The organism is Arthrobacter sp. ISL-48, from assembly GCF_018613805.1.
Classification (GTDB): domain Bacteria; phylum Actinomycetota; class Actinomycetes; order Actinomycetales; family Micrococcaceae; genus Arthrobacter.
Genome location: NZ_JAGGPL010000002.1, coordinates 165,448 through 279,606, shown reverse-complemented (window position 1 = coordinate 279,606; position 114,159 = coordinate 165,448). Strand labels below are relative to the sequence as shown.

General features: G+C 64.1%; 103 protein-coding genes, 1 tRNA gene, 1 other RNA gene and 2 pseudogenes (1 of these 107 only partly in view). 48 read left to right on the top strand and 59 right to left on the bottom strand.

The features are described 5' to 3' along the window. Both J7E83_RS03620 and J7E83_RS03615 read left to right on the top strand, forming a co-directional pair. Positions 1-925, top strand: partial view of a HAMP domain-containing sensor histidine kinase gene (locus J7E83_RS03620; protein WP_214959121.1) — the 3' portion only. 515 nt of this gene lie to the left of the window's left edge; only the last 925 of its 1,440 coding nucleotides appear in the window; its start codon lies off the left edge, out of view; the stop codon is at positions 923-925. After that, positions 918-1,928, top strand: a complete 1,011-nt coding sequence (locus J7E83_RS03615; protein ID WP_214959120.1) for a TAXI family TRAP transporter solute-binding subunit — start codon at positions 918-920, stop codon at positions 1,926-1,928. The genes J7E83_RS03620 and J7E83_RS03615 overlap by 8 nt, the downstream gene beginning before the upstream one ends. A gap of 101 nt (positions 1,929-2,029) precedes the next feature. Here the strand turns inward: J7E83_RS03615 and J7E83_RS03610 are convergent, their stop codons facing one another. Continuing rightward, the gene (locus tag J7E83_RS03610; protein ID WP_214959118.1) at positions 2,030-3,514 is read right to left on the bottom strand and encodes a helix-turn-helix transcriptional regulator; all 1,485 of its coding nucleotides are present in this window, start codon (positions 3,512-3,514) and stop codon (positions 2,030-2,032) included. Between the two features lie 182 nt (positions 3,515-3,696). On the opposite strand from J7E83_RS03610, the gene aceA reads away from it, so the two are divergent. Continuing rightward, positions 3,697-5,028: an isocitrate lyase gene (aceA, locus tag J7E83_RS03605; protein WP_214959116.1), complete on the top strand. Its 1,332-nt coding sequence runs from the start codon at positions 3,697-3,699 to the stop codon at positions 5,026-5,028. Positions 5,029-5,248: 220 nt separating this feature from the next. Continuing rightward, on the top strand, positions 5,249-6,901 hold the full coding sequence (gene aceB, locus J7E83_RS03600; protein ID WP_214959114.1) for a malate synthase A: 1,653 nt from the start codon (positions 5,249-5,251) through the stop codon (positions 6,899-6,901). 237 nt (positions 6,902-7,138) lie between these two features. Here the strand turns inward: aceB and J7E83_RS03595 are convergent, their stop codons facing one another. After that, positions 7,139-8,335 carry a CynX/NimT family MFS transporter gene (locus J7E83_RS03595; protein WP_214959211.1) on the bottom strand — a complete coding sequence of 399 codons (1,197 nt, stop codon included), beginning with the start codon at positions 8,333-8,335 and terminating at the stop codon, positions 7,139-7,141. Positions 8,336-8,488: 153 nt separating this feature from the next. Here J7E83_RS03595 and J7E83_RS03590 point away from each other — a divergent pair, with 153 nt between their 5' ends. Further along, entirely contained in the window at positions 8,489-9,448 is a 960-nt protein-coding gene (locus J7E83_RS03590) for a D-2-hydroxyacid dehydrogenase family protein (protein WP_214959112.1), read from the top strand. A gap of 17 nt (positions 9,449-9,465) precedes the next feature. Here the strand turns inward: J7E83_RS03590 and J7E83_RS03585 are convergent, their stop codons facing one another. Next, positions 9,466-10,677: an ROK family transcriptional regulator gene (locus J7E83_RS03585; RefSeq protein ID WP_214959110.1), complete on the bottom strand. Its 1,212-nt coding sequence runs from the start codon at positions 10,675-10,677 to the stop codon at positions 9,466-9,468. A gap of 180 nt (positions 10,678-10,857) precedes the next feature. Between J7E83_RS03585 and J7E83_RS03580 the strand changes: the two genes are divergently transcribed. The 7 genes from J7E83_RS03580 to J7E83_RS03550 all read left to right on the top strand — a co-directional run bounded on the left by J7E83_RS03580 (position 10,858) and on the right by J7E83_RS03550 (position 18,410). Further along, positions 10,858-11,598, top strand: coding sequence for a sugar phosphate isomerase/epimerase (locus J7E83_RS03580; RefSeq protein ID WP_214959108.1), 741 nt, complete (start codon positions 10,858-10,860; stop codon positions 11,596-11,598). Continuing rightward, entirely contained in the window at positions 11,595-12,719 is a 1,125-nt protein-coding gene (locus J7E83_RS03575) for a Gfo/Idh/MocA family protein (RefSeq protein ID WP_214959106.1), read from the top strand. Before J7E83_RS03580 ends, J7E83_RS03575 begins: the two co-directional genes overlap by 4 nt. A gap of 172 nt (positions 12,720-12,891) precedes the next feature. After that, a complete protein-coding gene (locus tag J7E83_RS03570; protein ID WP_214959104.1) occupies positions 12,892-14,214 on the top strand; it encodes a sugar ABC transporter substrate-binding protein in 1,323 nt (440 codons plus the stop codon). 63 nt (positions 14,215-14,277) lie between these two features. Next, positions 14,278-15,291, top strand: a complete 1,014-nt coding sequence (locus J7E83_RS03565) for a carbohydrate ABC transporter permease (RefSeq protein ID WP_214959102.1) — start codon at positions 14,278-14,280, stop codon at positions 15,289-15,291. Continuing rightward, positions 15,284-16,123: a carbohydrate ABC transporter permease gene (locus J7E83_RS03560; protein WP_214959101.1), complete on the top strand. Its 840-nt coding sequence runs from the start codon at positions 15,284-15,286 to the stop codon at positions 16,121-16,123. The genes J7E83_RS03565 and J7E83_RS03560 overlap by 8 nt, the downstream gene beginning before the upstream one ends. Positions 16,124-16,201: 78 nt before the next feature. After that, on the top strand, positions 16,202-17,413 hold the full coding sequence (locus J7E83_RS03555) for a Gfo/Idh/MocA family protein (protein ID WP_251043399.1): 1,212 nt from the start codon (positions 16,202-16,204) through the stop codon (positions 17,411-17,413). Position 17,414: 1 nt separating this feature from the next. Beyond that, positions 17,415-18,410: a sugar phosphate isomerase/epimerase gene (locus tag J7E83_RS03550; protein ID WP_214959100.1), complete on the top strand. Its 996-nt coding sequence runs from the start codon at positions 17,415-17,417 to the stop codon at positions 18,408-18,410. A gap of 140 nt (positions 18,411-18,550) precedes the next feature. Here J7E83_RS03550 and J7E83_RS03545 read toward each other — a convergent pair whose 3' ends face one another. Next, positions 18,551-19,651 carry a glycosyltransferase family 4 protein gene (locus tag J7E83_RS03545; RefSeq protein WP_214959099.1) on the bottom strand — a complete coding sequence of 367 codons (1,101 nt, stop codon included), beginning with the start codon at positions 19,649-19,651 and terminating at the stop codon, positions 18,551-18,553. A gap of 174 nt (positions 19,652-19,825) precedes the next feature. Here J7E83_RS03545 and J7E83_RS03540 point away from each other — a divergent pair, with 174 nt between their 5' ends. Both J7E83_RS03540 and J7E83_RS03535 read left to right on the top strand, forming a co-directional pair. Next, positions 19,826-20,524, top strand: coding sequence for a DsbA family oxidoreductase (locus tag J7E83_RS03540; protein ID WP_214959098.1), 699 nt, complete (start codon positions 19,826-19,828; stop codon positions 20,522-20,524). A 78-nt stretch (positions 20,525-20,602) separates the two neighbouring features. Beyond that, complete coding sequence (locus J7E83_RS03535) at positions 20,603-21,253, top strand: TetR/AcrR family transcriptional regulator (RefSeq protein WP_214959096.1); 651 nt, start codon at positions 20,603-20,605, stop codon at positions 21,251-21,253. A gap of 21 nt (positions 21,254-21,274) precedes the next feature. On the opposite strand, the gene J7E83_RS03530 is transcribed toward J7E83_RS03535, so the two are convergent. Both J7E83_RS03530 and J7E83_RS03525 read right to left on the bottom strand, forming a co-directional pair. Continuing rightward, the gene (locus J7E83_RS03530) at positions 21,275-21,946 is read right to left on the bottom strand and encodes a LytR C-terminal domain-containing protein (RefSeq protein ID WP_214959095.1); all 672 of its coding nucleotides are present in this window, start codon (positions 21,944-21,946) and stop codon (positions 21,275-21,277) included. Then, positions 21,939-22,238, bottom strand: a complete 300-nt coding sequence (locus J7E83_RS03525) for a type II toxin-antitoxin system VapB family antitoxin (RefSeq protein WP_214959094.1) — start codon at positions 22,236-22,238, stop codon at positions 21,939-21,941. The genes J7E83_RS03530 and J7E83_RS03525 overlap by 8 nt, the downstream gene beginning before the upstream one ends. Positions 22,239-22,387: 149 nt before the next feature. On the opposite strand from J7E83_RS03525, the gene J7E83_RS03520 reads away from it, so the two are divergent. Then, entirely contained in the window at positions 22,388-23,317 is a 930-nt protein-coding gene (locus J7E83_RS03520; RefSeq protein ID WP_214959092.1) for a hypothetical protein, read from the top strand. A 74-nt stretch (positions 23,318-23,391) separates the two neighbouring features. Next, positions 23,392-25,014 carry a stealth family protein gene (locus tag J7E83_RS03515; RefSeq protein ID WP_214959090.1) on the top strand — a complete coding sequence of 541 codons (1,623 nt, stop codon included), beginning with the start codon at positions 23,392-23,394 and terminating at the stop codon, positions 25,012-25,014. Between the two features lie 52 nt (positions 25,015-25,066). Here the strand turns inward: J7E83_RS03515 and J7E83_RS03510 are convergent, their stop codons facing one another. The 4 genes from J7E83_RS03510 to J7E83_RS03495 all read right to left on the bottom strand — a co-directional run bounded on the left by J7E83_RS03510 (position 25,067) and on the right by J7E83_RS03495 (position 28,593). Then, entirely contained in the window at positions 25,067-25,996 is a 930-nt protein-coding gene (locus J7E83_RS03510) for a phosphodiesterase (RefSeq protein WP_214959088.1), read from the bottom strand. A gap of 161 nt (positions 25,997-26,157) precedes the next feature. Further along, positions 26,158-26,646 (bottom strand): glutathione peroxidase, encoded by a 489-nt coding sequence (locus tag J7E83_RS03505; RefSeq protein ID WP_311379571.1) that lies wholly within the window; start codon positions 26,644-26,646, stop codon positions 26,158-26,160. A 79-nt stretch (positions 26,647-26,725) separates the two neighbouring features. Further along, positions 26,726-28,051, bottom strand: a complete 1,326-nt coding sequence (locus J7E83_RS03500) for a M23 family metallopeptidase (protein ID WP_214959084.1) — start codon at positions 28,049-28,051, stop codon at positions 26,726-26,728. A 164-nt stretch (positions 28,052-28,215) separates the two neighbouring features. Then, positions 28,216-28,593 carry a MarR family winged helix-turn-helix transcriptional regulator gene (locus J7E83_RS03495; RefSeq protein WP_214959082.1) on the bottom strand — a complete coding sequence of 126 codons (378 nt, stop codon included), beginning with the start codon at positions 28,591-28,593 and terminating at the stop codon, positions 28,216-28,218. An 85-nt stretch (positions 28,594-28,678) separates the two neighbouring features. On the opposite strand from J7E83_RS03495, the gene J7E83_RS03490 reads away from it, so the two are divergent. Both J7E83_RS03490 and J7E83_RS03485 read left to right on the top strand, forming a co-directional pair. After that, positions 28,679-30,139: an MFS transporter gene (locus J7E83_RS03490; protein ID WP_214959080.1), complete on the top strand. Its 1,461-nt coding sequence runs from the start codon at positions 28,679-28,681 to the stop codon at positions 30,137-30,139. Between the two features lie 95 nt (positions 30,140-30,234). Continuing rightward, positions 30,235-31,152, top strand: a complete 918-nt coding sequence (locus J7E83_RS03485; protein WP_214959078.1) for an oxygenase MpaB family protein — start codon at positions 30,235-30,237, stop codon at positions 31,150-31,152. Between the two features lie 100 nt (positions 31,153-31,252). Here the strand turns inward: J7E83_RS03485 and J7E83_RS03480 are convergent. Further along, positions 31,253-31,340: transfer RNA gene (locus J7E83_RS03480), tRNA-Ser, on the bottom strand. A gap of 334 nt (positions 31,341-31,674) precedes the next feature. Between J7E83_RS03480 and J7E83_RS03475 the strand changes: the two genes are divergently transcribed. The 4 genes from J7E83_RS03475 to recR all read left to right on the top strand — a co-directional run bounded on the left by J7E83_RS03475 (position 31,675) and on the right by recR (position 36,066). Continuing rightward, positions 31,675-31,998, top strand: a complete 324-nt coding sequence (locus J7E83_RS03475) for a hypothetical protein (RefSeq protein ID WP_214959076.1) — start codon at positions 31,675-31,677, stop codon at positions 31,996-31,998. Positions 31,999-32,086: 88 nt separating this feature from the next. Then, an RNA gene (ffs, locus tag J7E83_RS03470) (signal recognition particle sRNA small type) lies at positions 32,087-32,183 on the top strand. Positions 32,184-32,248: 65 nt separating this feature from the next. Beyond that, positions 32,249-35,386, top strand: a complete 3,138-nt coding sequence (locus tag J7E83_RS03465) for a DNA polymerase III subunit gamma and tau (RefSeq protein WP_214959074.1) — start codon at positions 32,249-32,251, stop codon at positions 35,384-35,386. An 80-nt stretch (positions 35,387-35,466) separates the two neighbouring features. After that, entirely contained in the window at positions 35,467-36,066 is a 600-nt protein-coding gene (gene recR / locus J7E83_RS03460) for a recombination mediator RecR (RefSeq protein WP_214959072.1), read from the top strand. A 451-nt stretch (positions 36,067-36,517) separates the two neighbouring features. Here recR and J7E83_RS03455 read toward each other — a convergent pair whose 3' ends face one another. The 4 genes from J7E83_RS03455 to J7E83_RS03440 all read right to left on the bottom strand — a co-directional run bounded on the left by J7E83_RS03455 (position 36,518) and on the right by J7E83_RS03440 (position 40,509). After that, positions 36,518-37,447 (bottom strand): isoprenylcysteine carboxylmethyltransferase family protein, encoded by a 930-nt coding sequence (locus J7E83_RS03455; protein ID WP_311379570.1) that lies wholly within the window; start codon positions 37,445-37,447, stop codon positions 36,518-36,520. Beyond that, positions 37,444-38,337, bottom strand: a complete 894-nt coding sequence (locus tag J7E83_RS03450) for a choline/ethanolamine kinase family protein (RefSeq protein WP_214959068.1) — start codon at positions 38,335-38,337, stop codon at positions 37,444-37,446. Before J7E83_RS03450 ends, J7E83_RS03455 begins: the two co-directional genes overlap by 4 nt. A gap of 70 nt (positions 38,338-38,407) precedes the next feature. Beyond that, on the bottom strand, positions 38,408-39,541 hold the full coding sequence (locus J7E83_RS03445) for an ABC transporter permease (RefSeq protein ID WP_214959066.1): 1,134 nt from the start codon (positions 39,539-39,541) through the stop codon (positions 38,408-38,410). Then, complete coding sequence (locus J7E83_RS03440; RefSeq protein WP_214959064.1) at positions 39,538-40,509, bottom strand: ABC transporter ATP-binding protein; 972 nt, start codon at positions 40,507-40,509, stop codon at positions 39,538-39,540. The genes J7E83_RS03445 and J7E83_RS03440 overlap by 4 nt, the downstream gene beginning before the upstream one ends. Positions 40,510-40,723: 214 nt before the next feature. On the opposite strand from J7E83_RS03440, the gene J7E83_RS03435 reads away from it, so the two are divergent. Beyond that, complete coding sequence (locus J7E83_RS03435; protein ID WP_214959062.1) at positions 40,724-42,082, top strand: aspartate kinase; 1,359 nt, start codon at positions 40,724-40,726, stop codon at positions 42,080-42,082. Positions 42,083-42,215: 133 nt separating this feature from the next. Here the strand turns inward: J7E83_RS03435 and J7E83_RS03430 are convergent, their stop codons facing one another. Next, positions 42,216-42,422 carry a hypothetical protein gene (locus tag J7E83_RS03430; RefSeq protein WP_214959060.1) on the bottom strand — a complete coding sequence of 69 codons (207 nt, stop codon included), beginning with the start codon at positions 42,420-42,422 and terminating at the stop codon, positions 42,216-42,218. Between the two features lie 180 nt (positions 42,423-42,602). Continuing rightward, a complete protein-coding gene (locus J7E83_RS03425) occupies positions 42,603-42,797 on the bottom strand; it encodes a hypothetical protein (RefSeq protein ID WP_214959207.1) in 195 nt (64 codons plus the stop codon). A 143-nt stretch (positions 42,798-42,940) separates the two neighbouring features. Here J7E83_RS03425 and J7E83_RS03420 point away from each other — a divergent pair, with 143 nt between their 5' ends. Genes J7E83_RS03420 through J7E83_RS03405 form a run of 4 tightly spaced genes read left to right on the top strand, consistent with a single transcriptional unit; the run spans position 42,941 to position 45,353 of the window. Next, entirely contained in the window at positions 42,941-43,438 is a 498-nt protein-coding gene (locus tag J7E83_RS03420) for a MarR family winged helix-turn-helix transcriptional regulator (protein ID WP_251043397.1), read from the top strand. 1 nt (position 43,439) lies between these two features. Beyond that, positions 43,440-44,036 (top strand): serine protease inhibitor, encoded by a 597-nt coding sequence (locus tag J7E83_RS03415; protein WP_214959057.1) that lies wholly within the window; start codon positions 43,440-43,442, stop codon positions 44,034-44,036. Continuing rightward, the gene (locus tag J7E83_RS03410; RefSeq protein WP_214959055.1) at positions 44,014-44,982 is read left to right on the top strand and encodes a 3-methyladenine DNA glycosylase; all 969 of its coding nucleotides are present in this window, start codon (positions 44,014-44,016) and stop codon (positions 44,980-44,982) included. Before J7E83_RS03415 ends, J7E83_RS03410 begins: the two co-directional genes overlap by 23 nt. Next, positions 44,979-45,353: a serine protease inhibitor gene (locus J7E83_RS03405; protein WP_251043396.1), complete on the top strand. Its 375-nt coding sequence runs from the start codon at positions 44,979-44,981 to the stop codon at positions 45,351-45,353. The genes J7E83_RS03410 and J7E83_RS03405 overlap by 4 nt, the downstream gene beginning before the upstream one ends. Before the next feature lie 78 nt (positions 45,354-45,431). On the opposite strand, the gene J7E83_RS03400 is transcribed toward J7E83_RS03405, so the two are convergent. Further along, positions 45,432-48,539 carry a S8 family serine peptidase gene (locus J7E83_RS03400; RefSeq protein WP_214959201.1) on the bottom strand — a complete coding sequence of 1,036 codons (3,108 nt, stop codon included), beginning with the start codon at positions 48,537-48,539 and terminating at the stop codon, positions 45,432-45,434. 308 nt (positions 48,540-48,847) lie between these two features. Further along, positions 48,848-49,033, bottom strand: a complete 186-nt coding sequence (locus tag J7E83_RS03395; protein WP_214959053.1) for a hypothetical protein — start codon at positions 49,031-49,033, stop codon at positions 48,848-48,850. Positions 49,034-49,250: 217 nt separating this feature from the next. Between J7E83_RS03395 and purS the strand changes: the two genes are divergently transcribed. The 3 genes from purS to purL are packed head-to-tail and all read left to right on the top strand — an operon-like array spanning position 49,251 to position 52,604. Further along, positions 49,251-49,502 (top strand): phosphoribosylformylglycinamidine synthase subunit PurS, encoded by a 252-nt coding sequence (purS, locus tag J7E83_RS03390; protein WP_214959051.1) that lies wholly within the window; start codon positions 49,251-49,253, stop codon positions 49,500-49,502. A gap of 1 nt (position 49,503) precedes the next feature. Then, positions 49,504-50,289 carry a phosphoribosylformylglycinamidine synthase subunit PurQ gene (gene purQ / locus J7E83_RS03385; protein WP_214959049.1) on the top strand — a complete coding sequence of 262 codons (786 nt, stop codon included), beginning with the start codon at positions 49,504-49,506 and terminating at the stop codon, positions 50,287-50,289. Beyond that, positions 50,286-52,604 (top strand): phosphoribosylformylglycinamidine synthase subunit PurL, encoded by a 2,319-nt coding sequence (purL, locus tag J7E83_RS03380; protein WP_214959047.1) that lies wholly within the window; start codon positions 50,286-50,288, stop codon positions 52,602-52,604. Before purQ ends, purL begins: the two co-directional genes overlap by 4 nt. Positions 52,605-52,686: 82 nt before the next feature. Here the strand turns inward: purL and J7E83_RS03375 are convergent, their stop codons facing one another. After that, positions 52,687-52,980: a DUF503 domain-containing protein gene (locus J7E83_RS03375; RefSeq protein ID WP_214959199.1), complete on the bottom strand. Its 294-nt coding sequence runs from the start codon at positions 52,978-52,980 to the stop codon at positions 52,687-52,689. 76 nt (positions 52,981-53,056) lie between these two features. Beyond that, positions 53,057-53,455, bottom strand: coding sequence for an MmcQ/YjbR family DNA-binding protein (locus J7E83_RS03370; protein ID WP_214959045.1), 399 nt, complete (start codon positions 53,453-53,455; stop codon positions 53,057-53,059). 45 nt (positions 53,456-53,500) lie between these two features. Here J7E83_RS03370 and J7E83_RS03365 point away from each other — a divergent pair, with 45 nt between their 5' ends. Beyond that, on the top strand, positions 53,501-54,529 hold the full coding sequence (locus tag J7E83_RS03365) for an isopenicillin N synthase family oxygenase (RefSeq protein WP_214959043.1): 1,029 nt from the start codon (positions 53,501-53,503) through the stop codon (positions 54,527-54,529). Between the two features lie 14 nt (positions 54,530-54,543). Here J7E83_RS03365 and J7E83_RS03360 read toward each other — a convergent pair whose 3' ends face one another. The 8 genes from J7E83_RS03360 to J7E83_RS03325 all read right to left on the bottom strand — a co-directional run bounded on the left by J7E83_RS03360 (position 54,544) and on the right by J7E83_RS03325 (position 62,991). Beyond that, a complete protein-coding gene (locus J7E83_RS03360) occupies positions 54,544-54,969 on the bottom strand; it encodes a CoA-binding protein (protein WP_214959041.1) in 426 nt (141 codons plus the stop codon). Positions 54,970-54,988: 19 nt separating this feature from the next. Continuing rightward, on the bottom strand, positions 54,989-55,867 hold the full coding sequence (locus J7E83_RS03355) for a hypothetical protein (RefSeq protein ID WP_214959038.1): 879 nt from the start codon (positions 55,865-55,867) through the stop codon (positions 54,989-54,991). Further along, positions 55,864-56,415 (bottom strand): RNA polymerase sigma factor, encoded by a 552-nt coding sequence (locus tag J7E83_RS03350; protein WP_214959036.1) that lies wholly within the window; start codon positions 56,413-56,415, stop codon positions 55,864-55,866. The genes J7E83_RS03355 and J7E83_RS03350 overlap by 4 nt, the downstream gene beginning before the upstream one ends. A gap of 525 nt (positions 56,416-56,940) precedes the next feature. Further along, the gene (locus J7E83_RS03345; protein WP_214959034.1) at positions 56,941-57,327 is read right to left on the bottom strand and encodes a hypothetical protein; all 387 of its coding nucleotides are present in this window, start codon (positions 57,325-57,327) and stop codon (positions 56,941-56,943) included. 114 nt (positions 57,328-57,441) lie between these two features. Next, positions 57,442-58,542: an IS110 family transposase gene (locus J7E83_RS03340; RefSeq protein ID WP_396020477.1), complete on the bottom strand. Its 1,101-nt coding sequence runs from the start codon at positions 58,540-58,542 to the stop codon at positions 57,442-57,444. 360 nt (positions 58,543-58,902) lie between these two features. Next, a complete protein-coding gene (locus tag J7E83_RS03335; RefSeq protein ID WP_214959032.1) occupies positions 58,903-60,384 on the bottom strand; it encodes a tetratricopeptide repeat protein in 1,482 nt (493 codons plus the stop codon). Beyond that, entirely contained in the window at positions 60,332-61,612 is a 1,281-nt protein-coding gene (locus J7E83_RS03330) for a tetratricopeptide repeat protein (protein ID WP_214959030.1), read from the bottom strand. The genes J7E83_RS03335 and J7E83_RS03330 overlap by 53 nt, the downstream gene beginning before the upstream one ends. Positions 61,613-61,701: 89 nt before the next feature. Further along, entirely contained in the window at positions 61,702-62,991 is a 1,290-nt protein-coding gene (locus J7E83_RS03325) for an adenylosuccinate synthase (protein ID WP_214959028.1), read from the bottom strand. 444 nt (positions 62,992-63,435) lie between these two features. Between J7E83_RS03325 and J7E83_RS03320 the strand changes: the two genes are divergently transcribed. Continuing rightward, positions 63,436-64,068, top strand: coding sequence for a uracil-DNA glycosylase (locus tag J7E83_RS03320; RefSeq protein ID WP_214959026.1), 633 nt, complete (start codon positions 63,436-63,438; stop codon positions 64,066-64,068). 96 nt (positions 64,069-64,164) lie between these two features. Here the strand turns inward: J7E83_RS03320 and J7E83_RS03315 are convergent, their stop codons facing one another. From J7E83_RS03315 to J7E83_RS03305, 3 genes are all read right to left on the bottom strand, one after another. Beyond that, entirely contained in the window at positions 64,165-64,584 is a 420-nt protein-coding gene (locus J7E83_RS03315; protein WP_214959024.1) for a DUF3151 domain-containing protein, read from the bottom strand. Positions 64,585-64,586: 2 nt separating this feature from the next. Then, complete coding sequence (gene fbaA, locus J7E83_RS03310) at positions 64,587-65,606, bottom strand: class II fructose-bisphosphate aldolase (RefSeq protein ID WP_214959022.1); 1,020 nt, start codon at positions 65,604-65,606, stop codon at positions 64,587-64,589. A 129-nt stretch (positions 65,607-65,735) separates the two neighbouring features. Beyond that, the gene (locus J7E83_RS03305) at positions 65,736-66,410 is read right to left on the bottom strand and encodes a TrmH family RNA methyltransferase (protein WP_214959020.1); all 675 of its coding nucleotides are present in this window, start codon (positions 66,408-66,410) and stop codon (positions 65,736-65,738) included. Positions 66,411-66,463: 53 nt separating this feature from the next. Between J7E83_RS03305 and J7E83_RS03300 the strand changes: the two genes are divergently transcribed. Continuing rightward, positions 66,464-67,294 (top strand): HAD-IIA family hydrolase, encoded by an 831-nt coding sequence (locus tag J7E83_RS03300; protein ID WP_214959018.1) that lies wholly within the window; start codon positions 66,464-66,466, stop codon positions 67,292-67,294. Here J7E83_RS03300 and J7E83_RS03295 read toward each other — a convergent pair. The 14 genes and pseudogenes from J7E83_RS03295 to J7E83_RS03230 all read right to left on the bottom strand — a co-directional run bounded on the left by J7E83_RS03295 (position 67,291) and on the right by J7E83_RS03230 (position 83,454). Next, the gene (locus tag J7E83_RS03295) at positions 67,291-68,331 is read right to left on the bottom strand and encodes a thioesterase domain-containing protein (protein WP_214959016.1); all 1,041 of its coding nucleotides are present in this window, start codon (positions 68,329-68,331) and stop codon (positions 67,291-67,293) included. The genes J7E83_RS03300 and J7E83_RS03295 overlap by 4 nt on opposite strands. A gap of 69 nt (positions 68,332-68,400) precedes the next feature. Continuing rightward, a complete protein-coding gene (locus J7E83_RS03290; protein ID WP_214959014.1) occupies positions 68,401-69,006 on the bottom strand; it encodes a hypothetical protein in 606 nt (201 codons plus the stop codon). Between the two features lie 97 nt (positions 69,007-69,103). Next, positions 69,104-69,862, bottom strand: coding sequence for a GAF and ANTAR domain-containing protein (locus J7E83_RS03285; protein ID WP_214959012.1), 759 nt, complete (start codon positions 69,860-69,862; stop codon positions 69,104-69,106). 139 nt (positions 69,863-70,001) lie between these two features. Beyond that, complete coding sequence (pyrE, locus tag J7E83_RS03280; RefSeq protein ID WP_214959010.1) at positions 70,002-70,586, bottom strand: orotate phosphoribosyltransferase; 585 nt, start codon at positions 70,584-70,586, stop codon at positions 70,002-70,004. A 103-nt stretch (positions 70,587-70,689) separates the two neighbouring features. Then, positions 70,690-72,984: a gluconokinase, GntK/IdnK-type gene (locus J7E83_RS03275; RefSeq protein ID WP_251043415.1), complete on the bottom strand. Its 2,295-nt coding sequence runs from the start codon at positions 72,982-72,984 to the stop codon at positions 70,690-70,692. A gap of 109 nt (positions 72,985-73,093) precedes the next feature. Continuing rightward, a complete protein-coding gene (gene manD / locus J7E83_RS03270; protein WP_214959006.1) occupies positions 73,094-74,323 on the bottom strand; it encodes a D-mannonate dehydratase ManD in 1,230 nt (409 codons plus the stop codon). A gap of 5 nt (positions 74,324-74,328) precedes the next feature. Next, positions 74,329-75,819 carry a mannitol dehydrogenase family protein gene (locus J7E83_RS03265; RefSeq protein WP_214959004.1) on the bottom strand — a complete coding sequence of 497 codons (1,491 nt, stop codon included), beginning with the start codon at positions 75,817-75,819 and terminating at the stop codon, positions 74,329-74,331. Beyond that, the gene (gene uxaC, locus J7E83_RS03260) at positions 75,816-77,219 is read right to left on the bottom strand and encodes a glucuronate isomerase (RefSeq protein ID WP_214959002.1); all 1,404 of its coding nucleotides are present in this window, start codon (positions 77,217-77,219) and stop codon (positions 75,816-75,818) included. The genes J7E83_RS03265 and uxaC overlap by 4 nt, the downstream gene beginning before the upstream one ends. Before the next feature lie 4 nt (positions 77,220-77,223). Further along, positions 77,224-78,129 carry a sugar phosphate isomerase/epimerase gene (locus J7E83_RS03255; protein ID WP_214959000.1) on the bottom strand — a complete coding sequence of 302 codons (906 nt, stop codon included), beginning with the start codon at positions 78,127-78,129 and terminating at the stop codon, positions 77,224-77,226. Between the two features lie 4 nt (positions 78,130-78,133). Continuing rightward, positions 78,134-79,300, bottom strand: a complete 1,167-nt coding sequence (locus tag J7E83_RS03250; protein WP_214958998.1) for a Gfo/Idh/MocA family protein — start codon at positions 79,298-79,300, stop codon at positions 78,134-78,136. After that, positions 79,297-80,145: a sugar phosphate isomerase/epimerase gene (locus J7E83_RS03245; protein ID WP_214958997.1), complete on the bottom strand. Its 849-nt coding sequence runs from the start codon at positions 80,143-80,145 to the stop codon at positions 79,297-79,299. Before J7E83_RS03245 ends, J7E83_RS03250 begins: the two co-directional genes overlap by 4 nt. 2 nt (positions 80,146-80,147) lie before the next feature. Next, on the bottom strand, positions 80,148-81,077 hold the full coding sequence (locus J7E83_RS03240) for a carbohydrate ABC transporter permease (protein ID WP_214958995.1): 930 nt from the start codon (positions 81,075-81,077) through the stop codon (positions 80,148-80,150). Then, positions 81,074-82,086 (bottom strand): annotated as a pseudogene (locus tag J7E83_RS03235) (carbohydrate ABC transporter permease). Before J7E83_RS03235 ends, J7E83_RS03240 begins: the two are co-directional and overlap by 4 nt. A gap of 6 nt (positions 82,087-82,092) precedes the next feature. Then, positions 82,093-83,454: an ABC transporter substrate-binding protein gene (locus J7E83_RS03230; protein WP_214958993.1), complete on the bottom strand. Its 1,362-nt coding sequence runs from the start codon at positions 83,452-83,454 to the stop codon at positions 82,093-82,095. A 272-nt stretch (positions 83,455-83,726) separates the two neighbouring features. On the opposite strand from J7E83_RS03230, the gene J7E83_RS03225 reads away from it, so the two are divergent. Then, positions 83,727-84,728, top strand: a complete 1,002-nt coding sequence (locus J7E83_RS03225; RefSeq protein ID WP_214959197.1) for a LacI family DNA-binding transcriptional regulator — start codon at positions 83,727-83,729, stop codon at positions 84,726-84,728. A 102-nt stretch (positions 84,729-84,830) separates the two neighbouring features. Beyond that, positions 84,831-85,652 (top strand): ammonia-dependent NAD(+) synthetase, encoded by an 822-nt coding sequence (gene nadE, locus J7E83_RS03220; RefSeq protein WP_214958991.1) that lies wholly within the window; start codon positions 84,831-84,833, stop codon positions 85,650-85,652. Between the two features lie 105 nt (positions 85,653-85,757). Here nadE and J7E83_RS03215 read toward each other — a convergent pair whose 3' ends face one another. Next, entirely contained in the window at positions 85,758-86,546 is a 789-nt protein-coding gene (locus tag J7E83_RS03215) for an IclR family transcriptional regulator (protein ID WP_214958989.1), read from the bottom strand. A 177-nt stretch (positions 86,547-86,723) separates the two neighbouring features. Here J7E83_RS03215 and J7E83_RS03210 point away from each other — a divergent pair, with 177 nt between their 5' ends. The 5 genes from J7E83_RS03210 to J7E83_RS03190 all read left to right on the top strand — a co-directional run bounded on the left by J7E83_RS03210 (position 86,724) and on the right by J7E83_RS03190 (position 90,215). Then, positions 86,724-87,455, top strand: a complete 732-nt coding sequence (locus tag J7E83_RS03210; RefSeq protein WP_214958987.1) for a CoA transferase subunit A — start codon at positions 86,724-86,726, stop codon at positions 87,453-87,455. Between the two features lie 34 nt (positions 87,456-87,489). Further along, the gene (locus J7E83_RS03205; RefSeq protein WP_214958985.1) at positions 87,490-88,188 is read left to right on the top strand and encodes a CoA transferase subunit B; all 699 of its coding nucleotides are present in this window, start codon (positions 87,490-87,492) and stop codon (positions 88,186-88,188) included. Continuing rightward, entirely contained in the window at positions 88,185-89,375 is a 1,191-nt protein-coding gene (locus tag J7E83_RS03200) for an acetyl-CoA acetyltransferase (protein WP_214958983.1), read from the top strand. The genes J7E83_RS03205 and J7E83_RS03200 overlap by 4 nt, the downstream gene beginning before the upstream one ends. 190 nt (positions 89,376-89,565) lie before the next feature. Further along, positions 89,566-89,769, top strand: coding sequence for a cold-shock protein (locus tag J7E83_RS03195; protein WP_069950491.1), 204 nt, complete (start codon positions 89,566-89,568; stop codon positions 89,767-89,769). 128 nt (positions 89,770-89,897) lie between these two features. Beyond that, entirely contained in the window at positions 89,898-90,215 is a 318-nt protein-coding gene (locus tag J7E83_RS03190; RefSeq protein ID WP_214958981.1) for a DUF6221 family protein, read from the top strand. Positions 90,216-90,237: 22 nt separating this feature from the next. On the opposite strand, the gene J7E83_RS03185 is transcribed toward J7E83_RS03190, so the two are convergent. After that, positions 90,238-91,371 carry an acyl-CoA dehydrogenase family protein gene (locus J7E83_RS03185; RefSeq protein WP_251043395.1) on the bottom strand — a complete coding sequence of 378 codons (1,134 nt, stop codon included), beginning with the start codon at positions 91,369-91,371 and terminating at the stop codon, positions 90,238-90,240. A 210-nt stretch (positions 91,372-91,581) separates the two neighbouring features. Between J7E83_RS03185 and J7E83_RS03180 the strand changes: the two genes are divergently transcribed. Beyond that, positions 91,582-93,351, top strand: a complete 1,770-nt coding sequence (locus J7E83_RS03180; protein WP_214958979.1) for an AMP-binding protein — start codon at positions 91,582-91,584, stop codon at positions 93,349-93,351. A gap of 3 nt (positions 93,352-93,354) precedes the next feature. Continuing rightward, positions 93,355-93,855 (top strand): MarR family winged helix-turn-helix transcriptional regulator, encoded by a 501-nt coding sequence (locus J7E83_RS03175; protein WP_214958977.1) that lies wholly within the window; start codon positions 93,355-93,357, stop codon positions 93,853-93,855. 82 nt (positions 93,856-93,937) lie between these two features. Here J7E83_RS03175 and J7E83_RS03170 read toward each other — a convergent pair whose 3' ends face one another. Beyond that, positions 93,938-97,858 (bottom strand): family 43 glycosylhydrolase, encoded by a 3,921-nt coding sequence (locus J7E83_RS03170; RefSeq protein ID WP_214958975.1) that lies wholly within the window; start codon positions 97,856-97,858, stop codon positions 93,938-93,940. 233 nt (positions 97,859-98,091) lie between these two features. Between J7E83_RS03170 and J7E83_RS03165 the strand changes: the two genes are divergently transcribed. Further along, positions 98,092-99,339 carry an MFS transporter gene (locus J7E83_RS03165; protein ID WP_214959192.1) on the top strand — a complete coding sequence of 416 codons (1,248 nt, stop codon included), beginning with the start codon at positions 98,092-98,094 and terminating at the stop codon, positions 99,337-99,339. On the opposite strand, the gene J7E83_RS03160 is transcribed toward J7E83_RS03165, so the two are convergent. The 5 genes from J7E83_RS03160 to J7E83_RS03140 form a co-directional block, all read right to left on the bottom strand. After that, entirely contained in the window at positions 99,336-99,986 is a 651-nt protein-coding gene (locus tag J7E83_RS03160) for a DedA family protein (protein WP_214958974.1), read from the bottom strand. The genes J7E83_RS03165 and J7E83_RS03160 overlap by 4 nt on opposite strands. 98 nt (positions 99,987-100,084) lie before the next feature. Continuing rightward, entirely contained in the window at positions 100,085-100,861 is a 777-nt protein-coding gene (locus tag J7E83_RS03155) for an enoyl-CoA hydratase (RefSeq protein WP_214958973.1), read from the bottom strand. Next, on the bottom strand, positions 100,858-101,811 hold the full coding sequence (mmsB, locus tag J7E83_RS03150; RefSeq protein WP_214958972.1) for a 3-hydroxyisobutyrate dehydrogenase: 954 nt from the start codon (positions 101,809-101,811) through the stop codon (positions 100,858-100,860). The genes J7E83_RS03155 and mmsB overlap by 4 nt, the downstream gene beginning before the upstream one ends. Next, positions 101,804-102,892, bottom strand: a complete 1,089-nt coding sequence (locus tag J7E83_RS03145) for an enoyl-CoA hydratase/isomerase family protein (RefSeq protein ID WP_251043394.1) — start codon at positions 102,890-102,892, stop codon at positions 101,804-101,806. Before J7E83_RS03145 ends, mmsB begins: the two co-directional genes overlap by 8 nt. Further along, positions 102,892-104,391 (bottom strand): CoA-acylating methylmalonate-semialdehyde dehydrogenase, encoded by a 1,500-nt coding sequence (locus J7E83_RS03140; RefSeq protein WP_214958971.1) that lies wholly within the window; start codon positions 104,389-104,391, stop codon positions 102,892-102,894. The genes J7E83_RS03145 and J7E83_RS03140 overlap by 1 nt, the downstream gene beginning before the upstream one ends. A 149-nt stretch (positions 104,392-104,540) precedes the next feature. On the opposite strand from J7E83_RS03140, the gene J7E83_RS03135 reads away from it, so the two are divergent. Together J7E83_RS03135 and J7E83_RS03130 are read left to right on the top strand one after the other, a co-directional pair. After that, positions 104,541-105,347 (top strand): exodeoxyribonuclease III, encoded by an 807-nt coding sequence (locus tag J7E83_RS03135; protein ID WP_214958970.1) that lies wholly within the window; start codon positions 104,541-104,543, stop codon positions 105,345-105,347. Positions 105,348-105,381: 34 nt separating this feature from the next. Beyond that, positions 105,382-106,338, top strand: a complete 957-nt coding sequence (locus J7E83_RS03130) for a hypothetical protein (protein ID WP_214958969.1) — start codon at positions 105,382-105,384, stop codon at positions 106,336-106,338. A gap of 54 nt (positions 106,339-106,392) precedes the next feature. On the opposite strand, the gene J7E83_RS03125 is transcribed toward J7E83_RS03130, so the two are convergent. The 5 genes from J7E83_RS03125 to J7E83_RS03105 all read right to left on the bottom strand — a co-directional run bounded on the left by J7E83_RS03125 (position 106,393) and on the right by J7E83_RS03105 (position 111,040). Continuing rightward, positions 106,393-107,445 carry a LacI family DNA-binding transcriptional regulator gene (locus tag J7E83_RS03125; protein WP_214958968.1) on the bottom strand — a complete coding sequence of 351 codons (1,053 nt, stop codon included), beginning with the start codon at positions 107,443-107,445 and terminating at the stop codon, positions 106,393-106,395. Between the two features lie 116 nt (positions 107,446-107,561). Beyond that, complete coding sequence (locus tag J7E83_RS03120; RefSeq protein WP_214959189.1) at positions 107,562-107,756, bottom strand: hypothetical protein; 195 nt, start codon at positions 107,754-107,756, stop codon at positions 107,562-107,564. A gap of 53 nt (positions 107,757-107,809) precedes the next feature. Then, positions 107,810-108,706: a carbohydrate ABC transporter permease gene (locus J7E83_RS03115; protein WP_214958967.1), complete on the bottom strand. Its 897-nt coding sequence runs from the start codon at positions 108,704-108,706 to the stop codon at positions 107,810-107,812. Then, positions 108,703-109,740, bottom strand: a complete 1,038-nt coding sequence (locus J7E83_RS03110) for a carbohydrate ABC transporter permease (protein ID WP_214958966.1) — start codon at positions 109,738-109,740, stop codon at positions 108,703-108,705. The genes J7E83_RS03115 and J7E83_RS03110 overlap by 4 nt, the downstream gene beginning before the upstream one ends. Positions 109,741-109,747: 7 nt before the next feature. Further along, positions 109,748-111,040 (bottom strand): ABC transporter substrate-binding protein, encoded by a 1,293-nt coding sequence (locus J7E83_RS03105; RefSeq protein WP_214958965.1) that lies wholly within the window; start codon positions 111,038-111,040, stop codon positions 109,748-109,750. A gap of 125 nt (positions 111,041-111,165) precedes the next feature. On the opposite strand from J7E83_RS03105, the gene J7E83_RS03100 reads away from it, so the two are divergent. From J7E83_RS03100 to J7E83_RS21020, 3 genes and pseudogenes are all read left to right on the top strand, one after another. Continuing rightward, positions 111,166-113,055 carry a glycoside hydrolase family 13 protein gene (locus J7E83_RS03100; protein ID WP_214958964.1) on the top strand — a complete coding sequence of 630 codons (1,890 nt, stop codon included), beginning with the start codon at positions 111,166-111,168 and terminating at the stop codon, positions 113,053-113,055. Continuing rightward, positions 113,012-113,674: pseudogene (locus J7E83_RS21570) on the top strand (class I SAM-dependent methyltransferase); the annotation flags it as partial. The gene J7E83_RS03100 and the pseudogene J7E83_RS21570, both read left to right, overlap by 44 nt. Before the next feature lie 104 nt (positions 113,675-113,778). Then, positions 113,779-114,030, top strand: coding sequence for a hypothetical protein (locus J7E83_RS21020; RefSeq protein WP_251043393.1), 252 nt, complete (start codon positions 113,779-113,781; stop codon positions 114,028-114,030). Positions 114,031-114,159: the final 129 nt, after the last annotated feature.

Below are 114,159 nucleotides of genomic sequence, written 5' to 3'. Positions count from 1 at the left end.
GCTCCTCCTCGGTGCAGCCCGCGTGACGAGGTGGGTGCTGCGGCCCGTTCACCGCCTGAATTCAGCCGTTACGGAACTCGAAGCCACGGGCCGGACGAGTCAGCTTCCGGAGGACGGCCCGCCGGAGCTCAGGGAACTGAGCCGGTCCTTCACGACGATGGCGCGAACCGTCAGCGACAGTATCGAGTCCCAACGCCAACTGATAGCTGACACGTCACACCAGTTGCGCAATCCCGTAGGTGCACTGCGGTTGAGGATTGATCTGCTGCAACTCGAACTGCAGACCTCCCGGGAACAGTCCGCGGCGGCGGGAGTGCTTGCAGAACTTGAACGGGTGGAGGACATGCTGGACGGCGTGCTGAAGCTGGCAGCAGCCGAGCACCGCGCTTCCGAAGACTCCGCCCGCGGCACACTCGGTCCCGCTTCCGCCAGCGGTAAGGCCGCCATCGACCCCTTCCCTGTCCTGCAGGAAGAAGCGGAACGGGCAGGACCTGCCGCACAGCGAGCCGGAGCATCAATTGTGCTGGAAAGGCCGCCCAACCCGCCCGTGCTTTTAGCCTGTAACCCCGCTGAACTGGCCCAGATGGTCGGGGAACTCCTGAACAACGCCATCAAGTACGCCGCCGGGGCCCGGATCTCGGTCGGCGTCCGCGAGCGCGCAGGAGCCGCGGTCATCGAAGTATCCGACGACGGCCCCGGGCTTGCGGCCGACGAGCGGGCTGCTGCCACCACCAGGTTCTGGCGGTCACCTCAGCACAGGGGAATACGCGGCAACGGCCTGGGCATGGCGATAGTGGACAGTCTGGCGGCGGCCAACGGCGGGCGCCTCGTGCTGGCGGAACGGTCACCTCACGGGCTGAATGCCTGCATCGAGTTTCCCCGCCCTTCGACCCGGCAGCAGGACCAGGGGCCTCCGCATGGCTGACGTCATCGACAGCCGGGCCCTTCCCCCGCGAAGGACCGCCCTCAAAGCCGGGCTGGCCGGCCTCCTGCTGCCCCTCACTGGATGCACCCCGCAGGATCATCCAAGCACCGTCACCGTGGCAGGCGGTGAGGCTGGAGGCTTCTACCTTGAGTTCGCCACACTGCTTGCAGAGGCCCTTCAACGGCATGGTGTGGCAGGCCAGGCAAACGCGCTGACAACCGGGGGCAGCCTCGATAACCTGGACTATCTTCTGACCGGCAGGGCCACTTTCGCCGTCGCGCTGGCAGATGCAGCCGCGCAGCAGGTGACAGCGAAAGGCACGTCAAAAGCTGAAATTGCCGCTGTTGGAAAGGTATATGAAAACTACGTGCATTGCGTCGTCCGTAAGGACAGCGGCATCCGGGATTTCATGGGGCTTGCCGGCAGGACCGTGGCCGTCGGCGAGCCTGGTTCGGGAACTTCTTTGACCACTCCCCGCCTCATCGAGGCTGCCGGGCTGAGCGCCACTGCTGTCGGCTCCGCGGCTTCCGTCGCTCCCGGCGACAGGGCGATCACCGTTGTGAACCTCGGGCTCAACGATGGCCTCGCCGCGCTGCGCGGCAGGTCAGTAGACGCGTTGTTCTGGTCCGGAGGCGTGCCCACGGCCGCCATCACTGCCACGAACGAGGAAGTGGGGCTCGCCTTCCTCGACCTCTCTGCATTGATCCCGGCGACGCGGACACGTTACGGCACCTTTTATGATCGGGTGCTGATTCCTGAGGGCAGCTATGCAGGTATTCCGGCTGTGTGGACGGTCGGTGTGGCCAACCTGCTGCTGTGCCGCAGCGATTTGGATGGCGATATTGTGAAGAAGACCGTCGATCTGCTGGTGGCCAACGCGCAGGAGCTCATTCCGAGGTCCAGCCTGGGAGTCCAGTTCCTCAGCCCGGAAACACTCATCAACACGGCGGGGCTGCCGCTGCACCCCGCCGCCGCGGCCGCGTACAGGGCGCTGCACGGATGACCGGAACGCTCTCTCACCTCCTGCAAGAAAAACCGGAACGCTCTCTCACAGGATGAGAGAGCGTTCGGGGAAATACCACAGGAACTGAGAGAGGGTTTCAGTCAGTTCCCCGAGTGCGCCTGCAGGAAGCTGTACACCTCGGTCTCGTCCACGCCTGGGAACGCGCCGGGCGGCATGGCAGCGAGCAGATGCGAATGGGCCCGCGCTGACGGCCACGCGTTTCCGGCCCATTCCGAGGCCAACGAAGCCGGGGGCCGCTTGCAGCAGCTTTCGTCCGGGCAGGTGGATTTTGACCGCTCCGTGGTATCCCGCCCCCGGAACCATTTCACGTGCGCGTACGGAACCCCCACAGAGAGCGAGAATTCACCATTAGCCGAGCGCTCCGTGCGGGCCGTGCACCAGTAGGTTCCGGCCGGAGTGTCCGTGTACTGGTTGTAGGCGCGGAACTTGTCCGCGACGTCGAACACCACGCGCGATGTCCACTGCTTGCATGACGGCTGGCCTTCGATGGCGCCGGTGTGGTCCTGCGGGAACGTCACGCCGTCGTTCTCGTAGGCCTTATAGATGATGCCGCTCTGGTGCGTCTTCTGGAAGTGCGTGCGGATGTCCAGGTGTTGCGTGGCAAGGTTGGTGAAGCGGTGCGCGGCCGTCTCGTAGGACACCGCAAAGGCGTCGCGGATGTCCTCCACGGCGATTTCCTTGGCCTGCTTGGCTCTCTGCAGGAAGTCCACCGTGGCCTGCTCCGGGAGCATCAGGGCCGCGGCGAAGTAATTCGTGGCCACCCGCTGCATCAGGAAATCGCCGTAGTTTTTGGGCGTCTGGTGGCCCAGGACGTAGTGGCCCAGGGCCTGGAGCAGCACCGACCGGGGGTCATGGTCCGTGCGCTGGTTCTGGGTCAGGTAAATTCGGTGGTTCTTAAGATCCGTCACCGAACGTGTTGAATGCGGCAGATCGCCCACATGGTGGAGGCTGAATCCGAGGTGCGCGGCGATGTCCGCGATGACGTGCTGGGACAGCGGCCCGGTGGTGTGCCCGACACTGGCGAGTACCTTTTGCGCCTCGGCCTCGTACTCCGGAAAGTAGTTGTTCCGCTCACGCATCATGGCCCGCAGTTCACCGTTGGCACGGCGGGCCTCTTCAGGCGTCGCGATCTGCTCGTTCAGCTTTCGCTCCAACTCATGCTGGAGCCCCACCATCGATTCCAGAACGTCCATGGGAAGCCGCGAGCTGATGCGGATTTTCGGCAGGTTGAGCGACTCGTAGATGGCGCTGCGCTGGTAGCGCTCGAGCTCGATCTCCAGGGCCGCCCGGCGGTTTGGCGGCTCCGCCCCGAGCAGCTGGTCGATGCCCACGTTGAGAGCCGCAGCGAGCTGCTGCAGCAACCCGAGTTTGGGCTCCCGCTTGCCGTTTTCAATCAGGCTCAGCTGGCTGGGTGCAGTCCCGACGGCGGCACTCAGGCCGTCGAGTGTCAGGCCCGCCGCCTTGCGCAGGTGGCGGACGCGGCGGCCAAGGCTGATGACGTCCAGCTCGGGGGGAGCGGACGACGGCGGGGCGGCGGCTTTGCGGTTCCAGCTTGAAGGCGACATTTCTTGAGCATACGCGAAGAAGTGCGTTTCTTTCCATGGATTTCCTCTAGTGATCGGCTTGGAAGTGCTGAAAAGTAGTGATCACGGAAAGAAACACCGCACCGGGGCAGTTGGCCGGGGCTGCAAGGAAGCAGACCCGACCGGCTGGCATTCAGTCCGGGAGCACAATCAAGGAGACAAAGATGACTGCAGCATTTGAGCCCACCCAGCAGACACCCGAACAGCAGGCCGCCGCCTTGGAGCTTGAGTGGGCCGCTAACCCGCGCTGGGAAGGTGTGACCCGTGATTACAAGGCAACGGATGTGGTCCGCCTCCGCGGCCGCGTCTCCGAAGAGCACACCCTGGCCCGCCGGGGTTCGGAAAAGCTCTGGAAGCAACTCACGGAAGAGCACAAGGAAGGCAAGTACACCAACGCCTTGGGCGCCCTGACCGGCAACCAGGCCGTGCAGCAGGTCAAGGCCGGGCTGCGGGCCATCTACCTTTCCGGCTGGCAGGTCGCCGCGGACGCCAACAACTCCGGCCACACCTACCCGGACCAGTCCTTGTACCCGGCCAACTCCGTGCCGACGGTGGTCCGGCGGATCAACAACGCGCTGCTGCGGGCAGACCAGATCGAGTTCTCCGAAGGCATCCAGACCGTCGAGGACTGGATGGTACCGATCATCGCCGACGCCGAGGCAGGCTTCGGTGGTCCGCTGAACGCCTACGAGCTCATGAAATCCATGATCCAGGCCGGAGCTTCGGGCGTGCACTGGGAAGACCAGCTCGCGTCGGAGAAGAAGTGCGGCCACCTTGGCGGTAAGGTCCTGATCCCCAGCCAGCAGCACGTGCGGACCCTGAACGCGGCCCGCCTGGCCGCCGACGTCGCCGGGACCCCGTCTGTGGTCATCGCCCGCACCGACGCCGAAGCGGCAACCCTGATCACCTCCGACGTGGACGAGCGGGACCAGGAATTCATTCTCCGCGAAGGGGGACAGCCGGTTCGTACCGCGGAGGGCTTCTACAAGGTCCGCAACGGCATCGAACCCTGCATCGCCCGGGCCAAGGCCTACGCCCCGTACTCCGACCTTATCTGGATGGAAACCGGCACCCCGGACCTGGAACTGGCCCGCACGTTCGCCGAGGCCGTCAAGGCCGAGTTCCCGGACCAGATGCTCTCCTACAACTGCTCCCCGTCATTCAACTGGCGCAAGCACCTGGACGACGCCACCATCGCGAAGTTCCAGCGTGAACTCGGCGCGATGGGCTTCACGTTCCAGTTCATCACCCTGGCCGGCTTCCACGCCCTGAACTACTCGATGTTCGATCTCGCCCACGGCTACGCCCGGGAAGGCATGAGCGCCTACGTCGAACTTCAGGAAAAGGAATTCGCCTCCGAGTCCCGCGGCTACACCGCGACCAAGCACCAGCGCGAAGTCGGCACCGGCTACTTCGACGACATCGCCACCGCGCTCAACCCGAACGCATCCACCCTGGCCCTGGTGGGATCCACCGAAGAAGGCCAGTTCCACTAGATTCCCGACGGCGGCGGAGCTTTCGTCCGACGGCAAACCGGACGATCCTCTGCCTGCTATTCCCCCTGCCCGCCCCATGACCTCGTAGAACTCGGTCGGGGGCGGGCACGGGGCCCCTTTTACGCACGCTGCCGGATGCCCGGACCGCCCTCTTGTGCCTGAGTCACCGCAGTGCCGCCAACCGCCGTCGAGCTCCCTTTTCGTCTTTAAGGAGACAGAAATGAATACCTTCACTGACAGTTTCACGATCAATGGCATTACCTTGGCTGCGCAGCCTATTTGCCGGCAGGACGAGGTTCTCACTCCGGATGCTTTGGAGTTCGTTGCAAGACTGCACCGGGCCACGGCGGCGCGGCGGCAGGAATTGCTGCAGGCCCGCAGGACGCGGCGGGGTGAGATCGCCGCCGGCCAGGACCCCAGGTTCCTGCGCGAAACCGAGGATATCCGCAACGACCCGTCCTGGCGCGTCGCGCCGCCGGCTCCCGGCCTGGAGGACCGCCGGGTGGAAATCACCGGACCCGTGGACAAGAAGATGACCATCAACGCGCTGAACTCGGGCGCCAAAGTCTGGCTCGCGGACATGGAGGACTCCTCCACCCCCACTTGGCGGAATGTCATCAAGGGCCAGCTGAACCTCACAGACGCGCTGGAGCGGCGGATCGACTTCACCAGTCCCGAGGGCAAGGAATACAAGCTTCGCCCGGCCGGGGAGCTGCCCACGATCGTCGTCCGCCCACGCGGCTGGCACCTGCCAGAGAAGCACATGATCATCGACGGCGCGCCCGTGGCCGGCGGCATCGTGGACTTCGGCCTGTTCTTCTTCCACAACGCCCGCCGCCTGCTCGCCCAGGGAAAAGGCCCCTACTTCTACCTGCCCAAGATCGAGAACCACCTCGAGGCACGCCTGTGGAATGACATCTTCGTGCTGGCCCAGGACCTGCTCGGTATCCCGCAGGGCACCATCCGCGCCACCGTGCTGATCGAAACCATCACCGCCGCGTTCGAAATGGAGGAGATCCTCTACGAACTGCGCGACCACGCCTCAGGCCTGAACGCCGGCCGCTGGGATTACATCTTCTCCCTGATCAAGAACTTCCGCACCCGCGGCCCCCGCTTCGTCCTGCCGGACCGGGCCCAGGTGACCATGACCGCCCCGTTCATGCGCGCCTACACCGAACAGCTGGTCCGCGCCTGCCACAAGCGCGGCGCGATGGCGATCGGCGGGATGGCCGCAGCCGTGCCCAACCGCAAGGACGAGGCCGCCAACGCCAACGCCTTCGAAAAGGTACGCGCCGACAAAACCCGCGAAGCCAACGACGGTTTCGACGGCTCCTGGGTCGCCCACCCGGACCTGGTGCCCGTTTGCCGCGAGGTATTCGACGGCATCCTCGGCCAGCGTCCAAACCAACTGGAGCGCCTCCGCGAGGACGTCACCCCGGATGACCGCGCCCTGCTCGACATCGCCGCCACGGAGGGCACCATCACCGAGCAGGGAATCCGGAACAACATCGAAGTGGGCATCCGCTACATCGAGTCCTGGCTGCGCGGCAACGGCGCAGTGGCCATCCACAACCTCATGGAAGACGCCGCCACAGCCGAAATCTCCCGCTCCCAGCTCTGGCAGTGGATGTACGCAAGGGCCATCACGGACCGCGGCGAGATCATCACGCACCAGTGGATCGAGGAGCTCCTCGACGAAGAGTTTGCCCGGCTGGAACGCTTCGACGGCGACCGCTTCGAAGACGCCCGCGACATCTTTGAAGAGGTCACCCTCAGCCAGGACTTCCCCTCCTTCCTGACCCTGCCCGCCTATGCAAGGTACCTGACGGAGGCCCGCGAGAAGGCAACTAAGGAAGAACTCGCCGCGGCATAGTCAGGCACAGACTTCCGTTCGCCGGGCCGGGCACGACCTTCGCAACAGGCACTTCCGAAATCCGGAGGGCCGGCCCGGCAACGGAACCCCTCCCCGTGCGCGAACTGGCAGCTAATGACCCGAAAACCCAGGTTTGAGGGCATTAGCTGCCAGTTCGCGCCGTGCGTGCATGGACATGCGTGCGTGGGGATGCGAGAGGCGGTGCGGGTGAGGAAAGTACGACGGCGGCGGCCCGGGTCAGCGGGCTTTCGGCACCAGCCGTACGGAGAGGGTAGTGCAGATGAAGAACGTCAGCACGGAGGCCAGGATCACCAGCAGGGCAGGGGTCCAGGAGCCAGACGCATCGTGCACGAATCCGACGAGTGGCGGGGCAACCGCACCAAAGCAGTAACCGATCCCCTGGACGGTCGCGGACATCCGGCCCGCCGAGGCCTGGTCCCGCGCCAGCCGGATGATGGCGATGAAGATCAGCGTGATGCCGCCGCCCTGGGCAATCCCGCCGAACGCGGCCCACAGCCACCACAACTCCGGTGCTAATAGCAGCCCCGCCGGCACCGCGATCCATAGCAGGCCCAAGGTGACGGCGGCCGTCGTCGTGCTGAAGTATTTGGCGGCGAAAGGTACGCCCAGGCCGCCAACGATGGCGAGGATCTGGAAAATGGACGATCCCGCACCGGCAGCGGATGCTGACATGCCCAGCTCGTCATTAAGGTAGCTCGGCAGCCAGGCCGTCACGGCGTAGTAGGAGCAGGCCTGACCTGCGAATCCAGCTGTCAGGCCGGCCGTGATCCAGCCGGAACCCTTGACAGCCGGGTGGTCCTGCCCGCCCGTCGCCACCGGATCGGAGGGCACAAAGGCGCTCCGGGGCCCGACGGCGATCGTCCAGAACGCGATGGCCGCTACCGCAAGAACTCCCACCGAGGCGAGTGCAACCCGCCAGCCCGCAAGCTCGGCCAGCGGGGCAGTGACCATGGATGTCACGAAGGACCCGATGTTCAAGGCTGCCGTGTAGATGCCCATGGCAGTCCCCTGCCGCAGGGGACTGAAATCGCGCCGGATGATCAGGGGCGCCGCAATGTTCCCGATGGTGATGGCCAGGCCGATCAGGACGGTTCCCGCCACCACCAGCACCGGACCTCCCGCCGAGCGGACTATCACCCCGGCCAGGACACCGAGGATCGTGAGGGTCACGGCGAACTCAGCCCCGAACTTCCGGGCAGCCAGGGATGCCAGCGGAGCACACAGGGAGAAGCACAGCACCGGGATGCTGGTCAGGACTCCAAGCATGACGGGAGAGAAACCGAGATCCACCTGCATGACGGGCACCACGGGGGCGACGGCCACAAAGGGGCCGCGAAGGTTGAGCGCCAGCAGACCGATGCAGGCCAGCAGGATCCAGCCGCTCGGGACCCTGGCCAGAAGCCGTCCACTCATGTCGACTGCACGGGCTTTAAACATGATTTCATCACTCCCATTGCTATCACGGACTCGCGCGCCGCGACGCCGGCAGGCGGGCAAGCAGGCGGGCAGATGGTGCGCTGCCTTACGATGAACCCACGCCACAGACCAACGGACGAAGGAACTGACATGCAGCAGCGGCTTGCCATCCTGGACGATTACCAGGACGTGGCGCACGGATTCGCCGACTGGGCCGCCCTGGAGCAGGACGGCGTGTCCGTCACCGTCTTCACGGAGCCCTTCGCATCCCCGGATGCGCTGGTGGCCGCGTTGGCCGGGGTTGACATCGTCATCGCGATGCGCGAGCGGACACCGTTTCCCCGCTCCGCACTGGAAAGGCTTCCCGGACTCAAGCTGCTGGTGACCACAGGGATGGCGAACGCTTCCATCGATGTGCTCGCGGCGGCAGAGCACGGCGTGACGGTGTGCGGTACAGCAGGGTCGCCGACGGCGGCTCCCGAACTGACCTGGGCCCTCTTACTGGCCCTCGCGCGGAACCTCCCGGCCGAGGAGAATTCGGTGCGCGCCGGCACGTGGCAGACCACGGTGGGGTTCGAACTCGCAGGCAAGACCCTGGGTATCGTGGGGCTGGGCAAGATCGGCCAGCGAATCGCCGCCTACGGCCAGGCTTTCGGGATGGAGGTGCTGGCCTGGAGCGAGAACCTGACGGACGAGGCCGCTGCCGATGCCGGGGTGCGCAAGGTCAGCAAGGAAGGACTCTTTAGGGACGCCGACGTTGCCACCCTGCACCTGCGGCTGTCCCCGCGCACCGAAGGCATCGTAGGCGAGCAGGAACTCCGGCTGCTGGGGCCTGAAGGCATCCTGGTAAACACCGCCCGCGGTCCACTGGTTGACCAGGACGCCCTGGTCCGCGCCCTGAGTGAGGGCTGGATCGGCGGAGCCGCCCTGGATGTCTTCGACCAGGAACCCCTGCCGCCCGGGCACCCGCTCCTTGCCGCTCCGAACACGGTGCTGTCACCGCACCTGGGCTATGTCACCCGGGAGAGCTACCGGCAGTTCTATGGCGGCGCGTTGGAGGACGTGAAAGCCTGGCTGGCGGGCTCGCCCATCCGCGTCATTACTGAGTGAGCACCCCTTGGGCCCGGCTAGCCGGTCGCCTGGAGCGTTGCCTCAATCACCGCGGGGGACAATACGTATTGGGTGACCATCTGGCTTGCGCCGAAAATCGCCGCCTGGTCCCCGGCCACCGACGGGGCGATCCGCAAGTGGGTCGTGGCCAGCGGCAGCGAGCGCCGATAAACCACCTCACGGACGCCGGCCATGAGGTGCTCGCCGGCCTGGCCCAGGCTTCCGCCGATGACAATGACGGAAGGGTTGAGCAGGTTCACCACAGTTGCCAGTACGTCCCCCACGTCGCGCCCGGCCTGCCGCAGGGCCTGGATGGCCTGCAGGTTGCCCTCAGCCACAAGGCGGAGCACATCGCTGCCCTTGGCAGCCGGAATACCCTGCCGGTTCAGTTCCGCGGCCACCGCCGGACCTGACGCAAGCGCTTCCAGACAGCCGTAGTTGCCACAGCGGCACAACACCTCGTCGCCGCGCGGGACGCGGACGTGCCCAAGATCCCCGGCCGTGCCATTGGCGCCGCGTTGCAGCTCCCCGTTACTGATGATTCCAGCGCCGATGCCGGTGGCCACCTTGATGAGCAGGAAGTTGTCGTGCTCGGACCAGTGTGCCGTTCGCTCCCCCAGGGCCATGATGTTCACGTCGTTGTCCACCAGGACGGGAACGGGCAGCGAGTGCTGGACGTAACGGACGACGTCGAACCCGTCCCATCCCGGCATGATGGGCGGCTTGACCGGCCTGCCGGTGGCGTGCTCCACAGGCCCCGGCACGCCGATCCCCATTCCTGCGAGGTCATTCAAGCTCCGTCCCGCCCGCGCAAGGAGCGAAAGGCCTTCCTCAATCACCCTGTCCAGTACTGTTTCCGGACCCTCGCCGACGTCCTGCACCAGGCGCTGTTCGGTCAGGACACGTCCGCTGAGGTCGGTGACGGCGACAATCACGTGGGTGGCCCCGACGTCGACCGCCAGCACGGAGCGTGCCGCCGGATTGAAGGCAAAGCGCGACGGCGGCCTGCCGCCGCTGGAGTTCGCCTCACCTGCGGGTCCGACCAGTCCCGAGAGAATCAGGGCATCAATCCGGGAGGCCACGGTGGAACGCGCCAGGCCTGTGGTCAGTGCCAACTCGGCGCGGGTCCGCGCCTTGCCGTCCCGCAGGAGCTGGAAAAGGTCCCCGGCCCGCGCGAGACTGCCGCCGTTATCGGGGGCAGCCGTTTCGGTTCCGGGCGTGAGGCTCATGAACAAGTGATAGCACAGGTCGCTTCTGCGTGTTACGCCAGAAAAAGTCTGGCGATGAGTTTCCAACTTCTGCTTGACGCTCGGCAAAAGTCCCTCTAGCTTTGGGTGTGAGGCAGCCCACTGGCGTGAGAACGATCCAGGACCGCAGCAGCCGTCCAACCCCAACGACGAGGAGAGACAGTGTCATACTCGATCCAGCTCTACACGGTCCGTAAGGCCCTTGAAGAGGATCTCCCAGGAACCATCCAGCGCCTGGCAGAAATCGGCTTCACCATGGTTGAGCCCTACCGTTTCGTGGCCAAAGCCGCCGAACTGAAGCAGGCCTTGGCAGATAACAACCTCACCGCCCCCTCAGGCCACGCACCACTGCTCCAGGAAAACCAGGACGACATCTTTGCGGCCGCCCAGCAGCTCGGCATTGGCACTGTCATTGACCCGCACGTGCCCATCGAGCGCTGGAGCTCCCTTTCAGACATCAAGAAAACGGCAGAGCAGCTCAACGCTGCAGCAGCCAAGGGGGCGCAATACGGCGTCCGCGTCGGCTACCACAATCACTGGTGGGAAGTTGAGTCCGTCATCGACGGCAGGACCGCCTTGGAGCACCTGGCGGACAACCTTGATCCCGCCGTCGTGCTGGAACTCGACACGTACTGGGCCGCCGTTGGCGGTCAGGACCCCTCGGAACTGCTGGCACGGCTTGGCGACCGCGTGAAGTTCATCCACATCAAGGACGGGCCGCTGAGCCCGGACCCGTCCAGGCAGACCGCAGTGGGTGACGGCAAGATGGCCATCTGGGATGTCCTGGACGCCGCCGGTTCTCTCGAGGCCGGGGTCATTGAGCTCGACGACTTCCAGGGCGACATGTTCGAGGCCGTCCGTGACAGCTACAACTACCTCAGCGCCGGAAAGGTATCCGCATGAGCCGCGATTCACTGAAAACAGGACCGGTTGGAGTCGGAATCATTGGGGCCGGCGTCATCAGCAAGGAGTACCTCGACAACCTCACCAGCTTCCCGGACGTCAAAGTGGTGGCCATCGGCGACCTCTTCCAGGGGTCGGCGGCCGCGAGGGCTGCTGAATACGGCGTACCGGTCCACGGCGGCGTGGAGGCGGTGCTGGGCAATCCTGACGTTGAGATCGTGATCAATCTCACCATCCCGGCAGCCCACGTCGAAGTCGCAACGCAGGCCGTCAATGCTGGCAAGCACGTGTGGAGCGAGAAGCCGTTCTCCTTGGATCGAGAAAGCGGCCTGGGGCTGCTCAAGACGGCCGACGCCGCCGGAGTGCGCCTTGGCTGCGCGCCTGACACCTTCCTGGGTGCGGGATTGCAGACTGCCCGCAGGATGATCGAGCGCGGCGACATCGGTTCACCGCTCACTGCCCTGACGCTGATGCAGTCGCCGGGACCGGAGTCTTGGCACCCCAACCCGGCTTTCCTGTTCCAGGACGGCGCCGGCCCGCTTTTCGACATCGGCCCCTACTACTTGACCACCCTGGTTCAGACCTTCGGCAGCATCCGCCGGGTGGCCGCCTTCGGTTCGCGGTCCAAGGAAACCCGGGTGATCGGTTCGGGCCCCAAGGCCGGTGAAGAGTTCGCTGTGACCGTTCCTACCCATGTGAGTTCCATCCTGGAGTTCGAGGGCGGCGAATCCGCCCAGAGCATCTTCAGTTTCGATTCGCCCCTCAAGCGCGCCGGATTCGTTGAAATCACGGGCACAGAGGCCACCATCGCTTTTCCTGATCCCAACAGGTTCGACGGCGAAGTCAGGATCTGTGCAACGGGATCGGACGAGTGGACCACCGTCCCTTCCGTCGGCTCCACGGCAAGCCGGGGCGCAGGGGTTCTGGAAATGGCCCGAGCCATCCGCGAAGGCCGCCCGCACCGCGCGCAGGGTGAGCTGGCGTTCCATGTGCTGGACACCATGGCTTCCATCGCAGAGTCCATCGACATGCGTGCCTTCGTGGATGTCGAGAGCTCCGCTGCGCCGGTACCCGCCCTGCCGGAGGACTGGGACCCCACCGCAGCAACGCTGTCCGTCTAGAACTATCCGTCTAGATAAGCGGACTAGTTGCCGGCCGGCGGTTACGGCCCGCAGCTAGTGGCCACGACCCGCCAAGACGTGCCACGAACCGCCCAGAACTGCGCCCGCATCACTTTGCTTGCGCACCCGCAAGACCCCGCACCAGCTCGACGACGAGAAAACCGGAGCAAGCATGAAGAATCCCCTGAAAGTCCTATCAGCACTGACCGCCATAGCATCGTTGGCCCTGGGCCTGAGTGCCTGCGGCGGCAGCAGCCAGCAGGCCACCAGCGACACCATCACCTATTGGGCGTCCGACCAGGGCAACAGCCTGGACGACACCGCGGCCAAGCTCAAACCCTCTCTTGACCGGTTTACCGAGAAAACCGGAGTCAAGGTCAATCTTGAGGTCATCAGTTGGACGGACCTCTACAACCGCATCCTGACAGCCGTCACCAGCGGCGACGGACCCGATGTCCTGAACATTGGCAACACCTGGGCCGTGACGCTGCAGGAAACGGGAGCTTTCGAACCGGTTGAAGGGAAACTGCTGGAGGCAGTGGGGGGCAAAGACCGCTTCCTGAAAACGAGCTGGTCGACCGGTGGCGCCGAAGGCAAGACCCCGACGTCAGTGCCCCTTTACGGGCTGGCGTACAACATGTACTACAACACGAAGCTGTTCAAGGAAGCCGGCATTGAGAAGGCACCGGTGACCTGGGACGAATTCGTAGCCGACGCCAAGAAGCTCACGAAAGACACCAACGGCGACGGGAAGCCCGACCAGTGGGGGTTCACGGCCGCAGGTGCTTCGGTATCGGCAAATTCACACCAGGCTTTCATCAGGGGATTGCAGAACGGCGGAAGTCTCTTCGACAAGGATGGCAAGCCGACCTTTGACAGTGGTCCACAGGTGGAAGGGGTGAAGCAGTTCATCGATCTGATGGCAACTGACAAAGTGATGTCGCCGTCGGACGCTGAAATCAGCCAGGGGAGCCAGAAGGTCGACAATCTCATCAATGGCAAAGCTGCAATGATGTTCGATCAGAGCCCGCTTAAAAACTTTGACGCCCGCGGTTTCAAGGACTGGGGGGTTGCTCCCATGCCGATGGTGTCAATTGGAGCCACCGGCGCCGCCGGTACCCAGAGCCACGTCGCCGGGATCAACCTTAGCGTCTTCAAGAACAGCAAGAACAAGGACAACGCCATCAAGCTGGCCGGCTTCCTGACCAGCGACGCCGAGCAAGTTGCCCTGAACAAGGCATACTCGTCCCTGCCCGTCGTCACCGGCGCATCGTCAGACGCCGCCTTCCAGACCGCGGAAGTCAAGGCCAAGAACGATGCCTTGGCCAACCATGCGATGCCCATGCCGCTCATTGCAAAGGAGGGGCAGATGGAAACACTGACAGGCACCGCCATCAAGAACCTCTTTGCCAAGGCTGCAACGGGAACCGTCTCCGAGGCAGATATAAAGTCAGCCCTCAAGGACGCCAACAACCAGATGGCTGCGGCCCAGTAACCAAGTCTGGAGGGTGCGGGGCGCTGCCGCTCAGGGGCCCCGCACCCCGGCAAAGGAGTTCACATGTCCCACTCAGCCTTGGACAGCGGCACCGCCGCTGAAGGCAGCAAGTCTGCCATTGATCCCGAGCCCGGCCAGCCGCAAGGCGTCACCGGGCAGCCTCCACGGAAGCCGCGCCGCTCGTTCCTCCCTTACGGCCTGATCCTCCCGGCCGCCATCCTCGAAATCCTGATCCACATCGGCCCCATGCTGCTCGGCATCTGGATCGCCTTCATATCGCTAACCCAGCTCAACCTCACCAACTGGCTCAATGCCCCTTTTGTGGGCCTGCAGAACTTCGTCAACGGGCTCAACCCCGAAAGCACCATCGGACAGGCTTTCTTCAGCACGGTGGGGCGAACGCTGGGCTACACCATCCTGGTGGTCGGCTTCTCCTGGATCCTGGGAATGGCGGGAGCCGTGTTCCTGTCCTCCAACTTCAAGGGCCGGGCCATCCTGCGCACGTTCTTTCTGGTCCCCTATGCCCTCCCCGCCTACGTCGGCACTATTGCGTGGGCCTTCATGTTCAACCAGCGTGACGGTGCCGTGAACCAGATCCTGGTCGACACATTCCATCTGTTCGGAGACGAACGGCCATTCTGGCTCCTGGGCCAAAACTCCTTTGGAGCCATGATTGTGGTGAACATCTGGCAATTGTGGCCTTTCGCATTCCTGATGCTGATGGCAGCCCTGCAGAACGTCCCCAATGAAGTCTACGAAGCAGCGGCAATCGACGGCGCCACGCTCTGGCAACAGTTCCGCACCATCACGCTGCCGATGGTGCGTCCGGCCAACGGCGTGCTGTTGATGGTGATGTCCCTCTGGACCTTTAACCAATTCAACATTCCGTTCGTTTTGTTCGGTGCATCGTCTCCGAAGGAGGCAACCCTCGTATCACCGCTCATCTACCAGAACTCGTTCGGCAGCTGGAACTTCGGCCTGGGCGGAGCCATGAGCGTCCTGCTCCTGATCGCCCTGTTCATCGCGTCCGTCTTCTACATCCGCATGGTGCTGCCCAAGGGGGCCGACAATGATTGAGACCCGCAACTTCCGCATTCTGAGGAATGTGGTCCTGACCATCCTGTCCCTCTGGGTGGCCATCCCCCTCTACGTGGTGGTGTCCACGTCGCTGAAGCCGCTCAAGGACGTCGCGGGATTGTTCCAGTGGATCCCCCGCCAAATCACCGCATCGCCGTACCTGGATATTTGGACCACCGTTCCGCTGGCCAAGTATTTCCAGAACAGCCTGATCATCACCGTCTGCGCCACTCTCTGCTCGGTGACGGTAGCAGTCCTCGCCGCATACTCCATTGCACGGCTGCAGTTCAAAGGCAAGCGGGCGTTCAGCCTGACAGTCCTGTCCACCCAAATGTTCCCGGGCATTCTGTTCCTTCTCCCGCTGTACCTGATCTTCACCCAGATCCGGAACCTCACCGGACTCCAGCTGCAGGGCTCCTACCTCGGGCTGATCATTACTTATATGACCTTTACCCTCCCGTTCGCCATCTGGATGCTGAGCGGCTACTTCGCCTCCATCCCCAAGGAGCTCGAGGAAGCCTCCATGATCGACGGCACCGGCCGGATGGGCGCACTCATCCGTGTAATTCTGCCCGTTGCCAAACCCGGCATCATCGCGGTGGCGGTGTACTCCTTCATCTCCGCCTGGGGCGAGGTCCTGTTTGCCTCGGTGCTGACGAACGAAGCCACCAAGACGCTCTCGCTCGGACTCAAAGCCTATGCCAGCGAATCCGATGTGTTCTGGAACCAGCTCATGGCCGCTTCCGTGGTCGTGAGTCTGCCGGTGCTCATCGGGTTCATCCTGGTCCAAAAGCATCTGGTAGCCGGCCTCTCGGCCGGCGCCGTGAAGTAGCTGGCGTCGTGAAGTAGCTGGCGTCGTGAAGTACCTGGAAGCACCACCGACAGAACATCCCATTTGAGGAGCACCACTATGACGACGGCAAATACGCCACCTCCGGCGACCGCCGCCACAGCCCCTGCCGACACACCGCTGGGCGTGGCGATGATCGGCTACGCCTTTATGGGCAAAGCACATTCGAACGCGTGGCGGAACGTCGCGAGCTATTTCGACGTCCCGGCGTTCGAGCAAAAAGTCCTGGTGGGACGGGATCCCTCAGGCGTCGCTGAGGCCGCAGCCAAGTACGGCTGGACGGAGACAGCCACTGACTGGCGTACGGTAATCGAACGCGATGACATCCAGATCGTGGACATCTGCGCCCCCGGCTGGATGCACGCGGAGATCGCCATCGCTGCCCTCGAGGCGGGCAAGCATGTGCTGCTGGAAAAGCCGCTCGCCAACACCCTCGCCGAAGCCGAGGCCATGACCGCCGCCGCCCAGGCAGCCCGGACACGGGGCGTGCAGTCCATGGTGGGATTCAACTACCGGCGGGTCCCGGCCCTTGCCCTTGCGAGGGAACTGATTGCCGAGGGCCGGTTGGGAACCGTCCGGCACGTCCGCGCCGCCTACCTGCAGGACTGGCTCGCCGATGAGACAAGCCCCATGACGTGGCGGCTGAAAAAGGAAACCGCGGGCTCCGGCGCGTTAGGGGACATCGCCTCACACGCCATCGACCAGGTGCTGTTCCTGCTCGGTGACCAGGTCACGGAGGTCTCCGGGCGGACGCACACATTCACCACCCACCGCCCGGGAAGATCAGGGCTGGAGGAAGTGACGGTCGACGACGCCGCCTGGGCAACGCTGTCCCTCGCCTCCGGTGCAATCGCCTCAGTGGAGGCATCGCGGGTGGCTACTGGCCAGAAAAACTCCCTGAAGCTGGAAATCTACGGCGACAAGGGTTCGCTCCTCTTCGACCTGGAAAACCTCAATGAACTGGGATTCCTTGATGCCACCGCCCCGGCCCGCGAGCAGGGCTTCCGCCGGATCCTGGTCAACGAGCCTGAGCACCCGTATCTTGAAGCATGGTGGCCCCAGGGCCACATCATCGGCTGGGAGCACACCTTCACCCACGAGATCCGTGACTTCCTGCTGGCGATTGACGGCGGAACCCGCCCGTCGCCGTCGTTTGAGGACGGGCTGGCCGTCCAGCGCGTGCTGGCCGCCGTCGAAGAATCCGCAGCCGCGAAAAGCACCCTCATCCAACTGACCGGCACCACCTCCGCCACCGTCTCTGAAGGAGCCTGACATGCCCCGCCCGTACACGCTGTTCACCGGCCAGTGGGCCGACCTTCCCTTCGAGGAAGTCGCCAGGCTGGCCTCCGGCTGGGGCTACGACGGCCTGGAAATCGCCGTCTCCGGCGACCACCTGGACGCCTGGCGCTGGGACGAACCCGGCTACGTCGAATCCAAACTCGCCGTCCTGGAAAAGTACAACCTCAAAGTCTGGGCCATCTCCAACCACCTCAAAGGCCAGGCCGTCTGCGATGACCCCATTGACTTCCGCCACGAGGCCATAGTCGGCGCTAAGGTCTGGGGCGACGGGGACCCCGAAGGCGTCCGGCAGCGCGCCGCCGAGGAAATGAAACACACCGCCCGGCTCGCGAAAGCGTTGGGCGTGGACACCGTCGTCGGGTTTACGGGCTCCTCAATCTGGCAGTACGTCGCCATGTTCCCGCCAGTCCCGGAAAAAGTCATCGAAGCCGGCTACCAGGACTTCGCGGACCGCTGGAACCCCATCCTGGACGTCTTCGATGAAAGCGGTGTGCGCTTCGCCCACGAGGTCCACCCCTCCGAGATCGCCTACGACTACTGGACCACGGTCCGGACACTGGAGGCGATCGGCCGCCGCCCCGCTTTCGGCCTGAACTGGGACCCCTCCCACTTCATGTGGCAGGGAATCGATCCTGTCTCCTTTATCTGGGACTTCAAGGACCGGATCTACCACGTGGACTGCAAGGACACCAAGCTCCGCCCCACCGGCCGCAACACCGTCATGGGTTCCCATCTGCCTTGGGGCGACCCGCGGCGGGGGTGGGACTTTGTCTCCGCCGGCCGCGGGGACGTCCCCTGGGAATCCTCATTCCGGGCCCTTACAGCCATTGGCTACGACGGACCCATCTCCGTCGAATGGGAAGACGCGGGTATGGACCGCCTCCACGGCGCCCCCGAAGCCCTCGCTGCCCTCAAGAAGTTCGACTTCCCAGCTTCGAATACCTCCTTCGACGCGGCCTTCAAGCAGTAGCCACAGGAACCAAGACTTTTCGGCTGGGACGCGCCCTGAAGCACGATTTCGTGGTGGAGCGTGCCCCCCTTAACCGGCGGCGGAGGGGAAGCGGTCCGTATGGTCGTCCGCGGGCGGCAACTGCCAATGCCTTCCACTGGTCACTGAGGTGGATTTCGGAGTAGGGCAGCCAGTTCCCCTGGCCGATTCTGCCCCAAGTCAACAGCAGCGGGCACCCCCACATCCGGTTTCTCTTCGAGGAGGCTGGCGAAAAGTCGAAGATGATCGGCAACCATACGATCAGCGCTGAACCGTTTCTCGATGCTCGCCCGGCACGCCGCCCGGCTCAGGCCCGCGGCGGCCGGGACGAGGTCCGCCAGTTCGTCCGTGGCCGCCAGGTAGCCTGTCCGGCCATGCTCCACGATCTCAGGGGCCGACCCTATTGGAGTACCAACCACGGGGGTACCCGTGGCGAGGGATTCGATCATGACAAGGCCGAAGGGTTCCGCCCACTGGATCGGATTGAGGAAGGCCATCGCTTCCCCCATGAGTTCGTATTTTTCGGCGTCACCGATTTCCCCCACGAACTCTTCATTGGATCCCAGCAGCGGCTTGATGACGTCCTGAAAATAACGGATTTCATCGGTCTCGCGCATCTTCGCGGCAATCTTCAGGGGGATGCCTGTTTTCTGCGCGAGCTGGATGGCTTCCAGGACTCCCTTGTCAGGACACATCCGGCCCACGAAGCACAGGTAACCACCACGCCCCGTGCCCACCGGAACAGCAGACAGCTCGATTCCGTGATGGATCACCTCGGTCACGTGGACGTCAGGAGCATGGGATGCCTGGTCACGGGAAATGGCCACGATTGACGTGTTGGCGCCCGCTGCGCGGTAGACGTCAGCAGTTGACGGCGTGAGCAACCCGTGGATCGTGGTGACCACCGGAACGCCTGGCGGCCGCAAGCGACACAACGGACCGGCCAAGGTATGGTCATGGATAATGTCCACGTCCTGCATACCCTCGTAGGCCCTGATGACATGGCTAAGTTCGGAGAGCGTCGAACCAATGTCTGCCGGTTCGGATGTCCGCATCCCCGGCACGCGTGGAGCACGGCACTGGCTGTCCGAGGGAGCGGCCAACACTACGTCGTGGCCCGCCTCCAGGAATCCCCGGGCAAGGCAGTCCACTACCCTTTCAATGCCGCCGTAGGCAACCGGTGGTACAGGAATCCATGGTCCTGCTATGAGTCCTATCCGCATTCCAGGCCTCCCATGACAACGTCGAACAAGGTTGCCCGGTCATTCCGTCCGAAGGCTTCTGCATAACCTCTGGTACCGACTATCGTCCGAAAACGGTCCCGAGACAAGGCCTCCTGTGACCCATGCAACACGCGTGGCAGGAATGGCTGACGGGGGTAACGAGTTGACGCAACCATGAAGATTGAGATCTGGTCAGACGTCGCGTGCCCGTGGTGCTACATCGGCAAACGCCGTTTCGAGGCTGCCCTGGCTGAGTTTCCGCACCGCGATTCGGTGGAGGTTCAGTGGCGCAGCTACCAGCTGGATCCCACCCTTCCGGAACACTACGACGGCACAGAACTTGACTACCTCAGCACCCGCAAGGGCCTGGCCCCGCAGCAGGTCTCCGGGATGTTCGAGCATGTGACGGCCCAAGCCAAGGGCGAAGGGCTGGACTATCACTTCGACTCCATCGTGGTTGCCAACAGCTTCACCGCCCACCGCCTGATCCACCTGGCGGCCACGCATGGAAAGCAGGACGCCGCCAAGGAACGCCTGCTCAGCGACCACTTCGAGCACGGCAGAGACATCGGCAGCCAGGAATACCTCACCGGGCTGGGCCGGGACCTGGGCATCGATGCCGTGGAAGTCGCCGAGCTGTTCACCACGGACAAGTATTCGGACGACGTCCGGTCCGACTTCGAGGAAGCCCGCACCCTGGGCATCAGCGGCGTGCCGTTCTTCGTGATCGACCGCAAGTTCGGGCTGTCCGGCGCCCAGCCCGTCGAAACGTTCACCGCGGCCCTTAACCAGGCGTGGCAGGAAACCCGTCCGCTGGTACTGGTCAACACCGGCGACGGCGAGTCCTGCGGCCCCGAAGGCTGCGCCGTCTAAGGCTGTGCGCTCTACGCCTTCTTTGCGGCCGGCATGGCCATGCGGCCTTTTACTGACACATCACGGTAAAGTGTCTGCATGCCCAGGATTACGGCGGCCAACAACGGCGCCCAACGCGCCGAAACGCAGCGCCGTATCCTCACGGCCTTTGGCGAGCTCCTCTTCACCCACGGCCTTCCCGGACTGACCATGACCGACGTCGCGCGTCATGCGGGCGTGGGGCGGACCGCCGTCTACAACTACTACGCGGACATCGAAGAGCTGCTCATCTCCTACGCCCTGGACGAAACCGAACGGTTCCTCTCGGATTTGCGGGAAGCCCTGGATCGGCTGGACAATCCGGTGGAGCGGCTCGCGCTCTACGTGCGCGCCCAGGTGGAGGATCTGAGCCGCCGCCACCTCCCCCCTGGACCGGCCATGGCAGCGGTGATGTCGCCGTCGTCCTTTGCCAAACTGGCAGACCATGTAGGCGAGCTCAGTGTCCTGCTGCAGGGAATCCTTCGCGACGGCATGGAGCAGGGATACCTGCCCGAAGCTGACATCGCCCAGCAGGCCCAACTGATCCACGGGACCTTGTCCTCCAGCGCAGCACGCGGCAGCGATGAGCCCGTGGAACTTGAAGCCCGGATCCAGCGGACAGTTCGCTTCATCCAGTTGGGTGCCGGAGCAAGGTTCGACGACGACGGCCGTCCCGTGCGGGCCGGCCGGGCCCCCGCGGTGGCAGGCTGAGCCCGTCCCCGCTCGCGTGCGTCAGGGCTTGGCGCCTGCGGTGGGAATGACGGGCCACTTGTCGGGGTCGGCGATCCGCTTGCTTTCGCGCGGGCAGCTGAGCTGGCCGGGGGTCTGGTCCACCCGGTCCCCAGGGGCAAGCTCCTTGTAGTCTCCGGTGAGGATCACGTCCACGCTGGCGTCCGTGCGCTCGTCCTGGAAATAGTCCGAACCCGGCACGTTGCGCTGGACGCTGAAGGCAGCAGACTGCCCTGCGGCCCCGGACACAACCGCCGCTACTCCCCGGTACCCTGCCTGCGTGTTGGCTACCGTGCCCACTACAAACTTGCGGGCCACGAACTCGTCAGCCACGGTGCGGGCCAGGCCTGGCCTGTTGGTGGAGTTGTAGACGTTCAGGTTGATCTTGTCGTTCGGGGTGTAGTCGAAGGTGGCCGTAGGGCAGACGGCAGCAGGCTGCTTGCTGGCCTCCGCCGTCGGGATCTTCAGCTGTCCGGTGATGATAGCCAGCGCGGTGATGATGGCGGCAATGATGATGCCCACCAGGAGGACCAGCACCACGCCGTGCACCACGCGGCGGCGCAGCCGGACGGAATCGTCCGGATCAGGCTCGGCTTCGAAGGTAGCCCGCAGTTCGGGGCCGGTGACAACACGGTGGCCGTGGAGGACGCTGACGTCCTTGGCCTTCCTAGCCATCGATGACCAGCACGCGGGCGTGGATGGCGGTGCGCTGGTGGAGGGCGGTACGCACGGCGCGGTGCAGGCCGTCCTCCAGGTAAAGCGTTCCCTGGTACTGCACCACGTGCGGGAAGAGGTCTCCGAAGAACGTGGAGTCCTCTGCCAGGAGTGCTTCCAGGTCCAGTGTGCGCTTGGTTGTCACGAGCTCGTCCAGCCGGACCGGGCGCGGTGGGAGCGCCGCCCACTCTTTCGGCGTGGTGTAACCATGGTCGGGGTAAGGGCGTCCCTCGCCCACAGCTTTGAATATCACTCTGCTACCCTAGGCAGCTTGCCAGCCCAAAAGAAGTATCCGGCCCTCGGCAGCCTCAGGTTGTAGCCAAACAGTGACCATGTGTCATATCCCGGGGCACTTCCAGCGCCGCTTCGGGGACAGCCGCAGCCTGCTGACACAATGGAGACATGACTGCACCCGAGTTCCCTGCCGGTGCCGCACCGGGCTTCCGCCTGCCGTCGGCCCCGCCCCTCGCACTCCTGCTCGACGTCGACGGTCCCGTCGCAAGTCCGGTGACCCGTGACGTGAAGTCGGAGATCATCGCGGATCTGGTGGCTCTCGCCACCGCCGGCATTCCCGTCCTGTTTAATACCGGCCGCTCCGATGATTTCATCCGGAAACAGGTGATGGAACCCATGATCGCCGCCGGGATGCCCGCCGGGACCGTCATTCACGCCATCTGCGAGAAGGGCGCGGTTTGGTTCAGCTACACGGCCGCCGGGCCCGGGCCCATCCACATAGACCGGGAACTGGCAGTGCCCAAAGCCTACGGGGATGACGTGCGCAGGATGGTGGCCGAGGACTACGCATCACACATGTTCTTCGACGAGACCAAGCGCGCCATGGTGTCGGTGGAACAGCACATCGAGGTGCCCACGGAGGATTACCTGGCGGAGCAGAAACTCTTCGATGCCGACGCGATGGACCTGATGGCACGCCACGGGCTTGGCGTCGTCCGCCTCGACCACCATGCGCCGAACTCCGACGACGAGGTGGACTACAGGGTGGATCCCACCATCATCTCCACCGACATTGAATCAGTGCGGCTTGGCAAGGACCTTGGAGCCAGCCGGGCCGTGGAGTTGCTGGCTGCGCAGGGCATCACCCCGCAGGCGTGGCGGACGGTGGGGGACTCCCGCACGGACTACGCCATGGCAGACTGGCTTCACCACAACGATCACCCGGTAAAGCATGTGGATGTCCGCCCGGCGGACGGCGTTCCCGAGAAACCCTACGCCATCCTGACGGCCACCGATCTGGGGCTGGAAGCGGACGTGATCCACGACGACGCCGGCGGCGCCTTCCTGCGCAGCTGGCGCGAGGCGCTGGCCAGCTGAGTACATCCCGCCCGGATGGGAACAAACCGAGGCTTGCCGTTTTCGGGGCAGGGCTATTATGCAGGGAGGAAAGCATGCCATTTAGCAGCACGGAGACAACCATTACAGAAGCACCGGTTCAGGACGAGATCTACTACGGCGGACAGGCGTCCGTCGAAACGCGCGTACATGCAGAGGTAACATCGCCGGCCGCTGAGGCGCGCCTCAAGCACCGCCCCGACGTCGTCCGGCACAAGGGCAGGTATGCCCTGATCAACCACAACCGGACGCCATACCAGGCGATGGTCGAGGACCTGCTGTTCTTGCGCAACGTCCTGGCGGGCGCAGGCCTCGATTACCTGCTGGTCCGTGGCAACAGCGACCGTCCTGTCATAGCGCTGGACTGGAAAGACCGGAAGGAGCTGCGTGCGGCCCTGGTGGAAGCCTGCCGCAACGAGCCTGTCTACTCGATGACAGTTGATGCCAAGAAGAAGTCTTCGGTCCTGGTTGCGGACGGCGAGCTCTCCCCCAACCGGCAGGCGCGGATCTTCCGCCTGTACCGGCCGCGCGTTGAGCCCGACGGCGGCTTCGAGTTCGGTTCCTCCGCCGGTGTCCAGGTGGAGTTGTGGAGCTTTGAAGGCGACCAGCTGATCCTGCCCATCGAGAATTCACTGACCCGCAGGACCATGCTCAGCCAGGATGCTGTGCGGGGAACCGTGGAGCGGTACGGCCACACCTGGCCCACCATTGAGAACATGTTTGCCGACCACGCCAGCGACATCAGCTTCGACATCGATCTGGTGTTCTCCTGGGTGGACGGCAGCTCACCGGAGTACATCGCTGCCCGCCGGGCGCAGATGGAAGGCGTGGTGCTGGGCGAAGGCGACGACCATGAGGCCAGGTTCCGCCAGATTAACGAGCTCAAGTATGCCCTGCGCTCCGTGTATATGTTTGCGCCGTGGGTCCGCCGGATCTTCATCGCCACGGACTCTCCCGCGCCGTCATGGCTGGCGGAGCATCCCTCCGTAACGATCGTCCGCAGCGAGGAGTTCTTTTCAGACCCGTCAGTGCTGCCCACGCACAATTCACAGGCCGTGGAATGCCAGCTGCACAACATCGAGGGGCTCTCCGAGCACTTCCTGTACTCCAATGACGACATGTTCTTCGGGCGGCCGGTAAGCCCGGACCTGTTCTTCACGCCGGGGGGCATCACCAAGTTCATTGAGGCCGAGACCAGGATCGGGCTGGGTGACAACGCCGCCGAGCGCAGCGGCTTCGAGAACGCTGCGCGGGTCAACCGCAAGCTCCTGTGGAATCGCTTCGGCCGGATCACCACCCGGCACCTTGAACACACCGCCGCCCCGCTGCGGCGCAGCGTTGTGGCCAAGATGGAGCGGGAGTTCCCGGAGGAATTCAGGAGCACGGCAGCGAGCCGGTTCCGCGCCGCGGACAACATCTCGGTCACGAACTCGTTCTATCACTACTATGCGCTGCTCACAGGCCGCGCGGTCACCCAGACCGCCGCAAAGGTGCGCTATGTGGACACGACTGCCCGTGCCGGGCTGAATTACCTGCCCAAGCTGCTTGCCAAGCGGAACATGGACTTCTTCTGCCTGAATGACGGCAGCTTTCCCGAGGTCCCAGCGGACGAACGTGCGCAGGTCGTCACGGATTTCCTGGAGAAGTACTTCCCCATCAAGGCGCCCTGGGAAATCTGAGGAGGGAAATCTCAGGCCGGTAATTGACGCCTTGAGACCTGCTGCCGCTGCTTCAGCGGCCTGAGGGCAGCCCCACCCTGGTGACGCCCGCCGGCTTTGCCTTCTCGGGGATGCGGATTCCTGCTGCCGCCAGGCGGCTGGCGGTCTGTTCCGGAGTGACGTACTCGCCCACTGTCGGGGTACTGCCCAGTGGAACCACCGAGTGCACGATGGTGTGTTCATAGACGTGCACGAGGTTGAAAGCCTGGCCGCCGTCGCGCCCGCGGGTGCCGCCGACAGGAACGTTGAGGTCCTGGGTGTAGCACGAGGCGGAGGCTACGGAGACTGGAATGCCCGCGAAGGTTGCAGTGGTCGAATAGTGCAGGTGGCCGGCCAGGATGGTGCGGACGTCGGAGTCACGGACCACGGCCGCGAGGCTTGCCTGGTCGCGCAGTTCCACCAGCACGGACAGGTCCAGGACCGACGGGACCGGCGGGTGGTGCAGGGCAAGGATGGTTCCGTCCGGTGCGGGGGTTTCCAGTTCCCGGGCCAGCCAGTCCAGCTGCGCCTCACTCAGTTCTCCATGGTGGAACCCTGGGACCGAAGTGTCCATGGTGATAACCCGCAGCCCGTTAATGAAGTAGCTGTGGTCCACCGGCGCGTCGCTCCCGGGCTGGTCAAGGAGCCCGGTGCGGAAGTTTGCGCGGTTGTCGTGGTTGCCCATGGCCCAGATGACCTTGGCCCCGAGGTCCTCGCAGGCGGGATCCACGATGGCGCGAAGCTTCGCGTAAGCCTCGGGATCGCCCTTATCCGCGAGGTCCCCGGTGAAGATGACGGCCTCGGGCTTGGCCCCGGAGGCACGCACTTCATCGAAAAGCTGGATGAGCTTGGCTTCGCTGTCAATCGCGCCGTATAAGGGGTCCGGACCTCCCATCAAGTGGGGATCGCTCAGGTGGAGTAGGAAGTGGCGTGGCCGGGGGTGTTCGGCCTCGATGTGCTCCATTGCTGCCTTTGTGGTCGGTGGGAAACGGCGTTTCCCTTCTACCTCTCAGTACACTTAATCCAATCAGACATTTGGCAAACTTAGGGTAAATTGCAGCGGCCAAGTTGAAAAAAGATCAAAGAATTACGCTGACGGACACTCGGGCAGCCGCTCGCCGTGCTTTAGCCGGCGAGCGCCTTCTCCAGGGCGTCGATGACCTCCGCTGAGTCCGGCTCAACGGTTGGCGCGAACCGTGCCACTACGTCGCCGTCGCGGTTGACCAGGAACTTCTCGAAATTCCACTTCACCAGGCCTGGCAGAATGCCGGTCTTGAACTTGGTCAGCTCCGCGTAGAGCGGGTGCTGGTCTTTGCCCCGCACGTTAGCCTTCTGCGTGAGCGGGAATGTTACGCCGAAGTTCCGCTGGCAGAACTCGGCGATCTCGCTGTCGCTGGCGGGCTCCTGGCCCGCGAACTGGTTGCAGGGGACCCCCAGGATCTCAAAGCCGCGCTCCTGGAACTTTTCGTAGAGCGTCTCGAGCCCCGTGTACTGGGGCGTGAACCCACAGTTGGAGGCAACGTTGACAACCATCACCACGTCCCCTTTAAACCGGCCGAAGTCGGTCTGGGTGCCGTCGTTGAGGGTCAGGGAAATGGAGTAGAGGGATGTCACCGGCGCTGTCCTTGAAAGTTGGTCATGCATGATGTGCTTCCAACGATCAAACCTAGGGACCCAAGCTGGGAGTTTCCTGTCAGGGCTGTGGGGCAGCCGTGCTGATTTCCGTTGCAGTTGTGGTGTCCGTTGTGGACGGCGTTGGCGCTAAGAGTTCCGAGGTGGTCGGCAGCGCAGTGGTGGGCATCGCCGTGGCAAGCGCAGGCGTGGCGGGCCCAGGCGTTGGAGTCGGTGCCGGCGTAGTGGGGACCTGCGTGGTGACGGTTGTCGCAGGAGCAGGAGGTGGCGCCGTCGCAGGAGGTGGCGCCGTCGTCGTCGCGGTCGGAGAGGGGGTTGCAGTTTCGGTAGGCGTCGGGGTGGGAGCCGTTGTCGTCGGGGACGGAGAAGACGTTGCTGTGCCTGTCGGCGTGGAAGTCCCAGAGGATGCGGGTGGAGTGGAAGCCGGTCCTGAGGGGGTTGCAGTCGCACCCGACGACGGCGCAGCAGGAGCCGCGTCCTGGGATGCCGTTGGCGGGGCGGTACTCTCCGGGTCCGGTGCCTGAAGGAGCTCGTCTTGGCCACCCAGGACCGTGTGGCTGTGATCGGGGGCAACCGGGATCGCCCAGTTGGGCGTCTGCGTGGGATCCGGGCTCTTGCCCGCGTAGCTGACCATGGCGATGTCGGACAGCTCATCCACCTGCCTGATGGGGATGAGTATCCAGTTGACCGGGTCGGTGTGCTTTCCGCGAAGAATGGTCTCGAAATGCAGGTGGCAGCCGGTAGACCATCCTGTGGTACCCACGCGGGCAATCACCTGTCCCACCTGCACGGAATCGCCGGTGTGCACAGCGATCGCTTCAAGGTGGTTATAGGTGGTGATGAGTCCGTTGCCGTGGTCAATCTCCACCCTGTTGCCGCCGCCCCAGGGGTGCCACCCCGCGGCCCGCACCACACCGCTGTCCGCCGCGTAGACCCTCGTGGCGCAGCCCGCTGCGAAATCCTGTCCCAAGTGGAAGTCCCCTGCGGACCCGCTGAGTGGGCTCACACGCAGGCCGAACGGCGAACTTGGATGGAGGACTTCAAGGGGCGCCATGAGGGACCCCTCCGGCGGCCGCTTAAGCTCTGCGGAGGCCACATTGAGCTGGTGCCGCCCGTCCCTGGCAACCGTTCTGACCAAGGTCCGGCTGAACGGGACCAGCGCACGTGCGTCCGTCTGGATACTGTCCGGCATACCCGCCACGCCTGCGGCACCGGCGGCACCGACAGCCCCCACCGGAGCCGCCCCGCCTGGCTGCTGGGCCGCCCAGGGGAATCCGGTGGCAAACAGGGACACGGCAACAACCGCCGTGGCCGCCAATATCCGCGCGGCGGCAGCGCAGGCGCCCGCAGACTCCCCGTCGCGGCCGGATCCCCAATGATTGCCCACTCGTTTGACTCCCCGATCGACCCGTCAGACCCCAATCTGGACGGGCATACTCTCCCATAGGAACACACGGGCAGGATCCTGTGAACCCCGGATCCGGACGACTGCCGATAACTTGTGGACAAGAGTGCGTGTCCGCCGGCGGCTGCTCGAGCGGCCGGGCCTGCTCAGCCCAGGCTTTCCTTAAGGAGCGCACGGTGCACTGCCGCGGCGTTGGCATGCAGCGCACGCCCGGCGTCAGTCAGTTCCAGGTACAGGGAGCGGCGGTCCTCTGGACAGGAGCTGCGCGTCAGCAGGCCTGCCTTCTGCAGCCGGTCCACCACCTTGGACATGGCGCTCTGTGTCATCGGGGTGCGCTCCCCCAACTGCTTCATCCGGCAGGCAGACTCAACACTGTCGGCCACGAGGTCCAGGATTTCGAACTCGTTCAACCCAATATCGAACCGCGCCTCGAGCTCCCGGTCGATGGCGCCCGCCGTGCGGAAATAGGCGCTCTGGATATTGCGCCACTCATCAACGAGCTGACGGTCCTTAAGTGTTGCCATAGGGCGATTCTAGTCGAGGAGGGAAATAAAATCCACGTCATAATATGCCTTGTCATTCAATGACACGTCATATAGATTGGTCGCCATGACCTCACTCTCCACCCTCCCAAAGACCTCATCCGGCATACCCGCGCCAGCCGCGTGGACGCGTGCACAATGGATGCTGTTGCTTGTCCTCTGCACGGTGCTTGCCCTCGATGGGCTGGACGTGTCTATGGTGGGCGTCGCTCTTCCGTCGATCGGGCAGGAGCTGAACCTTGGCACCGAATCGCTGCAGTGGATCGTGTCCGCGTATGTCCTGGGCTACGGCAGTCTGCTGCTCCTTGGCGGCCGGATGGCCGACCTGCTGGGCCGCCGTCGGATTTTCCTGATCGCTCTCAGTGTCTTCGCTGCCGCTTCGTTGCTGGGCGGCCTCGTGGATGACCCTACGCTTCTCATCGCGACCCGTTTCGTCAAGGGCCTGGCCGCAGCCTTCACAGCCCCCACGGGGTTCTCCATCATCACCACCAACTTTGCCGAGGGCCGAGAGCGAAACCGTGCCCTGTCCATCTTCTCAACCTTTGGTGCCAGCGGGTTTTCGCTGGGGCTGGTGGTGGGCGGCCTCATGACCAGCATGAGCTGGCGCTGGACCTTCCTCGTTTCCGTTCCGTTCGCCGTCGCCGTGGTCCTTCTCGGTCTGAAGTACATCCCGCGTGACAATCCCGCCAACCAGGAACAGGACAGCGGCCACGACGTTTGGGGTGCCATTACGCTCGCCACAGGAATGCTGGGGCTCGTCTACACGCTCGTTTCCGCACCGGAAAAAGGTTGGGGCTCGGTGGCGACCATCGCAGGCTTCGCAGTTTCGGCCGCAATCCTGGCAGCTTTTGCCGTGATCGAAAACCGGGTGAAGCACCCGCTGATCAGGTTCAGCATCCTGAGAGAGGGGTGGGTAGCCCGGGCAAACCTGAGCGCCGTCGGCCTCTTCGGCTCCTACCTCAGCTTCCAATTCATCATCACCCTGTACCTGCAGTCCGTTCTGGGGTGGAATCCGCTGAGCATGGCTCTCGCCCTACTTCCCGCAGGCCTCCTGGTGGTGGCCACGGCGCCGTTTGCGGACCGTCTTATTGACAGGTTCGGAGCCCCCCGGCTCATCGTGACAGGCCTGGCATCGTTGGCGCTCGGATATGCCCTGTTCCTCCGCGTAGGGACAACCCCCGTCTATGCCGCCGACATCCTGCCCTCCGTCATCCTGCTCGGCATCGGATTCGCCCTGGCGTTCCCTTCCATCAACGTCCAGGCGACGGCAGGCATCCGCAACTCAGAGCAAGGGCTGGCTGCCGGGCTGATCCAGACCAGCACGCAGGTGGGCGCCGCCCTTGTACTTGCCGTCACCACCGCGCTGATCTCGGGCCAGGGGCATACGGCAGCCCAGGCCCACGACTCTGCAGCAATGCTGGCGCAATACCGTCCGGGGCTCATTCTCAGCGGCATCGTTGCAGTCGCCGCACTCCTCATCGCGGTGGCACCGTCCCGCCGTCGGCAGTCGGCTGTCCCGGCGGGCTGACCAGCCGCCCCAACCGGCCGCCCTGATCAACCGGCACTGATCGTTCGCACGGGCCAGCCTGCCTACACGCGTAGGCAGTGCGCAAGAATAGGAACATGCGCAACCTCCTCGGGGAATGGCAAGGTGAACTTAAGCGGGCGTTCACCGGCAGCTCTGATGCCCTGCCCGACTGGGTTCCACGGCTGGCCGAAGGAGACGACGCCGGCTATCACCTCCCCGGCTCGGCCGTCTGGGCAGTGCACGGCTCCATGCCAACCATCGTGGCCGGTATCCGCACCCTGCTGATGCAGGCCCTTCATCCTGGCGCCCTCGCCGGGGTCCATGAGCACTCCAACTTCAGGGAGGATCCACTGGGCAGGCTGGCGCGGACCATCCGCTGGATCTTTACCGTCACCTATGGCTCGAAGGCTGCAGCAGAGGAGGCCTCAGCCAGGTTGCGCCGTCTGCACGACCCTGTCCAGGGAAGCTACAACGACGGGCACGGAACGCCGCGCAGCTACTCCGCCAACGATCCGGAGCTGGCCCGCTGGGTTCACATCGCTTTCCTGGACGCGTTCCTTTCGGCCCACAAAATCTGGGGCGGACCCATTCCTGGCGGGCCGGACGCCTACGTCAGAGAATGGGCGCAGGCGGGGCGGCTGATGGGGGTGGAAGACCCGCCGCTCACGGAGGAGGACATGCGCCAGCAGCTGGACCGTTGGTATGCCAGCGGCGAACTCCTGGCCGACGGCCGGGTCGTTGAGACCGTTGCCTTCATCCGCAACCCGCCGCTACACCCGCTCCTTCGTCCCGGCTACCGGATCATGTTTGCCGGGGCCGTCTACAGCCTGGAGCCCAAGTACCGCCGGATGTTGGGGCTGACGACACCGCGGCTCGGCCCGCTGCCGCTCCCGGTGAAGCTGACCACCAAGGCGGCCCTCGGCGTCGTCCGCCTGGCGCTGGGGAGCAAGGGCCCCAGCGAGCTGGCGGCCCGGAGCCGGCTCCGGAGGCTCGGATATCTGCAGGGGAAATAGCCGGCCCGCGCTGCCCGGAAAAACCCCTGCACTGACCAAAAGCTATTGTTCGGTGAATGCAAAAACCCGGTCCTGACATTGTCAGGACCGGGTTTTCGGCTGGCGGAGAATGGGGGATTTGAACCCCCGAGGGCGTTAACCCAACACGCGTTCCAGGCGTGCGCCATAGGCCGCTAGGCGAATTCTCCAGCTGCTTCCGAATCAAAAGCAGATACTAGAATACCTGAACTTCCCGGCATCACCCAATTGGGCGGCAGGGCCACACGCTCGGGGGTGGAGGCGGACTCTGCAGTCCGCGCATTAACGCCAAATGGACGCCCCCAATGCGTCCATTCCACGGTACACATGTTGAGCTGCCGGGTCCGGCCCTCCAGCCAGGCCCCGCAGCTCACAATCTTGAGATTGCCCCAATCGGTGTACATATCCATGATCGTGCCTGGCAGCCGGATAAGCAATGAAAACTGGACACTCTTGTATCGCCTGGACCATTGGCTCACCGGCCCTTGTTGGCAGGATGGAGGCATGACGCACCTGCATACCCTGGTGGTTTACGTGCCCACGTCCCATACGGACGCTGTCCTGGCGGCCATCGGCGACGCCGGTGCAGGCCGGATCGGGAACTATTCGCATTGCTCGTTTGTGACCGCCGGAACCGGCCGCTTCACGCCGCAGGCCGGCGCAACTCCGTACCTGGGCGAAGTGGAGAGGCCCACGGAAGTGGCTGAGGACCGGATCGAATGTGTGGTTGAAGCGGAAACGCTCGACGCCGTCGTGCTGGCTTTGCGCACCGCCCACCCTTACGAGGAGCCGGCTTTCATGAGCTGGCCGGTAGCCGGCTGGCGTTGAACTCAGCCGTCCGGGTTGCCGCCCGGGTTTGACCTGTGACCGGATCCACCCGGTTTCGGGGCCGGTCAAAAGTTCGGGTAAGCTTGCTGACGGCCCCTCATGTGGCGTCATCCTGTTGAACTCCCCCAGGACCGGAAGGTAGCAAGGGTAAACGGGCTCTGGCGGGTGCATGGGGGGTCTTTACTATTCCCCACTGGGCGACCACCCGCGAGGATCATGATTGTCGGCCCGGATTGGTAGGGTTTTCTCTGTGACTGTTACAACCGCCCTTTACCGCAGATACCGTCCGGACTCGTTCGCAGACGTTATCGGGCAGGAACATGTCACAGAGCCGCTGATGACCGCGCTTCGCAAAAACCGCGTCAACCACGCGTACCTTTTCTCGGGCCCACGCGGCTGTGGCAAGACCACCTCCGCCCGCATCCTGGCCCGCTGCCTCAACTGCGCCCAGGGTCCCACCGATACCCCATGCGGGACCTGCCCCAGCTGCGTTGAACTGGCCCGTGGCGGCTCCGGATCGCTTGATGTCATTGAGATCGACGCCGCGAGCCACGGCGGCGTCGATGACGCCCGCGATCTCCGTGAGCGTGCCACTTACGCCCCGGTCCGTGACCGGTACAAAATCTTCATCATCGACGAAGCCCACATGGTCACTTCGGCCGGCTTCAACGCCTTGCTCAAGATCGTGGAAGAGCCGCCGGAGCACATCAAGTTCATCTTCGCCACCACGGAGCCGGACAAGGTGATCGGTACCATCCGCTCCCGCACGCACCACTACCCCTTCCGGCTCGTTCCGCCGGAGCCATTGATGGCTTACCTGGAACTCCTGTGCCAGCAGGAGAACGTGCCGGTGGCCCCAGGGGTCCTGTCCCTGGTCATCCGTGCAGGCGCGGGCTCCGTTCGGGACTCCCTGTCCGTACTGGACCAGCTCATGGCCGGCGCAGGGCCAAGCGGCCTCGACTATGAGCTGGCTGTGGCCCTTCTCGGCTACACGCATGCCTCCCTGCTGGACGACGTCGTGGAGGCGGTCGCCGCTTCCGATGCCGCCACCGTGTTTCGCGCTGTGGACCGGGTCATCCAGACCGGCCATGACCCGCGCCGTTTCGTCGAGGACCTGCTGGAGCGCTTCCGCGACCTCATCATCGTCCAGGCCATGCCCGAAAGCGCCCAGACGATCCTGCGGGGCATGCCGGCAGACCAGATCGCACGGCTCCAAATCCAGGCCCACACTCTGGGAGCCGCTGAACTTTCGCGCGCCGCAGATGTCACCAACACAGCGCTGACAGAGATGACGGGCGCAACCTCACCGAGGCTGCACCTTGAACTTCTTTGTGCCCGGATCCTGCTGCCAAGCTCGGAGCAGACCGAACGCGGCATCGCCGCCCGGATCGACCGCGTGGAGCGGCGCCTCAATTACGCCGGGAACGACGTCGGCACGCCCCCGGCCGCGGTTGCGGCACCTGCGGGGGCGGTTCCGGCAGGTGCGGCCCCTCCTGCGGAAGCGCCCCAGGCCCAGAGCCTACAAGTGTCCGGGGCAGCACCGGCGGACGAGACACCCCAGCCGCGCCAGGCATCGCAGCCTGGCCCGGTGGCCCAGTCGCCCGGTACACCGTTAACCACCGGGGCGGACGAACCCCGCCAGCCGCTGACAGCCCCTCGGGTCAGCACCGCGGACTGGCCGGTGGACGAACCCGGAGCAGCCCGCCCTGCGGCTTCCCCCCCGGTTGAAGCACGCCCGGCACGAGGCCCTGTTGCGGCATCAACTGCCCCCGTGGAACCGGCCCCTGTGACACCGCCTGCTGCCCAAAGAGCCGCACCTGCGACCGAAGCCACAGCCCCTGCCGCCGCTGCTCCTGCACCCGGCGCCATGGGAGACGTCGAGGTCCTCCGCCGCGCATGGCCGGAGATCCTGCAGACGCTCTCCAAGATCAAGCGCAGTACCTGGGCACTCGTGGAGCCCAATGCCCAGGTGGGCGGCTTTGACGGCCAAGTCCTGACCCTTGCCTTCAGCACCACCGGCCTGGCCGGCGCCTTCGGCCGCGCGGACCATTCCGAAAATCTGCGCCAGGCGATCCATAAGACGGTAGGTATCGACTGCCAGATCACGGCAGTCGCCAGCGGCACCAACAGTCCAGCGAGCGCTGAGCCAAACCCAAAAGCGCCAACTAGCACGGAGGCCACTGCCACGTCGGCGGATGTGGCCTGGGGACTTGCCCCTGCCAGCGGATCCGCCGCCCCGGACGCCGGTGCCCAGGGAAACCCCGCGGCACAGAAGCTGGCGGCGCGCACAGAATTGGCCGCCAGCCCGGACGCGCAGCCGCAGTCCGGGACTGGAGGGCAGCCGTCGCGTACCCCAGAACCGGGCCCCAGTGAACCAAAACCGGCAGATCAACCCGGGGCAGAGCAAGGCCGGGCAGAATCTGGGGTCCGCCCCGAATCACCTGCAGTGGCCACTGCACTTGGAGCCGCTGCATCCGGGGCCGCTATTGGTCCCGGTCAAGATTCCGGCGCTGCCGGCACGTACGCCTACTCTGATGACGACTGGGGTCCGCCCCGCGACGAAGACGCCCCGCCGCTGGAGGAAGAACCTCCCATGGATTGGGACCCCTCAGCCCGGGTTGTGCCGTCCCCCAGGGCGGCTTCCTCTGGGAGCGCCGCGACAGCTGCCCCAAGAGGCCAGGCAGGGGTGTCCGGTGCGGCTCCGGCCACCAGTACGCACGTGCCGTCTGCCCCCGCAGCACCAAGCCCAGGCGCGTCGCATGATCCGTGGACCCGTGCCGTTGAGCAAGCACCAGGGGTGTGGGTCATCGGCGCCGAGAGCAACCTGGGAAGGAGCCCGGCCGGTCCCACTCCTGAGCAGGCACCGGGTCCGGCAGCCTCGGCACCGGCGTACGAACCTGCCGCTGCCCAAGTGCCGGGCCGCGCGCCAGAGCACGTCTCTGCTCCCATTGGCAATCCCGAACCGGACCTGGAAAGCGACTGGGGGCTTCCTCCGGTAGCCAACCCCAAGCCTGTGCCCCAACCAGTTACTCCTGCGCCCGCCCCAGAACCGGAACTGACCAGAGTGCCGGTCTACGCTATGGCATCCTCGGCTCCCCAGGCTGCGCCTCCCCAACCTGCACCGGCCGCATCGCCGTCGGCGGCCGCCGCCCGGCAGAGCCTTTACCAGCGTCTGTCCAATAGCCCCGAAGCTGAGGCAGGTCGTGCGAAGGCGCCGGCCCGTGCCGTCGCGGCCAGTGCCACGTACGTGCAGGACATCCCCAGCGCCGACGATGAAACCATCGAGGAATCCGGAGTCTTTGGACGCGCCGCCGTCGAGCGTATTCTGGGCGGAAAGCTGATCGAGGAACGTTCAATGGACGGAAGCCCCCTTCCACCCCGGTACTGAACGCGCACCGGGTGCTGTTCTGAGCGCCACACGGTGGCCGCTGATTCACCCATCATCCAAGCCAAGCTAAAGAGGAAAACGTGTACGAAGGTGCAGTCCAGGAGCTGATCGATGAGCTCGGACGCCTTCCCGGTGTGGGGCCAAAGTCCGCGCAGCGCCTGGCGTTCCACATCCTTGAAGCCGATCCGCAGGACATGAAGAGGCTTGTGGAAGCAATCACCACCGTGAAGGAGAGGGTGAAGTTCTGCACGGCCTGCGGCAACGTGACCGAGCATGAGCTCTGCAACATCTGCAGGGACCCCCGCCGCGACCCTGCCATCATCTGCGTGGTGGAGGAGTCCAAAGACGTTCTTGCCGTGGAGCGCACACGATCCTTCCGTGGCCGCTACCACGTGCTGGGCGGAGCCATTAATCCCATCGCCGGCATTGGGCCGGAACAGCTGCGCATCCGCGAACTCCTCACGAGGCTCAACGACGGCGCCATCCAGGAAGTCATCATCGCTACCGATCCCAACCTCGAGGGTGAGGCGACGGCCACGTACCTGGCCCGGATGCTCAAGTCGATCGGCATCGCGGTCACCCGTCTCGCGTCCGGCCTGCCGGTGGGCGGGGACCTGGAATACGCAGATGAAGTCACCCTGGGCCGGGCCTTCGAAGGCCGCCGGAACGCCCTCACCTGAGACGCCTGGACATCATGCCCGGTAAGAGCATCGCACCGATTTCGACGGACCGGCTCACCCTCCGTCTGCTGACCCGTTCTGACGCCGAAGCTGTGCACCGCTTCCGCGTCGGACCCGGTGGCCGTCAGGTTCCTGTCCCACCAGGCCCTGACTCCCGAAGAAAGCAGTCTCCGTCTGGATGAGGTAGTGGAGCAGAGCGGGACATCAGCACAGTCTTTGCCGGCGTCTACGAGCCCAACGTCCCGTCCGTGAAGCTCCTGAAATCCCTAGGTTTCTCGCCGGACCGCTACTTTCCCCCAGAACAGGACAGGTCAGGCAAAGGCCTTCCTTCGCTGAGGTTCAGGCTGGACAGGCCGCCAGCGTCATCCCCGTGACCTGAGCCGGCGCCTGCCCGAGGAGCCGCTAGGTGTATTACCTACGGAGGGCGAGGCAAAAGTTTGCCAGCGGGCGTCTACAAAAGGGACGGCGATCGTTGGGCCTTCGGTACTTGGGGAATCCAGCAACGCACCGTCTCGCGGTATCGCTCGAATTCTTCGCCGAACCGTTCCTTGAGGTCGGCTTCCTCAAGCGGCCTGACAACGTAGTTCCATACCAGCGAGCCCGCTACCGCGTAGGCGACAACAAGCCACGACCCCAGAATGCTGCCGACCGCTGCGCCCTGGACAATGCCCGCGGCCGCCATCGGATTACGGATCCAGCGATACGGACCGGCGATGACCAGGCGGTGCGGCATCGCCGCAGGCAGCGGCGTGCCGCCTCCCAGCGTCGACATCACGGTTGCTGACCAGATTCCCAGAGCGCTGGCAAGGACAAGAACCGCGATACCCGCAGGACCTGCCAACGTTGGAAAGGGGAGCGCCAACGCCCAGCGCTGTTCGAGAAACGCGATGGCATAAGGAATCACCGCCAGGAAGAACCCCCAGAAGAGGACGATCTGCCCAAAGGTTGAAACCACATGGGTCGCAGCGGCCTGTCGGATGGCGGCTGGACGGAAGGCAAACGGCCCGCGGATGATCCATGCGGTCGGTACGCGTCCAAGCAACAGGACGCTGAGCGCGGTCAGCGAACCTGCGCTGGCGGCACCCATGCAAAGAACGCCCCAGCCCGTTTCGGTGGTGATCGTGGCGTATACCGCCATGGCTGTGGCTACGACACACGTCCAGCCCGCACTCACAACCGCGGCAGCCCTGACGCCACGTGCCGCCACGGCCGAAGCCACCACGAACAGCGGAATGTCGAAGACCGCCACGGCAACCGGATCGAGATTCCCGAGGGTCACCTCACGTACCACTGGCGACGTAAAAACCGCGATCCACCAGGAGACCCCGGCAATCGCCTGCAGGGCGAAGTAGGCCCGAGCCCACCGAACCAACCCCGTCACTGACTCAACCATTCGGCGGGCGCGTTCTCCAGTCCGGCGAACATGTCGCTGGCGTGCCTTGCGAAATCAAAGCCGCCGTCGCTTCCTCGAGCGGTATGCATCGCAAGCGCCCATGCACCCTCAAAGAGTCCAATGCTCCACCGCGCTTCAGCGAGTCGATGCGCGCCGCCAGGGAAGCCGTATTCCTCGAGCAAGGCATGTTCACCGTCGGTATCAAGATTTGCGGCCCGTGCAACAGTCGCAAGGTCAAACATTCCGTCGCCAGCGCCGGCGAACTCCCAGTCAACAAGCCACAAGCGGTCACCGTCGTCGATCACGTTGTTAGGCCACACGTCATGGTGGGTGAGAACGGGCGCCGACGTTTCTCCTGCGCGGGCTCGCCGCAGAATTGATTCGAGGCCATCCGGCACGCGCGCGCCGCGTGCCGCCGCGCAGGAGAGCATCACTTCCACCCTGTCGGAGAGCGTCGGAAGCCCACGCGGTGCCGGTACATGGGAGGCTCGAAGCAATCTCGCCATGCGTCGCACCCCGTCGTCGTCAAAATCGGCATCACTGAGCGTTCGACCTTCGACCCAGTCAAGAAGAAGCACGCCGTTACCGGCATTGGCTACCGCGGGCGACACGCCCGCCCGCGCCGCGGCCAGTGTAGCGACAGCTTCCTGATCACGGTCTTGGCCCAAAGTGTTCGCCGGCTGTCCGATCCTCAACGCCCAAACCCGCGATCCCGCAGAGACCCGCCACAACTCGTTATTCAAACTCTGCCCCGCCGCGCGTTCGAGCATCACGTCCGCATTTTCAAAGCCAGGGATCTCTGCAAGGGCTCTTCGCGCGGTGGAAGTCATCGATTCAATAGGATCCTGGCGGAACTCCGCCCCGTCGGCCGTCGGCATGGTCAACATCCTTCCACGAACGCCCCGCTCGCCAGGTCAAGGAGTCAGGCGAAGCCGGGGCGCCGGTTGGCTAGGCAATGCGGGTGCCGCGTGCCAGCCTCCGGGCCGGCGTACGCAGAGACCGCCAGCCAAGCCACATCAGCAGGCCGGCCAACAGCAGTTGCAGCCCCAGCCCCAGCGGCCACAAGGGAGTGGCCTGCCCCAGATAGCGCGGCTGGGCTTCCCCATTGGCGCACGTATGGGTCCGGTCGGGGCCGGCCAGGGCGTAACGGGCTCCCTGGCTGATATTTTCGATTGCCCCCACGGAGGAATAGCCCAACTGACGCGTCCTGTCCGGATAGGGAATGGCGTCCGCCACCACCACATAGGGGTTCATGGCCAGCAGCCAGGCCACACGCTCCGTGTGCAGGGCGGGCTGCTCCTGGAGCGGACCCGAACAGGTGTATTCCGGTTCGGCCGGGCCCTGCCCCAGAGGCGAACTCTCCCTGTACTGCGCCTGGTTTGCCATGACGGTGCCCTGGGTGAGCCCGGTGCCCAATCCGAAGGAAATCAGTGTGCCGAATACCAATCCAGCCACCGCCAGATAGGTAACCACAATCGAAAACAACGGCCGTCCGGCCAGCGCGGAAATCCCGACGCCCACGGCGCAGACAATGCCGACTTCAACAGCGAGCATCAGCAGCGCCACCAGGACGTGGCCCGGAGTCATGCCGCCGAGTGCCACGCCAATGACCAGGAACGGCGCGCCGGCGACGAGAAAGGCCAGGGCCGCGGTCCAGGCGGCGAAGAACTTCCCCCAAAGAATCTGGCCTGGTCGGAGCAGAGTTACCTGCAAAATCGCGAGGGTCCCTCCGGCACGGTCACCGTTGACGGCGTTCGCGGACAATGCCGGTGCCACCAAGAGGGCGAACAACAGGACAAACGCCAGCACTACCTCAAAGATCATGGACCCGGGACCCGTAACTTCAGCGGGCGCGTAGTCCGAGAAAGTGCGTCGGGCAGCTTGCGAGGCATCCCAGCTGGCCCAGGTCAGCCAGGTCACAAGGCCGGTCAGGAGGAACCAGACGGCCAGCATTATGTACCAGCCGCGGGACCTCAGCCGCTGTTTCAGCTCCAGCACAACCACGTCCCAGATTCCGGCAAGATAGCCAGCGGCGGGCACCGGGCCGCCCGGGTGCTTCCGGCCGTCGGTCAACTGGCTCATCGCCGCTCCCCCTCAAGGTTCATGTATGTCTCTTCCAGTGCGCCCGAGGCCGGGGCGAACGAACTGACCCCGACGCCGGCGAGCACCAGGTCGCGAAGGAGGCGGGCGGCGTCGTCGTCGCTGAGCAGCATCAGGCTGACCGCCGGCCTGCGGCCGTCCTCGATCCGAAACGTTAGGCCCAGTTCGGTGAGCTTGGTGCCCAAAGCCCCGCTGTCCGTCGCCGAGATGGCGTAGCGCCGGCCGGAGGCTGCTGCCTCTTCCGTGGTCTGCTGCCTGACGGTTCGGCCCTGGTTGACGAAGACAGCGCCGTCCGCAATCTCATCCAGTTCACTGAGGACGTGCGAGGAAACAACGACGGCTTTGCCTGCAGCGGCAAGCTGCCTCAGCATGGTCCGCAGCTCAACCCGGGACCCCGGATCGAGTCCGGACGCGGGCTCATCGAGCAGCAGGACCGATGGGTCATGGATGAGCGCACGTGCCAGGCTGAGCCGCTGCTGCTGGCCCCGGGACAGCACGCGGGCCGGCTGGTCTGCGAGGTCAGTGAGGCGTACCCGGTCAAGCATCACTGTAACGCGCTCGGAAATTCCAGCGGCAGGGAGCCGGTAAAAACGGGCCATCTGCGTGAGGATTTCACGGGTAGTCAATGACTCCCAGACACCCAGGGTGTCCGGCATCCAGCCGACCCTGCTGCGCACCTCGGCCCGGTGGCGCAGGGGATCAAGCCCGCCCACGCTGATGGTGCCGGAATCCGGTGCCAGTAGCGATGCCAGCATGAGAAGCAGCGTGGTCTTGCCTGCTCCGTTGGGTCCGATCAGCGCCGTCACTTTGCCCGCCGGAGCGTGAAAGTCCATATGTTCGACGGCGTGCACCGGGCCGAAGCTCCGGCTGACCGCCGACGCCGTTATGCCGTCCGAATTGGCGCTCACCGGCTCTGCCGGATCGCCCGTCACATCGTTAATCAACGCCATTCTCTGCGCACCTGTCCCCCAAGTATCTGCATGCATACTGACTATGCGATCGTACGCCCGGGCAGCTGCCCTCGGGGTCCACCACAGGGCTGATATTCGGTCACAATTCAACGCCGGACGGAAGCCGACGATAAACTGGGCAGACAAGTCACGCCGTCGCGCCCCAAGACTGCCTGGCCTCCAGAACTCCGATTGATCCAGTGAAGGTACGCGCATGAGTACGCCCACTACCGAAGTGCACACCGCTACGCAGCCGCAGGAGCTGCCGGTTGGCCCTGCCGTCACCAAACAGCTGATTGTGCAGAAGTTCGGCGGATCCTCCGTGGCAGACGCCGACGGCATCAAGCGGGTTGCCAAGCGCGTGGTGGATGCCCAGCAGGCTGGCAACGAGGTTGTGGTGGTGGTCTCTGCCATGGGCGACACCACGGACGAGCTCCTGGACCTCGCCGCGCAGGTAACCGACTCCGCACCTGCCCGCGAGATGGACATGCTCCTCTCCGCCGGTGAGCGCATCTCCATGGCACTGCTGGCCATGGCCATCAACAAGTTTGGTGCCTCGGCGCAGTCCTTCACGGGATCCCAGGCCGGCATGATCACGGATGGCATCCACGGCAAGGCAAGGATTATCGACGTCGATCCGCACCGCATCCGCACGTCACTGGACAAGGGGCACATCGCGATTGTGGCCGGCTTCCAAGGCATGAGCCGCGCGACCAACGAGATCACCACCCTGGGCCGTGGCGGCTCGGACACCACCGCCGTTGCCCTGGCAGCCGCACTGGAGGCTGATGTCTGCGAGATCTACACCGACGTTGACGGCATCTACACCGCAGACCCCCGTGTGGTGCCTTCGGCACAAAAGATCGACACCATCTCCAGCGAGGAGATGCTGGAACTGGCGGCCTCCGGCGCCAAGATCCTGCACCTGCGCTGCGTGGAATACGCACGCCGGTTCGGCGTGCCGTTGCACGTCCGGTCCTCATTCAGCCAGCACGAAGGCACCTGGGTCATCCCCAGCGCCGAAGACAAGATCACCACTCAAGAGGGAGTCGCCTTGGAGCAGCCAATCATCTCCGGCGTTGCACATGACCGTTCGGAAGCCAAGGTCACCGTGGTTGGCGTACCGGACATTCCGGGCAAGGCAGCAGCGATCTTCCAGGTCATCGCCGACGCCCACTCAAACATCGACATGATCGTGCAGAACGTCTCCACCCACGGCACTGGCCGGACGGACATCTCCTTTACCCTGCCCATCGTGGAAGGGGCGGATGCCCTGGAGGCGCTCCGGGCCGCGCAGCCGGAGATCGGGTTCGAGAATATCGAGTACAACGAACAGATCGGCAAGCTGTCCCTCATCGGCGCAGGCATGCGGTCCCACCCGGGTGTCTCCGCGCGCTTCTTCGCTGCCCTGTCTGCCGCGGGGATCAACATCAACATGATCTCCACCTCGGAGATCCGCATCTCCGTGGTTACCCACGCCGACCTGCTCGACGACGCTGTCCGCGCCATCCACAAGGCATTCGGCCTGGACAGTGAGAGCGAAGCAACGGTGTACGGCGGTACCGGCCGCTGAGCCCGCAGGGGCACGTGGCGGGACTCGAACGGCACCATGCGTGCCACCTCAACGCCAATAGCGCCGCCCTCCAGCCGTCAGGCTGGAGGGCGGCGCCATATTTTGTGGTCAAAACCCTACTTGTTGGCTTTCGTTAAGTGAGGTCTTCGCGGCGGACGGCGTAGTGGTGGCCTTGGGAATCGGTCTCCACTTCGAAGTGGGAAAGATCCTCGTCCGAGGCCTGCTCGAACTCATCGTGCTTGTGCACTACCGGTGAGTCCGTGTCGAGGCGCGTTGCCGGGCCAAAAATGAACCGGAGCCTGTCGGTAATGTTCATGAAACCGCTGAGTACGTGTGCCATAACTTCCACCCCCTTCCCGAATCCTTACGGAAGAGCCCAAACTCCCCTGACCCCAACAGGAGCCAGTGCCCTTATTTTACGCCCGGGACCCAAGAAAGGCCCCGCCGCCACTGCACTGCTGAGGCGCCAGGGTCAGCACTCCTCAAGCCAGCCGAGCCACTCTCCGACCGGCGCTGGCGTTCAGCGGAGGGATTTGTCGTCCGGGTCCCTGGGGACAGCGTACGTGCTGCCGTCTGCGCGGCGAATGGTCTCCCACTGCTGGCTTTCCGCTTCGCGCTGCGACAAGAGTTTCCGGTTCTCCTCTGTCATCTCGTGAACCAGGGAGCTGCGGTTGGCCGGACCGAAAATGGCCCTGAGCTTGCCGGTTGCCCGCATGAACCGCTGGGACGCATTGTCCTTGCCGGCAGCAGCGCCGTTGTCCGCTGATTTGCCCTTGCCCACTGATGCGGCTCCTTTGAGAGTACGAATTTCTGATACAAGAGTACTAATGATTAGTGCGCTAACTATTGGAGGCCGTGATGACGCCCATGCTGTCCCATTCGACGAACCGGCACCAGCCTGACGACGACCTGCTGCTGGAACACCAGCTGTGCTTTGCCCTAACCGTCGCATCACGGAGCGTAGTGGGCGCCTACAAGCCCGTCCTGGAGAAGTTGGGATTGACCCATCCGCAGTATCTGGTGATGCTTTGCCTCTGGGAGTCCAGTCCCCGCACTGTCCGCAACATCAGTGAGGCCCTGGCCCAGGAGCCTGCCACCATCTCGCCCCTGCTCCGGCGGCTTGAAAGCGCCGGACTCATTACCCGGCAGCGCGTGGACGGGAACGAACGCGCCCTTGCCGTGGAGCTAACCACTGCCGGAGCCGAGCTGCGGAAGCAGGCAGTCGCCGTGCCCGGCACCATGATGGAGCGGCTGGGCCTCACGCGGGAACAGGTGCGGCAACTGCACTCCTCCATGACGGGGCTGATCGCCGCCACCGCCGTCGACGTCGGCCTGCAACAGGACGTCCGGCGGTAGAATGGCATCAATCGAGGAGGCCAGCGGCGTGCGTAAATTGCTGTTCCGGGTGACGGCCCTGCTGGTGGCCGCAGGGTCATTGTCAGCCTGCACCACTACTACGGGTCCCGGCGGCCCTTCATCCAGCACGCCAGGTGCAAGCACCTCCACCGCTCCGGGCACATCGGATTCCACCGGCGCTCCGGCCCCGGACACGGAAACATCCGTCCCTGCCCCTGCACCGCCTTCATCACCCGCGCCATCAGGACCGGGGGCAGGTAACGCCGAACTGGCCATCAGTGTCAAGCCGTCCGAGACTGAACCCGCGGTGCACTACACGCTGGTCTGCCAGAACGGCCTGCCCGCAGCGGAAAGCAAGCACCCCGCCGCGGAGGCGGCATGCACTGCCCTCAAGAACAACGCCGCCCTGCTGAGTCCATCAACCAAGGGCACTGCCCAGGCCTGCACCGAACAATACGGTGGGCCGCAACAGGCCACAGTCGGCGGAATCGTCGACGAAACTCCCGTGGATGTTACCTTTGCCCGGACGAACGGCTGCGAGATCAGTGCCTGGGACGCAGCCCAGGAGATTCTGGGTGTCGCCGGTGGAGCAGCTTAGCCTGCTGGCCCCGGACGGCTGGACGGCGCGCGAAGCTGCGCACCACGAACGCGTCCGGCGCTATGCAGACCCCTACCTCGCCCGCCGATCGGCTGGCCGGAAGCATCCGGTTGAGGACTTTCTGTTCACCTATTACACGCAGAAGCCCGGCCAGCTTCTGCGCTGGCACCCGGGAGCCGGCGTCGTCCTTTCCGGCCGTGAGGCTTCTGCCCGCAGCGGCTGGAAACACTACAGGACGCTCGACGGCGGCGAACTCGCCTCCCTCGGGCTGCCAGCGGGAACTACGGCCGTCACCTTCGACCGCCGCGCCTTCCTGGCGGACAGGCACCAGGCCGTAGCCTTCGCCGCGATAATTCTCCGGGGAACGGCCGCCAGGCCTGCCCAGTTCGGCTGTTTCGGACTGCACGAATGGGCCATGGTTTACCGCCAAGACAAGTTCGACCTGCGGCACGAATACCTCCACCTGCGGCTGGGTTCCGCCGGCACAGACAAGGTGGTGGAGGACAACCGAATCCGGTGTTCGCACTTTGATGCCTTCCGTTTCTACACGCCCGACGCCGTGCCCCGTAATGAACTGACGCCCAGCCGGGAGAACCAGCGGGACCTGGAACAGCCCGGGTGCCTGCATGCCAACATGGACCTCTATAAGTGGGCGTACAAGCTGCTGCCCGCCCTCCCCAGTGAGCTGGTCATGGACTGCTTTGAGCTCTCCTGGCGGATCCGGGCCATGGATATGCAGGCCTCCCCCTATGACCTCGAGGATTGGGGCTACCCGGCCATCCGGATCGAAACCCCGGAAGGCAAAGCAGCCTACGTTGAGCACCAGCGGGCCTTCGCCGCGGAAGCCGCAGAGCTCCGTGATCGCCTCGCACGGGAACTGGCACCCCTTACGGCCGCGCCGGCTCCGGGAACCGGCACAGGGGTCGAAGGAGGAGAAGGGGAATGATGGAGCACGGCAACGGATCGGCCCTGATCGACCTGACCATCACGCTCAAGCAGGAGCCAGGCGCCGACGAGCAGGAGTTCCGGCTGGTGGCGGCGGACGGGCGGCCTGAGGCCGCATCCACCCTGCCAGATCCGGAAGCTGCGCTTGCGGCTGTAGAGCGGTTCGGCGAGGATCTGTTCTTTCCGAAGCCTGGTCCGCCCAGGCTGTGCACCCAGCAGTACGGCGGCCCGCAGGTTGCCGTGGTGACGGGAACCTTGCACTCCCGCGCTGTCAATGCCACCTTCCTACGCACAGACGGCTGCGAGATCGCCCGCTGGAATGCCCTGGCACCATTGTTGGGAGGGATCGCCGGAGCGACGGGTAGCATTTAGGCCCTGGGTCGTTCGGGGCGCAGGTAATGGTGTGTCCCGGGCAGCCCGGGACACACCATCAGTTTCTGTTACGGTTCCCTAGCTCCCTGGGACCGCGTCGGCGAGCGCGGTGTCCGGAGCTCCTGCAGGCGCTGATGTTGTACCGGCGCCCACCTTTACACTCACCCAGGTCCTGATCCCGTTTTCCCCGAGGCTCAGCCGGGAGAGGTAGGAGCCCTCAGAGAGTCCGGTCCAGTTGACCGTGGCCGTGGTGGCCACCCCGTTCGGCGCCACGATGGGGTTCGGATTGACCGTCAGGTTCCCGGCATCACCTGAGAAGCTGACGGCCTGGACCGCAGCGTTGGCGGGTCCGTTGTCCGGCGTGGCGTAGAGGTTGGCCACGATGTAGTACGTACCTGCCCGGGACTTCTCCAGGTCCAGGAACTCGCTGGCCGAAGCCGTTGCCACCTGGGTGGCCGTGAGGCCTCCACTGCCGTCCGGGCCGTAGACCACTATGTCCCAGTCGACGTCGTTCGTTTCTGCCTGGACGCCGAGACGGGCAAACGTTGCCCCTTCCGGCACCGTCACCCGGACGAGGGCATTGTGGGCATCATTCCCTGCTGCGTAGGCACCTGGCGTCTTGGTGATGGCAGTTTGGCTTATCGGGGCCAGCCCTTCGACTCCCGCAGCGATAGGGGCATCGGAACCGGACACGAGCGGCATGGTTCCGCTGCCCGTTCCGGTGGCCGAGCTGAACGAGAAGGACGGTGCAATCTGGGCATCAACCGGGCGGACCGCGAGGGGAGAACTCACTGTTCGAGGGCCCTTCCAGGTCAGGGTGCCGGTGGTGAACTTGCCCACCGGTGCACTGACGTTCTTGAAGGTGATAGTGACCTCGCGGGTTTTGCCCGCCTTGGGGAAGTTCAGGACCTGCGGCTCGACATGGACGTCGAAGCCGGGCAGCGTCACCTCAGGCTTGTATATGCCCGGCACCAGGGCTGTCAGCTGCCGCTTGACCTGGACCTCACCCACCAGGCTGCCGAGGGCAATGGACGGAAGGTTGAGGTCGCGGGCGGCAAGCGACCCGGCCTGGGGTACACCTGTCTCCACACCCTGGCCGTTCAGGAAGGCCAGCCAGTCCTTGATTCCGGAGTTGTACACGAGGCCCGGATCCAGGACCCGGGCGGCATCAATGTGGCCTGCGCCGCCCTGGAAGGGATCCCGGTTGGGCGTGCCGTCGGAGTTGACCAGGGGGTAGGCGGTGGTCATCATGGCGGACTTGACTATAGCGGGCGTCGCCTTCGGTTGTTTGCCGAGCATCAGGGCACCAAAGCCCGCGATGTGGGGGGCCGCCATGGAAGTGCCGGACATGAAGCCGAACTGGGCACCGTCATTGCCGATGGTTGAGACGCCGGCCAGAACGTTGACGCCCGGGGCGGAAATGTCCGGTTTGAGCAGGTCGCCGCCGGAGGCCAGAGTGGGTCCGCGTGAGGAGAAGCCCGCGACCTGCGGGGCCGGAGCCTGCGGGTCGCCGGTCAGGTCTCCCTTGACCAGGCTCACCGTCAGGGCGTGGTTCGCGGCAAGCTTTGACTTCAGTTCCAGGCTCTTGGGCGCGTTGACATGAACGGTGGGGACAACGTGGTTGTCGGCGTCCTCGGAACTGCTGGTGAGGTTCACGAGGATCATTCCCACGCCGCCCTTGTTCTGGACTTCGGCGCTCTTGGCCGTCCTATCCACCACACCGCGGTCGCACACTACAACCTTGCCGGCGACCTTGGCCGCATCCAGCGTGCCAGGACCGCACAGGTTGGCGCCGGTGGCACCGGCGGCCGCTGCGTCTGCCGCGATCACCACCTGCTTGTCCTGGAGTTCCGTCTTCATGATGGAGGCACCGCGGTACATGCTGCCGTCGGAGACCCGGACGGTGCCGAGCAGGTCGCTGGGGAACGTGGAGGCCGCCACGGTGGTCAGCCATGGTGAGGCGTGGTTGACGGTTGAGGCGGCCGGTCCTGAGTTGCCTGCGGACGCCGAGATGAAGACCCCCGCGGCAGCGGCATTCAGGAACGCCAGGGCCACGGGATCGCTGGTGCTGTCCGTGTTGCCGGAAATCGAGTAGTTCAGGACATCAACGCCGTCCTGGATTGCCGCATCCACAGCCTCAATCGACGCGGAAGAGTAGCAGCCGCCAGTGTCGGGGTTGTCGTCCTCCCAACAGACCTTGTAAACCGCAACCTTTGCCGCGGGTGCGACGCCGGAGCTCCTGCCGAAGCTCGCGCCGTCGATCATCTGCTCGACGTTGGCGTTGCCGGCAGCCGTGGTGGCCGTGTGGGTACCGTGGCTGCCCACATCCACAGGCGAAATCAGTTCCTGCGGAGCACGGTGTCCAGGTGGCACGTACTGCAGAAAGGAGTCGGCAAAGTACCGGGCGCTGATCACCTTGGAATTGCAGAGCGTTCCGTCAAAAGCGGCGCCGGTATCCACGCCCTTCTGGCACTCCCCCTCGAAGGTTGTGCCGTCTGCCTTGAGCATGGCGATCTTGCCGTCACCAGTGCGGTAGGGGACACCCACCTGGGCGGCTCCCTGAAGCGGCTGGACGGCCCCGCCCTGAAGGAATGGATTGTCCGGGGCGTAGCCGGAATCGATGACGCCCACCACGACGCCCTTTCCAGCGTTCTCCTGGCCTCCGAACTGGGTGGCCCATGCTCCGTCCGGTCCTGTGAGCTTCAAGAAGTCGCCGGTGGTGTAGTCGGGGGCGTTTTCAACGTCCTGGGAAACGGTCAACACCCTGCTGTCCTTGGACAGCTCCATGGCCTGGGAGGCAGTCAGCTCGGCCGTAAAGCCGTTGAGCGCGGCGGTGAACTGCTTGGTCGGGGTAACTCCCTTGTGGGCTGCCACGTCCCGCTGGGCTTTGCGCAGGTGGGCATCGTAGGCCTTGTAGTTGGGACTGCCGGCATCCAGTTTTCTGCCGTTCTGCGGTTTCGTGCCCCCAAAGCCGGGCGTCTCCCCGTCATAAGCTGCGGCCGCCTGCTCGGCGAGGACCACAATGTACCGGCCGGCCTTAAATTGTGCCGGTGAGGTGTTTTTTGATCCGATTGCCGTGCCGGGTCCGGCGGGCGCCGCGGTAGCGGGGCTCAACGCCGTCGATGTTAGGAGCAGCGGCAAACCCACGGCCAACGCCGTCGCTTTCCGGAACCCCCAGGCCCGCATGGGGCTCTTTCCAGTTGTTTTCACGAGCGACTACACCTTTCACGAAGTACCGGCCCGGCCACATGCCGGCCTGGAAAGCTGGAACGGTCCGGGTATTACAGATCTTGTAACCCTGCGCGACCAGCTGATTCAAACACTACAGAGTGATAGGTGAATATGACATAGGTCATAAATGGCTTTTTGATTCGTGTCATATGGGGATCAGCCGGGTGCCTGAGAGGCTCGCCGGAAACGCAAAAGGGCGCTCCCTTCAGGGAACGCCCGTCTGTCCATCTGTCTTTTGGGTTGTCTTTTTGGGGGGGTTCCGCCTACTGGCGGGGCGTCCGGACAACCTCACTGATCCACTGCCGCGTCTTTTCGTCCACGTGGCCCGTCACGCGGTGTTCACGGGCGGCACGGTCCGCCTTGATCTTTTGCAGCACCATGCGGCCCAGCCCTGCAAAAACTGCCACGGCGACCATCGGCAACAGCACGGATTTCGATTTCTCAGCCATTACGCAATCCTAGTGAGGCGGAGCGTACAGGGCCAGAGCCCGCCGAATACAGAGTGCAGGGCTGTGGCCGGTAGAATGGACTAGCAAGCTCGCGGAGCGCCCGTCCTCACTGTCGTACCTGCATGTCCAACAAGCATGCACCCAACACTGTGGAACGGCGTGAGACGGCACCACTCCGCTGCGCCCTTACCCAACGCTCACGCACAGGAGTTACCGGATGCCCCGGATCGTTGTCGACGTCATGCCCAAGCCCGAGATTCTGGACCCGCAGGGGAAGGCCATCGTAGGTGCACTCCCGAGGCTGGGCTTCACCGCCTTTAGCTCAGTACGACAGGGCAAGCGCTTTGAACTCCTGGTGGACGGCGAGGTGACCGAGGAGATCCTGGCCCAGGCCCGGGACGCCGCCGAGACGCTCCTGTCCAACCCGGTCATCGAGGACGTCGTCAACGTCGAGGTCGTCGAGGCCTGACATGACTGAACTCCCCTTGATCGGCGAGGCGATCGCCGTCGCCGCCGAGCCCAGGCTCGCAGGCGCCCGCATCGGCGTCGTCACCTTCCCCGGAACCCTTGATGACCGCGACGCCGCCCGCGCAGTCCGCCTGGCAGGAGCCACCCCGGTGCCGCTCTGGCACGCGGACACCGCGCTCGGTGACGTTGACGCCGTCGTGATTCCCGGCGGGTTCTCCTATGGTGACTATCTCCGGGCCGGCGCCATTGCCCGCTTCGCCCCGCTGATGTCCCAGATCATTGACGCCGCGAACTCGGACGCGAAGCTGCCGGTACTGGGAATCTGCAACGGTTTCCAGATCCTGACAGAGTCGCACCTGCTGCCGGGCTCAATGATCAAGAACGACCACCTGAAGTTCATGTGCCGCGACCAGGTGCTGCGGGTTGAAAACAGCAACACCGCCTGGACCCTCGACTACGAGGCCGGCCAGGAAATCACGGTGCCGCTGAAGAACCAGGACGGCCAGTACATTGCCGATGAGAAGACCCTGGATGCCCTTGAGGCGGAAGGCCGAGTCGTGTTCCGCTACGTCGGCTTCAACCCGAACGGTTCGCGCCGTGACATCGCCGGCATCTCCAACACCGCCGGCAACGTGGTGGGACTCATGCCGCACCCGGAGCACGCCGTGGAGGTTGGCTTCGGCCCGGAAACTGCACTGTCCGGTGGTGCCGGAATCGGCGGCTCGGACACCGACGGCCTCGGTTTCTTCACCTCCGTACTGACCAAGATTGTGGGAGGCGCAAAGTGAGTACCTCAGCTGAAACCGTCAGCAAGAAGTTCAACATCGACACCGTCGAGAACGCGGCCAAGACCCCGGATACCGAACTCCCGTGGGCCGAACTGGGCCTGAAGCAGAACGAGTTTGACGAGGTCGTGAAGGTCCTTGGCCGCCGCCCCACCGGCGCCGAGCTCGCCATGTACTCCGTGATGTGGAGCGAGCACTGCTCCTACAAGTCCTCGAAGAACCACCTGCGCCAGTTCGGCGAAAAGGTGACGGACGAGATGAAGAAGGACATGCTCGTAGGCATCGGCGAAAACGCCGGTGTCACCAACCTGGGGGACGGCTGGGCCGTCACCTTCAAGATCGAGTCCCACAACTCGCCGTCGTTCGTGGAGCCCTACCAGGGCGCCGCGACCGGCATCGGCGGCATTGTCCGCGACATCATCTCCATGGGTGCCCGGCCCGTGGCCGTGATGGATCCGCTGCGTTTCGGCGCCATCGACCACCCGGACACGGCCCGCGTCATGCACGGCGCAGTTGCCGGAATCGGCGGCTACGGAAACTCCCTGGGCCTGCCGAACATCGGCGGCGAAATGGTTTTCGATTCCGTGTACCAGGGGAACCCGCTGGTCAACGCGCTTGCGGTCGGCGTGATGCGCCACGAGGACATCCGCCTGGCCAACGCCTCCGGCAAGGGCAACAAGGTGGTGCTGTTCGGCGCCCGCACCGGCGGCGACGGAATCGGCGGCGCCTCAGTGCTGGCCTCCGAGTCCTTCGACGACACCAAGCCGTCAAAGCGCCCCGCCGTTCAGGTGGGCGACCCCTTCGCCGAGAAGGTCCTGATCGAGTGCTGCCTGGAGCTGTTCAAGGGTTCACTCGTTGAGGGTATCCAGGACCTCGGCGCCGCGGGCATTTCCTGCGCCACCTCCGAGCTCGCGTCCAACGGCGACGGCGGCATGGAGGTTGAACTGACCTCCGTCCTGCTGCGGGACCCCACTCTGACCCCGGGCGAAATCCTGATGTCCGAGTCCCAGGAACGCATGATGGCCGTGGTCACACCCGAGAACATTGCTGCCTTTGAGGCAGTCATGGCCAAGTGGGCCGTGGAGTACTCCTGGCTGGGTGAGGTGACCGATACCGGCCGCCTGATCATCACCTGGGAAGGCGAGGTCATTGTCGACGTTGACCCGCGGACCGTTGCCCACGACGGTCCGGTCTACGACCGCCCCTACGCCCGCCCGGAATGGCAGGACGCCGTCCAGGCAGATGCCTTTACCGGCTCAGTACAGGACGCCGGCCGCCCCTCAGCTCCCGCGGAATTGGCTGCCGCCGTCACCGAGCTCATCGCTTCACCGAACATGTGCGACAAGTCCTGGATCACCAACCAGTACGATCGCTACGTCGGCGGCAACACCGCCATGGCGTTCCCGGACGACGCCGGCGTGGTGCGCGTAGACGAGGAAACCGGCCTGGGCGTGGCCCTGGCCACCGACGCCAACGGCCGCTACACCTACCTCGATCCGTACCACGGCGCGCAGCTGGCTCTGGCCGAGGCCTACAGGAACGTCGCCACCTCTGGCGCTGTTCCGATGGCTGTCAGCGACTGCCTGAACTTCGGCTCCCCCGAGGACCCCGACGTCATGTGGCAGCTCGCGGAGGCCATCCGCGGCCTGTCCGATGCCTGCATGGTGCTGGGCATCCCGGTCACCGGCGGCAACGTCTCCCTGTACAACCAGACCGGCACCACTCCCATCCACCCCTCACCCGTGGTTGCGGTGCTGGGCAAGCTCGACGACGTTGCCCGCCGCACGCCGTCGGGCTGGCGTGAGGACGGCCAGGCCATCTACCTGCTGGGCACGACGGCCGCGGAACTGGACGGCTCGGAGTGGGCGAACATGCGCGGACACCTCGGTGGACTGCCGCCCCAGGTTGACCTCGGCGCCGAACGCGCACTGGGCGAGATCCTGATCAACGCCTCCCGCGACGGCATGGTTGATTCCGCCCACGACCTCTCCGAAGGCGGCCTCGCAGCAGCCCTGGTTGAGTCCTCACTGCGCTACGGCGTGGGTGCACGGATTGCGCTGCAGGACGTCCTGGACCGTGACGGCGTGGACCTGTTCACGGCACTGTTCTCCGAGTCCCAGGGACGCGCTGTCGTGGGCGTGCCACGCTCTGAGGAAGTCCGCTTCACGGACATGTGCACCGCCCGCGGTTTTGCCCACCTCCGGATCGGCGTGGTGGACGCGGCCAGCGGCAAGCTCGAAATCAACGGCGTGGAGCCCCTGTCCCTGGACGCGCTCCGCGAAGCCCACGAGGCCACCCTGCCGAAGTACTTCGACTAGGAACCTCGAACGCGCAACGCGGGGTCATTTCGCGCCCATTAATCCCCTCGTGATGGGCGAGGAGTGATCCCGCGTTGCCCGTTCAGTCCTCGCTGTGTATCTCCCGCTGCCTAGCGCTGAGCAGCTCGATCTCGGGCTTGGCTGCTACAAAGCGTTCGACGGCGGTGAGCACCTCCACGAGGTGCGCCCGGTCGGCTGCCACGAGGCCGGCGCCCACCTGCGAGCGCCGATGCTGGTCGTGGTCGCCCACCTCAGCCACGGAAACTTCGAAGCGGCGCTTAAGCTCGGCCAGCAGCGGCCTGATGACGGAGCGTTTCTCCTTCAGGCTCTGGACGTCACCGAGGAGGATATCGAATTCAATCCAGCCAACCCACATGCCATCAATGCTATCCATTGCTCCGTAACTGCCGTTCTGGGCGCTCAAAAGAGCCGTCACGGAGCAATCGATGAGGTCACCTGCTGAGCCGGGCCCAGCCGAGCTGCTCCTGCTGCTTACGGCTCAGAGTGGCCACCACCAGGTCGTAGGAGTCCTCCACCATGTCGCGCACCATGTCATCGGGAAGGGCGCCATCGAGACGCACTCCGTTCCAGTGGGTCTTGTTCATGTGCCAGGCGCCCCTGATCTCCGGATGGGCGGCGCGCAGCTGCTCCGCCAGGGCTGGCTCGCACTTCAGGCTGACGGACCAGTCGTCCGGGTCCATGGCTGAAGCCGCGAACATCTTGGCCTCATGCCTTGCACCGCCGGCAACCTGAGCGCGGACCTTGAACACGGACGTCTCCGGCCCGAACGGAAAATCCTCAAAAGCACCGGGAAACGACAGGCAGATTTTCCTCAGTTCAGCTGGCTCCATCCAGTGAGCCTACAAAGCCTTTCCCTGCGGTGCTAGTCTGCGAGCATGTCAGATGACCAGGGGACCATACCTGTTCTGGACCTGAGCACGGCACGGCAGGCCAACGGATCCTTCAGTCCGGAATTCATTGAGCAGCTCCGCGATGCCACCCACCGGGTGGGCTTCTTCCAGCTCACGGGTTATGGCGGCTCACCTGGCCAGGCAGAGGAGCTCCTCGCAATCATCAGGCGTTTCTTCGCCCTCCCCCTCGACGAGCGGATGAAGCTGGACAACCGCCTCTCTCCGCATTTCCGGGGCTATACCCGGATGGGCACAGAGGTCACTCAAGGCAGAGCCGACGCGCGCGAGCAGATCGACTACTCTCCGGAACGTGAACCAGTCACGGATTATCCCCCGGACCAGCCGTACTGGCTGCTTCAGGGCCCCAACATGTGGCCGGATGAGGCGCTGCCGGAACTGGAACCGGCCGCAATGGACTGGGCAGGGCTCATGTCCACGGTGGGCGCTGAAATCCTCCGGGCCATAGCGGTCTCCCTGCAGCTCCCCGAGGACTACTTTGACGAGCCCTTCCGGGATACACCGGCGTGGATGGGCAAGCTGGTCCATTACGTCGGCGGCGTCGTTGCGGCGGCAGGCGACCAGGGCGTGGGCTCGCACGCCGACTACGGTTTCGTCACCCTCCTCCTGCAGGACTCGGTGGGAGGCCTGGAGGTGCTGCCGCCGGGAGCCGGCGAATGGGCGGCCGTGGAGCCCATCCCGGGTGCACTCGTGGTGAACCTGGGCGAGATGCTTGAGGTGGCGACCGAGGGCTACCTCGCGGCCACTATCCACCGGGTCCAGGCACCCCCAGCCGGAGTGGACCGTTACTCGGTGCCGTTCTTCTGGTCGCCCCGGCTGGATGCCGTGATTGACCCCCTACCGCTGCCGCCGCAGCTGAAGGCGCAGGCCCGTGGCATCTCAGACGATCCGTCCAACCCGATGCTCGCCTCGTTCGGGCTCAACATGCTCAAGGGCAGGATGCGCGCCCATCCGGACGTCACGGAGCGGCACTACCCGGAGCTCATCCCGCGCTGAAACGTTGTTGCTGATCAGAGGTTGTACTTCCAGGCCTGCTGGGCCGGACAAACATTCATCACGACATCCAGGCCAGCGGCCTTGGCACGCTCTGCGGCCGCCTCGTCGATGACGCCGAGCTGCAGCCACACGGCCTTAGCGCCCACGGCGATGGCTTGGTCCACCACCGCCCCGACTTTCTGGGAGTTCACAAAGCAATCCACGACGTCGATGGGCTGCTTTTCCGGTGGAATGTCGGCCAGGGTGCTGTAGCCGGTTTCCCCGTGCACCGGATCGCCTGGCAGGTTCACGGGAATGATCTCCATCCCCAACTGATCCCGGATGAACAGCGAGGTGTCGTAGGCGGCCCGCCACTCATTCGACGTCAGGCCCACGATGGCCCACCGCCCTTTGGTCCGCATGATGCGTTCAATGACTGCCGGATCGTTGGTGTGGCCCATAAGAGAATCCTATTCCGGGCTAGTGGCTGAACTTCTTTAGCCACTGTGCACCGAGGTCCACGTTCTTCTTGGCACCCGTCTTGGCAGTCAGCGCAGGCACAGGGATGCCATGCTTCAACATTTCCCCTGATGCTGCGCCTTCGGCCGCGGTCCCGGCAAGCAGTTTCTGCGCTTTTTGCAATTCGCGGGCCACGTGGTCCGCTGACCCCTCAGGTTCCAGGCCGCCGCTTCCCGGAACCCGGCGGGAGAGTGCAGCATCGTTCCCGGGTGCCCTGCCTGTGGCCTCAGGAGCGCCAGAGGCTGCACCTTTGGCGGCGGCGTCGGCGTCGGCCGTAACGCTGTCGTCCTTTACCTGGTCCGCCTCGCCTGAGGAACCTCCTGCTTCAACGCCTGCTCCGCTGGGCGATGCGGGCGGTTGCGACTGCTTAGGTGGCGCGGGCCGCGGCCCGGCAGCCCGTGACGATGACGGTGGGTTCGCTGTCAGTGGCGGCGACGCCGGTGGTGCGCCCGGTGGGGAGCCTGCTGCGCTGGCTGATGGAACACCGGAGACGGCCCAGGAGGGACCCCAGCCCTGCAGCATGTGCTGGATGGAGGTCCTGGCCGGCTGCCCTTGGACTGAGCCAGTGGCTGCAACGCCGCTGACGCCCAGTCCCATGCCCGCAATGACAGCCAGTCCCACCACAGCGGGCCGGTGCCTGGGCAGCCAGCACCGCCGGGCCAGGGGGTCTTGGGGGCCAGCCATCAGGGCCGCCAGTTCGGCACTGGGGGCGGGTGCGGGCAGGGATGCGAACGATCCCAGGGAGAACAACGCGGCGCGGAGCTCAGGGGCATCGAACTGGCCGGCATCGAGCAGCATCCCGTCCACGATTTCTTGCCTACGGCTGGCATCGGGTGTCATGGCGCCACATATTCCTTTACTGCCGACTGCTCACGGAGCCTGGTCAAAGCCCGCCGCTGGAGCTGCTTGACCGATCCGGGGCTCTTACCCATGACTTCGGCAACCTGGTCGACGGTGAGGCCGGCGATGAGGCGCAGGGTCAGGACTTCCCGCTGCTCGTCCAAAAGGCCCTGGAGGAGGTCCAGGACTTCCTGGGGCGAGACCCGTTCCAGGGCCTCGGCTTCTGCAGAGGATTCCGCGCGCTGGTCCAGATCCGCGTCGAAGGGAAGCTGGACAGGGGTGCGGCTTTGTCTGCGGTGATCGTCCACCATTCGCGCATGGGCAACCGAGAAAAGAAAGGTGCGAAGGCCGGCAACACCGCCCCTGACGGTCTCCAGCCTGGAAAGAACGGCGAGGAACACTTCCTGCATGACCGCCTCCGGATCTTCCACACCCCGGGCCGTGAGATAGCCCAGGACCTGTGACGCATAGGTCCGGTACACGAGGCTGAAGAGCTCTGGATCGCGGGCGCCGGCCCGCAATACATCGTCTGTCAGCGCATCGGTCACGGACGTAGGGCTTTCGGTGAGGGGACTTTGCTTGCTCAGTCTAGGGCGAGTGTTGCCTGCACGGAACGCCCTTGCCCGACTAACTTTACCCGCGGTAACCAGGCCACCGCATCCGTCCCTGCTCCGAAAACTTCGCAGCCGTTAGGCTGCGGGCATAAAAGAGCCGGGCTGGAACGTGATGGGGGACAAGTTCCAGCCCGGCGCTACATAGGGGTAATCGCTCTAGGCCGCTAAAGGGTTACGCGGTGGCACAAAAAATACTGTTGTCGTTTCTGCGATACCCAGGGGCGTGTACAGGTTTTGGCAGACGCAACTTGATGCTCCTATAAGCGTCAAATTTGTCAGGGAAGCCAACAGCGTCGCCATAGATTCGGTTGGATTCGAGGGCACCGGTGTGGGCAGAGACGCGTCGCCCGACCTTCCGCTGGCTCGCTGGCGCAGCTCCATGGTCCGTAACGGTGAGGTGCTGTTGGTGCGTTCTGAAGCTTCACTGCAGCAGGACTGCAGCGGCGTCCTACCGATACATCATGACCCGGGATGGCCTGCTGGCAAACCAAACTCCTGGCGGCGCCGAAACCGCAGTGTAAGTGACGAGCCAGCAGCAGTTATCAGCGCGCCAACAACGCCTGCGATGGCACCGATCCATGCTCCAACGAAAAAGCCCACTCCTCGTAGGTCCAGTCCCCGGCCTTCTGACAGGCCGGGGACGTACGGCGGCGGGAACAGCTGTGCGGCCAAACTTCCAGCAAACATGGCGTAGAGGAAGCAGCTAAGGATGCCGACGATCAGGTAGCCGGGAATCCATCCTTTGGCCGACCTGTGGTGTGCGATGATTCCGGCAGTAATCAGGAAAAGGACCGGGGCGCTCGACAGAATGCAGAACGCGACAAACTCGAAGTCGTTGTAATCCATGGTTTCAGTCCCCCAATATGCGCGTTTTGCTCTCGGTCAGTAAATCACGGCGAGCACGTTATTTTGTTGCCTGCTCACATGCTTGGGGAGAGTTGCCGTTGGGTGAGCCATTGTCTATACGTTGGCAATCCCTCGTTCTATCCGGGAGAGGTTGGAGGGCCACTGGCTGAGTTGTTCGGCTGCTTGCTGCAACGTGACGCCGAGCTGCTGCCTGAGGGGACGGAGGTCAGTGATGTCAGGTGCTGCAATGGGGTTGAAGATCTGGCGGTAGATTTCCCGGGCGACGTAGCGTTTGAGGCAGCGCATGGTTTCTCGTTTGCTCTTGCCATCGGCCGTGCGTTTGGCAACGTAGTCCTTGGTTCGGTGGTCCGATTGCATGCGCGAGAGCACGACATGGTGGAGGGCGCTGTTGGCCTGGCGGTCACCGCCTCTGCTGAGTCTGTGACGGTTGGTTTTGCCTGATGATGCGGGCACGGGAGCGGTGCCGGTGAGGGCTGCGAACTGCGCTTCATTGTTGATCCGTTCAGGGTTGTCCCCGACTGTGACAAGGAGTTGGTCGGCGACTTCAACGCCAACGCCTGGCAGTTCGGTGAGCAGTGGGGCGTACGAATTGAGAACTTCCTGCAGGAGTTCATCGGTAGCCGCGATTTCGGATCGGAGAGATTGATATCGCAAAGCCAACGTTTTCAATGTCAACGCAGTGATGTGTTCCGTGTCGGCCGGATGCCCTGAGGGCCGTGAACGGGCTATCGCGGTGATCATCGCCGAAGTGGGCAGATCGCGATACTTCGACCGGATCATTTCTGGTGCGGAAACGAGCAGGCTCCGGATTTGGTTGATGGCGATCGTGCGCGCCTTGATCGCCGAGGTCCGCGCTGTCCGCAGGATGCGCAGACATTCCACTGGTCCGTCTTTGGTTTTGGGAGTCGAGGTGCCTCGTTCGGCAAGCACCGATTGGGCCGCCTGGTAGGCGTCCAGTGGATCCGACTTTCCCCGGATCCTTCGGTGCTGGCGGTTTGGCCTGCTAACCTCGAAGACTTTCAGTTCTTCTTTGATTAACACCCGCCACAGTTCGGCTCCGTAAGAACCAGTCCCTTCCACTCCCACGGCGCTCACCGCGCCGTGACTGCTGATGAAGCTGAGCAGTTCGCTGTAACCGGCGGCTGTTGCTGCGAACTTTTGATCAGCGATGGGTTTGCCGTATTCGGTGACCACGGCGACGTGATGTGTGTCGGCGTGGGTATCAACGCCGACAATGATTTGGGGTAGTATCTCGGTCAATATGGCGTCGGCCCTGCTCTTCCTGGTTTTGGTGTGTTGCACGTTGGCCAGGCCGGCAGACAGCACGGTAATGGGACTAAAGCGCTTCAGGCTCCTATTAGGTCATGTCCGCCTGGCTCAACGAGCTTGGTGCTGGTCCTGAACTGGTGGACGAATCATGAGAAAGACAGCGTTCGCACGCGTCAGGTGGGCGACGAGTCACGCCAGTCCAGGACCTTTACCATCATTACCGTGGGCGATGCCGGCCCTGTCCTGCAGCAGCCTCCCGCGCCCGCCCCACGTTCAGCGGCACCGTCATCGCGCATCACGCCGAGCACTCAATGGAATCAATGCAAAGTCATGACCAACTACGAACGAGATTCCGGCGACGATAAATGCCAGGAGGAGTGCCGAAGAAATGCCTATCAGTGCGAAAAGGCCCCACTGAACGCTGGGCGGTTCCAGTAGTTTGCGCACCGGAAAGGCGAAGTGCATGGCGATCCACCACCACACGCATCCTGCACTTGCAGTCAGAAGGAAAATGCCGGCGGCTGCGGGCTGCGGCCCGCCGAGACCAAGGCAGCCCAGTAGACCACCAAAGGCAAGGACAAATATTGTTGTGGCGGTCATTTCCTGCGCAGCATCGCCGAGTGGGACCTCAAGACCCTGAGGACGCAGGCCGCTGCCTTCAGAGCTGTTTCGGCGCGCCTCGATCCCCAACCATCTGAAGGCCCCATAGGCAACTGCCGCCAACACAAGAACGGCGGATACCAAAACGTTGCCTAGGATCTGGCCATGATCGCCATACAGGGCAAATAACAGAAAGGGTGTGCTGACGGATGCACCAATGGCTATCCGCCCGGTCCAGGCTGCAGCCGGATAACGTCGCTTCATTCTGCGTGCATAGCCTTGGGGCAAAGCCCGCCGTGCATCGCGGTTTATCCATGGCAGCAGAATGAGGGCAAGCCATGCAATGGTCACGATGACCACATATGCTGCCTGCGGCACCCACATCAGCAGGAAAGAGTCGAAAACGCAAAGTATCCACCATGATCTCTGGACGCGTTCTCGTATCCGCCAGTACTCGGCTGCCAGATTCTCATGGGCTTCAGACTTATGCGGATCAAGATGTAGGAGCTCCACCAAGGTGCGGATGCGTCCTGCGAAAGGCCGAACAGTGCTTTGCGCATGCATGAGGAGCAAGTCTGTGTGTAAGGGGTCGATTGCCAGCCCGGCCCTGATGTAGATCCCCGCGTCATCATGTTTCCCCAGCGCCCTTGCTATACCAGACGCCATGCACAGGTAATCGGCATCCTGGGGAGACAGTTCCATGGTCTTGAGGATGAGCCGTTCCGCCTCAAGGAGGCGCTCCTCGCCGCCCTGGTCCACCAAGGAAGCTGCGAGAAGTTGAAGGCCTTCTGCCCACTCGCCGCTGGAAAGATCCACGACTTTTCGGGCTGCGGACTCGGCTCCTGGAAGATCTTTCGACCCGGCTAACGATGCAGCTAGCCAGTACCAGGACAGGGGCTCGTGTGGCGCAAGCTCAACGGACCGGCGGGACGCGTCGAGGGCCTCCGGCCACAACCCGGCAGCACTCAGCACGCGGGAATGCTGACCGTGAAGTAGCGCGCTCTCCGGGTCCCGGGCGAGCGCTTCCATAACGACGGCGGTGGCGTGCTCATGGCGGCCTGTGGCGATCAGCGCCTCAGAGCGTTCGATCACCCAGCTGACATCCACGTTCACGTCACAACAATTTACGGGCACGCAAGTAAGTGCCGAGCTCGTCGTATGCGCCACTGGTGTTGGCGAATTCCACCACGCTGCGGGCACTCTGCAGCCACGCCTGCGTCGAGGGCCGAATTTCCTTGAGCGCTTCATTCACGTGCTGCATGGAGACGGGTTGTATTGTCCCTCGCCGGAGAGACTCCATCATGGCCTTCTCAGCAGCCGTAGTGACGACGTGTTCGAGATCGGCTCCGGAAAAATCCTCGGTACGGGCAGCGATCTTCTTCAGGTCTATTCCCGCAATCGGTCGGGAGGCGAAGTGGTGCTTGAGGATGGCTTCGCGGGCCGGTCGGTCAGGGGGCAGCACCAACAGCATGCGGTCCAGACGGCCTGGGCGCAGCAACGCGTTGTCGATGTCCCATGGGTGGTTGGTCGCCGCGAGAACGAAGAGTCCGTCATTATCGGCAGACATTGAATCCAGCTCCAGAAGGAGCTGGTTGACGACTTGGCGCATCCATCCAGCGCCGCCTGAGAGATTGGATCGTTTGGTTCCGACCGCATCAATTTCATCGAGGAACAGGACGGCAGGGGCTGCACGACGGGCGGCCTGGAAGATCTCATGGAGGTTCTTTTCAGACTCTCCGATGTACTTGTCGAAGATGTCTGTCAACGTCGCAGTCAGGAACGATGCGCCGAGTTCTCCAGCCACAGCGCGAGCCATGAAAGTTTTGCCGCAACCTGGCGGCCCATAGAGCAGCAGCCCGCCGCGCAGGGATTTTCCAAAGGCCCTGGCCACCTCGGGATTTCGCATGGGTTCCAGGAAGGACTCCGACAGCCGCTTCTTGACGGTTTCAAGCCCGCCTACATCCGCCAGTGTCACAACTGGACGTTCAATGTCGAACAGCGGGTATGCCTCGTGCTCGCCAGCCGTGGCAACGTCCGGGGCAACCATGGATTCCTCGCCGTCTACGAATGGAGCCGGGAGCAATGGTCCGAGGTCCCGTTCTGCCCTGTTCCAGTCGAAGGCCGGATCCTGCTTTGTATCCGGATCCACATGCGAAGCATCTGAAGGGGCGTTCTTAGGGTTTCCCTGGTCCGCCAGGCCTGCTGACGCCTGAACTAGAAGATCGACCGCTTCAGCGTTGGCTGCGTCCCGCGCCAATATCTGGTTCAGATGTTCGAAGGCCTCGGCGTGCCTCCCTTCCTGAATCAGGAGGCGGGCGACGTTGAGTCGCAAGGTGGCGTTGTCCGGCAGCATTTCCAGCGCTGCAAGCAAGCCCTCGATAGCTGCTGAATTCATCTGACCCTATCTATTTTGCGGCTTTATGTAGTGCGACGCCGGCGGGTCACCTCTCCAGGTGACCCGCCGGCGTCGTACTTCAGGTGATTTTAGTCCTTGATGAGGTCGTTGACCACGATGGTCTGGTCCCGGTCAGGGCCCACGCCGATGGCCGAGAAGCGTGTGCCGGAGAGCTTCTCCAGCGCCAGGACGTAGTTGCGTGCGTTCTCCGGAAGGTCCTCCAGCGTGCGTGCGCCGGTGATGTCCTCGGTCCAGCCCTCGAAGTACTCGAAGATGGGCTTCGCGTGGTGGAATTCCGTCTGGGTCATGGGCATTTCGTCGTGCCGGACGCCGTCGACGTCGTAGGCCACGCACACTGGAATCTGCTCGATACCGGTGAGCACGTCCAGCTTGGTGACGAAGTAGTCAGTGAAACCGTTGACGCGCGATGCGTGGCGGGCCAGGACGGCGTCGTACCAGCCGCACCGGCGCGGACGGCCGGTGTTGACGCCGAACTCGCCGCCGGTCTTCTGGAGGTAGAGTCCCATCTCGTCGAACAGTTCCGTGGGGAAGGGGCCGGCGCCAACACGCGTGGTGTACGCCTTGATGATGCCGATGGAACGGGAGATCCGGGTGGGCCCGATGCCCGAGCCCACCGAGGCGCCGCCTGCAGTCGGGTTGGAGGACGTGACGAACGGGTATGTGCCGTGATCAACGTCCAGGAATGTGGCCTGGCCGCCCTCCATCAGCACCACTTTGCCCTCGTCCAAAGCCTTGTTCAGGACAAAGGTGCTGTCGATGACCAGCGGGCGGAGGCGCTCCGCGAACGAGAGGAAGTACGCAACGATTTCCTCCACCTCGATGTCGCGACGGTTGTAGACCTTGACCAGGAGTTCGTTCTTCTGGCGCAGCGATCCCTCAACCTTCTGGCGCAGGATGGACTCGTCGAACACGTCCTGGACGCGGATGCCGAGGCGGGCCACCTTGTCCATGTATGCGGGGCCGATGCCGCGGCCGGTGGTGCCGATGGCGCGGCTGCCGAGGAACCTCTCCGTGACCTTGTCCAGCACCTGGTGGTAGGGCGCGACCAGGTGGGCGTTGGCGGAGACGCGCAGTTTGGACGTGTCCGCGCCGCGGGCCTGGAGCCCGTCGATCTCCTGGAACAGGGCCTCCAGGTTCACCACGCAGCCGTTTCCGATGATGGGAACCGCGTTGGGGCTGAGGATGCCGGCCGGAAGGAGCTTGAGCTCATACTTCTCACCGCCTACGACGACGGTGTGCCCGGCGTTGTTGCCGCCGTTGGGCTTAACGACGTAGTCGACGCGGTGGCCGAGCAGGTCGGTGGCTTTGCCTTTTCCTTCGTCGCCCCATTGGGCTCCGACGATCACGATTGCTGGCATGGGATCCTCCCCCATTCGTTCGGGCCGCATCCCAGGTTGGTCCGGCCTTGGTTGATTCAGGGCGGACGGCCGGAAGTCGGCGCCGTTCATGAGAATGCCCCGAAGTTCATTGTCCTGCCCATGGCGTTGGCCGCTGGACGAGGACGCAAGAGTTTCGGGGCTCTTACCACCCAAGTTTAGCCGATGAGCAGTTGAGTCCCGCTTAGGCAGGTCCGCAGCGGGTCACAGGAGGCTATCTGGGTCCTTCATCGCCGCAGGCCCCTGCCCGACAACATCCGATGCGACGGACCGGCGTTTCGTTTCGCGCGACTTGCTAAACTGGAGAGGACCGACCAGGAATCGGTCCACACCACATTTCGAACCATCCCGGATTTGCGGCGCCTAAGGTGCACCCATTTTCCGGATTGGCAGCATCGCCGATCCCCGCAGGAGACATTGCACTATATGACAGCCCTGGCACCCGAATCTTTTCGCGAGCAGCTCCTGAGCCGCCGCTACGAACCCACCGTCGCAGCCGTCAACGAGCTGTGCGATTCCCTGCAGGGCGTCAAGCCGCACACCGAAGTCCCCTACGTTGATCCCATGCATGACGTCGGCGAGTGCCGCATCATCAGCCTGTACTCAAACATCGGTGAGGCCGACAAGTCAGGTTTCATCACGGCGGGCGACGACGACGCCGCCACCCGCATGTTGGGCGTCCAGTGGAAGCTCGGCCTGCGCCCGGAGTTCGTGATGCCGTGGAACGTCCACCCCTGGCACACCCCGGGCGAGCCCAACGGAAAGTTCACCCCGGACCAGATCGCCGCCGGCCTCAAGCCGCTGCTCAAGTTCCTGGCCCTGGTCCCGCGGGCCTCCGTGATCGTGGCCCACGGCACCGAAGCCAACCGCCTGGCCAATCTGCTCCTGAAGACCGAGGTTCCGCTGCTGTGGCGCCGGGGACTGAAGACCTACAAGGTCCGCTCCCTCAGCGGCCGCGCGTTCGCCGGAACCCCGGCGCGGCAGGAGCAATACCTTGAGGAAATGCACGTGGCCTATGCAGACGCCATGGCCCGCACTGGCCTGACGAAGCCAAGCTAGCCCAAACTCGTTCCTTAACCACAGCGCGGGTTCACTTCCCGCCCATCAATCCGAGGATTATGGGCGGGAAGTGAACCCGCGCTGGAGTTTAAGCGGTCAGGCCTCGATGGCGGCTTTCGCTGCCGGGTCCGAGTCCTTGAGGAACTTCTCGATGCGTTCCGGCTCGTCCGCCTCGCCGATCGCCGCGGAGGCGCGGCCCAGCGAATAGAGCGCGCGCAGGAACCCGCGGTTGGGTTCATGCTCCCAGGGGATGGGCCCCACTCCGCGCCAGCCGTTGCGGCGCAGCGAATCCAGCCCGCGGTGATAGCCCACGCGGGAGTAGGCGTAGGAATCGATGGTGCGGCCCTCGGCCCACGCCTCCTCAGCGAGCACAGCCCACAGCAAGGAGGACGTAGGGTGCTTCGCCACGAGGTCCAAGGCTTCCTGGCCCGCCTCCAGCTGCTCGTAGATCTCGGTCTCGGCAGGCAGGAGAGTGGGCTCGGGGCCCATCAGGTTCTTGCGGAACTCGTCGGACATTACTAGAAGGTCTTGCCGAGTGATCCGAGCTGCTTGGCTGCTTCCACCACACGGGTGGCCAGCCCGGCTTCGGCCGAGGCGCCCCACACGCGGGGGTCGTACAGCTTCTTGTTGCCGACCTCGCCGTCGATCTTAAGCACGCCGTCATAGTTCTTGAACATGTGGTTCACGACGGGACGCGTGTAGGCGTACTGGGTGTCCGTATCGATGTTCATCTTGATGGTTCCGTAGGAAACAGCGTCGGCAATCTCCTGGTCTGAGGAGCCGGAGCCGCCGTGGAAGACGAGGTCGAACGGGTTCTCCTTGCCGATCTTGGCACCCACCTGCGCCTGGATGTCCTTCAGGATCTCCGGACGCAGCTTGACGCCGCCCGGCTTGTACACGCCGTGCACGTTGCCGAAGGTCAGGGCAGTGATGTAGCGACCGTTCTCGCCGGCGCCAAGTGCCTCAATGGTGGCCAGGGCGTCCTCCACCGTGGTGTACAGCTTGTCGTTGATGGCGTTCTCGACGCCGTCTTCCTCGCCGCCGACGGTGCCGATCTCCACCTCGAGGATGATCTTGGCGGCAGCGGTGCGTTCCAGCAGCTCGCGGGCAATGCGCAGGTTCTCCGGCAGGGTCTCGGCGGAACCGTCCCACATGTGCGAGTTGAACAGCGGGTTGCGTCCGGCCTTTACCTCGGCCTCGGAGGCGGCCAGCAGCGGCAGGACGAAGCCGTCCAGCTTGTCCTTGGGGCAGTGGTCCGTGTGCAGCGCGATGTTGACGTTGTAGTTCTTGGCAACCTCGCGGGCGAAGGCGGCGAAGCCCAGGGAACCGGCCACCATGTCCTTAGTGGCGGCGCCGGACCAGTAGGCAGCGCCTCCGGTGGAAACCTGGACGATGCCGTCGGACTCGGCGTCGGCGAAACCGCGCAGGGCCGCGTTCAGCGTCTGCGAGGACGTGACGTTGACGGCGGGGTATGCGAAGCCGCCCGTCTTTGCGCGGTCGATCATCTCGGAGTAGATCTCTGGGGTTGCAATGGGCATGCTGACTCCTAAAGTGAATTTCGTCTGCGGGTTCTGTTGACCCTGGAGTGAACCTCGTCGGCTACGAACCATCCTAGCCATTTCTGCCGGGGCGGCGTGTTTCGGGTCACGCGGCCGGGTAACACTTGCCTACACGTGCTGGTTGAACACGTGCCGGCGCACCCAGGCGTGCATGGCGATGGCGGCCGCTGAGGCCGCATTGATGGAGCGGGTACTGCCGAATTGCTCAATGGAGAGGGTGGCAAGCGCCGCCTCGTGGACCTCGGGAGTCAGGCCGGGACCCTCCTGGCCGAACACCAGCACGCAGTCCTTGGGGAGTTCGTAGGTTTCCAGCGGCACAGAGTCCGGGAAGATGTCGATGCCAATAATGGCCAGCCCCTCCTCCTGCGCCCATGCCACGAAGTCGTCCACTGTGGGGTGGTGGCGGACGTGCTGGTAGCGGTCGGTGACCATTGCCCCGCGGCGGTTCCACCGCCGTCGACCGATGATGTGGACTTCCTTGGCGAGGAACGCGTTGGCGGTACGCACCACGGTGCCGATATTGAGGTCGTGCTGCCAGTTTTCGATGGCGATGTGGAAGTTGTGCCGCCTGGAATCCAAATCCGTGACGATGGCGTCGTGCTTCCAGTAGCGGTACTTGTCCACTACATTGCGCCGGTCACCGTCCGCCAGCAGCTCCGGATCCCAATGCTCCCCCGCCGGCAGCTCTCCTTCCCATGGCCCGACGCCGACCTCCGCCTTGGGCTCCGGCCCCTCCTCGGGCGGGGGAACGGGCAGGGCAGGGTTCTGGGGGTGGTCGGTCACCCCTCAACACTAGACTGGGCCTTTGGAACGTTCATCACCGTCGGAGGAGAAACATGGCAAAAGCAGACCAAGTCAAGGAATCGCCGGCGGTACACCAAAGCGGCCAGGAGATCGAATGCTGGCTGACAGATATGGACGGTGTGCTGGTCCATGAGAACCAGGCTGTCCCTGGAGCCGCGGAATTGATCCAGCGCTGGGTGGACACGTCCAAGCGTTTCCTGGTGCTGACCAACAACTCCATCTTCACACCCCGCGATCTTGCTGCCCGGCTGCGCGCCTCCGGCCTGGAGGTCCCCGAGGAGAACATCTGGACCTCGGCACTGGCCACCGCGCAGTTCCTGAAGAACCAGGTCCAGGGCTCCGGTTCCGGGAACCGCGCCTACACGATCGGTGAGGCGGGGCTCACGACGGCGCTGCACGAGGCGGGCTTCATCCTCACCGACCAGGATCCGGACTTTGTGGTGCTCGGCGAGACCCGAACGTATTCGTTTGAGGCCATCACGATGGCCATCCGCCTGATCCTTGCGGGAGCCCGCTTCATCGCCACGAACCCAGACGCCACTGGCCCGTCCAAGGACGGCCCAATGCCCGCGACCGGTGCCATCGCGGCGCTCATCACCAAAGCCACCGGCCGGGAACCCTATGTGGTGGGCAAGCCCAATCCCATGATGTTCCGGTCCGCCATGAACCAGATCGACGCGCACTCGGAAACGACGGCCATGATTGGGGACCGGATGGACACCGACATCATCGCAGGGATGGAAGCCGGCCTTCATACGGTGCTGGTGCTGACCGGCATCACTCAGCGTGACGACATTGCGTCGTACCCGTTCCGGCCCAATCAGGTCCTCAATTCCGTCGCTGACCTGAAGAACCAAATCTAGAAGACGGTCACCCTGGTTCCGCCGCCGGGCAAGGGGAAGTAGTCATTCATTAGGCGCTCGACGATGGGGCTGTAGATGGCAGGGTTCCATCCCGGGCTGGCGTGCGCCGGCCTGGCGCCGTCAGTTTGCTGGTCAGAGGACACCATGTTGGATTGGTATGCCACCGCCCACTTGTCCCGTGCAGTCCCATAGTCGACTGTCTTGTCCCCAGGGTTGCCGACAAAGGCCATCCGTGTCCCGCCTATCTTGTCTTTGAAAACGGTCCCGTCAAAGTGGTAAATGTAGTCTGACTCGGTCTGGATGAGCAGGGTGGACGGTGCAATGGGAGACAGCTGCTCCATGGTCTGGTCCAGGATCTGGCGCCACGAACGCTCGTCCTTGTGGATCACGCGCTCACCCAACTCATAACCGCCCCGCACCACCGAGGGGAGGCGGACGCCACTTTCGTAAAGGAACACCACGCCGTCGAACCAGCTCTGGTCGAGGACATCGTTCTTGTTGTAGGGGCTGGAATCGAGCAGGATGAACTCGACTTCCACGCCAGCGAGTTCCCGCAGCTTATAGGCCACCTCGGTGGCAACCATGCCTCCGAAGCTGTGCCCGTAGAAAAAGAGCCTTGTCAGCTTTTTCACCCGGATGTGCTCAAGGACTGCGATGACCAGCTCATCGATCTCCAGCCCCAAGTTGGAATAGCCCACCGCGGCCAGCTGGCCGCGCTTGTTCAGCGCCCCGCGGAGTGAGTTCAGAATCCATAGGGCTTCTTCCCAGCTGGTCTTGTAGCCCGGGAAAAGGAACCAGCTGGCCTCCGGATAGTAGGCGTCGGCGAAGCCGTCAGGAACCGTCAGGATCTTGCTGGCCCTGCGCTCAGCCTGGATCCGCCGGGTAAACAGCATGTCCGCGGCGAGCAGGGATGAGGCGCCGGCTCCCAGAAGGAAGCCGCGGCGCGAGAACCGCCGAAGGCCTGCGGCGGCAGCGAGCAGCCGCGCTTCAGAAGTGCAAGGCTGTTCCTGTTGCACTGGTTCCCCCTTTTGCGGCACACCTCTACCGTAGCCACAGGGGAACCTGTACCTGCAACTACGTGCCTGCGGCCACCAGGGGATGCTACTTCAGCTGACGGCCTCCTCCCCTGCCTCCGGCTGAAACACGCCGCCTTCAGGTTGCCGCCGGGAAATCTCGTGGCCGACGTCGTTGTACCGCGCCAGCAGGTCCGATCCGGCGAACGCCTCGGGAGTGTCCAACATGGCAAAGAGCGAGTCGCTGGCAGCCAGGAGTTCGTCGTCGGAATAGTCCGCGAGGGCGCGGCCCTCCAACAGCCCCTGGCCCGGCGAGTCGGCCACGCTGGGCCCATCCGTGAATCCGCCGGCGAGCAGATCCGTAATGGCCAGCGACCGCTCCATAATGCCGGCCGAGGCAGCCCCGCCCCTAGCTGCGGCGGTCAACTGCAGCGAAACGCCTTCCCCATCAAGTCCTGTAAACGTCTCACCGTCAATAGCGTTGAGATCATTCCGGAGGCCTGCGAGTGCCGCTGATTCGATAAACGCTGCACCGGAAAGGTCAACGCGGATGTGGGAGCTGATCCCCATGCTCCGGACGCGGCGGATGATATGGACGAGGGAGGGCCGGGATTCCTGATTGAGGCTCCCCTGGACGTCGATCCTGACAACGTCGGTGACGACGTTGAGCTTAACGAGGGCATGCAGTTTGCGGTCCATAGGTACTCCAAAAAAGGCTGCTTCTATGGCCGACGGCTCAACCTCCGCAAGCGTAACCTCCCTGCAGTTCCGGCACAAGCCGGAAAATGAGGAGTTCCTAGCCGGCCTGCACCTGGTCAGGCTCCTGGTAGTGGGTGCGCGTTCCCGTCCCGCCCACCGACTCCACCAAGGATTTGGCGATGTCGCGCAGCTTGGTGTTGCTGTTGCTGGACGCCTCGGTGAGGATCCTGATCGCAGCGTCCTGGCTGCACCGGTTTTGGGCCATAACAATCCCCACCGCAATGTCGATGATGGTCCGGGATTCCAGCGTCGCGCGCAGGTTGGCCGCGCTGTCCGTATGGAGCGAAAACCGTACGGCCAGACGGAGCGCCTGGGAGATTTCCCGGGTGTATCCCCTGGCCTTTGCAGCCGCGCGTTCATCGAACTTGCGCGGCGCGTCCGAATAGAGATTCAAGGCTGCTTTGGCGTCCCCCTGCAGGTCGAAGGGCAGCGACAGCACGGACCGCAGCCCGTGGGACGCCACTGCGTTGGCGTAGTCCGGTCCCCACCGGTCTTCCTCGAACAGGTCCGGCACGTGGACTTCGCGCTCTTCCTCCGCTGCCGTGAGGCATGGGCCCTGAGACAGTGAGTACTGGATTTGATCCACTTCCCGGGCGGCATCACTGCTCCAGCCGATCGTGGCAGCCTTGCGGTCTCGGAGCAGCGTGATGCCGCACAGCGCGTCGTCGCCGTCACCCGCCATTTGGTGGGCAGAGAACCGGGCTAGTTCATTGAGGAAGCCCTCGAAATCGGCGCTTTCCAGAATAAGGTTCTGGATTTGCTCGGTGGTGCTCAAGGGCTGTTCTGGCGGGAGCATGGTGCACGTTCTCCAAAGGATCCTGAAGTGGGTTACGGCAAATGGTAAGTCACCCTCAGGCACGAGTCCAACCCCGCAGGTCAGGCCCTGTCCGTCAGGTGCCAGCCGCTCCCGGCGCCAGCTGGCGGGACCGGCCGGGTTAGGCCAGTCCCAGCTCGTCCTTGCCGAAGGCGAACAGGTACGGCACGCCGGTCTCGGCTTCGATCTTTTCCTTGGCACCGGTGTCCCGGTCCACGATGACCGCGACGGCAACCACGTTGCCTCCGGCGTTCTTGACGCCCTCGACGGCGGTCAGCGCTGAACCGCCAGTGGTGGAGGTGTCCTCGAGCACCAGTACTTTGCGCCCTTCCACTGACGGGCCCTCAACCTGGCGGCCCATGCCGTAAGACTTCTGGGCCTTTCGGACCACAAAGGCGTCAACGTTCCGTCCGGCGTCCACGGCGGCGTGCATCACTGCCGTGCCCACCGGGTCGGCGCCCATGGTCAGCCCACCGGCGCACTCAAAGTCGATGCCGGCGTCGTCGACCAGGGCCAGCATGACCTGCCCCACCAGCTTGGAGGCCTCGTGGTGGAGCGTGATGCGGCGCAGGTCGATGTAGTAATCGGCTTCTGCACCGCTGGAGAGGATCACCTTGCCGCGGACCACGGCAAGCTCCTTGATCAGTTCCAGCAGGCGGGCACGGGCAGTGGCGGTGTCGGCCGCAAAGTCAGTGGAAGAAGTCATGGGCTCCAGTTTAGTGGTTGCGGGATTTGTGACAGTTGCCACGCAACCGGTCTGTTCCGTGCGCTGACGCTCCGCCGGGATCTCCTGCCGATGTGGACCGGGGTCAGAGCCTCGTATCAAACGAATTGCAGAAGACATTCTCATTGAACGTGCCCTGGAATTCGGACTTTCCCTGGATCTTTTCAACGGTGGCCCGGATCGCCTCGCGTGTTCCCGCATGGGCATGGATGGCGGTCCTGACCATGGGGACGTCGATCAGGTGGTTGGGCTGGTTCAGCGAAACGAAGATGGTGGGAACCTCGGTGGCATACCACGGGATTTCCGCGGCCATCGGCGAGGACCACTTGATCCGGATGGCCGCCTCCTGGGCGAAGCCCTTGACGTTCGCGAAGACAAGCGCGGCATCGTACTTCTCCGCGTAGTCGCCCGTGGCTTCCTCCGAGATGACAGACATGAAGTTGGTTCCGGTCTCCCCCGCAGCTTCGCGTTGCTCCGCGGTCCGGAACAGGTGCACCTCAAAGCCTGCTTTCTCCAGCTCGTCCTGGACGATGCCAAGGTAGGCGAGGGGGTCGCCGCGCGTGAAGTCGGAGCCACCCGAGATGCCGTACAGGCGGATGCGTTTGTGCGTTTCCGGCGTGACGGGCAGGTTGTTGGCCGTGTCCTTGACCAGGGTGACGGTCTTGTCAGCGATTTCCGCGGCGACGGCACGGTGTGCCTCGCTGCCGATGACGGCAAGCGCTTCTTGAGGAGGGACCAGCTCCGCCCGTGGCGTTGTGTGCAGCCCGAGGGAGGCCTTCAGGGCCAGGATCCGGCGCAGGGCGTTGTGCAGCCGCTGCTCCGTGATGATGCCGGACTTGTAGCCGTCCATCATGTACTGGAAGTCCTCGGCGGGGTTGCGGAAGAACAGGAACATGTCGCAGCCGGCCGCGATGGTGGCCGGGACCAGGTCCTTGCGCTTCATGGCCTGGGTCAGGCCGATCATCTGTGATGCATCGGTGAGGATGAGCCCGTTGAAGCCGAGCTCGCCGCGCAGCAGGTCCTGGAGCAGCTCGGGAGACAGGGTTGCCGGCAGGATGTCCCTGTCTGCCATGCCGGGACGGAAGTGCCGGGACAGTTCCGGCGCCCCGATGTGGCCGATCATGATGGACTGCACACCGTGGCCGATCAGCTCGCGGTACACGTGCCCGTAGCTTCGGTTCCACTCCTCGTAGCCAAGGGTGTTGTAGGACGTGACCACATGCTGGTCACGCTCATCCACGCCATCGCCCGGAAAGTGCTTCATGGCGCAGACAGTTGGCGACTCGCTGATGCCGTCGAAGTATTCCTTGGCCCGCTCCACCACAATCTCAGGTGTGTTGCCGAAGGATCGGGTGGAGATGACCGTGTTCCGCCAGTTGTAGTGGATGTCCACAACCGGGGCGAACGCCCAGTTGCAGCCAAGGGCCGCGGTCTCCGCTCCGGCCACCTGCCCCATTTGCCGGGCGATGGACTTGTCCGGGTGCGAGCCGGCCTGCAGGTGCGTGCAGACGAAGGTGCCGTCATCGCAGCTTCCGGCACCGCCCATTTCAGGGTTGGACGCTATCAGCAGCGGCACCTTGGTTTTCGACTGGGCATACCGGATGTGCTCCTGGACTGCGGAGGATGGGCCGGGACGGTAACGCATCCCGCCGACGTGGTAGGCGTCCAGGACGCCGTCAAGGTACTCCGGGGAGTAGTCATTGTTGTGGTTGATGAAAAGCTGCCCGATCTTTTCCTCGAGCGTCATCGACCCGAGGACGGACTCCACCCAGGCGATAGCCGCATCGTCCAGGTTGAAAGGCGCTGCCTGAAGGTCGACGTCGGGCTGGCGCACCCCGGTGCCTCCGCTGCTGGCAGTCTTGGCGGGTTGGGCGGGTTGGGCGGGTTGGGTCCTGGCGCCTGTGGCAACACCCGGGATGCCGGCCAGCGCCGCCGCCACGACGGCGTCAACAGGGGCGGCGATGTCCACCACCATCCCTGCCTCGTCCGCCTCAAGCGGTTCCAGGGTTGCCAACTGGGACTCCAGCAATGCGGGCGGCATGAAATGCCCGGACCGCCCCTCGATTCGCGCTCCCAGCACCTCTTTGCTGCCATCCAGGTGAAGGAACAGGGTGTCCGGGGCCTGGGCCCGGATGGCGTCGCGGTAGCTCCGGCGCAGGGCTGAGCAGGCGAGCACCAGGCCGCCGTCTCCGGCAGCGGCGAGTTCCGATCCTACGGTGGCGAGCCAGGGCCAGCGGTCCTCGTCCGTCAGGGGCGTGCCGGCTGCCATCTTGGCGACGTTTTCCACCGGATGGAGGGAATCGCCGTCGAGAAACGGTAGGCCCAGCCCGCGCGCCACGAGGTCGCCGATGGTGGTCTTACCGCAGCCGGAAACGCCCATCACGACGATGCGGAGTTTGTCCGCCCCTGCCGGTGAGGGCGTGGTTTCTTGCGGTGAGATGGATACGCCAGCAGTCACCAGTCGTGCCTTCTCACCAGTGATGTTTTTCTCACCAGTCATGCACCGTGCCGTCCACGAGGCGGTTGTAGGGCAGGTAGGCCTGCTGGTAGGGGAAGGCGGCTGCGGCATCCTCGTTGAACTCGACTCCGATGCCTGGCTTGTCGCCCGGGTGCAGGTATCCATCAACAAAGGTCATGGACTGCTCGAAGACCTCGTTGGTCTTGTCCGAGTGCTGCATGTATTCCTGGATGCCGTAGTTGTGGATGGCCAGGCCCACGTGCAGCTGCGCGGCGAAGCCGACCGGAGAGATGTCGGTGGGGCCGTGGAAACCGGACTTGATCTGGTACTGCGCGGCGAAGTCCATGACCTTCTTCAACGGGGAAATGCCGCCAAAGTGGGTGGAAGCGGCCCGGACGTAGTCGATGAGCTGTTCCTTAATGATGGTCTGGTAGTCGTACACGGTGTTGAAGATTTCACCGATGGCCAGCGGGGTGGTGGTGTGCTGGCGGACCAGGCGCAAGGCCTCCTGGTTCTCGGCCGGAGTGCAGTCCTCCAGCCAGAACAGGTCATAAGGCTCCAAAGCCTTGCCCAGCTTCGCGGCCTGGATGGGCGTCATCCGGTGGTGGCCGTCGTGCAGCAGCGGGATCTCCGGGCCGAACTCGTTCCGGACCGCCTCGAACACCGAAGGCAGGTGGCGCAGGTAGGCCCGGGTGTCCCAGTCCTCCTCCACCGGGAAGGCGCCGCGGCCGGCGGGCTCGTAGTCGTAACGCTCGCCCGAGGCCTGCGCCTGGGCAGCTACGCCGTACAGGGCCTTGATGCCGGGTACGGCGGTCTGGATCCGGACCGACTTGTAGCCGAGTTCCAGGTGCTCCCGGACGGAATCAAACAATGCCGGAATGTCGGCGCCCGAGGCGTGACCGTAGGCCCGCAGCCCGTTGCGGGAAGCACCGCCAAGGAGCTGGTAAACCGGCATCCCCGCCATCTTCCCCTTGATGTCCCACAGGGCCATGTCCACCGCGGCGATCGCCGCCATCGTCACCGGACCGCGGCGCCAGTAGGCGCTGCGGTACAGGAACTGCCAGGTGTCCTCGATCCGGTGCGGGTCCTTGCCGATCAGCAGCTGGGCCACATGCTCCTTCAGGTACGCGGCGACCGCAAGCTCACGGCCGTTCAGGGTGGCATCACCGATACCGGTCACACCGTCCTCCGTGGTGATCCTGAGTGTCACGAAGTTACGGGACGGGCTGGTGACAAATACTTCTGCTGCGACGATCTTCATGAACTTCAGCTGTTCCTTCCGGGAATCAGGTGCGGTGCGGAGGTGGCGGACGTACTGCCACCGCTGTCGGTGGCGTCTGCGCCTTCTGAGGTGTCCGTGGTGAGTGTCCCGCAACGGGAGGCCACCAAGGACACGATTTCCGGGTCGTCCGAGAGTTGCGGACTGACAAGGTTGAGGAGGGTGGCCACGCGCTCGTGCCCCGCCGACCCGTTGGCTGTGCGGATGGCAGACGACAGCGGGTCCTGCACCGAATCCTCCTGGCCCACGTAGTCAATCCATGCGGCCAGCATCAGCGCGCTGCCCGCTCCGGAGCGGCCCTCGGATCTTTCGGCCACCAGGACCGGCAGGGCCCGCATGCGCAGTTTGGTGGTGCCGTCCGCCGCGATCTGCGAAAGGTGGTGGGCTATCCGCCTGTTGCCGAACCTGGCGCGCAGCGCCTCGCGGTACTCGGGAATGTGGAGATCCTCCTCCGGCAGGTGCGCGGACGCCTCATCCCAGAACGCCTCCACAGCCTCCCTGCAGAGCGGATCCTCGAGGGCCTCAGCCACCGTGGTGTGGCCACGCAACTGCCCCGCATATGCCAGGAGCGAGTGCGCGCCGTTCAGGAGCCAGAGTTTGCGGTTTTCGTACGGTTCAATGTCATCCACGACGACGGCGCCCGCGTCCTCCCAGCGGGGCCGGCCGGCCGGGAAGTCACCGCTCAGCACCCAGTCGCGGAAGGGCTCTGCCACCACCGGCGAGCCGTCGCGGTAACCGCAGCGCTCCTCCACTTCAGCAACATCCGCGTCGGTGGTCCGCGGGGTAATCCGGTCAACGGACGAACTGACAAAACTGACGTTTTCCGCGATCCAGGCCGCCACGTCCATGTCCCAGGCCTCCGCCAAGCCGACGATGGCACGGCGGGCAACCTCACCGTTCCCTGAGAGGTTGTCGCAACTGACGACGGCGACCGGTCCAGCCCCCGCGTCCCTGCGGGCGGCGAGGGCCAGGACCAGCCGGCCCAACGGCGTCGTGGGTGTCACTGCTGGACCGGCGTTGCCAGCCGTACCCGTGCCGCCGGCCAGCACGGCGAGATCGCCAGCCACGGCGGAGGAGCCGGCGTCGAAGCTGCCGTCCGAGGCCAGGCCGTAGGCGGCCTCCGTGATGGTCAGGGTGACCACCGCAGTCTCAGGGGCGGACACCAGCTCACAGAGGCGTCCGACGTCGGCGCCGTCCACTGCTTCCACAATGCTTCCGATGACTTCAAAGTCGTCGCCGTTGCCTGACCGATCAATGATCGTGAACAGGCCGTCCTGCGCCGCCAAAGCCAGGGCAGCGTCCGGGCGGCGGCCGGTGAAGGCGGCGATCCCCCAGTCCGCCGCATCCGGGGCGTGCTGGGTGTACCAGGCCTGATGTGAGCGATGGAATGCTCCGAGGCCCAGGTGCACGATCCTCACCGGCGCTTGGGGCAGCGGCCAGAACGTCCGGTCCAGCCTAGGCAGTTGGCCGCCGGTCACAGCTTGAACACCCGTCGCGGCGAGGAATCCACGATGTCCACGATCAGTTCCTGGGCGCGGTCTTCGCTGATCCGGTGTTCGGCCACCAGCCGGGCCAGGAATGCTGACTCGATCCGCCGCGAGGTGTCGTGGCGGGCCGGGATAGAGCAGAACGCCCGCGTGTCATCGATGAATCCCGAGGACCTGGAAAAACCTGCCGTTTCCGTGACCGCCGCGCGGAAACGCAGCATCGCATCCGGCGCGTCCAGAAACCACCAGGGGGCGCCAATGTAGACGGAGGGGTAGAACCCGGCCAGCGGCGCAAGCTCCCGCGAGAACACAGTCTCGTCCAGGGTGAACAGCACCAGATGGAAGTCCTTGGCCGTGCCGAAGTCCTGCAGCAGGGGCCGGATGGCCTCCGTGTAGTTCACGGCGAACGGGATGTCGTGGCCGGTGTCCGCGCCAAATGCCTCGAACGTGGGGCCGTGGTGGTTCCGGTACGAGCCGGGATGGATCGTCATGACCAGGCCGTCTTCGACGGACATCCTGGCCATCTGGTACACCATGTGGGCCTCGAAGGCATCGCGGTCCTCCGGCGTGGCGTTTCCCGCCCGCGCCCGCTCGAAAATCCGCGCCGCATCGGCGTCGTCCAGTTTGAGGGTGGCCGGAGTCCGGACTCCATGGTCGGCAGATACGGCGCCATTCTCCACGAAGTGCCGGCGTCGCGCTTCGAGCGCGCCGATGTAGCCCTCATATCCCGAAGCACCTGGGCCGCCGGCGGCAATCAGTCGTTCCACGTTCTCGTTCCAGGCCGGATGGGCGATATTCAGGTACTGGTCCGGACGGAACGTTGGCAGCACCCGGCCGGCGAAGGCCGGATCTGCGGCCAGCGCCGCGTGGCTTTCAAGGGAATCCAGGGGGTCATCCGTGGTGGCGAGCACCTCGATATTGAATTCCTTGAACAGTTCGCGTGGCCGGAAGCCTGGTTCGCCAAGTTTGGCTGAGATGGCGTCGAAGATCCTGTCCGCATTCGCGGCCGTGGGTTCTTCGTGTACCCCGAAGACATGCTCGAATTCCTGCCGGATCCAGTATCCGGACGCCGTTCCCTCGAAGGCCGGCCACGCCTGGCAGAAGTTGCGCCAGACCTGCCGCGAGTCCGACGTCGAACCGCCCAGGCCCAGCTGGTCCATCGGGACTCCGCCAGCATGGATCAGCCGCGTCACGTAGTGGTCCGGCGTGACGAGCAGTGCGGCAGGATCGGGGAATGGCAGGTTCCGTTCGATGACGGCGGCGTCCACGTGGCCGTGCGGGGAGATGATCGGGAGTCCCTCCACAGCGGAGTACAGCGTGCGGGCGATCGCCCGCACGCCGGGATCCGCGGGAAGGAGCCGGTCCGGGTGGGCTGCTATCGGCTGTGCCATGGTTTCAGCGCGCCCCGGCCCCGGCGGTGAGCCCGGCGAGGGCCGCCGTGCTCCGCAGGTACTCAAGGTTTCCGGCGGTACGTTCAGCCAAGGGAAGCTCTGTCGAAAAGTCCTCCACCGTGACCCAGCCGTCGTAGCCGTACGCGGCAAGCGCCTTGAAATACTCCAGGACGCTGCCTTGGCCGGTCTTCAGGGGCGCCCATTCGTTCTGGAACACGGCCGCTCCGGAGGCGTCCGTCTCATCTCCGCGGACCCAGACAGCGTTCTTGACATGGATGTGTGCCAGATACTCCCCCAACAGCTCGAACGCCGGCAGGTAGTCCTCCTGGCCCTCGATGAGAAGATTGCCCAGGTCATGGATGACCCCCACGTGCTGCGGATCCAGTCCCTCCAGCAGGCGGCGGGCCGACGATGCCGAGGCCGTGATGGTGCGGTGGTGCAGTTCCACCAGCGCCTTGACGCCGTAGTGGGCTGCACGGTCGGCGACCCACTCGAAGTCGCGGCGGGCTGCCTCAAACAGGACAGGGTACGGGGTTCCGCTCGGCTCCTGGTTACCCCAAACGGCTGTACCGAGCGCCGGCGTGGTCACCCGGACCTGGCCGGCACCCAGCGCGGCGGTGGCCGCCAGCATGCGTTCGACGTCGTCGCGGTTGTCACACCGCGCGTAGCCGCCGATCCCGGAGAACTCCAGGCCTGCCTTGCGGGTGATGGTGGCGATGCGCTCGATGTTGTCTTCGAGCCCGGTCAGCGGGATGGAGGCCTTGTTACCGGCCCAGAAACCCGGCTCCGGCGCGTCTGCCTGGTCGGTGATCCGCCATTCGATGCCGTCCCACCCCTGTCCGGCCAGCGTGGTGACCGCCTCCTCGGGGGTCCAGTCGGGCGTGGAGGCCGTGAATACTGAGAATTTCATCGCGTCAGATGCTTTCTGTCGGGGTGCTGCCCGTGCGGACTTCGAGGTCGTTGTACTTGCCGGCCAGGACGTCGTCGAACAGGACTGCCTGATTCAGGGTGGCCGACACGTAGACGGCCCGCACGGTAGCCAGGGCGTTGACGGCATCGCTGACGGTCACACCTGGCTGGCGGCCTTCGGCGATTGCCCCGAGGATGTCGCGGTACTGGCGGACGTGCCCTGCCGGATAAACAGTGGGGTCCTTGGCCTCGTAGTCTTCTTCCGGGTACTTGGCCAGTTCCTGTTCGGCCTGGTTGCCCCCGCCCTGCAGCCCCATGTCGGCAGAGTCACCGCCGGCATCCTTGGAGTGGAAATACTGCAGCTGGTCGTTGTCCACTACGGCTGAGCCTTCCGAGCCCATCAGCTGAACCCGGACCGTCAGCCCGGGGTACGCGGCCGTGGTGGCGTGCAGCACTGCCAGGCCGCCGTTTTCGAACGTCACGGTGGCCACGGCGGTGTCCTCGACTTCGATCCGTTCGTGGGCAAGGCGCGCCGTGTGAGCGTGGATCTCGACGGGCCGTCCCATGAACCAGAGGAGCAGGTCAACGGTGTGGACGCCCTGGTTCATCAGGGCGCCGCCGCCATCCATCGACCATGTGCCCCGCCAGTCACCGGAGTCGTAGTAGCCCTGCCCGCGCCACCACGCCACGGAGGCGATGGCCGAAGTCAGCCGGCCGAAGCGGCCCTTGGCCACTGCATCCGCAACGGCCAGGCTGGACCGGTCAAAGCGGTGCTGGCTGATCACCGCGGCGACGACGCCGCGGCGAGCGGCTTCCCGTGCCGCCGCCTCGATCTCCTGGGCCCGGTTCAGATCCACGTCCAGCGGCTTCTCGATCACTACGTGCTTTCCGGCGGCCAGCACTTCGAGGCCTTGCTGGATGTGCAGCCCGCTGGGCGTGGCCAGAGCCACGAGGTGTATGTCGGCAGCAGCGAAAGCGGCCTCAAGGGTGGTGTAAACAGACGGCCGGGGGCGTCCGCTCTTCTCGATGAAGTCCGCAAGGGACTCGGCCGCATCAGGAATAACGTCAACCAGGGCCACGATGCCCGCCTCAGCGAATTCGTGGATGGCCACCGCGTGGGTGCGTCCGATGACGCCGCACCCGGCGATGGCTACGTTCAACGTGTCACTCATGCTGTCTGGACTCCTGCTTCTGCTGTTACTTTGGCGAATGCGCGTGCGGCAATACCGAATGCCGTGGGACCGGAAAATCCGCCAAGGCCGTGCGCGCCGGCCAGATGCGGCTCAAGGGAGGCGAAGCCGCTGTAGCCATCCGCCTTCAGTGCCTCCACCGTCCGCAGCACGTCGCCGTCACCTTCGCCGGCAGGAACAACGTGTCCGTTGGTGAACAGCGCGTCCTTGACCTGGAGGTACTCCAGGTGCGGTCGCAGTTTGGCATAGGCCTCGTCAAAGGGCTTCACGCCCACCTGGACGAAGTTGGCGGCGTCCCAGGCCACTTTCAGGGCCGGGGAGTTCACCGTTTCGATGATGTCCAGTACGCGGTCCGGAACGTCCCCGAAAATGTCCTTCTCGTTCTCGTGCAGCAGGATCACGCCTTCCTCCTCGGCGACGGCGGCCAGGGCGCGCATCCGCTCGATGACGTCGTTGCGGATGCTGTCCACGGCCACGGATTCGCCGTAGTAGAAGGAGAAGATGCGGATGTATTTTGCGTCGAGGACTTTCGCTGCATGGGCGGCCCGGCGGAGGCGTTCCACCTCGTGTTCAACGGGAAGGCTGACGTCCACCTTGCCGATGGGCGAGGCGATGGCCGACACTTTCATCCCCTTTTCGGACAGCAGCTGGCCGAGGGCCTTGAGCTGGTCCTCAGAGAGGTCAACGATGTTGGTGCCCCACGCGCTGCGCACCTCGATGTGGTTGGCGCCAAGCGCCTGCAGCACCGCGATCTGGACTGCCGGGTCGTCGTCGATCTCGTCCCCGAAGCCGGACAGCGGCCACGCGGACTGGGTGGTTGAAACCATGGTTATTTAACTCCTCCGGCGGTGAGCCCGCCAACTAGGTAACGCTGGAAAATCAGGTACAGAATCACCACTGGCGCTGCGCAGACCAGGGCCGCTGCCATCATCTGGCCATAGAACGGGATCGCACCGCCTTCCTGGGACGCACCGAAGATCTGCAGTGCCACAGCAGCGGTCTGGCTTTCCGGACGGGTCATGACGGACGCGAAGAGGACGTCGTTCCAGCCCAGCAGGAAGGCAAAGATGCCCGAGACAACGATGCCCGGCCAGCTCAGCGGCAGGATGATCCTGAAGAGGACGCCCACATTGCTGGCGCCATCGATCCGCGCCGCCTCCTCCAGTTCGCGGGGCAGGCCCCGCAGATAGGTAACCATGACCCAGGTGGAAAACGGCATGGCGAACGTCAGGTACGTGACGAACAATCCCCATTGCGTCCCGATGACCTGGATGCCGAGATATGTGGCGGCCGACGAAAACAGCACAAACACGGGGAGCACCATGAGCGTTCCGGGCACGGACTGCAGCGCGAGAAGTCCGCGCAGGATGGTAAGGCGGCCCCGGAAGCTGTAACGCACGAGGACAAAAGCCGTGGACACCGACATCGCCGCCGAGACAACTGCTGTTGCTCCTGCCACCAGGACGCTGTTGGTCAGGCCCGTGGCCAGGCCCACACTGGTCCAGATACTGGAGTAGTTCTGCAACGTGACGGTCGAGGGCCAAAACTCGCCGTTTGCCACGCCGATGTCCGAGTTCACCGATGCCAGGAAGATGTACAGCACCGGAATCAGGACCAGGGCACCCAAGAACACCAGGATGATGGCGAGCAGTGGACGGGGCAGGAGCCTTGTTACTTCGTGTTGCCGTGCGGAGCCGGGGCGGGGGACAGAGGCGGCCATGGCCGCATTTCGACGCTTGCTTGCGGTGGAGGTAGTCATTTCTTGGCTCCAGGTGACTCGGCGTCGTCAAGCTTGACCGCGCGAAGGTAGACAAACAGCGGGATGGCGATCAACACCAGGGAGATGAAGGCCATGGCCGCACTCAACCCGAAGCGGAAGCTTTGGAAGCTCGTGACATAGGTAAGGATGGGGAGCACTTCGACGTCGGATGGCGCCGGGACTCCGAACAGCACGTAAGGAAGCGTGAAGTTGTTGATGTGGTGCAACATGCCGATCAGGAAGGCCAGCGAGAGCGGGCCCTTCAGGTAGGGGAAGATCACGTACCGGAGTTTGTTCCACCACAGGGCGCCATCCAAGGCCGAAGCTTCATGGACCTCGTGGTCCACGGACTGCAGTCCGGACAGGGCGAGCAGGTAGATGAAGGGCCAGGATGCCCAGATCTGGACCAGGACCAGCGTCCAGAAAGTCTGAGGGCCGTTCAGCCACAGTCCTGTATGGATGCCGACCAAGCCCAGCCCCCTGTCGACGATGCCTTCGGGCTGGAACATGGTGCGCCAGACAGTGGCGACCACAAATGAGGGAGCACATAGGGAATGAGGAAGATGGACCTGACCACGGCGCGTCCTTTGAACGCGTTCTGCGTGGCAACGGCGGCGGCGATGCCAAGCGGAAGAGTGACCACCATGGCGAGCAGCGAGTAGCTGACGCTCAGCCAGACCGCGTGCAGCAGCGGTGACGTGGTGACTGCTTCCACGAAGTTCTCGACGCCGATGAAGGGTGCACTGATCCATCGGCGAAGCGTGTACTGGTCCAGGTTGAGGGTGGACATGTAGATCCCCAGGACCAGCGGGACCACGATGATGATGAGCATCAGGGCCCCGCCGGGGATAAGCATCCACAGAGGCCTATTGCGTTCGCTCAGGCCCCTGCGGGGCCCGTTGTCCTCACCGGCAGGTGGCGGACCCGCCACGGAAGCGGTGGTCCGGGAGGTCCGGCTGGCGGCGGATTCTGCCGCCACCCGGACTTCGTTGGAAGCGTCGGTAGACATCAGTACTTATCCTTTTGATGCCCGGTCAAGGGACGCCTGGCCCTTGGTCTGGGCCTCCTTGATCCTTGTTTCGAGGGCTGACCCATCGATGCTGCCCCTGGACAGGTCTGGAATCGACTGGACAGTGACGTTCAGCAGGCCGAGCTGGATGTCTCCCCAGGCTCCGGTGAACGGCGTGGCCTTGGACTTGGCTGCGGCGTCAGCGATTGGCTTGAGCACGGGGTCAGTCAGGCTGGCCAGTGCCTCGGCATTGGCAGGCAGGTCGCCGAAGATCTTCTGGTAGTTGAGCTGCTCGTCCTTGGACGTGATCAGCTTGATGTACGCGAAGGCGAGATCCTTCTGCTTCGAATAATCCGCCACCACGAGGTTGTCGCCGGAGAGGATGCTGGCAGCATTGGCACCATCACCCTTCGGGCTGGATTCGCCGGGTGGCGTGGTGGGCATCAGGGTGTACGCAAATTTGCCGGCGACGGCTGAACTGCTGAGCGTCGGGATGGAGCTTGACGTCGTCATCATCAGATAACCGGCTTTGCCGCTGGCGAACGCTGCCACTGCGTTGCTGTTGCTCCAGCCCACGGATGCGGGGTCCACTACCTTGTCATTGGTCAGCCAGCCGAAGTAGGTCTGGTATGCCTTCTTGACAGTGGGATCATCCATCTTGAGCTTGTTGCCGTCCACCAGGGGGTTCCCCGCCTGGACAGCCATGGCCCAGATGAACTTCCAGGGATCGAAGTTGTCTTTGTAGCCCGTAGCAATCCCGAAGGTGCCGTCCTTGGTCATCTTCTTGGCTTGCGCCGCAAGCTCATTCCAGCTGGTGGCTGGCTTGTCGATGCCTGCCGCAGCCAGGAGATCCTTGTTGTACGCCATCACAAAGGGACGGCTGACGAAGGGGATACCGGCCTGGTGGTCCGCGTCGGGACCGGAGATACCCAGGGCGGCCTGGTTGAAGCGGTCCTTGCCGCCAACCTTCTTCCAATCATCATCGGACAGGGTCACGAATGCCTTCGTGGCGTAGGCGGTGGGAGTGAATGTGGTGCCGAGTCCGTAGATGTCCGGGCCCTGGCCCGACACCACGGAAGTCTGGATTCGCGTGAGCTCGTCGTTTGCGGAGGCGAAGGTTTCAAACTTCACGTCGGCCCCGGTCTCCGCCTTGAACTTGGCCGCGATGTCGGCTTGCCACTGCTTCTGCTGCTCGGGGTACTGGGGAAGGACACCGGTAAGGACGTTCAGGGTCTTGCCCGTTCCGTCCACCTTGCCGTCAGAGCTTGTGGAGCCACCGGTGGTTCCTGCTCCTGAGCCGCAGGCGGTAAGGGCCAGTGCTGCGGCCGTGACGATTGCTGCCAGCCCGGTAGACGATCTAAACCTCATTGTTTTCTCCTCTAGAACACCCACATGGCCACAACGTCATGTGGCGCTCATCACTGCAGGCGATTCGAAATCCAGTCTATGGATGCTGCAACATTGCGGCAAGCGGTTGCCAAAAGTTGCCATGCGTGGTCTGATGATGCTTGGAGGATGCCCACCGCGCAGCTCGTGGGCCTCCTGCTTCGGAGCGAATCCCGGGGCAGACCATAAGAAAGGGCTGGTCCATGGCTAAGGCAACGGCGAATTCGGAAACTCCGGTCACGAGCCAACCCCGGATGCCCACCGACCGGATGCCCACGATCCGCGATATCGCGGAACTGGCCGGCGTTGCTACGTCCACGGTTTCCCGGGCACTGTCCAGGCCGGACCGGGTCAACCCGCGCACCCGCCAACGCATCGAAGAACTGGCTGCGCAGCTGAATTACGTTCCCAGCTCGCAGGCCAGGGGCCTCAGTTCGGGACGCACCAACGCCGTGGCGGTGCTGGTCCCCGACATCACCAACCCGTTCTACTTCGACATCATCCGAGGAACCCAGCACCAACTCAAGGCCGCCGGCGTTACCCAGCTCCTGGTCGACACGGAGGAGTCAAACGAGATGGAGCTTGAAGCGCTGCACAAGATGCGCCGGTCCGCCGACGGCTTTATCCTCGCCGCCTCGAGGCTCACTGATGCCCAGCTGGCTGAGGTCTCCGGAACCCAGCCACTCGTGACCATTAACAGGGCCTCCGCGAGTGCACCCACCGTGGTGATCGATACGCCGTCGGCCATCATCCAGGCCTTGGAGCACCTCTCCTCACTGGGTCATCACCGCGTCTGCTATGTCAGCGGCCCGCCTACGTCGTGGTCCAACCAGGCGCGCTGGAAGGTCTTCGAGGAGGATTCCTCCAAGCGTGGCATGGAAACACACCGCATCGGGCCCTTCGTTCCCAAGACCACTTCCGGTGCCGCCGCAGCTGACGCCGCCGTCAGGACGGGCGCAACGGCCTGCATTGTGTTCAACGATCTGCTGGCCATCGGCATGCTCCAGCGGCTGCGTGAACGGGGTATGCGCGTCCCCGAGGACATGAGCATCGTTGGCTCTGATGACATCTTCGGCGCAGACTTCTGCAATCCCCCACTGACCACCATCGCCAGCCCCATAGAGCAGGCAGGGAGGGTGGCGGTGTCCATGCTGCTCTCCCAGCTCAATCCCACCCCCGGCCGGTCCAGCCGCAAACTGGCCATCATGCCCACCCACCTGACCATCCGCGCTTCCACTGGCCCCGCCCCGGACTGACCATCCGCGCCTCCACGGGCCCCACCCAGCCTGAGCAGCGGGACGCAGTGAAGCAGCGGACACAGTTGAGCGTTGTTGACACCGCTGGCTAGGCTATGTGACATGCGCGAACTCCAGGCCACCATCATCGAAGAAATGGGCGTGCAGCCCCGGATCGACCCCGCCGGGGAGGTGCGCAAGCGCGTGGCGTTCCTCAAGGACTATCTCAAGGCCACGCAGACCAAGGGCTTTGTCCTGGGCATTTCCGGCGGCCTGGATTCGTCCTTGGCCGGACGGCTGGCGCAGCTGGCGGTGGAGGAACTGGAGGCAGAGGGCGTGGATGCGAACTTCGTGGCCGTTCGCCTACCTTATGGTGTCCAGCACGACGAGGATGACGCCCAAGCCGCCTTGGACTTCATCCAGCCGAAGACGGAGTGGACGTTCAATATCTCCGCTGCCGTGGACGGCTTCGAGGATGAGTTCGAAAAGACCGCCGGCGCCTCGATCTCAGATTTTCACAAGGGCAACACGAAGGCCCGCGCCCGTATGACCGCGCAGTACGCCCTGGCCGGCGAATACAACTATCTGGTGATCGGCACGGACCACGGCGCGGAGTCAGTTACCGGCTTCTTCACGAAATACGGCGACGGCGGCGCGGACATCCTTCCGCTGTTTGGCCTGAACAAGCGACATAACCGCGAGCTGCTGGCCGAACTGGGCGCGCCCGCCCGGGTCTGGGAAAAAGTTCCCACGGCCGACCTCCTGGACGGCACGCCCGGCCGCACTGACGAGGATGAGCTGGGCCTGAGCTATGACCAGATCGATGATTACCTCGAAGGGCGCGAGGTGCCCGAAGCCGCCGCCGAGCTGATCGAGCAAAAATACCTCCGCACCCGCCACAAGCGCACGGTCCCGGTCACCATCTTCGACACCTGGTGGAAGTGAACGCTCCCGCGCCCAGGTGAAGGGCCTTGTAGATCCTGGTGCTGATTTCCCTGGCTCCTTTGGGTGCGGCACTCTAGCGTCAGCCCGGGCCCGCCGTTCCTGCCATCACAACAGGTCTTTGCCGCGGCCGCCGAGCTGAGCGGTGATCCGGTGGGCTTCCTCCATCAGCAGCCTTCCCAGGGAGTCTTGGCGGTCCTCGCGGAAGCGTGGTTCGATGCCAGTGAGGGAGAGCGCCCAGGCCGGACGCCCGGAGGGATCGAAGACGGCGGCACCCATCCCCCAGCTGCCCTCCAGCACCAGGCCGGGGTTCACGGAGTAGCCAGCGCGCCTGGTCTTCGCCAGGCTGGCCCGGACGACGCTTTCGGTGTGGGCTTCCGCGAACTGCCCGGCGTGTGCAGGCCAGTTCTCCAGCAACTGCTCCTGCTCGACTTCAGCCAGGAATGCCATGATCGCCGTTCCCGCGGAGGCGACGCCCAGGGGAAAGCGAACGCCTTCATGCAGGACGAAGGAGCGGACGGGAAAGCTGCCCTCTTCGCGCAGCAGGCAGACCGTTTCTGCCCCGCGGCGGACGGAGAAGAAGGCACTTTCCCCGGTTTCCCCGGCCAGCCGGCGAAGGCTGGGCCGGGCAATCTCCTCCAGCGGAAACCGTGCGGAAGCTACGGAACCCATCAGCAGAATTTCCGGCCCCAGGACCCAGTTGCCTGTACGTGCCTCGTGATCCAGCAGCCCCTCGGCTGCCAGCGAATTCAGGAGCCGGTGGATGGTGGGCCGCGTGAGTCCCGACTCCCGGACCAACTCCACCAGCGGACTCCCCTCCGGCTTGCGGCCAATGATTCGTAACAGTCCGGCAATGCGCGTAGCCACTTGCGCTCCCTGCACGGGAAGTTGACTCATTCTGCTCCCTTGTATCCATAATGTGGACAGAAAAGAGACTACCGTCCACACTGTAAAACCGGCGAATTTACACGCGAGATTGGACATTGACAGCGGGAGTTTTCCTCCCGTACGCTCCAAACCCAGAGGCCTAGTCCATAAGGTGGATTGGTCAGAAACGCTCAATGAGGAGACCACATGTCCAAGCTGAAAACAGGCGCTCTCGACGCCCTGCGAGATGTGCTGCGGGACGGGATGACCCTCGCTGTCGGCGGTTTTGGCCTGAGCGGGATTCCCGCGGACCTGATCGAAGCCGTCCGTGATTCGGGCGTGCAGGGCCTGACGGTGGTCTCGAACAATATGGGGGTGGATGGCAAGGGGCTGGGGATCCTGATTGAGGCGGGCCAGGTCCGCAAGGTCATTGCCTCCTACGTGGGCGAAAACAAGCTCTTCGCCGAGCAGTACCTCGCCGGAAAGCTTGACGTTGAGTTCACGCCGCAGGGCACCCTCGCCGAACGCCTCCGCGCAGGCGGCTCCGGCATCCCCGCCTTCTACACAAAGACCGGGGTGGGAACCCTGGTCGCGCAAGGCAAGCCGCACGAAGAGTTCGACGGCGGGACGTACATCCAGGAGCGCGCCATCCGGGCCGACGTCGCACTGGTCCATGCGCACACTGCCGATACGGACGGCAACCTTGTCTACCGCTACACGGCACGGAACTTCAACCCTGTGGTGGCCACCGCAGGAGCAGTGACAATAGCGGAGGCCGAGGTGATTGTGGAACCGGGCCGGCTGGATCCCAACCACATTGTCACGCCGGGCGTGTACGTCCAGCGCCTGGTCCAGGCGGGCAGCAGGGTCAAGGACATCGAACAGCGCACGGTCCGGCAGCGCCGCGTTTCCGAAGACACCGCCGCGCTGGCCGTCTGACATCCGCCTACCGACCGAAGAAAAGGAGAACCCCATGGCCTGGACCAGGGATGAAATGGCTGCCATCGCAGCCGAGGAACTTAACGACGGCGACTACGTCAACCTGGGGATCGGCATCCCCACGCTGGTTGCCAACAACCTGCCCGACGGCGTCCGCGTAGTCCTGCAGAGCGAGAACGGCCTGCTCGGCATGGGGCCGTTTCCTTACGAGGGCGAGGAAGATGCGGATCTCATCAACGCCGGCAAGCAGACCGTCACGGTCCTGCCGGGCGGGAGTATCTTCGACTCCGCCACGTCCTTCGGCATGATCCGGGGCGGCCACGTGAAGGTGGCCATCCTTGGCGCCATGCAGGTCTCCGGCAGCGGTGACCTCGCCAACTGGACTATCCCGGGAAAGATGGTCAAGGGCATGGGCGGCGCCATGGACCTCGTCGCAGGGACACCGCGGGTGGTGGTCCTCACCGAGCACAACGCCAAGGACGGCACTGCCAAAATCGTGAAGGAATGCACGCTGCCGCTCACCGGCCTGGGCGTGGTGGACCGGATCATCAGCGACCTCGCGGTTTTTGATCTCTTCGCAACAGATGTAAGGAACGAACAAAAAACAGGTGGCCGGCAACTCACCCTCACCCGCCTCGCGCCGGGGGTCACCGTGGAGCAGCTCCGGGCGAAGACCGAGGCAGAATTCACTGTGGCGATTGAAAGCCCCACCCTCGAAGGAGCCACAGCATGAGTCTGAAGGAACAGTTCGGCAAGGACATCCTGCTCACGGGCTGGGGTCACAGCCGCTTCGGCAAGCTGACTGACGAAACCCTTGAATCCCTGATCGTCCACGTTGCCTCCGAGGCCATCGCCAACTCAGGAATCGAACCCGGCCAGATCGACGAGATCTACCTTGGCCAATTCAACTCCGGCATGATGCCCCTGGCTTTCCCGTCCTCGCTGGCGTTGCAGGTCTCTGACCAGCTGGCCAACGTCCCGGCTACGAGGGTGGAGAACGCCTGTGCGTCCGGGTCGGCCGCCTTCCAACAGGGCACCAAATCGCTTCTTGCCGGCACAGCCAAGACCGTTCTGGTGATCGGGGCCGAGAAAATGACCCACGCCAGCGCCGACGTCGTGGGCGCTGCGCTCCTCGGCGCCGATTACGACATGGCCGGCCACGCCTCCACCACGGGCTTCACTGGACTCTTTGCCGACGTCGCCAAGCACTATGGGAAGCGCTACGGAGACGGCATGCTGGGAAACATCCTCGGGACCATTGCAGCGAAGAACCACCGCAACGGTGTGGACAACCCCTACGCCCAGCTCCGCAAGGACCTCGGCGAGGAGTTCTGCCAAACAGTCTCGGACAAGAATCCCATGGTGGCTGATCCGCTGCGCCGCACCGACTGCTCCCCCGTGTCCGACGGCGCCGCCGCCGTCGTGCTGTCCACCACGCCCACCGGCGGCGTAACAGCACCGGTGCGGCTCGCCGGATTTGGCCACGCGAACGACTTCTTCCCCGCCGAGCGGCGGGACCCCACCGCCTTCGCAGCCACCCGCATGTCCTGGCAGCGCGCAATGGTGATGGCCGGCATCGGGCTTGAAGACCTGGACTTCGCCGAAGTCCATGACTGCTTCACCATCGCGGAACTGCTGATGTACGAGGCGATGGGGCTGACTGGGCCCGGCGAAGGAGCCCGCGCGGTGGAGGAAGGCTGGGTTTTCCGGGACGGCAAACTGCCTATCAACGTCTCCGGTGGACTCAAGGCCAAGGGCCACCCGGTGGGCGCCACGGGCGTATCACAGCACGTCATCGCCGCCATGCAGCTCACCGGTACAGCCGGCGGCATGCAGCTGGACAACCCCCGCCGCGCGGCCGTCCAGAACATGGGAGGCGTGGGTATGGCCAATTACGTCAGTGTCCTCGAGGCCGTCTAGGAGGACCGGGTTCAGGGCTCGATGGACCAGCAGAATCGGGGCCGATCGGGCTTTGCCGCGGCAATTGATGTCCCCGGACCCTTGCCCCTGACGCGTACGCCCCGTACGTTTGGGACAGCGGAAGAAGTTCTCCGCGCCGCAAGCCTCTGCGCAGGCGGAGCAAAATCAGAGTCACACGAAGGAATGCAGCATGGCAACAGGCACAGTTAAATGGTTCAACGCCGAAAAGGGTTTTGGCTTCATTGCCCCGGATGACGGGTCAGCCGACGTTTTCGCCCACTACTCGGCAATCTCAAGCAGCGGCTACCGCTCGCTGGACGAGAACCAGAAGGTCGAATTCGATGTGACCCAGGGTCCGAAGGGCCCTCAGGCAGAGAATATCCGTCCGCTCTAAAGCTAAGAATCATGGCCGGGCAATATCCTGGCCAGCTCAACATACCAGAACGGCCCAGCTGGAGACCAGCGGGGCCGTTCTGCTCTGCCTGCCGCTGCCTGCCTAGCCCTCCGCGATAAGGTGACGCCATGGACATTGTGGAGTTCCTGCTCGCACGAATCCGTGAAGACCTGCAGAAGTCCGGCGAGCTGCTCGGCAGGCCGTCGCTGTCTGCATCCGACCGCTGGTATGAGGAACGGCTGCTCCTGGAGGCCCAGGCGAAACATGCGGTGGTGGAAGTTGTCGGGGCCGCGCGGCAGGCAGCGCTGGCCAGCCTGCTCGAGAACGGTGACGCCATCACCGGAAGCACGGCCCAGGGCCTGCACTGGACTGACCTGGTACTGAAGGCACTCACGCTGCCGTACACAAGGCATGCCGATTATCAGCCCTCCTGGGCGCTACCCTGATTCCCACTGAGAGGCGATGGGACTATACGAAGGCTGATTTCCCGGTCACGGCCCGTCCTACAATCAGCGAATTGATCTCGTAGCTGCCTTCGTACGTATAGAGGATCTCGGCATCACCAAAGAGCTTGCCCATCTCGTAGTCGGAGCTGATCCCGTTTCCGCCCAGCAGTGACCTCCCCATGGCTACAGAAGCCCGCGCCAACCTTGTGCAGGTGGCCTTGGCCATGGCGGCCTGCACCATTTCCAGCTTGCCGTCCTCCTGGATCCTGGCCAGCTGCGCCATCAGCGCCAACGAAGCGGTGGCGTTTCCCAGCATTTCAGCCAGCTGCTGCTGGATGAGCTGGAAACGGGCCAGTTCCCTGCCGAACTGCCTGCGCACCAGCGAATACGAACGGGCGACGTCGAACGCAGCCAGCTGGATACCGGCACCTTGCCAGCCCACCCACGCCCGTGAATCGCGCAGCAGGTGGTTGGCCTTCGAAAAATCGGTGGCGCCGGGCAGGAGGTTGGACTCCGGAACGCGGACCCCGTCCAGCACGATATCTGCGTTCTGCATGATCCGCAGGCCGATCTTGTTGGAGATCTTGGTCGCCGTGTAACCGGGGCGGTCCGTCTCCACGATGAAGCCCTTGATCTGCCTATCGGCCTCATCGCGGGCCCAGACAAGCGCAAAGTCGGCGATTGTCCCCGCGCCGATCCAGCGTTTGGCCCCGTTGATTACCCACTCGCCGTTCTCCAGCCGGGCGGACGTCTCCAGGCCGCCGGCGATGTCCGAGCCATGCTCCGGTTCTGTCAGGGCGAAGGCACCAAGCCGGGTAAAAGCCGTCAGGCCCGGCAGCCAGCGCTCCTTCTGCTCTTCGGACCCGAGCTCGTTGATCATGCCCACGATGAGTTCGTTGTGGATCCCCACCAGCGCGGAGAGGGACACGTCAGCCCGGGCCACCTCGACATACATCAGGCCCTTGAAGAGCATGGAGCTGCCGTCAGTCTGCAGTCCGCCCAGTCCGTGCTTGCCCATCTCCGCCAGCAGCCCGAACGGGAATTCCTCGCGGTTCCAGTACTCAATGGACGGCTGCCGCACCGAGGACTGAAGGAAGTTCCGGATCTCCAGGTACCGCTCCCGCTCGGATTCCGGCAAGAGGTCCACGATGTACATCAAGTCAGCATCCGGAAACGGGGGCCCGGATGCTGGTGCGGGCCCTTCCTCCGGCACAGCATTCAGGGCAGCTGGCAAAGCGCCCTTCTCACGTCCTTGTGGCTGCACGGGCGAACATCCCCTCGCTCTTCTTCCAAACCCTTGGATGTCCTAGTATATTGCACAGGGTTTGGATAGTAGTGATGCGCATCACTTGGCGAAAGGTGCCCCATGTCAGTCACCGACGACTTCCGTGCAGCACGGGACCGGCTGCTGGCCCTGCGTTCGGACTACAACCAGGCCAGGACCGAGTTCCAGTGGCCGCGTTTCGAAGAATTCAACTTCGCACTGGACTGGTTCGATCAGATCGCGACGGACCCGACGAAAGGCAATAACCCCGCCCTCGTGATCGTTGAGCAGGACGGCTCAGCAATCCGCCGCAGCTTCGCCGACCTCGCTGCCCGATCCAACCAGGTGGCAAACTGGCTCCGAAGCCAGGGCGTGCGCCGCGGGGACCGGATGATCATCATGCTCGGCAACCAGGTGGAACTGTGGGAGCTGATGCTGGCAGGCATCAAGCTAGGCGTCGTCCTGATCCCCACCACCACCCTGATGGGCCCCATAGACCTGGCGGACCGCGTGGAACGGGGCGAGGCTGGCTGGGCCGCCGTCGGACGTTCCAACATCGGCAAATTTGGTGGCGTTCCGGGCCAGTACCGCCTCATTGAGGTCGGCGACAGTGGCCCTGCCGCAACGAACGATGTCCATCCCGAGGCGTTCCAATATCGGGATTCGGCGGACTCTCCGGACGCTTTCACGCCGGACGCCCCCACCACCGCGGACGAAACGCTGCTGCTGTATTTCACCTCTGGCACCACGTCCAAGGCCAAGCTGGTGGAGCACACGCACACGTCCTACCCGGTGGGGCACCTGTCCACCATGTTCTGGATCGGCCTGGAACCGGGCGATGTGCACCTGAACGTCGCCTCGCCCGGCTGGGCAAAACATGCCTGGTCCAATGTGTTTGCGCCGTGGATCGCCGAGGCCTGTGTGTTCATCTACAACTACGACCGCTTTGACGCCCGCGCACTCCTGGAGCAGATGGACCGCGAGCATGTCACCAGCTTCTGCGCCCCGCCCACGGTCTGGCGCATGCTCATCCAGGCGGACCTGACGCTCCTGAAGAACCCGCCTGCCAAGGTGGTCTCCGCGGGGGAGCCGCTGAACGCGGAAGTGATCGACCAGGTGCAGCGTGCCTGGGGCCAGACCATCCGCGACGGCTTCGGCCAGACGGAAACCACCGTCCAGGTGGCCAACACCCCGGGGCAGCCGGTCAAGATTGGCGCGATGGGCCAGCCGCTTCCCGGCTACGACGTCGTGCTGGTGGATCCGAACACCGGAGAAGAGGCCGACGACGGCGAGCTGTGCCTGCGCCTGGATCCACGTCCCGTCGGGCTCATGAAGGCGTACTACGGCGACCCACAGAAAACAGCCGAGGCGTTCCGCGGCGGCTACTACCACACCGGAGACATGGCCAGCCGGGACGGACGCGGCATCATCACCTACGTAGGCCGGGACGACGACGTCTTTAAATCCTCCGACTACCGGCTGTCCCCGTTTGAGCTGGAGAGCGTCCTGATTGAGCACCCGGCTGTGGCGGAAGCTGCCGTGGTTCCATCGCCGGACGCCGTCAAGCTGTCAGTCCCCAAGGCCTATGTGGTCCTCACCGCCGGCCATGAGCCAGGCCCGGAGCTGGCCGAGGACATTCTGCGGTACTGCCGCGACCATCTGGCTCCGTTTAAGCGCATCCGCCGGCTCGAATTCGCGGCGCTGCCCAAGACCGTCTCGGGAAAGATCCGGCGCGTGGAACTGCGGCACAGCGAAGAATTGAGGCACAGGGTTGACGGCGGTACTTCCCACGGAGACGTATCTGCAGGACCAGGAACGTCCGGGTTCGGCATCGAATACTCCGAGACGGACTTTCCGGGGCTGAAGGGCTGAGCCATGGCCGCTCCCGACCCCATCGCGGACGCCCGGCGCAACTGGGAAGAACACGGCTGGGCTGATGTTGCTGCCTCCATGGCCGCAATCACGGCGATCATGCGCACCCAACAGATCCTGCTGGCACGGATCGAAGGCGCCCTGAAACCGTTCCGCCTAACGTTCGCCCGCTATGAACTGCTCGCGCTCCTGAGCTTCGCCCGCAGCGGCACCCTGCCCATGAACAAGGCAAGCGCCCTGCTCCAGGTCCATCCCACGTCGGTGACCAACGCCGTCGACCGCCTTGAAAGTGCCGGACTGGTGGCCCGCTCACCGCACCCCACCGACGGCCGCACCACCCTGATTGAGCTCACCGCGGAGGGTCGTACCCTCGCCAAAAGTGCGACGGCGGTGCTGAATACCGACGTATTCGGCAAGTCGGGATTCGCGAGCGAAGACATTGACGAGCTGATCCGTATTTTAGGCAGCTTCCGCCGTAACGCCGGCGACTTCACGGACGACTGAGGGCGTTCTTGGGCAGGGAAACGCCCCGGCCCGAGGACCGGGGCGTTTCCCTGCGTACCGGGATTACGCCCGGTGCCTGTTCCTAGTTCTTGACCACCATGATCCAGCTCAACTGGATGTCGTTTACGGTGGTCGGCGCCAGATTGACGTTGAGCTTGCCCGCCGCGTCCGGGGACCGGCCTGCATATGTCAGTGTGGTGTCCGTCCCTCCGATGCGTTGGCTGGCTGTCACGACCGTCCCGTTGATGCTGATCCTGGCTGCACGGTTGGGCGCCGAGGAGGCCCACGGATCGAAGAGTCCGATGTACACCGTGTACTGGCCTGGATCCAGTGCACCGAAGATATAGGACAGGTCCTTGCGGCTGGCGGTTTGGGTCACGTAGCGAAGCGTCGCGAACATCGAGCTGCCCGATGTGGTGGACGTGCCCGGGTTGTCGTAGCCCCAGACCTTACCCGTCGTCGGATCCGGGCCCAGGGGCTGGTCCTTCACCGAGTTGGACAGCGGGCCGGGAGCGGATACGGCCTCCCGCAGGTCGGCATAATCCTGTGTGTCTGATCCGCCCGGATCGGCCAGGTAGACGGTGCCCTTCGGCACCACCAGGACGCTGTAGGTGGTGCTCCTGCCGTTGGAGGCGAAGGTCGCCGTGACCGTTGCACTGCCGGGTGTGTTGAACGCGGCGCCGCTCCAGGTGACTGCCGACGTCGTTGTGGTTCCGTTCTGGGTGACCACGGCGGTTGATGGCAAGGCGCTTGGGCCGGCGCCGAGCGCCACTTGTTTGGGAACGTCCATCTGGGCGCTGAACTTTCCGCGGTTTTCGAGGTCCTGCAGCTTCCAGGTGTCGTGCCAGTCGAATGTCAGTCCGCCATTTGCGTCGAATGTCATGGGCAGCCAGACCTGCGGGGCATTGGCCAGGTCCGACGGGGTCCAGCGGTCGCCCATGTAGATGAACTTGCCGGCGGCCGCGTCAACGGGGATGACGGACGTGCTTTGCGAGGAGAACGTGGTGTTGGCGTTCGGCCCGATGGCCGGGTTGCCGTGCTGCGTCCAGGGTCCAAGCGGCGACGACGCGGTGGCATAGCGGGCCGGATTCGCGGCCCAGCCCGTAGCTTCGGACGTGATCAGGTAGTACATGCCGTCGTACTTGAACATGGCCGGGGCCTCACGGGCCTGGCCCTGGAAGCTGCGGCTGAAGTCCACGCCGTTTACCGAGCGCGACTTTGGAACGTTGAGGTACATGTAGCTGGCGTTGAGCCGCGAAACGTACATGGTGCGGTTTTCTTCGCTTGAGTAGACGATGTACCCGGTCTGGGCTGCGTCGTCATCCTGGAAGAGGTTCATGTCGCGGGCCATGCCCAGCTGCGACGGGTACTGGTTGTTGGGATCGTTCGCCGGGATCTGGTCCAGCCGGTAGCTGTCGACGTACCGGAAGGGCCCGAACGGGCTGTCCGACACTGCCACTCCAGCCTGCGCCTTGGCATACTGCGCGTCCGATGTTGCGGACGGTCCATCGGCGTGGACCCACAAAACCCACTTGTTGGTGGACTTGTTGTAGATGACCTTGGGGCGTTCCAGAACAACGGCCCTGCCGACGGCGTTGCCCGAGCCGTTGCTGTCCAGATCACGGAAGACGGCGTCCTTCTCGTGCGTCGTGTAGTCGGCGTAGAGGGAGGTGAAGTACGGGTCTGAGTCCAGCTGGGCGCGGGAGGTCAAGGCCTTAAGGGCCAGCCCTTCGTCTTTCCAGTTGTAGAGGTCGTAGGAAGAGTAGGCGTGGACGCCGGGCATGGGCTGATAGCCGTTGGAGCGGTCCTCGCCGTACCAGTAATAGATGGTCTTGCCGGCGGCGTCCTTCGTCGGAATGACCTGGCCGCCATGGGCCTGGATAGCCTTGGCGTTGTTGTCCAGCCACGGCTGCCCGGGCCGGAATGTGTCGTATGTGACAAGTTTGCGCAGGGCTTTAGTTGTCGCGTCTATTGCCTCGTAGGCTGCCCTGATGGCCGCGGAGTCTGTAGAGGCGGCGTCCACCAGGGACTGCGCTGCGGCGAGCTTCTGCTGTAGCGCGTCTACGCTGTCCGCAGCGTACAGGGCTGCCTGCTCCTGGCTCAGGCTGGCCTGCCTGACCTTTTCGCCGAGCAGCGCGGTGGTGTAGTCCAGCGGCTTGCGGATCAGCACGAAGTTCAGGGCCGGGTCCAGGAAGGTGTTGGTGCGCCCGGCCTGGCTGTGCGCCTGCAGGTTCAGGGTGCCGTCAGTAACCTGCAAGGTGAAGGTCTTCTCCATAGTGGTGCTGCCGGCGGATGCGGTTCCCAGAATGGCGCCTTCGGCCATCAGGTCCATGGTGCGGCCAGCCCAGCCGCTGGGGAGCTTGAATCCGAAGGTGACGTCGTAGCTTCCGCTGGGCAGGTCGAAGTCGTATTTGATGGCGCGCTGGCTCAGGACAGAGCCGGCTGGCGGGGCGTCGTAAAGGATGGAGTCATACTTCCCCAGCGTGGTACTGGTGTTGGCCTTCGGATTCGAGAATGCATCCGAGACATAACCCCAACTGCCTCCCGTTTTCGCATCCTGGCCCAGCGGCTGGTCCGAACGGGACTGGAAGATACCCAGCGTGTCGCCGTCTGCCACCTTGTCCGTGACAGAAGCACCGCTGTTAGCGAAGTACAGCACACCATTAGTGGAGACCAACTGCGCGAGAGTGGGTTCCGGGAAGCCTGCGGGAGCCCCTTCCACGGCGATGGCGGGATTGGCCGGAATCAGGAGTGAGGCGCCGACTGCAGCGGCCAGGGTTGCGCAGGCTAGCCGCCGGACGCGGACCCAGGCGGCGCTCTTGGCCGTCGAGAGTGCCCGAACGGCCAGGTGCAACCGGGAGCGGAAGGCGGCGAAGCCAGCCGCCGTAACGAAGCTCATGCCGAGGACCGCGGCCGCGAGCGCAAGTGCCCCGGACCAAGCTGCGGCGGGGAACAGGGCTGGGGGTGACTGTGGCGGGAGGGTTAATCCCTGACCGGACAACGGAACGGCAGCAGCGCCGTCGTCGGGGCGGGTGAAGAGCACGCTGTGCGTCTCACCGGCTGCCATGGCAACGACCTTGGCGCCGAGGCCGGCGGGCAGCGTGCTTTGGCCAGCGTTGTTCTCGCCCCAGGCAAAGACCTTGCCCGACTCCGTGGCGACAAGGTTGTGGTAGCCGCCTGCCACAATGGCCGTTACCTTTTCGGCTGCGAGCTCCGCGGGTACGTTGAGCTGGCCGAACGCGTTGGAACCCCAGGCAAGGACCTTTCCGTCGGCGGTCAGGGCGAGGGAGTGCGTTACTCCGGCGGAGATCGCGATGATGCGTGCAGCCTTGACCTCTGCCGGAATTTCGAGCTGCCCGACGTCGCTGCGGCCCCAGGCGGTGACCTGGCCCGTGGTGTCAAGGGCGAGGTTGAAGCCTGAGCCTGTTGCTGTCTGGACGATGTGCTTTCCGGCCAGTTCACCGGGGATCTGGTTCTGCGCGAACGCATTGTCGCCCCACGCGACCAGACTGTTGTCGGTCTTCAGCGCCAGTGAGTTGCTCCCGCCGGCGGAGATCTCCTTGATCCCGGACAGGGCCGCTGTGGGGACAGTCGACTGCCCGCTGGAGTTGCCACCCCAGGCAATAACGCCGCCATCCTTGGACAGGGCCAGTGAATGGCTGGCGCCTGCGGCGACTGCAGAGAACTTGGTCTTGCCTGTGGCGGGAACCGTGGATTGACCGGCTGCGTTGGAGCCCCAGGCCAGGAGCCGGCCGGGCTGCGTCACGGCGACCGTGTGACTATTGCCCGCTGCCAGTTGAACAATGGGATCGTTCTTGTAGCCGGCCGGAAGAGTAGTTTGTCCTGCACCGTTGGCGCCGAAGGCAAACAGGTACGTGGGCTCGGCGGTGGGGGAAGGTGTGGGCGCCGTTGTTGTTGCGTTCGCAGCGCCCGCCGCCAATTGACTCGTGGCGGCGATGAGCAAGGCTGCCAAGGCGGCCTTGAATCTCAGTTGAAGCGTCATCGGTTCTCCAGAGGTGGTTGTCATTGGCCTATTGCCAGACCTCCCGGGCTGGGAACCGGGCTGAACTCCAAAATATGGTGTGGTGACGGTGTTTGCAATAGGTCTTATTAAATGGGATGTAATAAGTAGCTGGAGATATCAATCCGCGCTCTGGCCAAAGCCCTCGGCCTCCCGTACTGTTTAAGGAGTTCGTGAACGTTCACGTTTTCACTGCAGAAGAATCGAACCCATTGATGACGATTGCGCCGCTCTTAGCTCAACAGCCCACAAGGGAGGCGCGTCGTGCCCGCCTCGCGGTCAACATATTGTTCTTCACGAACGGCGCCATCTTCGCAAGCCTGCTGCCGAGGTACCCGGACATCAAAACCAATCTCGCGCTAACCAACGGGGAATTCGGCCTCGCGGTTGCCGCGTTCCCTCTGGGCGCACTTCTGGCCGGCCTGAGCGCAGGCATGCTCGTCCGTCGGTTCCGGTCCTCCAGAGTGGCAATCGTTGCCACAGTCCTCGCCTCGCTTGGAATCCTCCTGGCCGGCAGTGCGCCTGCCTGGGTGGCGCTCGCCGGCGGTCTCTTCGTTGCCGGAGCAATGGATTCCATCACCGACGTGGCGCAGAATTCCCATGGCCTTAGGGTGCAGCGGCTCTACGGAAGGTCGATTCTTAACTCATTCCATGCTGTGTGGAGTGTCGGGGCCGTCGCTGGAGGCCTCCTCGGCGCGGCTGCAGCAGAACTGTCCGTGGCTCCTCCCATCCAACTCGGCATCGCCTCAGCGGTTTTCAGCCTTATGGCGGTCCTGTCTTACAGGCTTTTGCTTTCCGGGCCGGAACCCCTCGAACCCGCCGGCGAAAGCGATTCGAGAAGTGCCGCCCCGAACCGCTCCGGCGGGATGCTTCCAGCCAAGGCCAAGTACGGGGCACTCCTTGCCCTGGTGATCATTGCCTCCGCCGGGGCACTCGTGGAGGATTCCGGCAGCTCGTGGTCCGCCATTTACCTCTCGGGCTCCCTTAGCGCTTCGGCCTTCGTGGCGGGAGCAGGTTTCGTGGCATTGCAAGGAATGCAGTTCGTGGGGCGGATACTCGGTGACCGGCTTGTGGACCGGTTCGGCCAACGCGCCGTTGCACGCGCCGGAGGCCTGATCGTCCTGGTTGGTATGGGCCTGGCCCTATCCTTCCCAACTGTCATCGGCAGCGTCATTGGGTTCGGTCTCGCCGGTCTCGGCGTTTCGACCCTCATCCCTGCTGCCATGCACGCCGCAGACGAGCTGCCAGGATTCCGTCCAGGTGAAGGCCTCACAATCGTCAGCTGGTTACTACGCCTCGGGTTCCTGCTTTCGCCCCCCATCGTGGGTGCTATAGCAGACGCCTCTTCGCTTCGGCTCGGCCTTCTCGTCGTTCCCCTCGCCGGCCTGCTGGTCATTGTTTTCGCTCGGGTCCTCAGCCCTGTCAGCAGACTGGAACAGGGCCCTGTTAATGAGAGTTCCTAGCGCCCGGATCTGCGGCGAATGTTCCTGACCACGAGCCCTGCCACCATCAGTCCCAGCACAACGTAGACGGCGTAATTCAGGAACCGCGAATACTGCTCGATCAACCGGTACTGGGTGCCCAGCAGGAAACCCAGGCCAATGAGTGCCCCGTTCCACAGGCCGCTTCCAGCAAGGGTGAAGAGGCTGAAGGTGCCCAGGTGCATGGTTGAGGCGCCGGCCGGAAGCGAAATGAGGCTCCGGACGCCGGGGAGCAGGCGTCCGAAGAAGATCGATGATCTGCCGTGGCGGCGGAACCAGCCTGCTGCATTGTCAAAGTCTTCCCTGTCCACCAGCGGAAGCCGGGAGAGGCCGCGGATGGACCTTTCCAGGCCCAGCTTGGCCCCCAGCCAGTACAACAGGAGGGCGCCAAAATAGGCGCCCAAGGTGCTGGTGATGAAGACGAGGACCAGGCTCAGGGATCCTTGCTTCGCGAGATAACCCGCCAGGGGAAGGATAACCTCGCTTGGGATGGGCGGAACTACAGTTTCCGCAAGGGTGAACAGTCCCACGCCCCATTCGCCCAAGGCGTCGATGGCCTGGGCGGCCATCCCCACGAGCCCGGTCAGGTTGTCCGCTGCATCTGACGCCGCCTCGGCTGTTTCCCACATTCAGTCTCCCCGTTCCACTCCGTATCGCGAATTCCCATCGGCTGCTCCGTAACCGCCGTTTTCAGCCGGGAAAGGGCTCTTGTGGAGCAATCGACGGGTCAGCGGTGCTTGAACTCGGGCTGGCGCTTCTCCGTGAAGGCAGCCATGCCTTCCTTCTGGTCTTCGGTGGCGAAGAGTGAGTGGAAGATCCGGCGCTCGAACAGGACGCCCTGGGCCAGGCCGGTCTCATAGGCGGCGTTCACGGCTTCCTTCGCCGCCATGGCTACCGGCTTTGATTTGGACGCAATGACCTCGGCGGCCTTGAGCGCTTCCTCCACCACGTCCGCCGCGGGCACCACGCGTGAGACCAGGCCGATGCGCTCTGCCTCCTCCGCGCCGATGGTACGCCCCGTAAGGATCAGGTCCATTGCCTTGGCTTTGCCCACAGCGCGGGTGAGGCGCTGGGAGCCCCCCATCCCCGGCAGTACGCCGAGATTGATCTCCGGCTGCCCGAACTTCGCGTTGTCCCCGGCGATGATGAGATCGCACATCATGGCCAGCTCGCAGCCACCGCCCAGCGCGAAGCCGGACACTGCTGCGATGGTGGGAATGCGGAGCCGGGTGAAGTCCTCCCAGCCGCGGAACCAGTCAGCGGCATACATCTCCATGTAGCCCTGGGAGGCCATCTCCTTGATGTCGGCGCCGGCGGCGAATGCCTTCGAGGAGCCGGTGATCACCACGGCCCCCACCCCGGGGTCGGTGTTCATGACCCGGACTGCGGCCACCAGTTCTTCCATGGTGTCCTGGTTCAGGGCGTTCAGCGCCTCCGGCCGGTTCAGCGTCACCAGGCCCACCCGTCCGCGCCGCTCCACGAGGATGTTCGCGTACTCCGTCATTCCTGACTCCCGTCGTCTTTCTGCAATCCGCCCGCCTCTGTTCGTGACTTCTCCCGGATATCCGTGATGATCCCTGAGAAGTCCCGCCCGGCGCCGCCTTCCGCGGCAAACGTATCGTAGATTTCCGAAGCGAGCGGGCCCATACGTGCTGCCACACCGCTGCCTTGCAGGGCATTCACGGCGAGCTTGAGGTCCTTGGCCATCAACGCTCCGGCAAAGCCTGGCTGATAGTCGCGGTTGGCTGGACTCGTGGGAACAGGGCCAGGCACGGGACAGTTGGTGGTTAGCGCCCAGCACTGCCCGGACGCGGCGGAGGCGACGTCGAACAGGGCCTGGTGGGTCAGACCCAGCTTCTCCCCCAGCACGAATGCCTCGCTCACGGCAATCATGGAGACTCCCAGGATCAGGTTGTTGCAGATCTTCGCCGCCTGGCCCCCTCCGTGGCCACCGCAGTGGACCACCCGCTTGCCCATCACTTCCAGCAACGGCCGGACGGCCTCGAAGTCTTCCGGCTCGCCGCCCACCATGAAAGTCAGGGTCCCCGCCTCTGCGCCCACCACACCCCCGGAGACCGGAGCGTCCACTGCCCTGTGTCCGGCGTCGATGGCAAGCGCGGAAGCCTCCCGCGCCTCGTCAACGTTGATGGTGGAGCAGTCCAGGAACATGGTGCCCGGGGCCGCCACGGCCAGGAGACCGGGCCGGCCATCCGTGCCTCGGTAGGCATCCAGTACATGCTGGCCGCTGGGGAACATGGTCAGCACCACTCCTGCTCCGGCCACTGCCTCGTCCGGGCTCGCCGCGGTGGATACGCCGTGGGCCTTCGCGGCCTCGAGTGCGGCGGGAACCACGTCGAAGCCCACCACGTCGTATCCCGCTTTGACCAGGTTTACCGCCATGGGTCCGCCCATATGGCCCAGTCCCAGGAAAGCGATGGTGGCGTTGTTAGGCATTGTCCGTCTCCTTTGACCGAAGGTTCAGTTCTCTGTCGCCCAGCGGCGCGAAAAACCGCTCCACATCCGCTGCCCGCACCTCGGGCAGCGTGGCGGGATTCCATTGCGGTGTGCGGTCCTTGTGCACCACCTGCGCCCGGATCCCTTCGCGGAAGTCGGGGGCGGCCAGGAACCTGAGGCCCACCCGGTATTCCTGTGCCAGCGCTTCTTCCAGTGTCAGGCCCTTTACGCGCCTCAGGGATTCCAGCGCCACCTTCACAGCAGTGGGTGACTTCCCTTCGATGGTCCGGGCGGCCTCGGCTGCCTCTCCCCCGGTTTCCCGGAGCCGGCGGAGAATTTCCTCGGCATCCGGGGAGGCGTAGCAGGTGTCTATCCAGTCCCGCTGCGCCTCCAGCGCGGATGCTGGCGGCTTTTCGGCGAAGCGTCCGACGGCGGCTCCCGCGGTTTCGCTTTCGAGCGCCTCCACCAGGTCAGGAAGGGTTTCATACGCGACGTAGTGGTCCGCCAGGCCCAGGAACAACGCATCCGCGCCGCTCAGATGGGCGCCTGTCAGGGCCGCATGCGTGCCGGCCTCCCCAGGCGACCTCGCAAGCAGCCAGGTCCCTCCGACGTCGGGGACAAATCCGATGGTGGTCTCCGGCATGCCCATCCGGGTCCGGCCGGTGACCACGCGGACCGACCCGTGCGCTGAGATCCCCACGCCACCACCCAGCACCAGTCCATCCATGAAAGCCACATACGGCTTGGGGTAACCGGAAATCAGGGCATTCAGACGGTATTCCGACTGCCAGAAGTCCGCCGTTTGCGCCCCTCCGCTGAGCATGTCCTGGTAAATGGCCACAATATCCCCGCCTGCACACAAGCCCCGCTCTCCGGCGCCGTGCACCAGGACGGTGGCCACGCCGTCGTCGTCCGCCCAGGCAGTGAGCTGCTCCAACATCGCTGCCACCATCCCGGCGGTGAGCGCGTTGACGGCCTTAGGCCTGTTGAGGGTGATAACACCCAGGCGGCCGCGACGCTCGAACAGCACCTCCGCGCCGTCTGGCGCTGCCTCTGGCATTTCCGCCGGAAGATCCGCCATCAGCTTCCTTCGGGCATCACGAAGCTGGCGCCCTGCCGGATCCCGGAGGGCCAGCGCGTGGTGACCGTCTTGGTCTTGGTATAGAAACGGAAGGCGTCGGCGCCGTGCTGGTTGAGGTCACCGAATCCGGATGCTTTCCAGCCGCCGAAGGTGTAGTAGGCGATGGGGACCGGAATGGGCACGTTGATTCCCACCATTCCCACTTCCACGCGGCTCGCGAAGTCGCGGGCGGCGTCGCCGTCGCGGGTGAAAATGGCCACTCCGTTGCCGAATTCATGCTCGCTGCAAAGCCGCAGCGCCTCATCATAATCGGCGGCGCGGAGTACGCTGAGGACTGGACCGAAAATCTCTTCCTTATAGATCTTCATGTCCTTGGTGACGTTGTCGAAGAGCGTAGGGCCCACCCAAAAGCCGCCATCGTAGCCGTCCACGGTGAGACCGCGTCCATCAGCCAGAAGTGTGGCGCCTTCGTCGACGCCTGACTGGATGTAGCCCTCGATCCGTTGCTTTGCGCTGGCAGCCACGACGGGGCCGAAGTCTGAGTCCTTATCCAGGCTATGGCCCACGGTGAGGCCCCTGGCCCGGTCTTGAAGTTTGGCCACAAGCCTGTCAGCAGTCTCCTTACCAACAGGGACGGCCACGGAAATGGCCATGCAGCGTTCCCCCGCTGAACCGTAGCCGGCCCCGATCAGGGCATCCGCCGCCATCTCCAGGTCCGCGTCCGGCATGATCACCATGTGGTTCTTGGCCCCGCCAAAGCACTGGGCGCGCTTTCCATGGGCCGCGGCGGTGGCGTAGATGTACTGGGCAATGGGCGTCGAGCCCACGAAGCCGACAGCCTTGACGCGCGGGTCTTCGAGCAGTGCGTCCACCGCTTCCTTGTCCCCGTTGACCACGTTAAAGACGCCGTCCGGCACCCCCGCTTCCGAATACAGCTCGGCCAGGCGCAGCGGCACCGAGGGGTCACGTTCGGAGGGCTTAAGGATGAAGGCGTTGCCTGCGGCGAGGGCCGGGCCCGATTTCCACAGCGGGATCATGGCCGGGAAGTTGAACGGGGTGATACCCGCGACCACACCCAGCGGCTGGCGCAGGGAGTGGACGTCGATGCCGGTGCCGGCGTCGTCGGAAAACTCTCCCTTGAGCAGGTGCGGGGCGCCGGCCGCGAACTCTACCACCTCGATCCCGCGCTGGATGTCGCCCCTGGCATCAGGAAGCGTCTTGCCGTGCTCGGAGGAGAGGAGCGTGGCGAGCTCGTCCATGTTCTGGTTCACCAGGTCAACGAACCTGAGCAGGATTCGGCCGCGGCGCTGCGGGTTCATGGCGCCCCATTCGAGCTGCGCCTTCTCCGCGGTGGCCACCACGTTCTGGACTTCTGCCGTGCTGGCCAGGGGCAGCCGGGCCTGGACCTGTCCAGTACAGGGATCAAAAACGTCGCTGTAGCGGCCGGATGTCCCGCTCACCCGCTGGCCGCCGACGTAATGGGATAGTTCATGCACCATGGCTGAATGCTCCTTCGGATGTGATGCAGGTCATCTCTGCAAGCGAATATACTCGGACTTCCTACTAAATTCCAGAGCGCTCGAAGCAGCCCGGCAGGCCGGGCCAGGGGCTTTCCCCGCCGCAGCGCTGCCAAGGTAAGTTAGGGACTGTGAAGATTGCTACCTGGAATGTAAACTCGCTCCGTGCCCGCGCCGACCGCGTGGAGGGCTGGCTGCGGCGCAGTGACTGCGATGTCCTGGCTATTCAGGAAACCAAATGCACTGACGACAACTTCCCGTGGGAGCTCTTCGAGCGCATGGGTTATGAGGTTGCCCATTTCGGCATGAACCAGTGGAACGGCGTGGCCATCGCCTCCCGGGTGGGCCTGGAGGGCGTGGAGCGCGCCTTTATGGGACAGCCCGGGTTCGGCAAGGCCGGCACGGACCCGGTGCAGGAGTGCCGCGCCATCGCCGCCACGTGCGGCGGCGTCCAGGTCTGGAGCCTCTACGTGCCCAACGGGCGGGCCCTCAACGACGAACATATGCCGTACAAGCTCGGCTGGCTGGACTCCCTGAAGGAGCATGCCCAGGGCATTGTGACCCACAACCCCGATACCCAGATTGCCCTGATGGGCGACTGGAACATCGCCCCTCGGGACGAGGACGTCTGGGACATCGACCTCTTCCTTTCCCAGGGATACACCCACGTCAGCGAACCTGAGCGGGCCGCCTTCCGCGCTATTGAAGCCGCGGGCTTCACAGACGTGGTGCGCCCGTACACTCCCGGCCCGGGTGTCTACACCTACTGGGACTACACCCAGCTGCGCTTTCCCAAGAAGCAGGGCATGCGGATCGACTTCGTGCTCGCGTCCCCAGCCTTGGCCGCACGCGTGACGGGCGCCTCGATCGACCGCGAGGAACGCAAGGGCAAGGGCGCATCCGACCACGCTCCCGTGTTGGTGGACCTGGCCGAGTGATGGCTGCATCCTGGACCCCCGAAAGGAGACTGCGATGACCGGAAACCTCTACCGGGGCCAGGCCGGCCTGCCGTTCTCATCCACCCTGCGCGTCTACGAGCCGTTGGATGCCTTCCCGGAGGAACAACGGCAGGCCATCCAGACCGCCGGGGCACGCACGGCTTCCCGTGCGGCCGTCGAAAACGCCGAGCTGCTGGCATCCCTGGGCCGGATCACCCGGGCCGGCGGGGATCCCTTTCCCACCGGCCGGACTGACCTGGTGCGTGTCACCACCGCTTCCAAGGCCCCGACGGCAGGCGCGCCCGGAGGGAACACAACACCAGAAACATCTGACGGCGCCGCTGGCTCTGCTCCCAGGACCGACGGGGACGATGCCAATGGCTCTGGCTCCGGCCCTGTCCTGCTCTACTGCCCCAGCCAGCTTGTCCTGCGCGCCGGCCTGGCAGCCAACGCCCTGATGGAAGGCATCCACGGGCCCCTGGCCGAAATGCTGATTCCGGAGGAACAGCGGGACAAGCACCAGGAGCGAATCGACCAGGTCAAGGCCCGCGACGGATCCATCAGGGTGCACACGCGCGCCTCAACCTGGGGCATCCCCTTCAGCTGGTTCTCGCTGTTTATGGAATCGGACCACAAGGACGTCGTGGAATCGGGCGGACGAATCCTCACGGTCAGGGTGTGGACCCCAATCACCGAGGCCATGGAACGGGCGCGCTACGCCGTGGCCAACCTGGCCCTGGCTGCGCCGGACCTGGACATGCTGGATGATCTCGCGCAACTGACGGAATGGCTGGAACTGTTCCATGTGAATTCCATGGTGGAGCTGGATTACGGTGCGGTGGCTGACAAGGTCTACCCGGATGAGTCCCCCATGGACATCCGGCTCGGCATCGAGTGCCTGGCTGAGGGTGACATGACCGGCGCGGCGGCCGCCTACCGGCGGCTGGCATCCCGGTGGATCCCCATCCGGCAGCTGGCCCGCGCTTCCTGACCGGTGCTGACATAACCGAGAGGGCTGGACCAGCTCGTTGCGTGAGCGACTTCCCTAAGTTGGAGGCGGCGCCGTCGTACGTCTGACGATGAGTTCGTGGGGCGCGACGGCGGACCGAACCGAGCCGCCCATGCCGTCCAGTTCGTCAAGGAGCATCTTGGTGGCCAACTCGGCCTGCTCGTCGGGCCGCTGGCCAACCGTGGTCAGTCCCATGGCATCAGCAAAATCGTGGTTGTCGATGCCGACAACGGAAAGTTCTTCGGGCACGCGGACACCGGTCCGGGCGGCTTCGAAAATGACGCCCATGGCCATTTCGTCGGAGGCGCAGAAGATGGCAGTGGGTTTGGGACCGGGGCGTGCCCATAGGCGGCGGAAGGCCTCCTGGCCGCTCCGCACTGTGAAATCGCCCCACTCATCCCATTCGGGACGGATGGGCAGGCCGGCGCCCTGCATGACCTCCGTAAACGCCAGCATCCGGACGCGGGGCACATCAAAGTTCAGATCGGTTTCGTCGTCGCCGTGGATAAGCGCGATGTCGCGGTGCCCCAGATCAATCAGGTGCCTGACCGCGGTTGAAGCTGCGGCGTAGTCGTCAATGCCGATATAAGGGCATTCTTCCACGTGCCCGCCGACCACTACCAGCGGGATATCGATCTTCTGGAGGTGGTCAAGCTCGTCATGGGTGAGCGCCATGCAGAGAACCAGCAGGGCGTCGATCTGCTTGTAGACCATGGTTTTGCTGAAGAGCCGTTCACGGTTACTGCCGTGCCCGCCGAGGTTGAACAAGGAGAGGTTGTAGTGGCGGGCATGCAGTTCCCGATCCGCGCCCTCGATGGCTTTGGAAAAGAACCAGCGACTCACAAATGGGGCGAGCACCCCGATGGTCTTGGTCCGTCCCGTCGCCAATCCGGAGGCCGATGAGGAAGCCACGTAGCCCAGGGCCGCGGCTACCTCAAGGATCTTCTCCCGCGTAGCCGGCGACACCCTGGGCAGTCCCCGGACGGCCCTGGACACGGTGGCGGTGGACACGCCGGCGGCCGCCGCCACGTCCTCAATGCTGACGCCACTGTGGCCGCCCCGTTGAGACCTTTCACTTGAGCGTGCCACGGTGTCCCCTCATCAGCTCCATGCAGGCGTCGCAGAGCCCTGCGGTACCGGAACCATAGTATTTTGCGGTCCCCCTACTTCGCAGTGTTACCTGCCGGGAGGGCGACTTGCTGGCGCTATTTGCGGGCGGGCAGCCGACGGCGGAGCCGGACCATCCCGTAGATCGCCACCAGGGTGGCCAGCAGGCCGAGCGCCCAGCCGAGCGCGGGCTGGGCAGTGACTTCCATCCAGACAGTGACTGCCAGCAGGACCACTGCCCAGAAGCCCAGGAACCCGATGATGATGTCAAAGTCCTCGCCTGAGCGCTCCAGCGGGCGTCCGCTTCCCGCCCCTTTTGGCTGCGGGGGGCGGGAAACGTTCTCCGTCACTTGACTGCACCTGCTGTCAGGCCCGCGACAATCTTGCGCTGGAAGACCAGCACCAGGATCACCAACGGAATGGTGACAATAGTGCCGGCTGCCATGATCGCGGTATACGGGATCTGGTTCGGCTGCGCCCCGGCAAAGTTCGCAATGGCCACCGTTACAGGTTGAGTCTTATCGCTTGATAGCTGGGAGGCAATCAAGAATTCATTCCAGGAGGAGATGAAGGCGAGGATTGCCGTGGTGAAGATCGCGGGTGCCGCCAGTGGCATGATCACCTTACGGAATGCCTGCCCCTGCGTACATCCGTCCACACGCGCTGATTCCTCAAGCTCCCATGGCATCTCCCGGAAGAAGGACGTCATGGTGTAGACAGTCAGCGGCAACACAAACGAAATGTTGGGAATGATCAGCGCCTGGTACGTGCCGATCCAGCCGATGTTGGTAAACAGCTGGAACAGCGGGGTGATCAGGGCAACGCCCGGGAACATGGACGCCCCCAGGATGAAGCCCAGCACCAAGTACTTAAACCGGAAGTTCAGGCGGGCCAGCGCGTAAGCGGCGAAAACGCCGATCAGCAGGGAAATCGCGGTCACCACAACTCCAATGAAGACGCTATTGAGCAACGCCTGTCCGAAGTGGTTTCCGAACGAGGTGTCGAACGCCGTATTGAAGTTGTCAAGCGTGATATGGCTGGGCAAGATCGAGGTGTCGTAGGTAAAGCCAACCTCCCGGAACGCGGTCACCACCATCCAGTAGGCCGGTGCCAAGCACCAAATCAGGACAATTGCTGCGCTGATATACGTCCGGCCCTGAGCCCACTTCTCGCGGTTCTGCGCCGTCTTGCGGCCCTTGTCCTGCCGTGCACGCAGATCGGAGGCTGCTGTCGCGGTAGTCATTTCTTCCCCTTAGGAGTGGCGCCGCTTTGCTCCACGACGTTCGCACCAAGGAACCGGACGAAGATAAAAGCGACCAGGAAGATGATGACGAACGTGATCGTTGACAGTGCCGCGGCTGCATTGAAGCCTTGCCTGATCTGGTTGATCACCAGGATGGAGAGTGTGGTTGTGTTGTTTGCCCCCCCTGTCAGGATGTACGGGAGGTCGAACATCCGCAGAGCATCCAGTGTCCGGAACAGGACGGCCACCATCAGTGCCGGCTTGACCAGCGGGAGGGTGATCATCCGGAAGCGCTGCAATGCCGAAGCACCGTCAACCTTGGCCGCCTCGTAGACCTCCGCCGGGATCATCTGCAGGCCCGCCAGGATGAGCAGCGCCATGAACGGCGTGGTCTTCCAGACGTCTGCGATGATAACGGCCCATTTTGCCGGCCATTCGCTGCCCGTCCACAAAATCGTGGTGTTGAAGAGCTTGTTGGCAATTCCCTCGAACGCGAAGATGAAGAACCACAGCTTGGCCGTCACGGCCGTGGGGATCGCCCAGGGCACCAGGACGGCGGCACGGACCAGGCTGCGGCCTTTAAAGGTCCTGGCCATGATCATGGCCATCCAGAAGCCGAGCACTGTTTCCAGCGTCACCGTCACAATGGTGAACAAGAACGTGGTGGCTGTCGCAGACCAGAACTGCCCTCCCAAAGTCCCGGGTGGGCATGCAACAGTTCCGCCGTTGGGCGCCGCACACTGCTGGGCCAGCCAGTTAACGTAGTTCTGGATGCCGGCCGGTCCGCCTTGGACGAACAGGCCAGTGGCTGGGTCCAGTCCCGCATCTTTCTGGAAGGACATCACGATGGCGCTGATGATCGGGTAAACGATCACCACGGCCAAGGCGAGAATAGTGGGGGCCAGCAGCCAGGTGGCCCATTTGCCCTGGCTCTTGATCCTGTTGTCTTCCCCCACGCCTTTGGGTGGGCGATGAGTTTCGGTACCGCCCGACGCCGGCCGTTTTACCGGCGTCGGGCCCAATTCAGTTGCCATGGCTAAACTACGATCCTGCACCGGCGGACTCGATGGACTTCTGCATATCAGACAGTGCTGTATCCACTGGCTTCTCGCCCTTGATGGCCGAGTATGCGTTCTCCTGGATCGCCTTGGTGACGGCCGGGTAGAACGGTGTAACCGGACGCGGAACAGCGTTCTCAATGGAGGTCTTCAGCACCGGAAGGTACGGCAGCTTGGCCACGAGGTCCTTGTCCTCATACAGGGCGCTGAGCACGGGAGCCAGTGATCCCTGGGTCGCGTAGAACTTCTCAGTCTCTTCAGAGGTCATGAACTTCAGGAAATCAAGCGCCGTAGCCTTGTTCTTGGAGTAGACACTGACAGCGATGTTGTGTCCGCCCAGCGATGAAGCTCCGGGGCCCGACTTGCCCGGAAGGGCTGCCATCCCCAGCTTGTCCTTGACGGTAGAGGAACCCTCAGTGGTAGCCAGGTTGTAGACGTAGGGCCAGTTGCGCAGGAACAGCAGCTTGCCGTCCTGGAAAGCCTGCCGGCTTTCTTCTTCCTTGTAGGTGATGGCTTCCTTGGGGATGTTGCCGTCCGCGTAGGCCTTCGCAAGGTTGCCCAGTCCAGCCTTGGCGTCGGCTGTGTTCAGGCTGGGCTTGCCGTCTTTATCCAGCACCGAGCCGCCGGAGGAGTTGATGGCCTCGGACGCGTTGACCGTCAGGCCCTCGTACTTGCTGAACTGTCCTGCGTAGCAGCCTATGTTGTTGGCCTTGGCGATGGAGCACATGCCCATCATCTCGTCCCATGTTTTGGGGGCAGTGGGAACCAGGTCCTTACGGTAGTAGAGGATGCCGCCGTCAGAGGTCTGAGGCGCAGCGTACAGCGTTCCCTTGTAGGTGGCGCTGTCCACCGTTGGCTTCAGCATGGCGCTGGTGTCCAGGGTCATCTTGTCCTTGAGCGGCTGGAGCCAGCCCTTTGCTGCGAATTCCGCCGTCCAGACGACGTCCACGTCGACGACGTCGTAATCCGCTCCCTTGGCCTGGAAGTGCTGGACCAGATCATCGTGCTGCTGGTCGGCCTGGTCGGTCTGCTCTTTGAAGGTGACCTTCTCGTCGGGATGTGCGGCGTTCCATTTGTCGACCAGGGGCCGGACGACTTTGCTGTTGTCCTTGCCCTGAACGTAGGTGATAGGTCCGCGGCCGTCCAGGTTGGCGTCGGCATCGCTGCCCCCGCCACCTCCACCGGTGGTGCCCCCTCCGCCGCCGCCGCATGCGGAGAGAGTCAGGGCCAGGATGCCGGCAGTTGCTGCCGGGAGTAAGAATCTACGGGTTTTCATTCTTGGAGCTCCTCGCTGAGTGACAAGTAAGTCGCAGTGCGCTTGATGTGGTGACAATCACACTAGTAACGTTGCGGTGAGAGATGCAAGCGTTTACATCAAAACGTTACCTGAGAGGGAACCAAATGCTCCACCCGACCGTTCCTACCCCCGGATCCGCCGTCACGTCCTGGTGGGCCAGCGCTGTGGTGTACCAGATCTACCCTCGTTCCTTCGCGGATGCCAACGGCGACGGCATGGGTGACCTCCGCGGAGTGACGGCCCGTTTGCCCTATCTGCGGGCTCTGGGCGTGGATGCCGTGTGGCTGTCACCATTCTATAAATCACCCCAAGCCGACGCCGGTTACGACGTGGCGGACTACCGGGAAGTCGACCCGCTTTTCGGCACTTTGGCCGACTTTGACACAATGTTGCGGCGAGCTCACAACCTGGGGCTCAAAGTCATTGTGGACCTTGTTCCGAACCACACCTCGGACGAGCACGCCTGGTTCCAGCAGGCCCTGGCGTCCCCACCTGGGTCCAGGCAGCGGGACCGCTACATCTTCCGTCCTGGCAAGGACGAAGTCCCCGGTTCCGGCGATGGCAAGCTGGCACCCAATAATTGGAAATCGATCTTTGGCGGCCCGGCATGGAGCAGGGTCACCGAGGCCGACGGCACCCCCGGTGAATGGTATCTCCACCTTTTCGACACCAAACAGCCGGATCTGAACTGGAACAACGCAGAAGTCCGGGAGGAGATGCGGTCTGTGATGCGCTTCTGGCTGGACCGTGGAGTGGACGGCTTCCGCGTGGATGTAGCGCACGGAATGGTCAAGGAAGAGGGCCTTCCCGATTGGGATGGTGTGGCTTCGATGGTCGAAGGCGCTGCCGAACCGGCTCCCGTGGCCGTCCCCGCGCCGCCCGGTGAGGCGCCCGGAGCGCACTCGGACGCGCAGGAGCCACACCGTGCGGTTTCGCCGGTATACCCGCCCTCGCCATTCTTTGACCAAGATGGCGTGCATGACATCTACCGCGATTGGAACCGGCTCCTCGCGTCCTACGGCGGGGACCGCATGCTGGTGGCGGAAGCGTGGGTGGAACCGGCGGAGCGGTTGGTCCGGTACATCCGGAAGGACGAAATGCAGCAAGCCTTCAATTTCGATTTCCTCCTTGCCGGCTGGGACGCCGAGCGCATGGCCGAAGCCATTGAGGCGTCCTTGATGGCCGCCTCCTCGGTGGGAGCGCCGTCCACCTGGGTCCTGAGCAACCACGACACCGTCCGGCACACCTCCAGGTTCGGGCTGAAGGATCCCACAACCTTTCCCAAGGGCATCGCCGCAGAGGACGAGCAGCCCGATGGGGCCCTTGGGCTGGCACGGGCCCGCGCCGCGGCCGTGGTCTCTCTGGCGCTGCCGGGCTCCGCCTACATCTACCAAGGCGAGGAGCTAGGGCTTCCGGAGCACACGACGCTGGCACATGAGGCCCGCCAGGACCCCACTTTCTTTCGGACCAACGGGGCGGAAATCGGCCGGGACGGCTGCAGGGTGCCGCTCCCTTGGAAGGCGGACGAGCCCGGTTACGGCTTCGCTGCCGCGTTCACCGCCGCTCAGGCGTCCGGCGGCGCTGCGCCCGACGGCGGCGCGTCTGACGGCGGTGCCGGCGACCCGACGCCCGCTGCCGGCAAGCCCGCGGCCCCGTGGCTCCCCCAGCCCCTTTCTTTTGGTGAGCTGGCGGCCGACCGGCAGGACGGCGTTGCGGGCTCCACACTGGAGCTCTACCGTTCAGCGCTCAAGCTGCGCGCGGCCCACGGCCTGGGCTCCGGGACCTTTCAGTGGGCTGACGCGCATCAGCCGGCGCGTGGCATCCTGGCCTTCCACAACGGCGACGTCCTGGTCCTGGCCAACCTCGGATCCAGCTGGGCTCCCGTTCCAGAAGGGTTCAGCGTGGCGCTGTCCAGTGCTCCCGAATCTCCGGCATCTCCTGCTGTGGGGGATGGCGTGCCGCCGAACTGCACGGTCTATCTCCTGGCGGGCTGATGGGGGCCGGCACCGGGAGCGAAGCATAATTGAGAGCCCAGGGCCCTCAACGTTTTCTGCGACGCTGGAATTCGAGCGTTGGTGTCATTTTCCGAAGTCGTCTGCACGGAATGTCAGAAGCCGTCTGCACAGCCGTTCCGTGTCCGTACAGGGATCCCAAAGGGGCATGCTTGTCGAGGCACCGAGTATCGTTCACAGGGTGACGAGGATAGACGACCCAGACATGCAAACCACACTACTCGGGACCGGTCGCCAGACCGCGAAGCCTTGGGCGCGTCTCGCCCCGGACTACGAAAAGGCTCGGGCCCGAGAGGACTCGCTGGACCGCCTGGTGGAGTGGCCTGCCCAGCGAGAAATTCTTGGCGAGATCACGGGGCGGTCAGTGCTCGATCTCGGCTGCGGCAACGGCGGAAAGCTCGTTGAGCTGGTTCAGGACGGAGCCGTTGCCTCGATCGGCGTCGATATTAGTGGGAACTTCGTCACGGACAGGCCGGAGGGTCTAGAGCTCATCAGTGGTGACTTGTCTGACTTGGGCGCGATTCCTGAACTCTCGGGACGGAAGTTCGACCGGATTCTCTTCCTCCAGTCCTTCGGATACACGCCCGACCCGGTTCGAACTCTCCGAGAAGCCACGTCGTTGCTGACCGATGACGGCTTCATCCTGTTGACCAGAACTCAGCCGATTCGATACGCCCTTGAGCGAGCCGAAAAAACGACACGTCCTTGGGTGAGGAGTACTTCTCCGGTTCGACGTTCTCCTACCGCAGCGGGTGGAATGAGCAGATTTCGCTTACCAAGCGGGCATACACGATGTCCGACTTGCTCAACGTGTTCAGCGCAGCCGGCCTGTGGATAGAGATCACGGTGGAGCCACAACTATCCGCGGACGCAGGTCGTCGCTATCCTCACAAACTGGCGTGGATGAACAAGTACCTCGGAATTCTCATCTTCAAGCTTCGCCCGTTACCACATTGAGTGTCCGTTAAGGGATCCTTGGGTTCTTGCGGCGATTGCAGCAGACCCGAACGGTCGGGGCGGGCAAGGAATGCATAAAGATGCGCTCAACTTGCCCGCCCCGTGTTACTGGTGCTGCACTGATCGTCT

Coding starts and splice junctions, on each gene's coding strand:
- J7E83_RS03615 (WP_214959120.1), top strand. CDS start 918: ATGGCTGACGTCATCGACAGCCGGGCCCTTCCCCCGCGAAGGACCGCC.
- J7E83_RS03610 (WP_214959118.1), bottom strand. CDS start 3,514: ATGTCGCCTTCAAGCTGGAACCGCAAAGCCGCCGCCCCGCCGTCGTCC.
- aceA (WP_214959116.1), top strand. CDS start 3,697: ATGACTGCAGCATTTGAGCCCACCCAGCAGACACCCGAACAGCAGGCC.
- aceB (WP_214959114.1), top strand. CDS start 5,249: ATGAATACCTTCACTGACAGTTTCACGATCAATGGCATTACCTTGGCT.
- J7E83_RS03595 (WP_214959211.1), bottom strand. CDS start 8,335: ATGAGTGGACGGCTTCTGGCCAGGGTCCCGAGCGGCTGGATCCTGCTG.
- J7E83_RS03590 (WP_214959112.1), top strand. CDS start 8,489: ATGCAGCAGCGGCTTGCCATCCTGGACGATTACCAGGACGTGGCGCAC.
- J7E83_RS03585 (WP_214959110.1), bottom strand. CDS start 10,677: ATGAGCCTCACGCCCGGAACCGAAACGGCTGCCCCCGATAACGGCGGC.
- J7E83_RS03575 (WP_214959106.1), top strand. CDS start 11,595: ATGAGCCGCGATTCACTGAAAACAGGACCGGTTGGAGTCGGAATCATT.
- J7E83_RS03570 (WP_214959104.1), top strand. CDS start 12,892: ATGAAGAATCCCCTGAAAGTCCTATCAGCACTGACCGCCATAGCATCG.
- J7E83_RS03565 (WP_214959102.1), top strand. CDS start 14,278: ATGTCCCACTCAGCCTTGGACAGCGGCACCGCCGCTGAAGGCAGCAAG.
- J7E83_RS03560 (WP_214959101.1), top strand. CDS start 15,284: ATGATTGAGACCCGCAACTTCCGCATTCTGAGGAATGTGGTCCTGACC.
- J7E83_RS03555 (WP_251043399.1), top strand. CDS start 16,202: ATGACGACGGCAAATACGCCACCTCCGGCGACCGCCGCCACAGCCCCT.
- J7E83_RS03550 (WP_214959100.1), top strand. CDS start 17,415: ATGCCCCGCCCGTACACGCTGTTCACCGGCCAGTGGGCCGACCTTCCC.
- J7E83_RS03545 (WP_214959099.1), bottom strand. CDS start 19,651: ATGCGGATAGGACTCATAGCAGGACCATGGATTCCTGTACCACCGGTT.
- J7E83_RS03540 (WP_214959098.1), top strand. CDS start 19,826: ATGAAGATTGAGATCTGGTCAGACGTCGCGTGCCCGTGGTGCTACATC.
- J7E83_RS03535 (WP_214959096.1), top strand. CDS start 20,603: ATGCCCAGGATTACGGCGGCCAACAACGGCGCCCAACGCGCCGAAACG.
- J7E83_RS03530 (WP_214959095.1), bottom strand. CDS start 21,946: ATGGCTAGGAAGGCCAAGGACGTCAGCGTCCTCCACGGCCACCGTGTT.
- J7E83_RS03520 (WP_214959092.1), top strand. CDS start 22,388: ATGACTGCACCCGAGTTCCCTGCCGGTGCCGCACCGGGCTTCCGCCTG.
- J7E83_RS03515 (WP_214959090.1), top strand. CDS start 23,392: ATGCCATTTAGCAGCACGGAGACAACCATTACAGAAGCACCGGTTCAG.
- J7E83_RS03510 (WP_214959088.1), bottom strand. CDS start 25,996: ATGGAGCACATCGAGGCCGAACACCCCCGGCCACGCCACTTCCTACTC.
- J7E83_RS03495 (WP_214959082.1), bottom strand. CDS start 28,593: ATGGCAACACTTAAGGACCGTCAGCTCGTTGATGAGTGGCGCAATATC.
- J7E83_RS03490 (WP_214959080.1), top strand. CDS start 28,679: ATGACCTCACTCTCCACCCTCCCAAAGACCTCATCCGGCATACCCGCG.
- J7E83_RS03485 (WP_214959078.1), top strand. CDS start 30,235: ATGCGCAACCTCCTCGGGGAATGGCAAGGTGAACTTAAGCGGGCGTTC.
- J7E83_RS03475 (WP_214959076.1), top strand. CDS start 31,675: ATGACGCACCTGCATACCCTGGTGGTTTACGTGCCCACGTCCCATACG.
- J7E83_RS03450 (WP_214959068.1), bottom strand. CDS start 38,337: ATGCCGACGGCCGACGGGGCGGAGTTCCGCCAGGATCCTATTGAATCG.
- J7E83_RS03445 (WP_214959066.1), bottom strand. CDS start 39,541: ATGAGCCAGTTGACCGACGGCCGGAAGCACCCGGGCGGCCCGGTGCCC.
- J7E83_RS03440 (WP_214959064.1), bottom strand. CDS start 40,509: ATGGCGTTGATTAACGATGTGACGGGCGATCCGGCAGAGCCGGTGAGC.
- J7E83_RS03435 (WP_214959062.1), top strand. CDS start 40,724: ATGAGTACGCCCACTACCGAAGTGCACACCGCTACGCAGCCGCAGGAG.
- J7E83_RS03430 (WP_214959060.1), bottom strand. CDS start 42,422: ATGGCACACGTACTCAGCGGTTTCATGAACATTACCGACAGGCTCCGG.
- J7E83_RS03425 (WP_214959207.1), bottom strand. CDS start 42,797: ATGCGGGCAACCGGCAAGCTCAGGGCCATTTTCGGTCCGGCCAACCGC.
- J7E83_RS03420 (WP_251043397.1), top strand. CDS start 42,941: ATGACGCCCATGCTGTCCCATTCGACGAACCGGCACCAGCCTGACGAC.
- J7E83_RS03415 (WP_214959057.1), top strand. CDS start 43,440: ATGGCATCAATCGAGGAGGCCAGCGGCGTGCGTAAATTGCTGTTCCGG.
- J7E83_RS03405 (WP_251043396.1), top strand. CDS start 44,979: ATGATGGAGCACGGCAACGGATCGGCCCTGATCGACCTGACCATCACG.
- J7E83_RS03400 (WP_214959201.1), bottom strand. CDS start 48,539: ATGCGGGCCTGGGGGTTCCGGAAAGCGACGGCGTTGGCCGTGGGTTTG.
- J7E83_RS03395 (WP_214959053.1), bottom strand. CDS start 49,033: ATGGCTGAGAAATCGAAATCCGTGCTGTTGCCGATGGTCGCCGTGGCA.
- purS (WP_214959051.1), top strand. CDS start 49,251: ATGCCCCGGATCGTTGTCGACGTCATGCCCAAGCCCGAGATTCTGGAC.
- purQ (WP_214959049.1), top strand. CDS start 49,504: ATGACTGAACTCCCCTTGATCGGCGAGGCGATCGCCGTCGCCGCCGAG.
- J7E83_RS03375 (WP_214959199.1), bottom strand. CDS start 52,980: ATGTGGGTTGGCTGGATTGAATTCGATATCCTCCTCGGTGACGTCCAG.
- J7E83_RS03370 (WP_214959045.1), bottom strand. CDS start 53,455: ATGGAGCCAGCTGAACTGAGGAAAATCTGCCTGTCGTTTCCCGGTGCT.
- J7E83_RS03365 (WP_214959043.1), top strand. CDS start 53,501: ATGTCAGATGACCAGGGGACCATACCTGTTCTGGACCTGAGCACGGCA.
- J7E83_RS03360 (WP_214959041.1), bottom strand. CDS start 54,969: ATGGGCCACACCAACGATCCGGCAGTCATTGAACGCATCATGCGGACC.
- J7E83_RS03355 (WP_214959038.1), bottom strand. CDS start 55,867: ATGACACCCGATGCCAGCCGTAGGCAAGAAATCGTGGACGGGATGCTG.
- J7E83_RS03345 (WP_214959034.1), bottom strand. CDS start 57,327: ATGGATTACAACGACTTCGAGTTTGTCGCGTTCTGCATTCTGTCGAGC.
- J7E83_RS03330 (WP_214959030.1), bottom strand. CDS start 61,612: ATGAATTCAGCAGCTATCGAGGGCTTGCTTGCAGCGCTGGAAATGCTG.
- J7E83_RS03325 (WP_214959028.1), bottom strand. CDS start 62,991: ATGCCAGCAATCGTGATCGTCGGAGCCCAATGGGGCGACGAAGGAAAA.
- J7E83_RS03320 (WP_214959026.1), top strand. CDS start 63,436: ATGACAGCCCTGGCACCCGAATCTTTTCGCGAGCAGCTCCTGAGCCGC.
- J7E83_RS03315 (WP_214959024.1), bottom strand. CDS start 64,584: ATGTCCGACGAGTTCCGCAAGAACCTGATGGGCCCCGAGCCCACTCTC.
- fbaA (WP_214959022.1), bottom strand. CDS start 65,606: ATGCCCATTGCAACCCCAGAGATCTACTCCGAGATGATCGACCGCGCA.
- J7E83_RS03300 (WP_214959018.1), top strand. CDS start 66,464: ATGGCAAAAGCAGACCAAGTCAAGGAATCGCCGGCGGTACACCAAAGC.
- J7E83_RS03290 (WP_214959014.1), bottom strand. CDS start 69,006: ATGGACCGCAAACTGCATGCCCTCGTTAAGCTCAACGTCGTCACCGAC.
- J7E83_RS03285 (WP_214959012.1), bottom strand. CDS start 69,862: ATGCTCCCGCCAGAACAGCCCTTGAGCACCACCGAGCAAATCCAGAAC.
- pyrE (WP_214959010.1), bottom strand. CDS start 70,586: ATGACTTCTTCCACTGACTTTGCGGCCGACACCGCCACTGCCCGTGCC.
- J7E83_RS03275 (WP_251043415.1), bottom strand. CDS start 72,984: ATGGGCGTTTCCGGCTGCGGTAAGACCACCATCGGCGACCTCGTGGCG.
- manD (WP_214959006.1), bottom strand. CDS start 74,323: ATGAAGATCGTCGCAGCAGAAGTATTTGTCACCAGCCCGTCCCGTAAC.
- uxaC (WP_214959002.1), bottom strand. CDS start 77,219: ATGGCACAGCCGATAGCAGCCCACCCGGACCGGCTCCTTCCCGCGGAT.
- J7E83_RS03255 (WP_214959000.1), bottom strand. CDS start 78,129: ATGAAATTCTCAGTATTCACGGCCTCCACGCCCGACTGGACCCCCGAG.
- J7E83_RS03250 (WP_214958998.1), bottom strand. CDS start 79,300: ATGAGTGACACGTTGAACGTAGCCATCGCCGGGTGCGGCGTCATCGGA.
- J7E83_RS03245 (WP_214958997.1), bottom strand. CDS start 80,145: ATGGTTTCAACCACCCAGTCCGCGTGGCCGCTGTCCGGCTTCGGGGAC.
- J7E83_RS03240 (WP_214958995.1), bottom strand. CDS start 81,077: ATGACTACCTCCACCGCAAGCAAGCGTCGAAATGCGGCCATGGCCGCC.
- J7E83_RS03230 (WP_214958993.1), bottom strand. CDS start 83,454: ATGAGGTTTAGATCGTCTACCGGGCTGGCAGCAATCGTCACGGCCGCA.
- J7E83_RS03225 (WP_214959197.1), top strand. CDS start 83,727: ATGCCCACCGACCGGATGCCCACGATCCGCGATATCGCGGAACTGGCC.
- nadE (WP_214958991.1), top strand. CDS start 84,831: ATGCGCGAACTCCAGGCCACCATCATCGAAGAAATGGGCGTGCAGCCC.
- J7E83_RS03215 (WP_214958989.1), bottom strand. CDS start 86,546: ATGAGTCAACTTCCCGTGCAGGGAGCGCAAGTGGCTACGCGCATTGCC.
- J7E83_RS03210 (WP_214958987.1), top strand. CDS start 86,724: ATGTCCAAGCTGAAAACAGGCGCTCTCGACGCCCTGCGAGATGTGCTG.
- J7E83_RS03205 (WP_214958985.1), top strand. CDS start 87,490: ATGGCCTGGACCAGGGATGAAATGGCTGCCATCGCAGCCGAGGAACTT.
- J7E83_RS03200 (WP_214958983.1), top strand. CDS start 88,185: ATGAGTCTGAAGGAACAGTTCGGCAAGGACATCCTGCTCACGGGCTGG.
- J7E83_RS03195 (WP_069950491.1), top strand. CDS start 89,566: ATGGCAACAGGCACAGTTAAATGGTTCAACGCCGAAAAGGGTTTTGGC.
- J7E83_RS03190 (WP_214958981.1), top strand. CDS start 89,898: ATGGACATTGTGGAGTTCCTGCTCGCACGAATCCGTGAAGACCTGCAG.
- J7E83_RS03185 (WP_251043395.1), bottom strand. CDS start 91,371: ATGTACATCGTGGACCTCTTGCCGGAATCCGAGCGGGAGCGGTACCTG.
- J7E83_RS03180 (WP_214958979.1), top strand. CDS start 91,582: ATGTCAGTCACCGACGACTTCCGTGCAGCACGGGACCGGCTGCTGGCC.
- J7E83_RS03175 (WP_214958977.1), top strand. CDS start 93,355: ATGGCCGCTCCCGACCCCATCGCGGACGCCCGGCGCAACTGGGAAGAA.
- J7E83_RS03170 (WP_214958975.1), bottom strand. CDS start 97,858: ATGACGCTTCAACTGAGATTCAAGGCCGCCTTGGCAGCCTTGCTCATC.
- J7E83_RS03165 (WP_214959192.1), top strand. CDS start 98,092: ATGACGATTGCGCCGCTCTTAGCTCAACAGCCCACAAGGGAGGCGCGT.
- J7E83_RS03160 (WP_214958974.1), bottom strand. CDS start 99,986: ATGTGGGAAACAGCCGAGGCGGCGTCAGATGCAGCGGACAACCTGACC.
- J7E83_RS03155 (WP_214958973.1), bottom strand. CDS start 100,861: ATGACGGAGTACGCGAACATCCTCGTGGAGCGGCGCGGACGGGTGGGC.
- mmsB (WP_214958972.1), bottom strand. CDS start 101,811: ATGCCTAACAACGCCACCATCGCTTTCCTGGGACTGGGCCATATGGGC.
- J7E83_RS03145 (WP_251043394.1), bottom strand. CDS start 102,892: ATGGCGGATCTTCCGGCGGAAATGCCAGAGGCAGCGCCAGACGGCGCG.
- J7E83_RS03140 (WP_214958971.1), bottom strand. CDS start 104,391: ATGGTGCATGAACTATCCCATTACGTCGGCGGCCAGCGGGTGAGCGGG.
- J7E83_RS03130 (WP_214958969.1), top strand. CDS start 105,382: ATGACCGGAAACCTCTACCGGGGCCAGGCCGGCCTGCCGTTCTCATCC.
- J7E83_RS03115 (WP_214958967.1), bottom strand. CDS start 108,706: ATGACTACCGCGACAGCAGCCTCCGATCTGCGTGCACGGCAGGACAAG.
- J7E83_RS03110 (WP_214958966.1), bottom strand. CDS start 109,740: ATGGCAACTGAATTGGGCCCGACGCCGGTAAAACGGCCGGCGTCGGGC.
- J7E83_RS03105 (WP_214958965.1), bottom strand. CDS start 111,040: ATGAAAACCCGTAGATTCTTACTCCCGGCAGCAACTGCCGGCATCCTG.
- J7E83_RS03100 (WP_214958964.1), top strand. CDS start 111,166: ATGCTCCACCCGACCGTTCCTACCCCCGGATCCGCCGTCACGTCCTGG.